At 66.3% G+C, this 114058-nt stretch carries 96 protein-coding genes and 2 pseudogenes (1 of these 98 only partly in view); 46 read left to right on the forward strand and 52 right to left on the reverse strand.

Annotated elements, in window-relative coordinates:
- From ACQR1Y_RS20105 to ACQR1Y_RS20115, 3 genes are all read left to right on the forward strand, one after another.
- On the forward strand, positions 1-555 hold the 3' end of the coding sequence (locus tag ACQR1Y_RS20105) for a leucyl aminopeptidase family protein (RefSeq protein WP_434877896.1). The gene continues 828 nt to the left of window position 1, outside the view; 555 of the gene's 1383 nt are visible here — the last part of the coding sequence; the start codon falls outside the window, past its left edge; it ends in the stop codon at positions 553-555.
- On the forward strand, positions 548-1387 hold the full coding sequence (locus ACQR1Y_RS20110) for an NlpC/P60 family protein (protein WP_434856330.1): 840 nt from the start codon (positions 548-550) through the stop codon (positions 1385-1387). The genes ACQR1Y_RS20105 and ACQR1Y_RS20110 overlap by 8 nt, the downstream gene beginning before the upstream one ends.
- Positions 1388-2149: 762 nt before the next feature.
- The gene (locus ACQR1Y_RS20115) at positions 2150-3091 is read left to right on the forward strand and encodes a hypothetical protein (RefSeq protein WP_434877895.1); all 942 of its coding nucleotides are present in this window, start codon (positions 2150-2152) and stop codon (positions 3089-3091) included.
- Between the two features lie 388 nt (positions 3092-3479).
- On the opposite strand, the gene ACQR1Y_RS20120 is transcribed toward ACQR1Y_RS20115, so the two are convergent.
- From ACQR1Y_RS20120 to ACQR1Y_RS20145, 6 genes are all read right to left on the reverse strand, one after another.
- Positions 3480-5117 carry an ABC transporter ATP-binding protein gene (locus tag ACQR1Y_RS20120; protein WP_434877894.1) on the reverse strand — a complete coding sequence of 546 codons (1638 nt, stop codon included), beginning with the start codon at positions 5115-5117 and terminating at the stop codon, positions 3480-3482.
- A 33-nt stretch (positions 5118-5150) separates the two neighbouring features.
- Positions 5151-6323, reverse strand: coding sequence for an ABC transporter permease (locus ACQR1Y_RS20125; RefSeq protein ID WP_434856335.1), 1173 nt, complete (start codon positions 6321-6323; stop codon positions 5151-5153).
- Between the two features lie 2 nt (positions 6324-6325).
- Positions 6326-7435 (reverse strand): microcin C ABC transporter permease YejB, encoded by a 1110-nt coding sequence (locus tag ACQR1Y_RS20130; RefSeq protein WP_434877893.1) that lies wholly within the window; start codon positions 7433-7435, stop codon positions 6326-6328.
- Between the two features lie 3 nt (positions 7436-7438).
- Positions 7439-9307, reverse strand: a complete 1869-nt coding sequence (locus ACQR1Y_RS20135; RefSeq protein WP_434877963.1) for an extracellular solute-binding protein — start codon at positions 9305-9307, stop codon at positions 7439-7441.
- Positions 9308-9312: 5 nt separating this feature from the next.
- A complete protein-coding gene (locus ACQR1Y_RS20140) occupies positions 9313-11157 on the reverse strand; it encodes an extracellular solute-binding protein (protein ID WP_434877962.1) in 1845 nt (614 codons plus the stop codon).
- A 376-nt stretch (positions 11158-11533) separates the two neighbouring features.
- The gene (locus ACQR1Y_RS20145; RefSeq protein ID WP_434856337.1) at positions 11534-12082 is read right to left on the reverse strand and encodes a c-type cytochrome; all 549 of its coding nucleotides are present in this window, start codon (positions 12080-12082) and stop codon (positions 11534-11536) included.
- Positions 12083-12321: 239 nt separating this feature from the next.
- Between ACQR1Y_RS20145 and ACQR1Y_RS20150 the strand changes: the two genes are divergently transcribed.
- Both ACQR1Y_RS20150 and ACQR1Y_RS20155 read left to right on the forward strand, forming a co-directional pair.
- On the forward strand, positions 12322-13062 hold the full coding sequence (locus ACQR1Y_RS20150) for a 3-deoxy-manno-octulosonate cytidylyltransferase (RefSeq protein WP_434877892.1): 741 nt from the start codon (positions 12322-12324) through the stop codon (positions 13060-13062).
- An 18-nt stretch (positions 13063-13080) separates the two neighbouring features.
- On the forward strand, positions 13081-13944 hold the full coding sequence (locus ACQR1Y_RS20155) for a prephenate dehydratase (RefSeq protein ID WP_434877891.1): 864 nt from the start codon (positions 13081-13083) through the stop codon (positions 13942-13944).
- 121 nt (positions 13945-14065) lie between these two features.
- Here ACQR1Y_RS20155 and ACQR1Y_RS20160 read toward each other — a convergent pair whose 3' ends face one another.
- Positions 14066-15085, reverse strand: a complete 1020-nt coding sequence (locus tag ACQR1Y_RS20160) for an LLM class flavin-dependent oxidoreductase (RefSeq protein WP_434877890.1) — start codon at positions 15083-15085, stop codon at positions 14066-14068.
- 373 nt (positions 15086-15458) lie between these two features.
- Between ACQR1Y_RS20160 and metF the strand changes: the two genes are divergently transcribed.
- Both metF and metH read left to right on the forward strand, forming a co-directional pair.
- On the forward strand, positions 15459-16376 hold the full coding sequence (metF, locus tag ACQR1Y_RS20165; protein ID WP_434877889.1) for a methylenetetrahydrofolate reductase [NAD(P)H]: 918 nt from the start codon (positions 15459-15461) through the stop codon (positions 16374-16376).
- On the forward strand, positions 16376-20239 hold the full coding sequence (gene metH / locus ACQR1Y_RS20170; RefSeq protein WP_434877888.1) for a methionine synthase: 3864 nt from the start codon (positions 16376-16378) through the stop codon (positions 20237-20239). The genes metF and metH overlap by 1 nt, the downstream gene beginning before the upstream one ends.
- A 238-nt stretch (positions 20240-20477) precedes the next feature.
- Here the strand turns inward: metH and ACQR1Y_RS20175 are convergent, their stop codons facing one another.
- Positions 20478-22211: a M48 family metalloprotease gene (locus tag ACQR1Y_RS20175; RefSeq protein WP_434877887.1), complete on the reverse strand. Its 1734-nt coding sequence runs from the start codon at positions 22209-22211 to the stop codon at positions 20478-20480.
- Between the two features lie 20 nt (positions 22212-22231).
- A complete protein-coding gene (locus ACQR1Y_RS20180; protein WP_434877886.1) occupies positions 22232-22882 on the reverse strand; it encodes a LemA family protein in 651 nt (216 codons plus the stop codon).
- A gap of 512 nt (positions 22883-23394) precedes the next feature.
- Here ACQR1Y_RS20180 and ACQR1Y_RS20185 point away from each other — a divergent pair.
- Genes ACQR1Y_RS20185 through ACQR1Y_RS20195 form a run of 3 tightly spaced genes read left to right on the forward strand, consistent with a single transcriptional unit; the run spans position 23395 to position 26260 of the window.
- Complete coding sequence (locus tag ACQR1Y_RS20185) at positions 23395-24528, forward strand: ABC transporter permease (RefSeq protein WP_434877885.1); 1134 nt, start codon at positions 23395-23397, stop codon at positions 24526-24528.
- Positions 24525-25244, forward strand: coding sequence for an ABC transporter ATP-binding protein (locus ACQR1Y_RS20190; protein ID WP_434877884.1), 720 nt, complete (start codon positions 24525-24527; stop codon positions 25242-25244). Before ACQR1Y_RS20185 ends, ACQR1Y_RS20190 begins: the two co-directional genes overlap by 4 nt.
- Positions 25241-26260, forward strand: coding sequence for an HlyD family secretion protein (locus tag ACQR1Y_RS20195; RefSeq protein ID WP_434877883.1), 1020 nt, complete (start codon positions 25241-25243; stop codon positions 26258-26260). Before ACQR1Y_RS20190 ends, ACQR1Y_RS20195 begins: the two co-directional genes overlap by 4 nt.
- 318 nt (positions 26261-26578) lie before the next feature.
- On the opposite strand, the gene ACQR1Y_RS20200 is transcribed toward ACQR1Y_RS20195, so the two are convergent.
- The 5 genes from ACQR1Y_RS20200 to ACQR1Y_RS20220 form a co-directional block, all read right to left on the reverse strand.
- Complete coding sequence (locus ACQR1Y_RS20200) at positions 26579-27211, reverse strand: glutathione S-transferase family protein (RefSeq protein WP_434877882.1); 633 nt, start codon at positions 27209-27211, stop codon at positions 26579-26581.
- A gap of 60 nt (positions 27212-27271) precedes the next feature.
- Positions 27272-27868 (reverse strand): GNAT family N-acetyltransferase, encoded by a 597-nt coding sequence (locus tag ACQR1Y_RS20205; RefSeq protein ID WP_434877881.1) that lies wholly within the window; start codon positions 27866-27868, stop codon positions 27272-27274.
- 4 nt (positions 27869-27872) lie between these two features.
- The gene (gene glpK / locus ACQR1Y_RS20210) at positions 27873-29375 is read right to left on the reverse strand and encodes a glycerol kinase GlpK (RefSeq protein WP_434877880.1); all 1503 of its coding nucleotides are present in this window, start codon (positions 29373-29375) and stop codon (positions 27873-27875) included.
- 125 nt (positions 29376-29500) lie between these two features.
- Entirely contained in the window at positions 29501-30514 is a 1014-nt protein-coding gene (locus ACQR1Y_RS20215; protein WP_434877879.1) for a magnesium and cobalt transport protein CorA, read from the reverse strand.
- Positions 30515-30576: 62 nt separating this feature from the next.
- On the reverse strand, positions 30577-32181 hold the full coding sequence (locus tag ACQR1Y_RS20220) for a hybrid sensor histidine kinase/response regulator (protein ID WP_434877878.1): 1605 nt from the start codon (positions 32179-32181) through the stop codon (positions 30577-30579).
- Between the two features lie 280 nt (positions 32182-32461).
- Here ACQR1Y_RS20220 and ACQR1Y_RS20225 point away from each other — a divergent pair.
- Positions 32462-33163, forward strand: a pseudogene (locus tag ACQR1Y_RS20225) (SDR family oxidoreductase); the annotation flags it as partial.
- A 346-nt stretch (positions 33164-33509) separates the two neighbouring features.
- Here the strand turns inward: ACQR1Y_RS20225 and ACQR1Y_RS20230 are convergent.
- Both ACQR1Y_RS20230 and ACQR1Y_RS20235 read right to left on the reverse strand, forming a co-directional pair.
- Positions 33510-34949: a glutamine synthetase family protein gene (locus tag ACQR1Y_RS20230; RefSeq protein WP_434877877.1), complete on the reverse strand. Its 1440-nt coding sequence runs from the start codon at positions 34947-34949 to the stop codon at positions 33510-33512.
- Between the two features lie 287 nt (positions 34950-35236).
- Positions 35237-36595 carry a Rieske 2Fe-2S domain-containing protein gene (locus ACQR1Y_RS20235; RefSeq protein ID WP_434877876.1) on the reverse strand — a complete coding sequence of 453 codons (1359 nt, stop codon included), beginning with the start codon at positions 36593-36595 and terminating at the stop codon, positions 35237-35239.
- Positions 36596-36808: 213 nt separating this feature from the next.
- Here ACQR1Y_RS20235 and ACQR1Y_RS20240 point away from each other — a divergent pair, with 213 nt between their 5' ends.
- From ACQR1Y_RS20240 to ACQR1Y_RS20250, 3 genes are all read left to right on the forward strand, one after another.
- Positions 36809-37609 carry an IclR family transcriptional regulator domain-containing protein gene (locus tag ACQR1Y_RS20240; RefSeq protein ID WP_434877875.1) on the forward strand — a complete coding sequence of 267 codons (801 nt, stop codon included), beginning with the start codon at positions 36809-36811 and terminating at the stop codon, positions 37607-37609.
- Between the two features lie 880 nt (positions 37610-38489).
- Positions 38490-39191, forward strand: coding sequence for an alpha/beta fold hydrolase (locus ACQR1Y_RS20245; RefSeq protein ID WP_434877874.1), 702 nt, complete (start codon positions 38490-38492; stop codon positions 39189-39191).
- Between the two features lies 1 nt (position 39192).
- The gene (locus ACQR1Y_RS20250) at positions 39193-39534 is read left to right on the forward strand and encodes a hypothetical protein (RefSeq protein WP_434877873.1); all 342 of its coding nucleotides are present in this window, start codon (positions 39193-39195) and stop codon (positions 39532-39534) included.
- A 205-nt stretch (positions 39535-39739) separates the two neighbouring features.
- Here the strand turns inward: ACQR1Y_RS20250 and ACQR1Y_RS20255 are convergent, their stop codons facing one another.
- Positions 39740-40210, reverse strand: coding sequence for an Imm26 family immunity protein (locus ACQR1Y_RS20255; protein WP_434877872.1), 471 nt, complete (start codon positions 40208-40210; stop codon positions 39740-39742).
- Positions 40211-40244: 34 nt separating this feature from the next.
- The gene (locus tag ACQR1Y_RS20260; protein ID WP_434877871.1) at positions 40245-40850 is read right to left on the reverse strand and encodes a TetR/AcrR family transcriptional regulator; all 606 of its coding nucleotides are present in this window, start codon (positions 40848-40850) and stop codon (positions 40245-40247) included.
- A gap of 198 nt (positions 40851-41048) precedes the next feature.
- Here ACQR1Y_RS20260 and ACQR1Y_RS20265 point away from each other — a divergent pair, with 198 nt between their 5' ends.
- From ACQR1Y_RS20265 to ACQR1Y_RS20275, 3 genes are read left to right on the forward strand one after another with little or no spacing between them, the layout of a single operon-like run.
- Positions 41049-41543 carry a (2Fe-2S)-binding protein gene (locus tag ACQR1Y_RS20265; protein ID WP_434856360.1) on the forward strand — a complete coding sequence of 165 codons (495 nt, stop codon included), beginning with the start codon at positions 41049-41051 and terminating at the stop codon, positions 41541-41543.
- Positions 41540-42598 (forward strand): FAD binding domain-containing protein, encoded by a 1059-nt coding sequence (locus ACQR1Y_RS20270; RefSeq protein WP_434877870.1) that lies wholly within the window; start codon positions 41540-41542, stop codon positions 42596-42598. The genes ACQR1Y_RS20265 and ACQR1Y_RS20270 overlap by 4 nt, the downstream gene beginning before the upstream one ends.
- On the forward strand, positions 42588-44852 hold the full coding sequence (locus ACQR1Y_RS20275; RefSeq protein WP_434877869.1) for a xanthine dehydrogenase family protein molybdopterin-binding subunit: 2265 nt from the start codon (positions 42588-42590) through the stop codon (positions 44850-44852). The genes ACQR1Y_RS20270 and ACQR1Y_RS20275 overlap by 11 nt, the downstream gene beginning before the upstream one ends.
- Positions 44853-44922: 70 nt before the next feature.
- Here ACQR1Y_RS20275 and ACQR1Y_RS20280 read toward each other — a convergent pair whose 3' ends face one another.
- The gene (locus tag ACQR1Y_RS20280) at positions 44923-46911 is read right to left on the reverse strand and encodes a methyl-accepting chemotaxis protein (RefSeq protein ID WP_434877868.1); all 1989 of its coding nucleotides are present in this window, start codon (positions 46909-46911) and stop codon (positions 44923-44925) included.
- Positions 46912-47097: 186 nt separating this feature from the next.
- The gene (locus ACQR1Y_RS20285) at positions 47098-48813 is read right to left on the reverse strand and encodes a methyl-accepting chemotaxis protein (RefSeq protein ID WP_434877867.1); all 1716 of its coding nucleotides are present in this window, start codon (positions 48811-48813) and stop codon (positions 47098-47100) included.
- A gap of 484 nt (positions 48814-49297) precedes the next feature.
- Between ACQR1Y_RS20285 and ACQR1Y_RS20290 the strand changes: the two are divergent.
- The 6 genes and pseudogenes from ACQR1Y_RS20290 to ACQR1Y_RS20315 all read left to right on the forward strand — a co-directional run.
- A pseudogene (locus ACQR1Y_RS20290) lies at positions 49298-49600 on the forward strand (hypothetical protein); the annotation flags it as partial.
- A 230-nt stretch (positions 49601-49830) separates the two neighbouring features.
- A complete protein-coding gene (locus ACQR1Y_RS20295) occupies positions 49831-50565 on the forward strand; it encodes an outer membrane protein (protein ID WP_434856366.1) in 735 nt (244 codons plus the stop codon).
- Between the two features lie 254 nt (positions 50566-50819).
- Entirely contained in the window at positions 50820-52958 is a 2139-nt protein-coding gene (locus ACQR1Y_RS20300) for a methyl-accepting chemotaxis protein (RefSeq protein WP_434877866.1), read from the forward strand.
- A 319-nt stretch (positions 52959-53277) separates the two neighbouring features.
- The gene (locus tag ACQR1Y_RS20305; RefSeq protein WP_434877865.1) at positions 53278-54336 is read left to right on the forward strand and encodes an MBL fold metallo-hydrolase; all 1059 of its coding nucleotides are present in this window, start codon (positions 53278-53280) and stop codon (positions 54334-54336) included.
- A 206-nt stretch (positions 54337-54542) separates the two neighbouring features.
- On the forward strand, positions 54543-55772 hold the full coding sequence (hemA, locus tag ACQR1Y_RS20310; protein WP_434856369.1) for a 5-aminolevulinate synthase: 1230 nt from the start codon (positions 54543-54545) through the stop codon (positions 55770-55772).
- A 422-nt stretch (positions 55773-56194) separates the two neighbouring features.
- Entirely contained in the window at positions 56195-59704 is a 3510-nt protein-coding gene (locus tag ACQR1Y_RS20315; protein WP_434877864.1) for a PAS domain-containing hybrid sensor histidine kinase/response regulator, read from the forward strand.
- Positions 59705-59743: 39 nt separating this feature from the next.
- Here the strand turns inward: ACQR1Y_RS20315 and ACQR1Y_RS20320 are convergent, their stop codons facing one another.
- Complete coding sequence (locus ACQR1Y_RS20320; RefSeq protein ID WP_434877863.1) at positions 59744-61795, reverse strand: DUF3857 domain-containing transglutaminase family protein; 2052 nt, start codon at positions 61793-61795, stop codon at positions 59744-59746.
- 210 nt (positions 61796-62005) lie between these two features.
- Positions 62006-62917, reverse strand: a complete 912-nt coding sequence (locus ACQR1Y_RS20325) for a LysR family transcriptional regulator (RefSeq protein ID WP_434877862.1) — start codon at positions 62915-62917, stop codon at positions 62006-62008.
- 102 nt (positions 62918-63019) lie between these two features.
- On the opposite strand from ACQR1Y_RS20325, the gene ACQR1Y_RS20330 reads away from it, so the two are divergent.
- The 4 genes from ACQR1Y_RS20330 (at position 63020) to ACQR1Y_RS20345 (ending at position 65515) form a co-directional block, all read left to right on the forward strand.
- On the forward strand, positions 63020-63976 hold the full coding sequence (locus ACQR1Y_RS20330) for an alpha/beta fold hydrolase (RefSeq protein ID WP_434877861.1): 957 nt from the start codon (positions 63020-63022) through the stop codon (positions 63974-63976).
- Between the two features lie 42 nt (positions 63977-64018).
- Positions 64019-64831, forward strand: coding sequence for an alpha/beta hydrolase (locus tag ACQR1Y_RS20335; protein WP_434877860.1), 813 nt, complete (start codon positions 64019-64021; stop codon positions 64829-64831).
- Positions 64832-64929: 98 nt separating this feature from the next.
- Positions 64930-65214: a type II toxin-antitoxin system RelE/ParE family toxin gene (locus tag ACQR1Y_RS20340; RefSeq protein ID WP_434877859.1), complete on the forward strand. Its 285-nt coding sequence runs from the start codon at positions 64930-64932 to the stop codon at positions 65212-65214.
- A gap of 10 nt (positions 65215-65224) precedes the next feature.
- Positions 65225-65515, forward strand: coding sequence for a HigA family addiction module antitoxin (locus ACQR1Y_RS20345; RefSeq protein WP_434856378.1), 291 nt, complete (start codon positions 65225-65227; stop codon positions 65513-65515).
- 41 nt (positions 65516-65556) lie between these two features.
- Here ACQR1Y_RS20345 and ACQR1Y_RS20350 read toward each other — a convergent pair whose 3' ends face one another.
- From ACQR1Y_RS20350 to ACQR1Y_RS20360, 3 genes are all read right to left on the reverse strand, one after another.
- The gene (locus ACQR1Y_RS20350) at positions 65557-65925 is read right to left on the reverse strand and encodes a hypothetical protein (RefSeq protein ID WP_434877858.1); all 369 of its coding nucleotides are present in this window, start codon (positions 65923-65925) and stop codon (positions 65557-65559) included.
- A 116-nt stretch (positions 65926-66041) separates the two neighbouring features.
- Positions 66042-66776 (reverse strand): hypothetical protein, encoded by a 735-nt coding sequence (locus ACQR1Y_RS20355; protein WP_434877857.1) that lies wholly within the window; start codon positions 66774-66776, stop codon positions 66042-66044.
- A gap of 915 nt (positions 66777-67691) precedes the next feature.
- On the reverse strand, positions 67692-68366 hold the full coding sequence (locus ACQR1Y_RS20360) for a response regulator (protein ID WP_434877856.1): 675 nt from the start codon (positions 68364-68366) through the stop codon (positions 67692-67694).
- Between the two features lie 385 nt (positions 68367-68751).
- Between ACQR1Y_RS20360 and ACQR1Y_RS20365 the strand changes: the two genes are divergently transcribed.
- Positions 68752-70422: an MFS transporter gene (locus tag ACQR1Y_RS20365; RefSeq protein ID WP_434856382.1), complete on the forward strand. Its 1671-nt coding sequence runs from the start codon at positions 68752-68754 to the stop codon at positions 70420-70422.
- A gap of 111 nt (positions 70423-70533) precedes the next feature.
- Here ACQR1Y_RS20365 and ACQR1Y_RS20370 read toward each other — a convergent pair whose 3' ends face one another.
- Positions 70534-71001 carry a secondary thiamine-phosphate synthase enzyme YjbQ gene (locus ACQR1Y_RS20370; RefSeq protein ID WP_434877855.1) on the reverse strand — a complete coding sequence of 156 codons (468 nt, stop codon included), beginning with the start codon at positions 70999-71001 and terminating at the stop codon, positions 70534-70536.
- A 24-nt stretch (positions 71002-71025) separates the two neighbouring features.
- The gene (locus ACQR1Y_RS20375) at positions 71026-71610 is read right to left on the reverse strand and encodes a hypothetical protein (protein ID WP_434877854.1); all 585 of its coding nucleotides are present in this window, start codon (positions 71608-71610) and stop codon (positions 71026-71028) included.
- 476 nt (positions 71611-72086) lie between these two features.
- Here ACQR1Y_RS20375 and ACQR1Y_RS20380 point away from each other — a divergent pair, with 476 nt between their 5' ends.
- The 5 genes from ACQR1Y_RS20380 to ACQR1Y_RS20400 all read left to right on the forward strand — a co-directional run bounded on the left by ACQR1Y_RS20380 (position 72087) and on the right by ACQR1Y_RS20400 (position 74657).
- Positions 72087-72464, forward strand: coding sequence for an AtpZ/AtpI family protein (locus tag ACQR1Y_RS20380; protein WP_434877961.1), 378 nt, complete (start codon positions 72087-72089; stop codon positions 72462-72464).
- Between the two features lie 88 nt (positions 72465-72552).
- Positions 72553-73296 carry a F0F1 ATP synthase subunit A gene (locus tag ACQR1Y_RS20385; protein WP_434877853.1) on the forward strand — a complete coding sequence of 248 codons (744 nt, stop codon included), beginning with the start codon at positions 72553-72555 and terminating at the stop codon, positions 73294-73296.
- A gap of 38 nt (positions 73297-73334) precedes the next feature.
- Positions 73335-73562 (forward strand): F0F1 ATP synthase subunit C, encoded by a 228-nt coding sequence (locus ACQR1Y_RS20390; protein WP_006615622.1) that lies wholly within the window; start codon positions 73335-73337, stop codon positions 73560-73562.
- A 28-nt stretch (positions 73563-73590) separates the two neighbouring features.
- Positions 73591-74166, forward strand: a complete 576-nt coding sequence (locus tag ACQR1Y_RS20395) for a F0F1 ATP synthase subunit B family protein (RefSeq protein ID WP_434877852.1) — start codon at positions 73591-73593, stop codon at positions 74164-74166.
- Positions 74166-74657 (forward strand): F0F1 ATP synthase subunit B family protein, encoded by a 492-nt coding sequence (locus tag ACQR1Y_RS20400; protein WP_434856387.1) that lies wholly within the window; start codon positions 74166-74168, stop codon positions 74655-74657. Before ACQR1Y_RS20395 ends, ACQR1Y_RS20400 begins: the two co-directional genes overlap by 1 nt.
- 104 nt (positions 74658-74761) lie before the next feature.
- Here the strand turns inward: ACQR1Y_RS20400 and ACQR1Y_RS20405 are convergent, their stop codons facing one another.
- From ACQR1Y_RS20405 to thrC, 4 genes are all read right to left on the reverse strand, one after another.
- The gene (locus ACQR1Y_RS20405; protein ID WP_434877960.1) at positions 74762-75373 is read right to left on the reverse strand and encodes a hypothetical protein; all 612 of its coding nucleotides are present in this window, start codon (positions 75371-75373) and stop codon (positions 74762-74764) included.
- Between the two features lie 185 nt (positions 75374-75558).
- Positions 75559-76146 (reverse strand): GNAT family N-acetyltransferase, encoded by a 588-nt coding sequence (locus ACQR1Y_RS20410; protein WP_434877851.1) that lies wholly within the window; start codon positions 76144-76146, stop codon positions 75559-75561.
- A gap of 95 nt (positions 76147-76241) precedes the next feature.
- The gene (locus ACQR1Y_RS20415; protein ID WP_434877959.1) at positions 76242-77531 is read right to left on the reverse strand and encodes a M16 family metallopeptidase; all 1290 of its coding nucleotides are present in this window, start codon (positions 77529-77531) and stop codon (positions 76242-76244) included.
- Positions 77531-78946 carry a threonine synthase gene (thrC, locus tag ACQR1Y_RS20420; protein ID WP_434877850.1) on the reverse strand — a complete coding sequence of 472 codons (1416 nt, stop codon included), beginning with the start codon at positions 78944-78946 and terminating at the stop codon, positions 77531-77533. The genes ACQR1Y_RS20415 and thrC overlap by 1 nt, the downstream gene beginning before the upstream one ends.
- 1336 nt (positions 78947-80282) lie before the next feature.
- Here thrC and ACQR1Y_RS20425 point away from each other — a divergent pair.
- Positions 80283-81116, forward strand: a complete 834-nt coding sequence (locus ACQR1Y_RS20425; RefSeq protein WP_434877849.1) for a PhzF family phenazine biosynthesis protein — start codon at positions 80283-80285, stop codon at positions 81114-81116.
- Between the two features lie 91 nt (positions 81117-81207).
- On the opposite strand, the gene ACQR1Y_RS20430 is transcribed toward ACQR1Y_RS20425, so the two are convergent.
- From ACQR1Y_RS20430 to coxB, 10 genes are all read right to left on the reverse strand, one after another.
- Positions 81208-81669: a carboxymuconolactone decarboxylase family protein gene (locus ACQR1Y_RS20430; RefSeq protein ID WP_434877958.1), complete on the reverse strand. Its 462-nt coding sequence runs from the start codon at positions 81667-81669 to the stop codon at positions 81208-81210.
- On the reverse strand, positions 81566-82033 hold the full coding sequence (locus ACQR1Y_RS20435; RefSeq protein WP_434877848.1) for a MerR family transcriptional regulator: 468 nt from the start codon (positions 82031-82033) through the stop codon (positions 81566-81568). The genes ACQR1Y_RS20430 and ACQR1Y_RS20435 overlap by 104 nt, the downstream gene beginning before the upstream one ends.
- A gap of 178 nt (positions 82034-82211) precedes the next feature.
- Positions 82212-82973, reverse strand: a complete 762-nt coding sequence (locus ACQR1Y_RS20440) for an SURF1 family protein (protein ID WP_434877847.1) — start codon at positions 82971-82973, stop codon at positions 82212-82214.
- A 424-nt stretch (positions 82974-83397) separates the two neighbouring features.
- Positions 83398-83787 carry a DUF983 domain-containing protein gene (locus ACQR1Y_RS20445; RefSeq protein WP_434856394.1) on the reverse strand — a complete coding sequence of 130 codons (390 nt, stop codon included), beginning with the start codon at positions 83785-83787 and terminating at the stop codon, positions 83398-83400.
- A 168-nt stretch (positions 83788-83955) separates the two neighbouring features.
- Complete coding sequence (locus tag ACQR1Y_RS20450; protein ID WP_434877846.1) at positions 83956-84813, reverse strand: cytochrome c oxidase subunit 3; 858 nt, start codon at positions 84811-84813, stop codon at positions 83956-83958.
- 84 nt (positions 84814-84897) lie between these two features.
- Entirely contained in the window at positions 84898-85542 is a 645-nt protein-coding gene (locus tag ACQR1Y_RS20455) for a cytochrome c oxidase assembly protein (RefSeq protein ID WP_434877845.1), read from the reverse strand.
- Between the two features lie 9 nt (positions 85543-85551).
- Complete coding sequence (locus ACQR1Y_RS20460) at positions 85552-85728, reverse strand: CoxF protein (protein WP_434856397.1); 177 nt, start codon at positions 85726-85728, stop codon at positions 85552-85554.
- 21 nt (positions 85729-85749) lie between these two features.
- Entirely contained in the window at positions 85750-86688 is a 939-nt protein-coding gene (locus ACQR1Y_RS20465; RefSeq protein ID WP_434856398.1) for a heme o synthase, read from the reverse strand.
- Between the two features lie 140 nt (positions 86689-86828).
- Positions 86829-88442, reverse strand: coding sequence for a cytochrome c oxidase subunit I (gene ctaD, locus ACQR1Y_RS20470; RefSeq protein ID WP_434856399.1), 1614 nt, complete (start codon positions 88440-88442; stop codon positions 86829-86831).
- Positions 88443-88511: 69 nt separating this feature from the next.
- A complete protein-coding gene (gene coxB / locus ACQR1Y_RS20475; RefSeq protein WP_434856400.1) occupies positions 88512-89348 on the reverse strand; it encodes a cytochrome c oxidase subunit II in 837 nt (278 codons plus the stop codon).
- A gap of 473 nt (positions 89349-89821) precedes the next feature.
- Here coxB and ACQR1Y_RS20480 point away from each other — a divergent pair, with 473 nt between their 5' ends.
- Complete coding sequence (locus tag ACQR1Y_RS20480; protein ID WP_434856401.1) at positions 89822-90430, forward strand: invasion associated locus B family protein; 609 nt, start codon at positions 89822-89824, stop codon at positions 90428-90430.
- Between the two features lie 39 nt (positions 90431-90469).
- Here the strand turns inward: ACQR1Y_RS20480 and ACQR1Y_RS20485 are convergent, their stop codons facing one another.
- Complete coding sequence (locus ACQR1Y_RS20485; protein WP_434877957.1) at positions 90470-90991, reverse strand: GNAT family N-acetyltransferase; 522 nt, start codon at positions 90989-90991, stop codon at positions 90470-90472.
- An 84-nt stretch (positions 90992-91075) separates the two neighbouring features.
- On the opposite strand from ACQR1Y_RS20485, the gene tldD reads away from it, so the two are divergent.
- From tldD to ACQR1Y_RS20505, 4 genes are all read left to right on the forward strand, one after another.
- Positions 91076-92500: a metalloprotease TldD gene (tldD, locus tag ACQR1Y_RS20490; RefSeq protein ID WP_434856402.1), complete on the forward strand. Its 1425-nt coding sequence runs from the start codon at positions 91076-91078 to the stop codon at positions 92498-92500.
- Positions 92497-93291, forward strand: coding sequence for a signal peptidase I (gene lepB / locus ACQR1Y_RS20495; protein ID WP_434877844.1), 795 nt, complete (start codon positions 92497-92499; stop codon positions 93289-93291). The genes tldD and lepB overlap by 4 nt, the downstream gene beginning before the upstream one ends.
- 13 nt (positions 93292-93304) lie before the next feature.
- Positions 93305-93643 carry an MmcQ/YjbR family DNA-binding protein gene (locus ACQR1Y_RS20500; RefSeq protein WP_434877843.1) on the forward strand — a complete coding sequence of 113 codons (339 nt, stop codon included), beginning with the start codon at positions 93305-93307 and terminating at the stop codon, positions 93641-93643.
- Positions 93644-93718: 75 nt separating this feature from the next.
- On the forward strand, positions 93719-94288 hold the full coding sequence (locus ACQR1Y_RS20505) for a nucleotidyltransferase family protein (RefSeq protein WP_434877842.1): 570 nt from the start codon (positions 93719-93721) through the stop codon (positions 94286-94288).
- A 173-nt stretch (positions 94289-94461) separates the two neighbouring features.
- Here ACQR1Y_RS20505 and ACQR1Y_RS20510 read toward each other — a convergent pair whose 3' ends face one another.
- From ACQR1Y_RS20510 to ACQR1Y_RS20530, 5 genes are all read right to left on the reverse strand, one after another.
- Positions 94462-95178, reverse strand: a complete 717-nt coding sequence (locus tag ACQR1Y_RS20510) for a cytochrome c biogenesis CcdA family protein (protein WP_434877841.1) — start codon at positions 95176-95178, stop codon at positions 94462-94464.
- Positions 95179-95184: 6 nt separating this feature from the next.
- Positions 95185-95586, reverse strand: coding sequence for a thioredoxin family protein (locus ACQR1Y_RS20515; protein WP_434877840.1), 402 nt, complete (start codon positions 95584-95586; stop codon positions 95185-95187).
- A gap of 134 nt (positions 95587-95720) precedes the next feature.
- On the reverse strand, positions 95721-96371 hold the full coding sequence (locus tag ACQR1Y_RS20520; RefSeq protein ID WP_434877839.1) for a PAN domain-containing protein: 651 nt from the start codon (positions 96369-96371) through the stop codon (positions 95721-95723).
- 265 nt (positions 96372-96636) lie between these two features.
- Entirely contained in the window at positions 96637-98007 is a 1371-nt protein-coding gene (locus tag ACQR1Y_RS20525) for a glutamate--cysteine ligase (protein WP_434856409.1), read from the reverse strand.
- Between the two features lie 96 nt (positions 98008-98103).
- Positions 98104-98592 (reverse strand): MarR family winged helix-turn-helix transcriptional regulator, encoded by a 489-nt coding sequence (locus tag ACQR1Y_RS20530; protein WP_434877838.1) that lies wholly within the window; start codon positions 98590-98592, stop codon positions 98104-98106.
- A 145-nt stretch (positions 98593-98737) separates the two neighbouring features.
- Here ACQR1Y_RS20530 and gstA point away from each other — a divergent pair, with 145 nt between their 5' ends.
- Positions 98738-99352, forward strand: coding sequence for a glutathione transferase GstA (gstA, locus tag ACQR1Y_RS20535; RefSeq protein WP_434877837.1), 615 nt, complete (start codon positions 98738-98740; stop codon positions 99350-99352).
- 144 nt (positions 99353-99496) lie between these two features.
- Complete coding sequence (locus ACQR1Y_RS20540; protein WP_434877836.1) at positions 99497-99724, forward strand: addiction module protein; 228 nt, start codon at positions 99497-99499, stop codon at positions 99722-99724.
- Positions 99725-99851: 127 nt separating this feature from the next.
- Here ACQR1Y_RS20540 and ACQR1Y_RS20545 read toward each other — a convergent pair whose 3' ends face one another.
- The 4 genes from ACQR1Y_RS20545 to ACQR1Y_RS20560 all read right to left on the reverse strand — a co-directional run bounded on the left by ACQR1Y_RS20545 (position 99852) and on the right by ACQR1Y_RS20560 (position 105856).
- Positions 99852-102065: a 3-hydroxyacyl-CoA dehydrogenase NAD-binding domain-containing protein gene (locus ACQR1Y_RS20545; RefSeq protein WP_434877835.1), complete on the reverse strand. Its 2214-nt coding sequence runs from the start codon at positions 102063-102065 to the stop codon at positions 99852-99854.
- 170 nt (positions 102066-102235) lie between these two features.
- A complete protein-coding gene (locus ACQR1Y_RS20550) occupies positions 102236-103444 on the reverse strand; it encodes an acetyl-CoA C-acetyltransferase (protein WP_434877834.1) in 1209 nt (402 codons plus the stop codon).
- A gap of 83 nt (positions 103445-103527) precedes the next feature.
- Positions 103528-105318, reverse strand: a complete 1791-nt coding sequence (locus tag ACQR1Y_RS20555) for an acyl-CoA dehydrogenase C-terminal domain-containing protein (protein WP_434877833.1) — start codon at positions 105316-105318, stop codon at positions 103528-103530.
- 139 nt (positions 105319-105457) lie between these two features.
- Entirely contained in the window at positions 105458-105856 is a 399-nt protein-coding gene (locus tag ACQR1Y_RS20560) for a nuclear transport factor 2 family protein (RefSeq protein ID WP_434877832.1), read from the reverse strand.
- Between the two features lie 137 nt (positions 105857-105993).
- Between ACQR1Y_RS20560 and ACQR1Y_RS20565 the strand changes: the two genes are divergently transcribed.
- The 5 genes from ACQR1Y_RS20565 (at position 105994) to ACQR1Y_RS20585 (ending at position 113138) form a co-directional block, all read left to right on the forward strand.
- Positions 105994-106578, forward strand: a complete 585-nt coding sequence (locus ACQR1Y_RS20565) for a PadR family transcriptional regulator (RefSeq protein ID WP_434856416.1) — start codon at positions 105994-105996, stop codon at positions 106576-106578.
- Positions 106579-106770: 192 nt separating this feature from the next.
- A complete protein-coding gene (locus ACQR1Y_RS20570; RefSeq protein WP_434877831.1) occupies positions 106771-110301 on the forward strand; it encodes a hypothetical protein in 3531 nt (1176 codons plus the stop codon).
- 174 nt (positions 110302-110475) lie between these two features.
- A complete protein-coding gene (locus ACQR1Y_RS20575) occupies positions 110476-111294 on the forward strand; it encodes a hypothetical protein (RefSeq protein WP_434877830.1) in 819 nt (272 codons plus the stop codon).
- A gap of 141 nt (positions 111295-111435) precedes the next feature.
- Positions 111436-112362 (forward strand): sulfite exporter TauE/SafE family protein, encoded by a 927-nt coding sequence (locus ACQR1Y_RS20580; protein ID WP_434877829.1) that lies wholly within the window; start codon positions 111436-111438, stop codon positions 112360-112362.
- On the forward strand, positions 112359-113138 hold the full coding sequence (locus ACQR1Y_RS20585; RefSeq protein WP_434877828.1) for a TIGR02186 family protein: 780 nt from the start codon (positions 112359-112361) through the stop codon (positions 113136-113138). Before ACQR1Y_RS20580 ends, ACQR1Y_RS20585 begins: the two co-directional genes overlap by 4 nt.
- Here the strand turns inward: ACQR1Y_RS20585 and ACQR1Y_RS20590 are convergent.
- Positions 113135-114052, reverse strand: a complete 918-nt coding sequence (locus ACQR1Y_RS20590; protein WP_434877827.1) for a DMT family transporter — start codon at positions 114050-114052, stop codon at positions 113135-113137. The two genes, ACQR1Y_RS20585 and ACQR1Y_RS20590, sit on opposite strands and share 4 nt — an antisense overlap.
- Positions 114053-114058 lie beyond the last annotated feature (6 nt).

Here is a 114058-nt window from a genome sequence, read left to right on the forward strand (position 1 = left end):
CTGATCCCCGCGGTCGAGAATTCTGTCGCCGGCAACGCGTTCCGGCCGATGGACGTGTTTCCATCGCGCAAGGGGATCACGGTCGAGATCGGCAACACCGACGCCGAGGGACGGCTGATCCTGGCCGATGCGCTGTCGCTCGCCTGCGAGGACAAGCCGGATCTCTTGATCGACATGGGCACGCTGACCGGAGCTGCGCGCGTCGCGCTCGGTCCCGAGCTGCCGCCGTTCTACACCAACGACGAGGCGCTCGCCGCCGACGTCGCGCGCTGTGCTGCGACCGAAAACGATCCGCTGTGGCGGATGCCGCTGTGGGCGCCGTATGACAGCTGGCTCGACTCCAAGGTCGCGACCATCAACAACGCACCGTCCGGCGGCTTCGCCGGCTCGATCACCTGCGCGCTGTTCCTGCAGCGCTTCGTCGAGCCGACGACGACATGGCTGCACCTCGACATCTTCGCCTGGACGCCGTCGGCCAAGCCGGGCCGCCCCGAAGGCGGCGAGTGCCAGGCGGCGCGTGCGCTCTACAAGCTGCTGAGCGAGCGCTATGGCTGATCCGCGCATCACGCCGGCGCGCGGCGACATCGCGGCGAGGCATCTCGAGGGACAGGTCACCGCCGAGCGTTTCGTCGACGGCGAGCCGCGCGTGGTGATCGATCCGATCGCGCCGCTGCGCCTGCAGCCGCAGTCCGGCGCCGAGCTGGCGACCCAGGCGCTGAAGGGCGAGCGCGTCACGATCTATGATCGCAACGGCGAGGGCTGGGCCTGGGGCCAGCTCGAACGCGACTTCTATGTCGGCTGGCTGCCTGAGGCTGCTCTCGCTACACCCACTGCGGCGCCGACGCACAAGATCAGCGCGCTGCGCAGCTTCGCGTTTCCCGGGCCGTCGATCAAGCTGCCGCCGGTCGAGACGCTGCTGATGGGAGCGGCTGTGGCTGTTGTCCGCGACGAGGCGAGCTTCGTGGTCACGGCGGACGGCTGGTTCGTGCCGAAGCGGCACGTCGCTGGACTTGATCATGCCGAGCCGGACTACGTCGCCGTCGCCGAGCGCTTCGTCGGCACGCCCTATCTGTGGGGCGGCAAGAGCAGCCTCGGCATCGACTGCTCCGGGCTGGTGCAGGTGTCCTTGAATGCTGCCGGCGTGGCATGCCCGCGCGACAGCGACATGCAGCTGGCGTCGCTCGGACGGGCGCTTGATGAGGCTGAGCCGCCGCGCCGCGGCGACCTGATCTTCTGGAAGGGCCACGTCGCGATTGTGCGCGACGCCGATACGATCGTGCACGCCAACGCGTTCCACATGGCCACGCAGTTCGAGCCGATCGCGGAAGCCATCGTGCGCATCAAGGCGAGTGGCAGCGATGTGCTCGCGATCAAGCGGCTGGATTGACCCGCCTCATCGCGCTGACGCGTCTCTCGATGAGATTGAGAGGCGCAAGCTCCCTCCTCCGTCATTGCGAGCGTAGCGAAGCAATCCAGAGTCCCGCCCACCACCCTGGATTGCTTCGCTACGCTCGCAATGACGCGGAGAGAGTAGCGCAAGAGTCCGATACACCTATCAAACAGCATGGGAACAAGCATCAGCACTCTCGCGGCGTCATCCGCCCGAGTGATGGACACTCATCCGCCCTCGACAGAAGAGAGGGCGCAGGGAAGGCCGGGTGCCGAGCGCACCCGTGGTTGCGTGCAAGAAAGCACGCGGTAGTCACCACAGGTACGGGCCGAACATCCGGCCTTCCCTGCGCGATGGGCTGCGTCTTATACGTGCTCTCCCCAGGGACCGGCTGTCTTGCCCCTGTCGGCCGCGGGCCTCATCAGCGCTCGCGACCTTGACGCCAGCATCGGGGCGCCAGGACCACACGACTTCGTCGCCCGCCTGATGCCGTTCGTCCGTGCGCACCTGCACACGCAGCATCACAGCGGCCATCGCATCCCGCACCGACGTCCGTGACGACGCGTACGCCCCTCTCGCGGGCAGGACGGGCGCAGTATGCACAAATTCCGAAAATAAGAAACAGGAATATTTTTCGCGGGGGGCTGGACAAGTCTTCGAGGACGACGCCCGTCGGGCAAATCACCCCGTTGGATGCTTGAAAATAGGCATGTTGTGTCCTCATTGGAGCGAGCTATTCTGGGCGCGCGGAGTTCGTGAATGACAAAACAGAGGACACAATCGCTCGACATTGATGCGCAGCGTCGTGTTCTTGCCGAATTGTTCGCTCTCGCTGAACGCCACTGGGAATTTGTCTCGATCCTGGAACAGGCGGGCTGGGACGTCGTGAAGCCGCGGCTCGATTTCGAGGCCTCGTTCGCCGAGAGCGACGAGGAGCAATCCGAATTTAGGCGCTACGTCGTCGAACACGCGAAAATAAGCCTGGGGAATCCCAACATTCGCTTCCGCCTCCCCGAAGGCGAGCCGTGTTCGACCGCATACATGGACGATCTGCGTCGTCGTCACGAGGAGCAGTTCGGGAGTCACCGGGCTCCCGGCCGGCCGTTATGGATGAAGCAACTCGATCCCTGCCTCCGCCGGATGGAACGGCTTCGGTATGAGGATCGGGCTGTTTACGATCGCCGCTTCGCGTGCGTGGAGGCGGAAGAGAAGCAACGGCGCGTTCGCGAAACCGCTCGGCATGCGTCCGGATTGGCAAAGCAGTTCGGCGGGGAACTCGATCAACCTGCACGGTTCTACCAAGCCGTGATGGAGCGTGAGTCGAAGCCGTTGGGCTTCAGCGCCGACGCCGAGAGATCGGCGAGAGACCGCCCCGTGTTGTCGAAAGAGTTGATCGACGGGTGGGACCTCTGCCTTTCACCGGAGCCGCTGGCCTGGTTTCCGGGACGACAGGATGGGAAGGCGGAAACCATTCTCAGCCTCCAGGCCCGACGTCATCGCAGGCCGGCGGCCCATGCCAAGTGGGATCAATCCCTCATTGTCGAGTTCACGAAGTTGATTCGTCACTTCGATCTGCTTTACAGAAACTTTGCCTCACTCGATGAGCTCGAGGTGATTCTCATGGCTCGAATGCACTTCTTGTCTTTGGTGATTGAGGACATCGAGGCGGGCTTGCGGGTTGGCCTGAGCAAGTTTTTCTAATTCACAGCCTCATCGCCAAGGTCGATGCGTGTCGCGCGAACTAATGTGCCATTGGAACGGGGCTGCCTTGCCTGGTCAGCCGTCCACTGGAGAGATCGACTTTGTAGATCGCACCCCGCTCCAGGCGCTCGCCCATTCCGATCTCAGCCGACTCCTCGATGTCAGGGCTTCCGCACAACGCGCAGACTTTCACGTCGCTGCTGAACACCGGAAAGGTTTGCAGACAAGAGCGGCATCTGTGAAAGAATGACAAGGTGAGCTCCGTTGGCTCTCGGCGGCATCACGGAATCAAAACCTGTTTTCGTCCCGGCACAGATAGCTCCAGCCGGCAGACCTCGCAGATCAACTGCTTCGCCATAATCTATGTCGACCCAATTCAGGTCGTGCGCTAGCTCGCCGCCGCCCCGTTCCCCGCCGTCTCGTTCCGGAACGCCGCGGCGAACAGCGCGCGCGTGTAGTCGGTCTGCGGCGCCTTGAACAGCTGCGCGGCCGGGCCCTCCTCGACCACCTTGCCGTGACGCATCACGATCAGGTGGCTCGCCAGCGCCGCGACCACGCGGAGATCGTGCGAGATGAACATGTAGGTCAGCTCGCGCTTGCGCTGCAGCTCGCGCAGCAGCTCGACCATCTGGGCCTGGAACAGCATGTCGAGCGCGGAGGTCGGCTCGTCGAGCACGACGAAGCTCGGCTCCAGCACGACGGCGCGGGCGACCGAGATGCGCTGGCGCTGACCTCCGGAGAACTCGTGCGGGTAGCGGAAGCGGGTCGCGGGATCGAGGCCGACGTCTTTCAGAGCCTTCACGACCTTGGCCTCGCGCCCGTCCTCGGACAAATCCGGCTGATGCACGGTCAGGCCTTCGGCGATGATGTCGCCGACCGACATGCGCGGGCTGAGCGCGCCGAACGGGTCCTGGAAGACGATCTGCATGTCCCGGCGGAACGGGCGGACGTCCTTGAACGACAGCCCCTGGATCTCCTTGCCGAGAAACACGATCGGGCCGTCGGAGGAGATCAGCCGCAACAGCGCCAGGCCCAAGGTCGTCTTGCCCGAGCCGGACTCGCCGACGACGCCGAGCGTCTCGCCCTTGCGCACGGCGACGCTGACGCCGTCGACCGCCTTGATGTGACCGACGGTGGAGCGGAACAGGCCGCGCTTGATCGGAAACCAGACCTTGAGGTCCTTCGCCTGCATCACCACCGGCTGATCGGGCCGCGGCGGCGCCGGGTCGGGCTTCGGCTCGGCGGCGAGCAGCGCCTTGGTGTAGGGATGCTGTGGCGCGGTGAAGACCTGCTCGACCGGTCCCTGCTCGACGATCTTGCCGCCATTCATGACGCAGACGCGATCGGCGATGCGGCGGACGATGCCGAGATCATGGGTGATGAACAGCAGGCTCATGCCGAGCCGCGCGCGGATGTCGGCGAGCAGCGCCAGGATCTGCGCCTGCACGGTGACGTCGAGTGCCGTGGTCGGCTCATCGGCGATAAGCAGGTCCGGCTCGTTGGCGAGCGCCATCGCGATCATCACGCGCTGGCGCTGGCCACCGGAGAGCTGATGCGGATAGCTGCCGAGCCGCGTCTCCGGCTCGGGGATGCCGACCTGCGTCAGCAGCTCCAGCACGCGCTTGCGCGCCGCACTGTTCGAGATCGGCTGATGCAGTTGCAGGATCTCGCTGATCTGCCGCTCGATCGTGTGCAGCGGATTGAGCGACGTCATCGGCTCCTGGAAGATGATCGAGATGTCGCTGCCACGGATCTCGCGCATGTCGCCTTCGGACAGCGGCAGCAGATCGCGGCCCTTGAAGCGGATGCTGCCCGAGGGATGCGAGGCCACCGGGTAGGGCAACAGCTTCAGCACCGAGAGCGCGCTGACCGACTTGCCCGAGCCGGACTCGCCGACCAGCGCGACGCATTCGCCGCGCTTGATGTCGAAGGAGACGTGGTCGACAGCGGTCGACGCGCGGCCGCCCTGGTGGAACGCCACCGAGAGATCGCTGACCGACAAAAGCGGCTGGGTCATCGCATCCATGTCATCGTGTCCATGTCATCGCATCCCTGGCGCTCACCTGAACGTCTTGCGCGGATCGAAGGCGTCGCGCACGGCCTCGCCGATGAAGATCAGGAGCGACAGCATGATCGCGACCGAGAAGAAGCCGGTGAGGCCGAGCCACGGCGCCTGCACGTTGGCCTTGGCCTGCGACAGCATCTCGCCCAGCGACGGCGATCCCGGCGGCAGGCCGAAGCCGAGGAAGTCGAGCGCGGTGAGCGTCATTACCGAGCTGGAGACGATGAACGGCAGGAACGTCATGGTCGCGACCATCGCGTTCGGCAGCAGATGCCGCCACATGATGACGACGTTGGAGACGCCGAGCGCACGGGCGGCCTGGATATATTCGAAATTGCGGCCGCGCAGGAATTCGGCGCGGACGAGGCCGACCAGTGACACCCACGAGAACAGCAGCATGATGCCGAGCAAAGTGAAGAAGCCGGGCACCAGCACCGCGGACAGGATCAAGAGCAGATAGAGATAGGGGATCGCGTTCCAGATCTCGATGAAGCGCTGGAACAAGAGATCGACCCAGCCGCCGAAATAGCCCTGCACGCCGCCGGCGGCGATACCGATGATCGACGAGAAGAACGTCAGCAACAGGCCGAACAGCACGGAGATGCGGAAGCCGTAGATCAGACGCGCGACGACGTCGCGTCCCTGGTCATCGGTGCCGAGCCAATTGTATTCGAGATCCCGGCAGCTCTTCAGCCCCTTCTTCTCGACCACCGCCTTGCACTGCGATTCCTTCAGCATCCAGGTCGGCGGCGACGGCGCCGGCGTCGGCAGGTCGAGATTGTGGGTGGCGTAGGAGTAGCGGATCAGCGGCCAGATCACGGTGCCGCCCTTGTCGGCGATCAGCTTCTGCAAATACGGATCGCGATAGTCGGCGGCGGTCTCGAAGTCGCCACCGAACGCGGTCTCCGGATAGGAGACGAAGGCGGGAAAATACAGGTGGCCGTCGAACTTGATCAGGAACGGCCGGTCGTTGGCGATCAGCTCGGCGAACATCGAGACGATGAACAGAAACAGGAAAATCCACAGCGACCAGTAGCCGCGGCGGTTGGCCTTGAAATTCTGCCAGCGGCGCTGGTTGAGCGGCGACGGCTTGAAGCGGTGCCGCGTCGGCGGCACGGCCTCGCCGAGCGGCGCCTGGGTCGTGGTTTCGATCGGTGCGGTCTTCAGCATCGTCAGACCTCCCGCGCCTCGAAGTCGATCCGCGGATCGATCCACATGTAGGTCAGATCCGAGATCAGGTTGATGGCGAGGCCGAGCAGCGAGAAGATGAAGAGATTGCCGAACACGACCGGATAGTCGCGGTTGAGGATGCTCTCGAACGACAACAGGCCAAGGCCGTCGAGCGAGAAGATGGTCTCGATCAGCAGCGAGCCGGAGAAGAAGGCGTGGATGAAGGTGCCGGGGAAACCGGCGATCACGATCAGCATGGCATTGCGGAAGACGTGGCCGTACAGCACCTGGGTCTCGCTGCAGCCCTTGGCGCGCGCGGTCATGACGTATTGCTTACGGATCTCGTCGAGGAACGAGTTCTTGGTGAGCAGGGTCATGGTCGCGAAGGCGCCGAGCGCCATCGACACCAGCGGCAAGGTCAGGTGCCAGAAATAGTCGATGATCTTCCAGTACCAGGGGAAGTTGGCCCAGCCGTCCGAGGTCAGGCCGCGCAGCGGGAAGATGTTGAGGAACGAGCCGCCGGCGAACAGGATGATCAGCAGGATCGCGAACAGGAAGCCGGGAATGGCATAGCCGATGATGATGACCGCTGACGTCCAGACGTCGAAGCGCGAGCCGTCTGCGACAGCCTTGCGGATGCCCAAGGGGATCGAGATCAGATAGGTCAGCAGGGTCATCCAGATGCCGAGCGACATCGAGACCGGCAGCTTCTCCTTGATCAGCTGCAGCACGGTGGTGTCGCGGAAGTAGCTCTTGCCGAAATCGAAGCGGGCGAAGTTCCAGACCATCAGCGCGAAGCGCTCCGGCGCCGGCTTGTCGAAGCCGAACTGCTTTTCGAGCTGCTTGATGAAGGCGGGATCGAGGCCCTGCGCGCCGCGATATTTGGAGTTGGTATCACCGGAGCCGACCTGGCCCGGCGGCCTTGCGCCGAAATCCGAGCCGCTGCCGCCCGAGATGCGCGAGGTGCCGCCGGTGTCGGCGCCGGTCAGTTGCGCAATGACGCGTTCGACCGGGCCGCCCGGCGCGAACTGCACCACGACGAAGGAGATGAAGAGGATCCCGAGCAGGGTCGGGAGCATCAGAAACATGCGGCGAGCGATATAGGCAGCCATGAACTACTTCGCCTGCTCCAGCTTTGCGGCCTTGGCGGCATCGTACCACCAGATGTCGGGGGCGCCGACGCCGGAGCCGTATTTCGGCGGCTTCGGCGGGTGGCTGAACTGATCCCAATAGGCGATCGGATGGGTCTGCCGATACCATTGCGGGATCCAATAGTGCCCGGCGCGGAACACGCGATCCAGCGCGCGGCAGGCGAAGGTCAGATCGCTCCGGGTTTCCGCGGCGATCACCTTGGCCACCAGCGCATCGACAGCGGGATTGCTGATCCCGGCGAGATTGTAGGAGCCCTTGGTCTTGGCTGTGTCCGAGGTGAAATAGGAGCGCAGACCGTCGCCGGGGGTCGGCGACATCGACAGCCGCTGCACCGTGATGTCGAAATCGAAATCCTCGACCCGGGCGCGGTACTGCACGGCGTCGACGATGCGCAGATCGGCATCGATGCCGAGGGTCTGCAGGTTTTTGATCAAGGTGCCGTGGTGCGGCTTGAACGAGACCTCGTCGATCAGGAACTCGATCGAGAACACTTCGCCGGACGGCAGCATCCGCTTGCCGTCCTTCACCGGCAGGCCGGCCTGCTGCAACAGTTGCGTGGCCTTGCGCAGCAGCGCGCGATCCTGGCCCGACCCATCCGAGGCCGGCGGCACGAACGGCTCGCCGAACACCTCGTCGGGCACCTGGCCGCGGAACGGCTCCAGCAGCTTCAGCTCCTCCGGCGACGGCGGCCCGACCGCGACCATGTCGGAGTTCTGGAACGGCGACACGGTGCGCGCATAGGCGCCGTACATGATGGTCTTGTTGGTCCACTCGAAGTCGAACGCATAGGTCAGTGCCTGGCGGACGCGCGGATCGGAGAACTTGTTGCGGCGGGTGTTGATGAACCAGCCCTGCCCGCCCGACGGCGTCTCGTCCGGCAGCAGCTCGCGCTTGACGCGGCCGTCCTTGATCGCCGGGAAGTCGTAGCGCGTGGCCCAGATCCGCGAGGTGAACTCCTCGCGGAACAGATAGCTCTTCGCGGTGAAGCCCTCGAAGGCGACGTCGCGGTCGCGATAGAACTCGTAGCGCACGGTGTCGAAATTGTAGAAGCCGCGGCTGACCGGCAGGTCGGCCGCCCACCAGTCCTTGACCCGCTCGAACTCGACGTAGCGGTTCACCTCGTATCTGCCGACCTTGTACGGCCCGGAGCCGAGCGGCACCTCGAGCGTGGATTCGTCGAACGAGCGGCTGGCGTAATAGGTCTTCGAGAAGATCGGCAGGGTCATGACATAGAGCGGCACGTCGCGCGCGCGCTTCTCTGCGAAGCTCAAGACCACCGTGGCATCGTCGAGGGCCTCGGCCTTCACGAAGTCGCGCAGCTGCACGACGATCAGCGGATGGCCCTTCTCCTTCAGCGTATTCAGCGTCCAGGCGACGTCCTGCACGGTGATCCTGCTACCATCGTGGAAGCGCGCTTCGGGCCGCAGAGTGAAGCGGTAGGACGATTTGTCGGCCGAGATCGCGACCGACTTGGCCACCAGCCCGTACACCGCATCCGGCTCGTCGCCCGACGGCACCATCAACGACGCGAACGTCATGCTCATGCCCTGAGCGCCCTCGCCCTTGAGGATGTAGGCATTGAACGAGTTGAAGGTATAGTAGGACTGGTTGTAGGCGCGCACCGAGGGGATCAGCGAGAACATCCCGCCCTTCGGCGCGTCGACATTGACGTAGTCGAAGTGACGGAAGTCGGCCGGATATTTCAGGTCGCCGAACGCCGAGGCGCCGTGCGAGTCCGGGCCGAACTCCGCGGCAGCGGCCGGCCTGACGAGCGGAGCCGTGAGCGCACCGAGCCCGAGCCCGAGCACGCCGCGGCGCGACAGATGCGACAGCGTGCTCAAGAGCGCTTCACCTTGGCAGCCTTCTCGGCGTCGTACCACCACAGCGTCGGCCAGCCAGTGCTGGCGAATTTCGGGAACGGCTCGAAATGGCTGAAGCGGTCCCAGCGCGCGCTGCGCGCGAACGGATAGGTGAATTGCGGCACGACGTAGAAATTCCACAACAGCACGCGGTCGAGCGCATGCGTCGCGGCCTCCAGGGTGGCGCGATCCTTGGCGAAGATGATCTTCTCGATCAGCGCATCAATGGCCGGGTTCTTGATGCCGACGGTGTTCTTCGAACCGGGCTCGTCGGCCGCCTTCGAGCCCCAGAAGTCGCGCTGCTCGTTGCCGGGCGACAGCGACTGGCCCCAGAGGTCCGTGATCATGTCGTAGTCGAAGCTGCGCACGCGGTTCTCGTACTGGACGTTGTCGACCTGGCGCACCGTGACGGTGACGCCGAGCCGCTCCAGCGACGGCTTGTAGAACAGCACGATGCGCTCGGAGGACGGATCCTGCACCAGCAGCTCGACCGCCACCTGCTTTCCGGCGGGATCGACCAGCTTGCGGTCCTTGATGTCGTAGCCGGCCTCCTTGAGGAGCTTCGTCGCCTCGCGCAGATTGGCGCGGACGTTCTCGGGATTGCCGCCGACCGGATTCTGATACGGCGCCGTGAACACCTCCGGCGGCACCTTGTCGCGCAACGCTTCCAGCAGCTCCAGCTCCTGGCCCTGCGGCAGGCCGGAGCAGGCGAGGTCGGTGCCCTCGAAGTAGCTGTTGATCCGCTTGTACTGGCCGAAGAACAGCTGCTTGTTCATCTCCTCGAAATCGAACGCGTAGTTGAAGGCGCGGCGCAGCCTTGCATCCTGGAATTGCGGACGGCGCAGGTTGAAGACGAAGCCCTGCATGCGGCCGGAATCGCGGACCGGGAATTCCTCCTTGACCGCACGCTTCTCGGCGATCGCCGGGAAGTCGTAGGCCGTCGCCCACTGCTTCGCCGAGTTCTCGTTGATCCAGTCGGCCTGGTCGGCCTTGAAGGCCTCGAGCGCGACCTGGTTGTCGCGGAAATATTCGTATTGCAGCTCGTCGAAATTGTGCTGGCCGATCCGGACCGGCAGGTTGGCGCCCCAATAATCCTTGACGCGCTCGACCTTGATCGAACGGCCCGGCACGAAGTCCTTGATGCGGTAGGGGCTCGACCCGAGCGGCGGCTCCAGCGTGGTCGCAGTGACGTCGCGCTTGCGGCCCTGCGAATCCGTGCCCTCCCAATAATGCTTGGGCAGCACGACCAATTCGCCGACGATGTGCGGCAGTTCGCGATTGCCCGGGCCGTCGAAAGTGAACTTCACCTCGAGATCGCCGGTCTTCTCGGTCTTCACCACGTGACGATAGTAGGACGAGTAGAACGGGCTGTTCTTCTTCAGCACGTCCAGCGAGAAGATGACGTCCTCGGGCGTCACCGGCTTGCCGTCGTGCCAGCGTGCCTCCTTGCGCAGGCGATAGATCACCCAGGAATAGTCGTCAGGATAGGAGGCGGCCTCGGCGAGCAGACCGTACTCGGTCGAGATCTCGTCCTGCGACCGCGTCATCAGGGTCTCGTAGGGGAGCATCGCGGCCGCGGCGATGTTGCCCTTCACATACATCACGACGATGTTGAAATTGTCGAAGGTGCCGAGCGAGATCATCCGCGCGGTGCCGCCCTTCGGCGCGTCGGGATTGACGTAGTCGAAGCGCTTGAAGTCGGCCGGGTACTTCACCTCGCCGAACAGCGACAGGCCGTGGCGCCAGACCATCTGCTCGCCCGCCTGCGCCTTCGCGGCGTCGAGCGGGGCGAGGCTGGCGGCGGCGCCGAGCGCCGGGGTCATCGCAGCGAAGGCGCTGCTCTGCAGGAGCTGTCGTCGGGTAATCGTCAAATGAGACTTCCTCTGAGTAAGACCGCCTGGAAACAGCTCGGCGGCGTCGCCCGCGGCTGCTCCCGATCCAACGTCTGATCGTAACCCAATCCGGACGGGACAGGTTGCGCCGGCCGAAGCGGGGCGCTCCGGACCGTCCGAACCCGTTCCATTCAGGGGACCAATATACGGCAAGGTTTCGACGGATAACCTTGCTTTTTCCTCATGATACCGGGTTGTGAACGACCGGCATGCGACCAAAGGTCCCAAATGCGGCGAAATTCGCTTCCCCCATAAGCAAAACGGCCGGGCGAGGCCCGGCCGTTTGCAATGCGAGATAAGTCGCGGGTTACTTGGCTGCGGTCGGCAGCGGCGCCGGGTTGTCCGACAGCGAGTTCAGATAGGCCAGCACGTCGGCGCGCTCGGAGTCCTTCTGGATGCCGGCAAAGCCCATCGCGGTGCCCGGGACATAGCCCTTCGGGTTGGCGATGAACTGGTTGAGCGCATCGATCGTCCAGGTGCCGCCCTTGGCCTTGAGCGCCGCGGAGAAATTGAAGCCGCGGCCTTCGCCGACGTGGTCGCCGACGATGCCGTAGAGGTTGGGGCCGACGGCATTCTTGCCGCCCTTGTCGAAGGTGTGGCAGGAGGCGCACTTCTTGGCGGCGACGGCGCCCTTCTCGACCGAGGCGGTCTGCAACAGCTTCTCGATCGGCTCGGCGGCAGCCGGCGCGGCGCCCGGCTTGCCGGCGCTCTCGGCCTCCTTCACAACAATCTCGAAGCCCGGCTTCTCCGGCATCTTCGGCGCGAAGATCGCGCCCGCGGAGAAGCTCGTGACCAGCACGACGAGACAGGCGGCCAGCACGGCGCCGAGGATTTTGTTCAGTTCGAAGGAGTCCATTTTGGAATCAGGCTCCGAGGGCGGATTTCATTGCTTTGAGGCCGCGTGGCCGCGGCCGTGAATCGCCCCAGGATTTCGAGAAGGCATCGAGCAGAATCGAGCCGTCGCGCCTCCCCCTGCGGCAGAAGTGAGATATCGGTTTGCCCGTGCTCTGGCAACCCGTATAAGCGGGCGGTTTTTGCTGTCCCCACCCTCGTCCGGACGCGCTGTTGCGACCGGCTCCGAATGCGCTTTCCCGGATGTCCCGATCCAAGATTCTCGTCCTGATTCCCGCCCGCATGGCCGCGACCCGCCTGCCGGGCAAGCCGCTGCTCGACATTGCAGGCGTGCCGATGATCGTGCAGGTGCTGCGACGGGCGCAGGAGGCGGCGATCGGTCGCGTCGCGGTGGCGACCGACACGGCGGAGATCGCCGCAGCCGTGACCGCGCATGGCGGCGAGGCCGTGATGACCCGCGCCGACCATCCGTCCGGCTCGGATCGCATCTACGAGGCCCTGCAGATGCTCGATCCTGCCGGCGAGGCGGAGGCCATCGTCAACGTGCAAGGTGACCTGCCGACGATTCCGCCGGACGACATTCGCGCGGCGCTCGCGCTGCTCGACGAGCCCGCCGTCGACATCGGCACGCTGGCGGCGGAGATCCGCCACGCCGAGGAGCATACCAATCCGAGCGTGGTGAAGCTGGTCGGCTCGACCATCGGAGCCGCTCGCATGAGGGCGCTGTACTTCACCCGCGCCACCGCCCCCTCCGGAGATGGCCCGCGCTATCACCATATCGGCCTCTACGCCTACCGCCGTTCCGCCCTGGAGCGCTTCGTCGGCCTGCCACCGTCCCCGCTCGAACGCCAGGAGAAGCTCGAACAGCTGCGGGCGCTGGAAGCGGGCATGCGCATCGACGCGGCCATCGTCAACTCCGTACCGCTGGGCGTCGACACGCCGGCCGATCTCGAAACCGCGCGCCGGCTGCTGTCCGGAACCTAGACTGCTACAAGGCCCCACATGAGCAAGATCTTGAAAATCGCATTCCAGGGCGAGCCGGGAGCCAATTCCCATATCGCCATCTCCGAGGCCTATCCGACCGCCGAGGCCATGCCCTGCCCGACCTTCGAGGACGCGCTCAGCGCGATCTCGTCCGGAGAGGCCGATCTCGGCATGATCCCGATCGAGAACTCGGTGGCGGGGCGCGTCGCCGACATCCACCATCTGCTGCCGGGGTCGGGCCTGTACATCATCGGCGAGTGGTTCCTGCCGATCCGCCACCAGCTGATGGCGCTGAAGGGGACCAGGCTCGCCGACATCAAGACCGTCGAGAGCCACGTCCACGCGCTCGGCCAGTGCCGCCGCATCATCCGCCAGCTCGGCGTCCGGCCGATCGTCGCCGGCGACACTGCCGGCAGCGCGCGCGACGTGTCGCAGCGGGGCGACAAGAGCGTTGCCGCGATCGCCTCGCGGCTTGCCGCTGACATCTATGGCCTCGACATCCTCGCCGAGGACATCGAGGACGAGGCGCACAACACCACCCGCTTCGTCGTGCTGGCGCGCGAGCCGCAATGGGCCGAGCAGAACTCCGGCCCGCTGGTCACGAGCTTCGTGTTCCGCGTCCGCAACCTGCCGGCGGCGCTGTACAAGGCGCTCGGCGGCTTCGCGACCAATGGCGTCAACATGACCAAGCTCGAAAGCTACATGGTCGACGGCAATTTCTTCGCCACGCAATTCTACGCCGATGTCGACGGCCATCCCGAGGACAAGGGACTGGCTTTCGCGCTGGAGGAGCTGAAGTTCTTCTCGCGCGAGCTGCGCATCGTCGGCGTCTATCCGGCCCATCCGTTCCGGGCGACGTTCAGCGAGCGGCTGGAAAGCTAGGCCGTCATTCCGGGATGGTCCGAAGGACCCGACCGGAATCTCGAGTGGCAAAACTCAACTCGGGATTCCGGGTTCAAGGCCTGCGGCCTTGCCCCGGAATGACGCCGAGAGGATGCAGGGCTTACGCCGCCGCCTGCCGCTGCAGGCCGAAGGCGTCGGCGAGCAGGGTGTAGGAGCGCTTGCGGGCCTCGTGGTCGAAGATCGCGGTGATCACCATCAGCTCGTCGGCCTGGCTCGCCGCGATCATCGGATCGAGCTTGGCGCGCACCGTCGCCGGCGAGCCGACGAACAGCCGCGAGCGGTTGCGGGCGATCGAGGCGCGGTCGGAGTCCGTATAAGGATAGGCCGCCGCTTCCTCCGGGCTTGGCAACGGCAGGAACTGGCCGCGGTCGCGACGGAGACGGTTGAGGTCCATCGACGACGCCAGCCGCTCGGCCTCCGCATCGGTCTCCGCCGTCACGACCGCGACCGCCAGCACCGCGTGCGGCTGCGAGCGCCAGCGCGACGGCGTGAAATGCGCGCGATAGGTGCGCATCGCGTCGATCGCATCATGGTTGGCGAAGTGATGCGCGAAGCCAAAACCCATGCCCATCTGCGCCGAGAGCTCGCTGGAATAGTCGCTGGAGCCGAGCAGCCAGATCGGCGGCAGCGGCGCATCGTCGGGCATGGCGATGACGTTGTTGTAGGGATGGCCGGCGGGAAACTCGCGCGTCTCCCACAAGGTCAGCTCGTGCAGCCGCTCCAGGAAATCGTCGCCCTCGCGGCGATCGAGCCGGCTCCTCAACGCATAGGCGGTGGTGCCATCGGTGCCGGGCGCGCGGCCGAGGCCGAGATCGATCCGGCCGGGGAACAGCGCCTCCAGCATCTTGAAGCGTTCGGCGACCACCAGCGGCGCGTGGTTGGGCAGCATGACGCCGCCGGAGCCGACGCGGATGTGCTTGGTGACGGCAGCGATCTGCCCGATCATGATGTCGGGCGACGGGCTCGCCACCGAAACCAGGCTGTGATGCTCGGCGAGCCAATAGCGGACATAGCCGAGCTGGTCGACATGGCGCGCCAGATCGATGCTGTTGCGCAACGCCACCGAGGCCGGCGTGGCCGTCGTCGTGACAGAGAGGTCGAGGACTGAAATCGGGATCATGGCTTCAACCTAGTGACTGTGCGGCGGCCCACAATGGCCGAACTGCGTCGGTGACCTGCCAGAAACGCAGGGATGACAGCCTGCCAAGCGGTGGGACGGACAAGCTGTATACAGCTTAAGAATAACTCTGTCCCATCCGCGATCAGCCCATGAATTCGCCGATTCAAGCTATGAAATACTGATCTTTCTTCGTTTTCTTTGCCCACTTTATGATCCACGAACTCCAGAGAATTGAGCAACAATTGAATGATTGTGGGCTAAATCCCATTTCTGGTGGGCTGTCGCTTGCGACTCACTTCCCTTATCTTGGCTCATCCAGCGGGCGATCCGCTCTCAAGTTGAAATTTACGCGCCATCGGGAACCTGCGCCGCCATGACCGACCTCGCCACCGCAATCACTGACGGACATTCCGCGATCATCAGGCCCAAGATCTCGTTCGAGTTCTTCCCGCCGAAGACAGAGGAGATGGACCGGACGCTGTGGAGCTCGATCGAGCGCCTGGCGCCGCTGGAGCCGAGCTTCGTCTCCGTGACCTACGGGGCCGGCGGCTCGACGCGCGAGCGCACCCACGCCACCATCGCGCGCATCCTGAAGGAGACCGCCCTGCTGCCGGCGGCGCATCTCACCTGCGTCGGCGCCTCGCGCGGCGAAATCGACGAGGTGGTCGACCGCTATCATGAGGTCGGTGTCCGCCACATCGTGGCGCTGCGCGGCGACCCGCCCGGCGGCATCGGCACGCCCTATCACACCCATGCCGAGGGCTATCAGACCTCGCCCGAACTGATCGCCGGCATCAAGAAGCGTTATCCGGACATCGAGGTCTCGGTCTCCGCCTATCCAGAGAAGCACCCGGAGAGCCGCGACTTCGACGCCGACATCGACATGCTGAAGGCGAAGGTCGACGCCGGCGCGACCCGCGCCATCACGCAGGTGTTCTTCGACAACGATCTCTACTTCCGCTACCTCGACCGGGTCCGCGCCCGCGGCATCGACATTCCGATCGTGCCCGGCATCATGCCGATGCACAATTTCAAGCAGGCGCGCGGATTCGTCACCCGCGCCGGCACCACCGTGCCGGACTGGCTGGCCGAGAAGTTCGACGGACTCGACGACGATCCCGAGACCCGCAAGCTGGTCGCGGCCACCGTCGCCGCCGGCCAGGTGCACAAGCTCGCCAAGCATGGCGTCGACACCTTCCATTTCTACACCATGAACCGCGCCGACCTCGTGTTCGCGATCAGCCATCTGCTTGGCATCCGGCCGAAGTCCGTCAACAAGGTCGCCGCCTGATGTCCCCCCCTGTTTCCAATGCGCGTACCGCCTTCCTCGCCGCTGCCCGGGAACGCATCCTGATCCTCGACGGCGCCATGGGCACGATGATCCAGGCGCTGCAGTTCGACGAGGCCGCGTTCCGCGGGCCGCGCTTCAAGGATTTCCATCGCGATCTCCGCGGCAACAACGATCTCTTGATCCTGACGCAGCCCGACGCGATCGAGGACATCCACGCGCAGTACCTGCGCGCGGGCGCCGACATCGTCGCCACCAACACCTTCTCGGCGACGTCGATCGCTCAGGCCGACTACGATCTCTCGGACATCATCTACGAGCTGAACCGCGAGGGCGCGCGGCTCGCGCGCAACGCGGCGATTCGCGTCGCCGCCGAGGACGGCAAGCCGCGCTTCGTCGCCGGCGCGATGGGCCCGACCAACCGCACCGCCTCGATCTCGCCTGACGTCTCCAACCCCGGCTATCGCGCGGTCACCTTCGACGACCTGCGCATCGCCTATGGCGAACAGGCGCGCGGGCTGCTCGACGGCGGCGCCGACATTCTGCTGCTTGAGACCATCTTCGACACGCTCAACGCCAAGGCGGCGCTGTATGCCATCGCCGAGCTCTGCGAGGAGCGCGGCATCGACGTGCCGGTGATGATCTCCGGCACGATCACCGACAAGTCCGGCCGCCTGCTGTCGGGGCAGATGCCGGAGGCGTTCTGGAATTCGGTGCGTCACGCCAAGCCGCTGACGATCGGCTTCAACTGCGCGCTCGGAGCGGAAGACCTGCGCGCCCATGTCGCCGATATCGGCCGCGTCGCCGATACGCTGGTCTGCGCCTATCCCAATGCCGGCCTGCCCAACGAGTTCGGCCAGTATGACGAGACGCCGGCCTATATGGCGCGGCTGATCGGCGAGTTCGCGAGCTCCGGCCTCGTCAACATCGTCGGCGGCTGCTGCGGCACCACGCCGGACCACATCGCGGCGATCGCCGCCGCCGTCGCCCCGCACAAGCCGCGCGTCGTCCCTGAGATCGCGCCGCGGCTGCGGCTGTCGGGCCTGGAGCCGTTCGAGCTGACGCCCGCCATCCCCTTCGTCAATGTCGGCGAGCGCACCAATGTCACGGGCTCGGCCAAGTTCCGCAAGCTGATCACCGCCGGCGACTACACCGCCGCGCTGCAGGTCGCGCGCGACCAGGTCGAGAACGGCGCGCAGGTCATCGACGTCAACATGGACGAGGGCCTCCTGGACTCGGAAGCCGCGATGCGGACCTTCCTCAACCTCGTCGCCGCCGAGCCTGACATCGCCCGCGTGCCGGTCATGGTCGACTCCTCGAAATTCCACGTCATCGAGGCCGGCCTGAAATGCGTCCAGGGCAAGCCGGTGGTGAACTCGATCTCGTTGAAGGAAGGCGAGGAGAAGTTCATCCACGAGGCCAGGATCGCGCGCCGCCACGGCGCCGCGGTCGTCGTGATGGCGTTCGACGAGACCGGCCAGGCCGACACCTATCAGCGCAAGACCGAGATCTGCGCCCGCGCCTACAAGATCCTGGTCGAGACGGTCGGCTTCCCGCCCGAGGACATCATCTTCGATCCCAATATCTTTGCGATCGCCACCGGTCTCGAGGAGCACAACAACTACGGCGTCGACTTCATCGAGGCGACGCGCTGGATCCGCCAGAACCTGCCGCACGCCCACATTTCCGGCGGCGTCTCCAACCTGTCGTTCTCGTTCCGCGGCAATGAGCCGGTGCGCGAGGCGATGCACTCGGTGTTCCTGTATCACGCCATCAAGGCGGGCATGGACATGGGTATCGTCAATGCCGGCCAGATGATCGTCTATGACGACATCGATCCCGAGCTGCGCCAGGTGTGCGAGGACGTCGTCCTCAACCGCGATCCCGGCGCGTCCGAGCGGCTGCTGGCGCTGGCGGAGAAGTTCCGCGGCCAGGGCAAGCAGACCAAGGAGGCCGATCTCGCCTGGCGCGAATGGCCGGTCGACAAGCGCCTCTCTCACGCGCTGGTGCACGGCATCACCGAGTTCATCGACGTCGACACCGAGGAGGCGCGCGCCAAGTCGGCACGTCCGCTCGACGTCATCGAAGGCCCGCTGATGGCCGGCATGAACGTGGTCGGCGATCTCTTCGGCGACGGCAAGATGTTCCTGCCGCAGGTCGTCAAGTCCGCGCGCGTGATGAAGCAGGCGGTCGCCTATCTGATGCCGTTCATGGAAGCCGAAAAGGCCGCCAACAAGGGCCGCGCCAACGAACGCTCGAATGCCGGCAAGATCGTGCTCGCCACCGTGAAGGGCGACGTGCACGACATCGGCAAGAACATCGTCGGCATCGTGCTCCAGTGCAACAATTTCGAGGTCATCGACCTCGGCGTGATGGTGCCGGCCGCGAAGATCATCGACACCGCGAAGGCGGAGAATGCCGACATCATCGGCCTCTCCGGCCTGATCACGCCCTCGCTCGACGAGATGGCCTATCTCGCCTCCGAGATGGAGCGCCAGGGCCTGAACGTGCCGCTCCTGATCGGCGGCGCGACGACGAGCCGGGTCCATACGGCGGTGAAGATCGACCCGAACTATCAGGGCGGACCGGTGGTGCATGTCAACGACGCCAGCCGCGCCGTCGGCGTCGCCTCGTCGCTGCTGTCGACGGAGCGCAAGGACGCCTATGCGGCCGAGATCCGCAGCGAGTATCAGAAGATCGCGGCCGCGCATCTGCGCGGCCAGGCCGACAAGAAGCGGCTGTCGCTGAAGGACGCCCGGGCCAACGCGCCCAAGATCGATTTCGCCAAGGCCAAGCCGGTGAAGCCGACCTTCCTCGGCACCAAGACCTTCGTGGACTACGACCTCGCCGAGCTCGTGCCCTATATCGACTGGACGCCGTTCTTCCAGACCTGGGAGCTGGCCGGCCGCTTCCCGGCCATCCTCGACGACGCCAAGGTCGGCGAGGCCGCGCGGGCGCTGTATGACGATGCGCTGAAGATGCTGAAGCAGATCGTCGAGGAGAAGTGGTTCACGGCGCGCGCCGCGATCGGCTTCTGGCCGGCCAACGCTGTCGGCGACGACATCGTGCTGTATGCCGATGACAGCCGCACCAAGACGGTTGCGACGCTGCACACGCTGCGCCAGCAGCTCGAGAAGCGCGAGGGCCGCTTCAACACCGCGCTGTCGGACTTCGTCGCACCCGCGGGCTCCGGCGTGCCGGACTATGTCGGCGGCTTCGTCGTCACGACGGGACTCGGCGAGGATGCGGTCGCCGACCGTTTCAAGAACGCCAATGACGACTACTCCTCGATCCTGGTCAAGGCGCTGGCCGACCGCCTGGCCGAGGCTTTCGCCGAGCGCCTGCATGCCCGCGTGCGCCGCGAGTTCTGGGCCTACGCCCCGGACGAGACGCTCTCTGCCGACGATCTGATCCTGGAGAAGTATGAGGGCATCCGCCCTGCCCCCGGCTATCCGGCGCAGCCCGATCACACCGAGAAGGCCACGTTGTTCGAACTGCTCGATGCCGAGAAGAATGCCGGCGTGCGGCTCACCGAGAGTTTTGCGATGTGGCCCGGCTCGTCGGTCTCGGGCCTCTATTTCGCCTCGCCGGAGAGCTTCTATTTCGGCGTCGGCAAGATCGAGCGCGACCAGGTCGAGGACTACGCCGCACGCAAGGGCATGACGGTGGCCGAGGTCGAGCGCTGGCTGGCGCCGATCCTGAACTACATCCCGGCGCGAGGTGGACAGCCGACCGAGACGCCCCGCCCGGTCGCCTCGCCCGCCCCGGCCAACGACGCGGCCCCTGCCGAGCTGGCCAGCCACCCCGTGGGCTGCACCTGCGCGGTTCATCTGGCCTGGCGCAAGAAGGCGGTCGGCGCAAAGTAGCCTGCGCTGTCGCGCCACCCACAGCTGTCGTTCCGGCCTGTGCGCAATTGCGCACTAGGCCGGAATGACGCCAGTTGCGACGCGCCCTGGCCGGCTCACACGAAGGGCGTTCAGCGAAGATGACCTCGCGGGCACGCGTCCGCATCCTCACAGCGCGCCGCGCCCGAGTTGGTCCAGAACTCCGCCGTCAAATCAGCAGCAGGGCGCAGGAAAGGCCGCGCACTTGCCCAGGCGCAGGTCAGAGCTTGCGCCGTCCGAACTCCCTGGACCTGGGAGCATCGTGCTGTGGCCACGCCACGCTCGCCGGGTCAGCGCCTTCGAAGCGATCGGCCTTCGCCGAGGAGGCCGCGATGAAGCGCGAGATCAGCCGGGCATGGGCGGCCAGCTGGGCGATGATGCGCGGGATGAGACTGGGGTTCGTCACGCAGATGGCGACAAGGACGAACAGCCATGCCCAAAGCGGCGTCGAGTTCGACTTGCGGCTCTCGACTGCCGCAGACGGCTGATCGGATGCACCGGCTGTCCGGGGAGCACCGAACGTATCGGACAAGTTGCCGCCGCGGCTCCCCGGCTGGCTCGCTTCGGACGGAGCCGCCGGGGCGGTCCTGGCCGGGCATTTTCCGTCGGGATAGGACGAGCCGATGCAGAACGGACCGGACTGCGTGATGCGGGCCATCTCGACCAGGCTGGCCGGACTGTACAGATTGACCAGCGTGGAGAGGTTGCCGTCCTTCGGCCAATAGGAATAGACCGCGCCGAAACTGCCGATGACGAGCATGACGAAGACCAGGGGCGCCACGCCGATGACGTTGCGGCGCTCGTCGAGCTTCCGCTCCTCCCAGGCGATCGAGGCATTGTGCCAGGCGCGAAACGTCTCGCGGTCGAACAGATACAGCATCAGGAGGTTGGTCTCGGGCTGCGCCGGCTTCTCCAACGGCCGGCCCGAAGCGTCGAGCGGATAGAGCGACAGGGCCGAGCGTGGACGGCGTCCGAAGCGCGGCGCCGACGGCACACGGCTGTCGCGCCGCCGCCGTGCCGGACTCATCAGCTCGCGGCCGAGCGCGGCGATAGCGTCAAGCCGCTCGGCGATGCTGGGATGGCTGCCGCCGGCGTGATCCGCAGGTCCGTCGAACAGGAGGCCCTCGACCCGCGCGCTGCCGTGGAACATGCCGCGGCCGCCGATCTTGCGGATGGCGCTGAGCAGCGCTTCGGGAAAATGCGTGACCCTGATCGCCTCGCCATCGGCGATATGGTCACGCCCGAGCTTCAGGCTGCGCCGCGCGGCGCGCGCGAGCCGCAGCGAGGTCACGGTCGCGATGCTGCTGGCGAGCAACAGCGGCAGCATCGGCGGCACCAGCACGGCGACCAGGATCTGGCGCCAGTGCTCGAACCGCAGCGGATTGTTCATCTGCAGGATGACAGCGGTCCGCATCAACGCGTGATTCGCGGCGAGCAGCCTGGTGTCGCCATGGCGGATATGCGACGCCTCATGCGCGAGCACCGCCGCCAGTTCGTCGTCGTCGAGCTGATCGAGTAGGCCGCGCGTCACCGCGATCAGGCCGGCCTTCGGCCCCTCGCCCACGGTGACGGCGTTGGGCTCGCTCGCCTCGATGACGCCGAAGCGCGGCAGGCGGACTCCGAGCGCGGTGCACTGCTCCTCGGCAATGGCGACGAAGCGCGGTTCCTCCTGGCGCGAGACCAGCCGCACGCCGAGCGTCTCCATCACGGCCTTCGCATGGCCGCGATACATCCACCAGAACATCAGGCCAGTGGCGAGCGCGATCGGCAGCGCGTAGCGGACGGCATAGCCGGCCGGGTTGGACAGGATGGTGTGCTCATGGTCGGCGACGAGCAGATAGATCGTCAGCGCGAAGGTGCCGATCACCTCGAACGATACGACATAGGCCAGCATCAGCAGGGCCGTGCAGCGCCGGTTGTAGGCGGCGTGCGTGACGTAGCCGTGGACGGCCATGGCGCCCGCTCCTCAGGTGATCACAGGCTGATCTTGACCGGACCGGCGAATTCGGAGCGGCGCTCGCCAAGCGTGAACTTCTCGCGCGCGGCGCTCCCGCACAACCAGGCGATGACGTTGCTGGGGAAGGCGCGGCGGACCGAGTTCAGCTCCTCCACCGCCAGATTGTAGAATTTCCGCGCCGCCGTGATGCGCTCCTCGATCCGGATCAGATCGCTGCGCAGCGTGCTGTAATGCGCGGCGCTGGCCAGCGCCGGATAGGTTTCGCTGACCGAGAACAGGTTCTGCAGGACATTGGCGATCTGCGTGTCGGCCTGGATCACCGATCCGCCGCCGCCGGTGAGCGCCTCCAACGCATCGACGCGGGCCTCCAGCACGTCGCGGATCACGTCGTGCTCCTTGGTCGCGAAGGCGCGGACCACCTCGACGAGGTTGCCGATCAGCGCGTGCCGCTCGATCAGGAGCGCGTCGACGTCGCCGAACGCCGCATCCGCCCGCTCGTCAAGCTGGCCCAGCAGCGCGTGCTGCGCGCGGATCTTGAGCAACAGCCAGAGCACCGCGCCGGCGAGCAGCCAGGCCCACCAATAGTCCAGCGCGACGTTGGCGGCGCGGGTCACGCGCCCGGAGAAATCGATGGCCTGGAGAAAGTTTTCGACTGAAAAGGAAGACATGAAATACCCCCGAGACGCGATTTTTCGGCAAGCTTTACATCCGTCCCCTCTAAGACTTTGCACCGCGGATCGCTCAAGTTGTAATGAGATTCCTGTCCTGTTTCAGATTGTACAAGGGGCCAGGCATCTCGCCTGACGGCAAGACCGCCCTCGGCGCGAAGAGTTGGCGCGGCCTCACCCACCCACAACCGTCGTCCTGCCCTCGTTCGCAATTCCCCCCGCGGCGCCAGGACCCATCACGCATGATGCATCTGTGGCACACGGTGGCTGAGATCGAGCGCATCACTGCTGGCTGTCAATTATGGGTCCCGGCCTCAAGGCCGGGGCGACATTGATTTTGACGCATCCTGGTCGGCTTACCCGCGGGCCTGAGCGCTGCCCTAATCCCGTGTCCCCCGCGCCACGGCTGCCCCGAATGACAAAGCGCCACAGCTGATCGCCCCCGATCCGGCGTGGACATCGCCCCCGTAACCGGCTGAAATGCCCTGGGGGGCGCCGGGTGGTTTTGGTTCATGTCGTTGCAGTTCAGGCTTGCGTCGCGAAACCTGTTCCATGACAGGCTGCGCTTCGTCGCGACCGTCATCGGCATCATCTTCTCGATCGTGCTGGTGACCGTGCAGATGGGCCTCTATGTCGGCTTCCGCCGCATGGTGACGACCATGATCGACCATTCCCCGGCGCAGCTGTGGATCATGCCGGTCGGCACCAAATGCTTCGAGGACCCCTCGCTGCTCGACGAGCGGCAGCGGTTCCGGGCGCTGGCGGTTCCCGGCGTCGCCGAGGCCACACCGCTGGTCATCGGCTATGCGCAATGGCGGCTGCCGCAGGGCACCACGACGCCGGTCTTCGTGGTCGGCTCGGAGCTGCGCGGGCTCGGCCTGCATCCGTGGAATGTGGTCGAGGGCCGGCTCGACGACCTCTCGGTGCCCGGCGCGGTCGCGGTCGACCAGACCTATTTCGAGCGGCTCGGCATCTCCGGCGTGGAGCAGACCGCCGAGCTGCGCGACCGCAAGGTGCAGGTGATGGCGGTGAGCAAGGGCATCCGCTCGTTCACGACCACGCCTTACGTGTTCACCGATGTCGAGCGCGCGCGCAGCTACACGGGGACGACGCCGAGCAAGGCGTCCTATCTGCTGGTGCGGCTGGCGCCCGATGCCGATCTCTGGAAGACCCAGCAGGCACTGCGCGACAGTCTCGGCAATGTCGAGGTGCTGACCGCCGCCGAGTTTCGCAACCGCAGCCGTTCGTTCTGGCTGTTCGGCACCGGCGCGGGCGCGGCACTGTTCGCCGGCGCACTGCTCGGGGTCATCGTCGGCACGGTCATCGTGGCGCAGACGCTCTATTCGAGCACCAAGGACCACATCAACGAATTTGCCACGCTGCGGGCGATCGGCTCGTCCAGCCGCTACATCTACACGGTCATCATCTGGCAGGCGCTGCTCAGCGCCATCGTCGGCTTTGCCGGCGCGGCCGGCATCGGCAAGATCGTCGCGGCCGCGACCGCGGAATCAGCCCTGCCCGTGATCATGACGCCGATGCTGACCGTGGCGCTGTTCCTGCTGACGGTCACGATGTGCGTGGGCTCGGCGGTCGCTGCCATCGTCAAGGTGATGCGCATCGATCCGGCGATGGTGTTCTCGCGATGACCGACGTCGTGCTCGCGGCGACCGATCTCGTCCATCACCTCGGCCAGGGCGCCGGCCGGGTGCAGGCGCTGAAGGGCGTGAGCCTGGCGTTGAAGGGCGGCGAGCTGGTGCTGCTGATGGGCCCGTCCGGCAGCGGCAAGACCACGCTGCTGTCGATCCTGGGCTGCCTGATGACGCCGGACGCCGGCACGGTGCATGTCGGCGGCCAGGCCGTCGCCGGGCTCGATGCGGAGGCGCTGGCAAAGCTCCGGCGCGAGCGCATCGGCTTCATCTTCCAGTCCTATCATCTGTTTCCGACGCTGAACGCCGAGGACAACGTTCGGCTCGCGCTGGACGTGCGCGGTGAGCGCGCGCGGGCGGCGAAACTTGCTTCGCGCGAGGTACTGGCCACCGTCGGCCTCGGCCACAAGCGCAAATCGCTGCCGCGCGAACTCTCGGGCGGCGAGCAGCAGCGCGTCGCGATCGCCCGCGCCATCGTCGGCAAGACGCAGGTGATCCTCGCCGACGAGCCCACCGGCGCGCTCGACACCGCTAACGGGCAGGCGATCATGACGCTGCTCGCCGACATCGCCAAGGATCCGTCGCGCGCCGTGCTGGTGGTGACACACGATCCGCGCATTCTCCCGTTCGCCAGCCGCGTAATTCATATCGAGGATGGCCGCATCATCAGTGAGGAGGCCGTGGCAGACTCGATGAAGAAGGTCTCGAACGCATGAACAAGCCCGGCCGAACCCACCAGGCTATCGCGCTGCTGCTGGCGGCGTCGTCCGCGCTCGCGGTCGCGCCGCGCGGGATCATCCTGGAGGCGCGCGCCGCCAACGCCCAGGAGGAGCGCTGGCTCGCGGTCGCGCCCGGTCGCGTCGAGCCGGCCTCCGGCCTGATCAAGCTCGGCGCGCCCGTGGTCGGCGCGATCCAGGAGGTGCTGGTGAAGCCCGGCGACGCCGTGTTCGCCGGCCAGGCATTGGTGCGACTCACCGACGCCGAGGCGCGCGCGCAGCTCGCCAGCGCCGAAGCGCAGGCCGCGATGCGCAAGCGCGTCCGCAACAAGGAATCCACGCCGTCGGGCGCAGGGCCTCGGCGACGCGCCGAGGATGGCGTCGCGGATGCGCAGGCGGCGGTGTTCGACGCGCGCGTCGCGCTCGACAAGGCCGTGGCCGAGCGGCGTGCGGGCCGCGGCGCGGACAGCGACGTCGATGCAGCGCGCACGCAAGTGACGACTGCTCAGGCCAAGCTGGATCAGCAGACCGACGACCTGCGCAAGGTCACGGCCGACGCGCCGCTGCCGATCAGCGCCGAGGGCCAGCTCAACGTCGCGCGCAGCGAGCTGCAGGCGGCACGCGCCGGCTTGGAGAAGCTCACCCTCCGCGCACCGCTCGACGGCACCGTGCTGCAGGTCAACGCGCGCGCCGGCGAGATTGCCTCGCCGCAATCGACACCGCCGCTGGTGCTGCTCGGCGACATGTCGTCGCTGCGGGTGCGAGCCGAGCTCGACCAGCGCGATCTCGACAAGATCAAGCCGGGCCAGCAGGCCGTGGTCCGCTCCGACGCCTTCCGCGGCCGCGACGTCGCCGGCAAGGTCGCAGCGGTCGCGCCGCTGGTCGAGAGCAGCCGCGCCGCCGCGCTCAGCCAGCGCAACATGACGGACGTCGATGTAGTCGAGGTGCTGGTGGATCTGGCCGAGCCGGGGCCGTTCGCGGTGGGGATGAAGGTGGATGTGTATTTCAAGCCGTGAGGGCTGGTGTGCTTCCACGACCGACGCACTTCACGCGCATCGTGCTGCGACCGGTTAAATTGAGCCCATCTGCCCCCGCTGGCGCGCTGCACCTCGCCCCGCCAGGGCGAAGCGAAGCTTCGCTAGGGCGGGGAGAGGTCGGATTGCATCGAAAGATGCAATCCGGGTGAGGGGGTACAGGTCCATCCACGAACACGCCCGGCGCGTGTGCCCCTTCCTAACACCTCCCGTGTGGCGGCCCCTCACCCCGACCCTCTCCCCGTGAAGGACGGGGAGAGGGAGCGCACCGCCGCCGTGGCGGCGACAGAATCGGTTGAACTAATCCCCGCTCGGCGGCGCGAGCGGCTGGACGATCTCCTGGAACGGAGGGAGGGCTTCGCATCTCGCGGCGTGGGCCGCCAGCACCGGATAACGCTTTGCGTCGAACAGCTGCGGGTGGGCCTCCGAGGTGAAGCGCAGCGCGCAGGTGACGGCGATGTCGGCGTGGCCGATCTCCTCGCCATACCAGTAGTCCGTCGTACCATCGGCGCGCTCCGCCTCCAACATCGCCAGCACGCCGGCAATCTGCGTTTCGCAACGCTCCACCCACAGCGCAAGCCGATCCTTGCGCAGCACACGCTCGTAGATCAGGCTGACGGCCTTGTCGGCGAGCCCGGTGGCGAGCGCGACCGTGTGCAATTGCTGGCGGCGCAGGGCGCCGCTCGGCGCCAGCATGGCGCGCTTGGGCCCGACGGTCTCGTCGAGATGATCGAGGATCGCCGCGGAATCGATCAGCGCCTCGCCATTGTCGAGCACCAGCACCGGGACGCGCAGCAACGGATTATACGGCGCGATCTTGTCGGCGTCGCCGAAGGTCGACCACGGCTTGTGCTCGAACGGCACGTCGTAGAGCCTGAGCGCAATCGCCGTCCGGCGAACGAAGGGCGAGTCGTATTGGCCGATCAGGAACATGCGGCATCCTCCTGCTCCCGGTATTGAAGCGTCATTCGGCCCGATTGTCAGCTGCCAACTTCAGCCCAGCAGCGGCACATGGCCTGCGACATCCCGCGGCAGCGTGCCGTCGAGGCGGGGATCCGGTGCGATCTCGATCTGGCGGCGATAGGGCCGGAAGCCGGCGCGCTGATAGAAGGTCAGCGCGCGCGGGTGATCGAAGCTGCAGGTGTGAACCCAGAGCCGCGTGAGCGGCTGCGCCCAGGCGCGGCGCAACGCATGATTCATCAGCAGCCGTCCGGCGCCGGTGCCGATCAGCTTCGATGTGACGCCGAACAGCGCCAGCTCGCATTCGTTGGTCTTGCGGAAGTCGAGCTCCAGCAGGCCTTCGTCGCCGCCGTCATGCGCGAGCGTATAGATCTCGACTCCGGCTGCGCGAATGACCGCCGCCAGTTCGGCATCGCTCATCCGCAGCCGCAGCGACCAGAGCCACTCCCGCCCGACGCGCGCATAGAGATCGCGGTACCAGTCGAGATCCGGCTGCGCGACGCGCCGGATGCTCCAGTCGCCGACGGGATCGGGCGGGATCACCGGCGGGGCCTGCATGTCGAGCGAGGTCACCACGGCGGCGATCCTGCCGGCCGGGATGTCGAAGATGCCGTCGAGACCTGCAGCCACGCCCCTACTCGCCCTCGTCGCTGGCCAGCACGCCCTTCACCGCGCGGGCCCAGCCGGCGAGCTTGCGCTGGCGGGTGGCCGCGCTCATCGCCGGCCTGAAGCGGTGCTCCAGCCGCCAATTGTCGGCGAATTTTTCCGGCTCGGGATAGACGCCGGCGTTGAGGCCGGCGAGATAGGCCGCGCCCAGTGCCGTCGTCTCCTGGATCATCGGGCGATCGACCGGCGCGTCAAGCAGATCGGCGAGGCGCTGCATGGTCCAGTCGGACGCCGTCATGCCGCCGTCGACGCGCAGCACGATGGTCGCAGCGGACGCATCCGGCCAGTCGGCGCGCATCGCCGCCCAGAGATCGTAGGTCTGGTAGCAGACGCTTTCCAGGGTCGCATGCGCGAGCTCGGCCGGACCGGTGTTGCGGGTGAGGCCGAACAGCGCGCCGCGGACGCGCGGATTCCAATAGGGAGCGCCCAAGCCGACGAAAGCCGGAACGAGATAGACCGACTGCATCGAGTCCGACCTGTCGGCGAGCGGGCCGGTCTCGGCGGCGTGCTTGATGATCCCGAGACCATCGCGCAGCCACTGCACAGCCGAGCCCGCGACGAAGATCGAGCCTTCGAGCGCGTAGGTCCTGACGCCGTTGAGCTGATAGGCGATCGTCGTCAGCAGCTTGTTGTTCGACTTCACCGGCGTCGCGCCGGTGTTGAGCAGCGCGAAGCAGCCGGTGCCGTAGGTCGACTTCATCATGCCCGGTGTGAAGCAGGCCTGGCCGATGGTCGCGGCCTGCTGGTCGCCGGCGATGCCGGCCACCTTGATCGGGCCGCCGAACAGGTCCGGCGTGGTGGTGCCGAAATCGGCGGAGGAATCCTTCACCTCGGGCAGCATCGAGCGCGGCACGCGCAAGAGCTTCAGCAGCGTGTCGTCCCACTGCCCGGTGTGGATGTTGAACAGCAGCGTGCGCGAGGCATTGGTGGCGTCGGTTGCATGCACCCGGCCCCCGGTGAGCCGCCACAGCAGGTAGCAGTCGACGGTGCCGAACATCAGCTCGCCACGCTCGGCGCGCTCGCGCGCGCCCGGAACGTGGTCGAGGATCCAGGCGACCTTGGTGCCGGAGAAATAGGGATCGATGATCAGGCCCGTCTTTGCGCTGACGTCGGGCTCATGGCCTTCGGCCTTGAGGCGCGCGCAGATGTCGGCGGTGCGGCGGTCCTGCCAGACGATGGCGCGGTGGACGGCCTGGCCGGTGGCGCGGTCCCACACCACGGTGGTCTCGCGCTGGTTGGTGATGCCGATCGCGGCGATGTCCTTCGCCGCCAGTCCCGCCTTCTCCAGCGCGTCGCGGCAGGTCATCACGGTCGAGGTCCAGATGTCCTCCGGCTCGTGCTCGACCCAGCCTGAGGCCGGGAAATGCTGCGGAAACTCCTGCTGCGCCACCGCGGCGATGGAAATATCGGAGCGGAAGACGATCGCGCGCGAGGACGTGGTGCCCTGATCGATGGCCAGCACGAAGGACATGGGTGTTTCTTCCCGGCAGAATGGTTGACGAATTGGGCCGACAAGCAAGCGGATCAGGCGCGCGAGGTCAAGGTGTCCACGTCCCGCTTCTCACGGAATGACGCCCGAAACGCGACCCGCGAGAGCTACAGCCAGCCCCGCCTGCGGAATTGCCAATACAGCACGCTGCAGACCACGGCGATGAAGCCGAGCACGGCGTAATAGCCGTATTGCCATTTCAGCTCGGGCATGTGCTCGAAATTCATGCCGTAGATGCCGGCGACAGCCGTCGGCACCGCGAGGATCGCGGCCCAGGCCGCGAGCCGGCGGGCGATGTCGGTCTGCTGCGCCTGGCCGGCCATCATGCTGGCCTCGAACACGAAGGCGAGGATCTCGCGCAGCGAATCCGCGTCCTCCTCGGCGCGCTTGGCATGGTCGAGCACGTCGCGGAACAAGGGCGCCATCTCGGCGTCGATGGCGACATTGTCGACGTGCTCCAGCCGCTTGCAGACGTCGACCACGGGGCCGACGGCGCGGCGCAGCCGCAGCAGGTCGCGGCGCAGCCGATAGAGCCGGTCGACCTCGTGGCGCGCCAGCGGCCGCTGCAGCACGACCTCCTCCAGCGTCTCGACCTCGGCCATGATGCTCTCGGTCACCGGGCGGTAGTTGTCGACGATGAAATCAAGGATCGCATAGAGGATGTAGTCCTCGCCCTTGGCGAGAGATCCAGGACAGCTCTCGCAGCGCTCGCGGACCGCGCCATAGGAGGTCGAGGCGCCGTGGCGCACCGAGACGACGAAGCCGGGGCCGACGAAGATGTGGGTCTCGCCGAAGACGATGTGATCCTTCACGAGTTGCGCGGTGCGGGCGACGATGAACAGCGCGTCGCCATAGCGCTCGACCTTCGGCTGCTGGTGCGCCTTCGAGGCATCCTCGATCGCGAGCTCATGCAGCCCGAACTGATCGGCCACCCGCTGCAGCAGCGCAGCGTCCGGCTCGTGCAGCCCGATCCACACCACATGGCCCGGCCGCCTGCTCCAGGCGCCGGCATCCTCGATCGGGATGTCGGCGACGCGGCGGCCATCGGCATAGACGCCGGCCGCGACCACGCCGGGCTCGCGCGGCCCTTGGCCCGATGGCTGAATCGCGACGTGGCGCATCCCCGGTTCTCCGCTCTCGAGACCTACTTTCGACGCGAGGACTCGCTGGGTCAAGCGGCGCATCAGGTGACGCCGGTCGGGCCGTCGAGCAGCTGCCTGACGCGGCGGACGAGGTCGGTGCGGCGATACGGCTTGTTGATGATCTCGAACTCGCCGATATTGGCGTCGGCTCTCTCCACCGCGGCGTCGGAATAGCCGGTCGTGAGCAACACCTTCAGCTTCGGCTGCCGCTTGCGCGCCTCGCGCGCCAGCACCGTGCCATTCATGCCGCCGGGCATCACGAGGTCGGTGAACAGCAGGTCGAAGCGGACCTCCGAATCCAACAGCTCCAGCGCGGCTTGCGCATTGGCGGCGAGCTCGGTGCGATAGCCGAAATCCTCCAGGATCGAGCGCGCCAGCTCGGCCACGTCGGCGCGATCCTCGACGATCAGGATGCGCTCGCTGCCGGCGCGGTCCATCGCCATCTGCGGACGGATCGAGGGCGCGGCGATCTCCTGCTCGGTCGCCGGAAATAAGAGCTGCACCGTCGTGCCATAGCCGACCTCGCTGTAGATATAGGTGCTGCCGCCGGACTGCCGGGTGAAGCCATAGACCATGGCAAGGCCGAGCCCCGTGCCCTTGCCCTCCTCCTTGGTCGTGAAGAACGGCTCGGCGACGCGGGCGAGGATGTGCGGCGGAATGCCGACGCCGTCGTCGGACACTTTCAGCGCGACGTAGCGGCCGCCCTTGGGCACGCCGAACTGCACGACGTCTTCTTCCGAAATCTCCTTGTTCTCGGTGCGGATCGTCAGCGTGCCGCCATCGGGCATCGCATCGCGCGCGTTGACGAACAGGTTGAGCAGCGCGACCTCGGCCTGGGTCTGGTCGATGCGGCTGTTCCACAGGCCCGGCTGCGCCTTGACGACGATGCGCACGCTCTCGCCGAGCGTATGCCGCGCCATCTGCACCAGGCTCTCGATCATGTTGTTGAGGTTGATCGGCCGGCTGTCGAGCCGCTGCTTGCGCGCGAACGACAACAGCTGCTGCGTCAGGGTCGCGGCGCGATTGGCGGCGGTGCGGATGTTCTCGACCGCGCGGCGATGCCGCGGACCGAGTTCGCCGACCGCGCCCTGCAGGGTCTCGGTGTAGCCGATGATGACCTGCAGGATATTGTTGAAGTCGTGCGCGATGCCGCCGGTGAGCTGGCCGATCGCCTCCATCTTCTGCGACTGCACCAGCGCGCTCTCGGCATCGCGCCGGCGCGAGACGTCGAGTTGCGAGCCGAAGAAATACACTAGTTCGCCGTCGCGGTTGTAGACCGGGCTGATGAACAGCGCGTTCCAGAACGCCGCGCCGTTCTTGCGATAGTTGAGAATCTCGACCGCGATGTCGCGGCGGGCCGCGATCGCGCTGCGGATCGCGGCGATCGTTTCCTGGTCGGTATCCGGCCCCTGCAGGAAGCGGCAATTGGTGCCGACGATCTCGCCGGACTCGTAACCCGTCATCTCCAGGAAGGCGCGGTTGGCGAACAGGATCGGATTGTCGGGCTGGCGCGGATCGGTGACGATCATCGGCATCCGCGTCGTTTCCACGGCCGCGAAGAAGATGTCGTGGCGCTCCGACGACAGATCGGATGCGTCGCCGCTGTCGACGACCGCGCGGACGCGCTGCGGCTTCTCTTCTGACATTGTCTTCCCAGCTCCGACTGCCTTGTGTCTCTGCGCCCGACGACGCACAGGCGGCCGCGATGCACCCTTGATATGCCGCTGAGTGGGAACGGGTTCCCGCTTCACTTGCCTATGCTGAGTCCGCCGATGGGGCGCTCACGCGAAAGCGACAACCCGCCGCGGGAACCATTTAGGGGCGCCTTGGAGCACCGTTCGCGTTGGCTCGCGATGCGCTCGACGGTTCCGCTCCCGCGCGCTACATCACCGCTCCGATCATCGGAGATGGGCAGGAGAAACGCGCATGGCAGAACACAAGGTGGCGCTCGTGACGGCGGGCGGCAGCGGCATGGGCGCAGCGGCCGCGCGCCGTCTTGCCGCCGACGGCTTTCACATTGCGATCCTGTCGTCCTCGGGCAAGGGCGAGGCGCTTGCCGCTGAACTCGGCGGCCTCGGCATCACCGGCTCCAACAAGTCCAACGACGATCTCAAGCGCCTCGTGGATGGCGCGATGAACCGATGGGGCCGCATCGACGTGCTCGTCAACAGCGCCGGCCACGGCCCGCGCGCGCCGATCCTGGAGCTGACCGACGAGCAGTGGCACACGGGGATGGATACCTACCTGCTCAACGTCATCCGCCCCGCGCGCTTCGTCACGCCGATCATGCAGGCGCAGAAGAATGGTGCGATCATCAACATCTCGACCGCCTGGACGTTCGAGCCCTCGGCGATGTTTCCGACCTCGGCGGTGTTCCGCGCAGGGCTCGCGTCGTTCACCAAGATCTTCACCGACAGCTATGCGGCCGACAACGTCAGAATGAACAACGTCCTGCCCGGCTGGATCGACAGCCTGCCGGCCACGGAAGAGCGCCGCAAGACCGTGCCGATGGGCCGCTACGGCAAGTCCGAGGAGATCGCCGCGACCATTGCCTTCTTGGCCTCAGAGGGCGCGGCCTACATCACCGGCCAGAACATCCGGGTGGACGGCGGGTTGACGCGCAGCGTGCGAGGGCGCGGCGCCCCCACGGACACAGCTCCGATCACAGCGTTGGACCCTCTCCATCTACACGCCTCTCGGCGTGTTGATGATTGGTGTGCAGGACCCGCTTGGGGTACCAGAACCTCATGGTGAGGAGCGCCGCGCCGACCTGGGCGATTCGAGGCAAGATCGTCGCCCGCGGCGCGTCTCGAACCATGAGGCCGCAGTAGGGCCTCGCCCTTCGAGACGCCCGCCTCAAGGCGGGCTCCTCAGGGTGAGGGTTATCATGGTCGCGCGTGGCGAGAGTTGATATCTAAGAAGCTTCGCCTTGGCCCCGCCACATCACTCCTGCTTCCCGCACAAGCATCGCTCGTCAAAACATCTCGAAATATTCGCGCTGCTCCCAGTCGGACACTTCGGCGTTGAAGCGCTCGATCTCCGCGTTCTTGATGAAGGTGTAGTAGTCGATGAAGGTGGCGCCGAAGACGTTGCGAAAGAAGGCGTCGTCCTTCAGCGCGTCGACGGCCTCGCGCAGCGATTTCGGCAGCAGGCTCGCTTTGGTCTCGTAGGGCACGTCGGCTGACGGGCCGGGATCGAGCTTGCGGTCGACGCCGTCGAGGCCGGCTGTGATCTGCGAGGCCATGTAGAGATAGGGATTGGCGGCGGGCTCGCCGATACGGTTCTCCAACCGCGTGGCGGGATCACCGGCACCACCGAGCACGCGGATCATGACGCCGCGATTGTCGCGGCCCCAGATCGCGCGGTCGGGCGCCAGCGAATAGGACCGGTAGCGTCGGTAGCCGTTGATCGTCGGCGTCGAGAACACCGCCGCAGCACGTGCATGCGCGAGCAGGCCGGCCATGTAGTGGCGGCCGAGCGCGGATAGCCCCTCGGTCTCCTCCGTCATGAACGCGTTGCTGCCGTCGCGCGCCACCAGCGACTGGTGCAGGTGCCAGCCCGACGACATCACGTTGGGAATGCGCGGCCGACACATGAAGGTGGCGTGATAGCCATGGCGCTGCGCGATCTGCTTCACGGCACTGCGGAACAGCACCATGGTGTCGGCAGGTTCGAGACCGATGCCGGGCTGCAGCACGAACTCGCACTGGCTCGGGCCATACTCCAACTCGATCGAACGCAAGGGCAGGCCGAGCGCGGTGAGATTGGACCTGATGATCTCGAGCGCGGGCTCCATCTGATCGAAGCGCTGCTCGGTGAGATATTGGTAGCCCTGCGTCAGCAGGCTGACCGACGGCGGCACGCCAGGTTGTCCGGGCGAGCCGGCATCTCCGGGCGCGAGACGCGGATCCTCGACCTTGAAGATGTGGCATTCGACCTCGAGGCCGGCCTTGAACTGAAGCCCGCGCGCATCGAGCGCCGTCAGCGCGGAGCGCAGCAGGTTGCGGGTGGCGAACGGCACCGGCGCGCCGTTGGCGAAGTACAGGTCGCACAGTACCCAGCCGGTGCCCGGCGCCCAGGGCAGCACGCGGAACGTGGTGGGATCGGCGACCATCAGCGCATCGCTGCCGCCCTGCATCTCGGTCATGCCGAAGCCGCCGCCGGCGGTGAACACCGGAAACACTGTGCGATGCGAGGTGTCCTTGGCGAGCAGAGTCGTGGTGATCGCGCAGCCGGACTCGAGCGAGGACAGCGCGGCATCGACGGCCAGCGTCTTGCCACGGAGGATGCCGTGCTGGTCGGGAAAGGAGAGACGGATCGTGGTGAGCCCCTGCTCCTCGGCGATCCGGCGCATGCGCGTTGCGGCCTCGGCCTGCTCGGCGGTCCACAACTGATGCTTGGCGACGAAACTCAACGATGGCTCCTGGGTGGAGTGGCAACTTGCATGATCAATTTTCTGCCCGCAAGCGGGCACTGTCCTTACCTCTCCCCGCTTGCGGGGTCGCGACGAGCTTCGCTCGCGCTGAGAGGTCGGCTTGCATCGTTAGATGCAATCCGGGTGAGGGGGCTCTTCGCACGGTCGGTGGGTGTGGCTGCCCCTCACCCCAACCCTCTCCCCGTGAAGAACGGGGAGAGGGAGCGCACCACTTGCGGGGCGAGAGCACGGGCACATCAACGAAAATGATGTCACGACCGGGCTGGTTACTCCGCCGCGCTCAGATGCGGGGCGAGGCGGATGATATCCGCCGGCACTGGCGCGGCCCAGGGGGCGTTGCGGCGGCGGCGGACGTCGACTTCCATCCAGTAGGTTTCCCAGCCGCGGGTCGGGCCGATGCCGTCCATCGTCGCAGGCCCCTGCACGCTGCGCGCCTCGGCCGCGTCGAGAAACAGCATCGGCCTCTCGCCGCCGGCGGCCGCTTCGATCTGCTCGCGCAGCAGCCGGCGATACTGGATGATCGCCTTGTCCGATTGTCCCAAATGCTCGCGGGTGCGGTCCTGGATGCGGCCCATCGACTCCACCGCCCATTGGTCGTGCACGTTGATGTCGTTGCCCATGCCGGTATAGGTCTCGGTCGCCTGCTCCCGCGGATCGAAGCCGTAATCGTTGCTCTTGTTCTTGCGCGAGCGATAGTCCGGCAATTCATAAAGCTCGAGGCGTTGCGCCCGCATCTTGGCCTTGTCGACCGGCGCGCCATAGCTGGTGAAGATCGCGTACCAGTAGCAGGTCTCGTCATCGACCGGCACGTGCCACTGCGTGATCGTCATCTCCGTGCTCATCGGAATCACGAAGGCATGCGGGAACAGCTGGTTGGTGACGCGGACGTGGGTCCGCTCGGCGTCGATCTCGCGCAGTGCGATGATGCGCAGGCCATACTCGGTGCGCTCGACATTGATGATCGGGCGGTCATATTCGCGCAGCACCTTGGTCATCGGCAGCTCGCTGTCGGCGGAGGCGCCGCGGAACTGCTTGCCATAGGCGGTCGAGGTGTCCTCGTCCTCGAAGAAGCGGTGCAGGAACGAGGCGTGCGCGGGATCGATGCCGACCTCCAACGCCTGCAGCCAGTTGCACTCGATCAGGCCCTTGAAGGCGAAAGTGTAAGTATCCGGCGCGGTGAAACAGTCGAGATCCGGAAACGCCGGCGCCTCGCCCTCCCCGAGCCAGGCCCAGAGGATGCCGCCCTTCTCGACGACGGGATAAGAACGCTGCTTGACGTTCTTGCACAGCGGCGAGCCGGCCGGCTCAGCCGGGGTCTCCAGGCAGTTGCCCTCGACATCGAACAGCCAGCCATGGAAGGCGCAGCGCAGGCCGCCATTCTCGCGCCGGCCGAAGGCGAGATCGGCGCCGCGGTGCGGGCAATCGCGGTCAAGGAGTCCGTAGCGGCCTTGCTCATCCTTGAAGAGCACGAAGTCCTGCCCGAGCAGCTTCACCGCGCGCACCGGCCGCTCGCCCGCGAGTTCGTCCACCAGCGCCGCCGGCTGCCAGTACATCCTCATCAGTTTACCGGCAGGCCTGCCCGGTCCGATGCGCGTGATGAGGTCGTTCTGCTCCTGGCTCATCATGATGGCCGTTCCTCCTGTTGCGTCTCAAGTCGGGCGTTGACGTCACGCGATCATCCAATAATGTTCGCTAGACGAACACATGTTCGCCAAGATTAGATTCGCTTTAAGTGGGGAGAAGCGCAAGTGAAAAAGCTACAACCGAAGCCGAGAGGCAAACGGGCAGCAGCTTCACCGCGTGCCAAAACAACAACAACAGCGGATCGTGTCAGGCCGATGCCTAAACTGAAGCGGACTGATGAGGAGAAGAAACAGGCGCGTGGAGACGGGCCTGAGTTCGTCGAAGCGCTCGATCGGGGACTGCGGGTGATCCAAGCCTTCAGTCGCGAGGGCCGGCCGATGACATTGAGCAAGGCCGCCGAACTGACGGGGCTCGCGAGAGCGACGGTGCGGCGCATCCTGCTCACGCTCAAGGCCTCCGGTTTCGTCCATGGTGACGACCGGCTGTTCTCACTGACGCCGCGGGTGCTGCTGTTAGCATCCAGCTACCTCGCGTCGAACCAGATCAACACCGTGGTACAGCCATCGATGGATGTCGCGGCCACGGCGGCGCATGAGGTCTGCTCTCTGGCGGTCCTCGATGGCGAGCAGGTGGTGTTCATCGCTCGCGCGACGCCGACACGGATGTTCTCCGCCGGAATCGAAATCGGCCATCGGCTACCTGCCTATTGCACCTCGGTCGGACGCGCGCTGCTCAGCCGGATGCAGGACGACCAGTTGCGGCAGGCCATCGAGCGGATGACGCTCGCGCCGATGACGCCGCAGACCATCACCGACCAGGAGGCGCTGATCGAATCGATCGTCGCCGTCCGCAGCGACGGCTATTCGCTGGTCGACGGCGAAGCCGAGCACGGCTTCCGCTCGATCTCCGTCCCGATCCGCCGCTACGACGGCGCCATCGTCGCCGCGGCGAATATCGGCGGACACGTCGACCGGATCACGGTCGACGAGATGAAAGAACGCTTTCTGCCGCTGCTGAAGCAGCTGGCCGCGACGGTCCAGCCGCTGCTGGTCTGATCCTTCGTCCATTGTCCTCAAGCCGCCAGCAAGATCAGGGCGCCGTCTGCATGGGCGGCGCCCTGGCGCCGTGCGCGCGACCGGCGTTTCGTGACTTCGCACGCGGGCTCACGTGCGGCCTGCGCATGATCCGAGACGCTCGCGCATGCGCTCCCGCGCCGTCGGACAACCAATCCTCCGCATCATCGCCGCCTGCGTCATCGCAGCGAGAACCGGCTTGGCGCGCCGATTGCAGTCGCTGGCGCGGCGACGTGAGGTTACGCGGCTTTCGAACTAATCGTTGTAGTCGCAGCCCTGCATGTTCGAGCGTCTGCTGCCAATTACGTGATATTATCGTGGCCATCGGCGCGCCTGCCATGATTGCCAATGCCTCCAGGTATCATCACGCTACTGACAGCGGTGATCCGGTGCGGAACGGAAGTAATAAGATCGGGCACAAAAAGGCGCACCTTGGCCAAGGCCATCCATTTGCCGCGAACGGTCCTGCAAGGGCTTGTCGCTCCGCCGCCGGCGCGCGGTCAGTGGGCGAGAGGGACGAGGGCATGGACGCAGGAGCTCGTGCATTTGCGACTGGCTCACCCCTCCTCCGACGGCGCCGCGCACGGTTCTCCGGCACCACGTTCCGCCGCCGGCCGCGCGGGACTGCGAGGGTTACGCTCAGCCCCCGGCCCCACTCGGGCTTCCGGCAGATCCAATGATCCCAAGCGGCGCGCTTGCAGCCGATACGATCGTTCGGCCGACCTCGCCGAGATCGTCGCTCCGGCGACGCCGCTCGAAGCGGAGGACTTCGTTGGACATCGGCGGCGTGTCGCGCAAAGATGGCACATCGGGCGAATGACACCCGAGCAGGACGATGAATGCCGCTCCAGGGGGAAAAGCCATGGCTGAAACGCTGCCGCTCGTGCTGGTGCCGGGGCTGATCTCGTCGCCCAGGATCTACGCGCCGATCATCCCGGCGCTGTGGCGCGCCGGGCCGGTCATGGTTGCCAACCACATCCGCGATGACAGCATGGCCGCGATCGCGCGCCGCATCCTCGCCGAGGCGCCGCCGCGCTTCGCGCTCGCGGGCCATTCGATGGGGGGCTATATCGCCTTCGAGATCATGCGCCAGGCGCCGGAGCGCGTCGGCCGGCTGGCATTGATCAACACCCAGGCCCGGCCCGATACGCCCGAGGCCAGCGCCCGCCGCCGCACCATGATCACGCGCGCAAAAGAGGGCGAGTATCACGCTGTCGTCAACGAACTGTTCGCGGGCTTCGTGCATCCGTCGCGCCAGGACGATCCGCGGCTGCGCCAGATGGTCCACGACATGGCCGACGAGGTCGGCATCGAGGGTTTCGTCCGGCAGCTCACTGCGATCATGGCCCGCCCGGATTCGCGGCCGACGCTGACTGCGATCCGCTGCCCGACCCTGGTGCTGACCGGCGACACCGACAACACCATTCCGAACAGCCTGTCGAAGGAGATGGCCGACGGCATCGACGGCAGCTGGCTGGTCGTGCTGGAGAATTGCGGCCACCTGCCGCAGCCCGAGCAGCCGGAGGAGACGGCGCAGGCGTTGATGGAGTGGCTGAGGGGGTGAGATGGCGATCACAGCCTATTGCTGGCGTTGCGCCATCGAAGTGCCCATGCTCGACGAAGAGGAATGGGCCGAAATCGAGCCCCTCCTCCGGAAACGGATCGACGACATCAAAGACTATCGTCGATCAAATGAATGTACGCTCGGGCAAGCCGCAGCTGCGGTCGACAGCAAAGCGGGCGCGCTGCAGCGCTACCGCGAATTGACCGGCTTTGGGGAAACGAACGCCCTTGCGATCTGGCACCATCGCCGAAGCGATTTCGGCCCGCCATGCAAATCGTGTGGCAAGCCGCTGCGAACCCCGCGCGCAAAATTCTGCGCCGCCTGCGGGACGCCCGTTTGGTAGCACCGTCGATTGCCACCTTCGTCATTCCGGGGCATTCGCGGCACGCGAATGAGCCCGGAATCCATACTCACAGGCGATCGTTATGGAGCGAGAACGGCGTGTGGAGGCACCGCCCATCTCACGGACGGTCGTGGTTATGGATTCCGGGCTCGCGCTTCGCGCGCCCCGGAATGACGATGGAGGGAGAAAACACGGCGAGCTGCGCTCATCGAGACGGATGACCGCCCAACAGCCTAGTCAATATCAGTTCCACGGCTCCGGCCCCCCAGAGGCCGTCAGAGGGCAAGGCGCAGTCAGGATCGATCGGCCGTTCGAACTCTCTCTTCCTTGGATCCGTATCCGAATAGCGCACGAGATAAGCGCGCGAGGTCAATGGTTCCTGCCGAACGAAATCAGGGAATGGCCAAATCGAACGCTGCCATTGGGGGTGGGCGCCCAGAACCGGCCAAGAGCCGTCGTGCAGACCGAGATCTCCGAAGCGCCCGCATAAGACGGCATGCCCGGGATGGAGATCCCTGAAGGATGCATCGTTGGTCGAACCCAGCCACGGCCCAAAGAAGTAGCCAAGCAGAATTTTTCGAGCCCGCAGCGGCGTACGAGCAACGATGCCGCGTGCGAATCCACCGTCTCTGAGAGGGACCAAGAACACAGTGCCTTCACTGTAAGCCTGCTTCATCCTTGCCCTTACTCTACAAAGAGATCACCCTACGTCACTCAATTGATGGAGCTGCGGTGGGTCTCCCCACCCGCAAACCATCCACGAATACATCCAGCAGCCGCAGCACGCTTTGCTGCCAGCCGGTCTGGTCGTGCATGTAGCACATGCCGATTAGCGCGCGGAGGACGTCGTCGGCGGTGATGTCGGCGCGGATCTCGCCGGCATCGACGGCGCGGGTGAGCAGCGCGCCGATCGAGCGGGTGAGATGGGCGTGCGAGAAGGCGGCCAGCTCGGAGTTCGCGGTCATGACGATCGCGAGCGCGGCCATCATGCCCTTCTTGGTGGCGACGAACTGCACCGTCGAGCGCAGCCAGCGGCGGAGCGCCTCGACCGGCGACGGCTCGCTCTTCAGCTCCTCGGCCAGTTCCGCAAGCTGCTCGACCTCGCGGCGATACACCGCCTCGAACAGATCCTCGCGGGTGGGGAAATGACGATACAGCGTGCCGATGCCGACGCCGGCCTGGCGCGCCACCGCTTCGAGGCTCGCCTCGGCGCCGCCGACGCTGAACACCGCCTTGGCGGCCTCCAGCACGCGCTCCCGATTACGCTGCGCATCCGCGCGCGGCTTGCGGTGGCGCTCTTGTGGTTTCGTCTCCATCTCACCAGCTCTTGATGACGGACCGTTCATGTGCCCTTGCTAAACGGAGGAGTCCTCCGTATAACTAGACCTGCCACCCGGGACAGCCAACTTTTCCTCAGCTCGTCGTCCCGCGGTCGCTGGATCTGGACGGACATACGCCCGTAAGGCGGTGCCCGCTGCGATCCGATTAGGCCATCGCTTCGATCGGAACAACGCATGAATATGACTGTCAGACTCACCGTCAACGGTGAGCCGCGCACCCTTGCGCTTGACGATCCCCGCATCACCCTGCTCGACCTCCTGCGCGAGCGCCTCCACCTCACCGGCACGAAGAAGGGCTGCGACCGCGGCCAATGCGGCGCCTGCACCGTCCTCGTCGACGGGCGCCGCATCAATTCCTGCCTGACGCTTGCGCTCAGCCTCGACGGCGCCGCCATCACCACCATCGAAGGGCTCGCCACGGGCGACCAGCTGCATCCCGTGCAGGAGGCCTTCATTGCTCACGACGCGCTGCAATGCGGCTTTTGCACGCCGGGCCAGATCATGAGCGCGGTCGGCCTCATCCATGAAGGCCATGCCGGCGATGATCCCGAGCGCGTGCGCGAGGGCATGAGCGGCAATCTCTGCCGCTGCGGTGCATATGTCGGGATCGTCGAGGCGGTGCTCGACGCCCAGGCGACGCTCACGAACACGAAGGAGCGTGTGGCATGAACCGGTTCGACTATGTGAAGCCGGCGACGGTCGCCGAGGCGATCGCGGCGGCCGGCGCGCCCGGCGCGGCGTATCTCGCTTCGGGCACCAATCTGCTCGACCTGATGAAGGGCAATGTCGTCCGGCCGGCGCGGCTGGTGGACATCACCCAGATCAAGGAGCTCACGCGGATCGAGCGGCTTGCCAATGGCGACGTCAGGATCGGCGCGCTCGTGCGCAACGCCGACCTCGCCTACGACGCATCCTTCGCGCGCGATTTCCCCGCCGTGGCGGAAGCGCTGCTCTCAGGCGCGTCGGCGCAGCTGCGCAACGCTGCGACCGTCGGCGGCAATTTGCTGCAGCGGACGCGCTGCGCGTATTTCTACGACACCGCCTCGGCCTGCAACAAGCGCACGCCGGGATCGGGCTGCGATGCCCGTGACGGCGAGAACAGCCAGCACGCCGTGCTCGGCTGGAGCGATGCCTGCATCGCCACCAACCCGTCGGACTTCTGCGTGCCGCTCGCGGCGTTCGATGCGATCGTCGAGATCGAAGGCGCAGCTGGCCGTCGCGAGGTCGCGCTGGAGGCATTGCATCTGTTGCCCGGCACCACGCCGGACCGTGAGACCGTGCTCGCTCCCGGCGAGATGATCGTCGCGGTGCGGCTACCCGCTGCCGCGCGCGGCTTCGCCAGCCACGCGCGCTATCTGAAAGTGCGCGAGCGTAACTCCTACGCCTTCGCCGTCGTCTCGGCTGCGGCCGGCCTCGTCATCGAGAACGGCCGCATCAAGCAGGCGCGTCTCGCGCTCGGCGGCGTTGCCGCCAAGCCATGGCGCGCGCACGAGGCCGAGGCGCTGCTCGCCGGCCAGCCTGCCGAGCACGGCTCGTTCGAACGCGCCGCCGATGCGGCGCTGCGCGAGGCAAAGCCGTCCGGCGACAATGCCTACAAGATCCCGCTCGCACGGCAGCTGATCGTGCGCGCCCTGCAGGCCGCAGCACAAGGCACGCCGTCGCGCATGCCGGCGCTGCCGGCCTCTCCCTTCTCCGCCGTTCCAGGAGCGCTTCATGACGCCTGAGCTCAATCTGTCCCGCGATCCCGCCCATCTCCGCCACGGCTCCAATGTCGGCCAGCCGCTGTCGCGCATCGATGGTCTCGCCAAGGTCACCGGACGCGCGACCTACGCGGCCGACAACAACCCGCCCGGCCTGCTCTATGCGGTGCTTGCAGTCAGCAGCATCGCGCGTGGCCGCGTCGCCTCGCTCGACGTCGACGCCGCCAAGGCGCATCCCGGCGTCGTCGAGGTCATGACGCAGGCCAACCGGCCGCCGCTCTATTCCGACCCTGACGGCAAGCCGAATCCGTTCTCGTTCCGCTTCGAGGCGCTGCAGAACGACCGCGTGCGCTACGCCAACCAGCCGATCGCCGTCGTCATCGCGGAGTCGCTGGAAGCTGCGACCGAAGGCGCCGCTTTGCTCGCGCCGCGCTACGAGGCCGAGCCGGCGCGGATCGGTCTCGACGCTGAAGCGGCCTATGTGCCGCCGGCCGTCGGCATGGGCATGCCGGCCGAGCAGCGCCATGGCGACGTCGAGGCCGCACTCGCCGGCAGCGAGAAGCAGATCACGGCGATCTACGAGACCCCACCGCACTATCACAATGCGATGGAGCCGCATGCTGTTGTCGCGGAGTGGCAGGGCGATAAGCTCGTCATCGACACGCCGACGCAGGGCCTCGTCATGATGCGCGCGCGTCTCGCCGAGCTGTTTGGCGTCGCGCCGGACAACATCCTGATCCGCAGCCCCTTCCTCGGCGGCGGTTTTGGCGGCAAGGGCCTGATGGCCGGGCCGCAGGTGCTCGGCATCCTCGCCGCCAAGATGGTCGGCCGGCCGGTGAAGCTCGTGGCGCGCCGCGAGCAGCTCTATGGTCCGTTCGGCCATCGCTCGCCGACGAAGCAGACCTTGCGCCTCGGCGCCAGCGCTGCCGGACAGCTCTCAGGCATCCATCATCACGCGCGGATCGCGACATCGAGCTTCGAGGACTTCTATGAAGCGGCAGCTCACGTGACCCATACGCTCTACGCCGCGCCGGCAATCGCGACCACCTATGACGCGGTACGCATGGACACCGGCACGCCGCTGTTCGTGCGCGCCCCGGGCATCGCGCCGGGATCGATCGCGCTGGAGAGCGCGGTCGACGAGATGGCCGAGGCCTGCGGCCTCGATCCGCTCGCCTTTCGCGTCAAGAACTACGCCGAGGTCGAACCCTCGACCGGCAAGCCGTTCTCCTCCAAGGCGCTGCGCGAGTGCTACACGCAAGGCGCCGAACGCTTCGGCTGGTGGGAGCGGCCGCTGAAGCCGCGGATGATGCGCGACAAGGACGGCTTCCTGGTCGGCTGGGGCATGGGCACGGCGACGTTCCACGCGCTGATGTTCGCAGGACAGGCGCGCGCCGTGATCCGGCGCGACGGCTCCGGCGTGGTGGAGAGCGGCGCCCATGACATGGGCCAGGGCGCATGGACCGCGTTCGCGCAGGTCGCGGCGGATTCGCTTGCGCTCGAGCTCGACCAGGTGACGTTCAAGGCCGGCACCTCGGACCTGCCGGATGCCGGCATCGCCGGCGGCTCGGCGCATACGGCGACCGTCGGCACCGCGATCCACAATGCGGGCGCCGCCGTCATCGCCAAGCTCGCCGAACTCGCGACGTCCGACCAGCGCTCGCCGCTGTTCGGCGCCGGCAATGCCGGCGTCATCGCCCGCAACGGCCGACTCATCCGGCGCGACGACGAGGGCCGCGGCGAGAGCTATGCCGACATCCTCGCCCGCGCCGGCCTCGACGAGGTCGACGGATCCGGCGGAGGCATGCCGGATCCGGCCGCCAACGAGCAGTACGCGATGCATTCGCATGGCGCCGTGTTCGCCGAGGTGAAGGTCGATCCGGATCTCGGCCAGGTCCGCGTGACCCGCATGGTCGGCGCCTTCGCGGCCGGGCGGATCATCAATCCGAAGCTGGTGAAGAGCCAGCTCGCCGGCGGCATGATCTGGGGCATCTCGCTGGCGCTGCATGAGGAGGCGGTCACCGACCGTCGCTCGGGGCGGATCATGAACGCCAATCTCGGCGAGTACCATGTGCCGGTGAATGCCGACGTGCCGGCGATCGAGGCGTTCACGGTCGAGGAGCACGATCCGTTCGTGAACCCGCTCGGCATCAAGGGCGTCGGCGAGATCGGCATCACCGGCTCCGCCGGCGCGGTCGCCAACGCCGTGGCACACGCCACCGGCATTCGTGTCCGGCGCTTTCCGGTGCGGATCAGCGACCTCGTGCGACGGGATTAAGCGACAACACGCCCGACAAAAAGAAAAGCCTCCGCCTGGTCAGGCGGAGGCTTTTTCGTTGAGCAGCGGCTCAGGCCGCCTCGCGCATGAAGGACGACCTGAACCAGGTCGCGAAGGCCTCCCGCCCAGCGCCAAGATCGAACTCGACCCGCAACGCGTCGCGGTCGCGGGCGCGAACCAGATAGGGCACATCGTGGCCGAAGCCTGAGAACTGCAGAACCCCGCGATCGCCGATGCCCGGCTCCGGCTCGAAGCGGAACCAGGCGCCGCCCTCGGAGATGTCCACCAGTTCGGCCTTCACCGGCCCCTTGGTGTTGTCGATCACCTTGATCGGCAGGCTCGACCTGAATCGCGGGGCGTGCCGGCGGTCCGCCTCGGCGGTCGTCGTCCTGACCACCTTCACCAGGGTCTCGCGCAGCGAGGTCAGGCTGGAGGCGACCTCGCCGATCGCGCCCCTCACCTCCGCGGCGCGGTCGTTCACCATGCCTGCGTCCTTGCCGACATTGCCGATCTTGGACGACACGTCGCGCGCGGCGCTCGCCGAGGAGTGAACCGAACGGCTGATCTCCTGCGTCGCGGCGTGCTGCTCCTCCATCGCGGCGGCGATCGAGGCCGCCACCTCGTCGATCTCGGAAATCTGGCTGCCGATGCCTTCGACGACGTCGATGGTCGCCCGCGTCGTGGCCTGGACCTCGCCGATCAGACGCGAGATCTCCTCCGTGGACTTGGCGGTCTGATCCGACAGCGACTTGACCTCCGAGGCCACCACGGCGAAGCCGCGGCCGGCGTCGCCCGCGCGCGCCGCCTCGATGGTGGCGTTGAGCGCCAGCAGATTGGTCTGGCCGGCGATGCCGCCGATCAGGTTCGACACCTCGGCGATCTTGTCGACCGCCTGGGTCAGCGACATCATCGTCGTCTTCGCCTTCTCGCGCCCGCCCACGGCAGACCGGGTCAGGGTGCTGGCGCGGGCAACCTGGCTCGAGATCTCGCGGATCGCCGAGCTCAACTGCTCGGCCGCCGACGAGACGGTCTGGGCGTTCGCGAGCGACTGCTCCGAGGCGGCCGCGACGGACTGGGCATCGGCGGAGAGTTCGTGCGCGAGGTCGGACAGACCGCTTGCGACCGCCTCGACCTGGCGCGAAGCGCTGGCCGCAGCGTCGACCGAAGTGCCGGTCTCGCGCTCGATGACATCGGCCATGTTCAGCATGGCCCGCTTCTTGGTCTGCTCGGCCTCGGTCCGGTCGCGATCCTGCTTGTCGCGTAGTTCATTGTTCTCGAGCGCGTTGGTCTTGAACACGTCGAGCGCGCGCGCCATCGCGCCGATCTCGTCGCCGCGCCCGGCATAAGGAATCTCGGTGGCCAGCTCACCCTCGGCAATCCGCCGCATCAAGCCGGTCATGCGCGACAGCGGCCGCACCACGCCGATGACGAGACCCGATATGCCCGCGACGACCAGCGCCAGCACGATGCCGGCGACGGTCCAGACCACGATGGAGATGCGGCTGTCCTGATCGGCTGCCGTGCCCTCCATGTCCGAGTTCAGCTTGTTCGCCTTCTCCACCAGCGCATCGATGACAGCGCGGTGGGCGGCATAGGCGGCACTGAGCCGGGCGTAGGCGGCGTCGGCTTTCGCCGTGTCGCCGGTGCGAAGCGCTGGGATCAGCTCGCCTTCGGCAGCCCGCCAGAACTTGCCCACCTCGGCATCGGACCGTTCGACCAGCAGCGACTTCAGTTCAGACTCGAGCGGGGAGGTGGTCCAGAACGCCTTGCGGTCCTCATAGTCCTTTTTAAGCTGCGCCAGCTTGCCCACATGGGCATCCAGATTCTTGGGCTCACGCAAAGCCAACGTCGCTTCGAGATAGGCCTCGATGACGTATTCCGGCGGCGGCAGGATGTCCGCGACCAGATCATTGCCAAGCTTGATCTTGCTGTAGAGCGGCCCGCCGACCTTCAGCTCGCGCAGCGCATAGGCGCTGGTGAGCACCACGGCCCCAAAACCCAAAGCGAGCACGAGACCGAACGCGGCAATCACCGCGGCGATGGACAGACGCATCTTCATGTCGGACGCACATTCCTGATGAGAGATTAGCGATCGCGGCAAGGCTGGGCAGCCTCACCTCGTCGTCATTGACGAGATCGCCATTCGGCCGAACACCGGCACTGAATTCAAATGCCGAGAGGTTCGACAACCATTCTTCAAGGAATGTAAATTTCGTCCTCCGTAGGATTACTGACTCGATCGGCGTCAGCGTGCGCCGGCCGACCGCGGGGCGGCCCCACCAGAGGTGGTGTTCCGGACCGTATTGGTCAGCACGGTTTGCAGCGACGCCATCGTGGACCCGACCTGCGCGATCGCGGTCCGGACCTGCGCGGCGCGGTCGTTCACGGCCTCGGCGCCGCGTCCCACGTTCGCGATCTTGGCCGAGACATCCTTGGCGGCCGCGGCGGACGCGGCGACGGATCGGCTGATCTCGCTGGTGGCGGCCCGCTGCTGCTCCATGGCGGCGGCCACCGAGGCGGCGACCGTGTCGATCTCGGAAATCTGCCCGCCGATGCCCTCGACCGCTTCGACGGTCGCGTTGGTCGCGCTCTGCACCTCCGAGATCAGGCGCGAGATTTCCTCCGTCGACTTGGCGGTCTGATCCGACAGCGACTTGACTTCGGCGGCAACGACCGCGAACCCGCGTCCGGCCTCGCCGGCGCGAGCCGCCTCGATGGTGGCATTGAGGGCCAGCAGGTTGGTCTGCTGCGCAATGCCGCGGATCAGGTTCGACACCTCGGCGATCTTGCCGACCGCTTCCGAGAGCGAGTGGATGGTGCTGGTGGCCCTTTCGCGCCCTGTCACCGCGGTCTTGGTGATGGCGGTCGCGCGCGCCACCTGGCCGGCGATGCCGGTGATCGCCGCGCTGAGCTGGTCGGCCGCAGAGGTCACGACATGCGCGCTCGACAGCGACAGCTCCGACGCGGACGCCACCGCCCGCGCATCGGCAGAGAGGTCGTGAGCCAGGCTGGCCAGCCCGCCCGCCGCCGCCTCGACATCCCGCGACGCCCCGGCTGCGGCACCCACCGAACTGGTGGTCTCGCGCTCGATCACCTCGGCCATGGCCAGCACCGCGCGCTGCTTCTCCTGATCGGCGGCGCCACGATCGATGTTCTGCTGCTGCAGCCGATCCTTCTCCACGGCGTTGGTCTTGAACACGGTCAGCGCCCGGGCCATGGCGCCGATCTCATCGCCGCGTTCGGCGAACGGGATGTCCACCGCCAGCTCGCCGCCAGACAGTTGCCGCATCAGCCGTGTCATGCGCGCCAGCGGCCGGACGACGCCATGAACGAGACCATACAGGCCGGCGACGACGACCGCGAACACCAGTGCGGCCAGCGCCGCGCCGAACCAGGTGATCGAGCTGTCACTGCGCGCAGCAACGGCCTCCATGTCACCGATCATCTTGTTGGCATGCTCGACGATGCCGTCGACCACGGCGCGATGGCCGGCATAGGCGTCGGTCAGCCGCTGATAGGCGAGCTTCGCCTTGGCCGCGTCGCCGCCGCGCAGCGCCGGCACCAGATCACCATCGAGCGCCTGCCAGAACCGTCGCACCTCGGCATCGGAGCGCTCGACCAGTTCCGCCTTCAACTGCGGCTGCAGCGCCGAGCCGACCCAGAACGTCCGCCGGTCATCATAGTCCTTCTTGAGCCTGGCCAGTCGCGCGACACGGGCCTCCAGGCTGGCGGGATCGAGCACCGCCAGCGTCGCTTCCAGATAGGATTCGATGATGTATTCGGGCGGCGGCAGGATGTCGGCGATGAGATCATTGCCGAGCTTGATGCTGTGATAGATCGGCCCTCCGACCTTGAGCTCGCGCACGGCATAGATGGCGGTCGCGACCACCGCGCCGAGCCCCACGATGACGACCAGGCCAAAGGCCAGGATCAGGGCGGAGATCGACAGCCGCATCTTCATGCAAAGCATCCTTTTTCAGCAATGCGGTCATCGCCGCCACGAGGCCGGCCCGAGCCACGACGCGCGCCGGCCCACCCGCGCGAACGTCACGCCGAGCGACGCATGGTTAATTAAAGCACGATAATTTATGGTAAATTTTCGGTTCCATACGAACTCGCAATACTACGGGACCCACAGCTTCGGGCCGAGCTCGTCTTGAACCACAACTCCCGCTGTCGTCCCGGCGAAAGCCGGGACCCCTGCCCCAGGGAGCGGTTTGGAGCAGGGTGGTCATTGGCTTTATCGCGCCTCGCGACACTTGCGGCGTATGGATCCAGGATCGGCGCCATGCCGCGCTGACGCGCGTCCTGGCTTGTCCGGGACGACGGTGCGGGTGGAGCGCGGGATTCCTAACTCCGACCTGCCGCGCCGTCTCTGACCTGGCGCAAGGCGCCGCGCGACGAGCCGGCCAGAATGGCGGAATCGTCTGATCCCCGAGGAGCCCATGTCGAAACCCGTTCCGGACAAGGCCGAAGTCGCGCTCGAATATCCCGACAAGTTCTACGTCGGCACGTTCGAGCATTCCTCCCGCTTCGAGGCCCGCCTCGAACCAAGTGGCCTGGCGCTGACCCTGGAGCGGCCCGGCCCGGAGGACGTCCGCAAGTCGATCCACATCCATTTGAACTGGGGGCTGCTTGCCGCGGTGCTCGGCGACATCGCGGCGAATATCGATTCGCTGCCGACGGACGACCTCCTGCATCGCGACCAGTTGCGCGACTCCGTTGCCACGCTCCACGCAGCTCTCAACGCGCGTCAACCAGTTGTGCCAAGGCGACACAGCGATCGCCCCGGTTTACCCGACATTCACGCTTCGTTATCACTTTGCTAACTACGTCGAGACCTTTGCCCGCTCACAGGCTGGGTTCGAAAGCACTGTGCTGCGCGAGTGACAGCATTTGACTCGAAAGCGATCTATCTCCGATCCATCGACGGCGCGCCATTGCGCGAGCCTTGTTAGTCAGGTGTTGGAGACCCGCCATGAAGAAGATCCTGTTCGCAACCGCAGCCCTCGCCGCGCTCGCCGCTTCGGCCACCTCCGCCCTCGCCGCCGATCTCGGCGCCCGCAACTATCCGTATGCGACCAAGGCCCCGGCCTATGCCGCGCCGATCTACAACTGGACCGGCTTCTATCTCGGCGCCCATCTCGGCGGCGCGTTCTCCAGCGACAACAACTATTCCGGCCTTGCCACCGGCAACAATTCGAACGGCCGCTTCCTGGGCGGCTTGCAAGTCGGTGCCGACTGGCAGTTCGCGCCGACCTGGGTGATCGGCGCCGAAGGCCAGTACAGCTGGCTGAGCGGCAGCGTCGGCGCGGCGTTCCCCGGCGGCTACACCTACACCAACAGCCAGCGCGGTCTCGGTTCGATCACCGGCCGCTTCGGCTACACCTGGGGTCCCGGCCTGGTCTATGTGAAGGGCGGCTACGCCTATTCCGACAACAACGAGAAGGTGACGCTGGCCGGCAATCCGATCGGCTTCGCCACCTCGGGCGATCATCGCAACGGCTGGACCGTCGGCGGCGGCCTCGAATACATGTTCGCGCCGAACTGGTCGGCCAAGGCCGAGTATCAGTATTACAATTTCGGCAGCGCCACCTTCGCGGCGCCCGCCGCGCTGGTTCCGACCGGCAGCTTCACCACCGACGACCACACCTTCAAGGCCGGTGTGAACTACCGCTTCAACTGGGGCATGCCGGTGGCGGCCCGCTACTGATCTGCAAGGCGTCAACGACAACAAACGACGGGAAGGCCGGCAGCGATGCCGGCCTTTTTGTTTGCCCGTTGTGTTCGAACAGTTCACCGCGCGGAACTCATAAACATGGCCAAACCCTTAAATCCCGCGCCGTGAAAAGTGGTTCTGCGCAAAAAATCAGCATCGACGAGCTAATTCCTCGGATTTGTTAACCGCCGACGGCGATACTCCTCGCAAGCTTCAGCTCTAAGTAGCGTGCGTTCGGGGGAACAAAGATGGCGATTCGGTTCAGCGTAGGCAGGGTGTTCGGATTCCTGCGGCCCAGATGGGGCGTCCGCGGCAGTCTGTTCGCGGCCTTTGCGGTCATCGCCGGCATGGCGATCGCGATCAGCGTCGCGGCGGGACTGATGCTGCGCCAGATCGGCGGCACCATGGTCGAGCTGTCCGGCCGCGACATTCCGCGCCTCACGTCCAGCCTGCAACTGCTGGCGCAGAGCGCGAGCCTCGCAAGCCTCGGTCCGGCCCTGCTGGGATCGCAGAGCGAGGACGCACTCAACGATCGCCTGAAGAAGATGCAGGAGATCCAGAAGGCCGCCCAACAGCGCCTCGGCGAGATCAGCGCGCTTGGCGCCGAGAAGAGCGTGATCGCCCCGCTCGCGGAGACCATCAAGAACATCAACGAAGCCAATCAGAGCCTGGTGTCGGCGGCCCGCGAACGGCTGGCCGTCGCGGCCACGCACAACAAGCAGTACGATTCGCTGCGCAAGGCGCAGGACGAGTTCACCAAGGCGGCCAACGAGCCGATGCTGGATGCGCAGACCCAGCTCAACGCCGTGCTCGGCGCCGCCGAGGTCTCCGCCGACGACGCCACCGCGGCGGCGCGCTTCGTCGAGCAGCTCGGCAACGTCATCGCATCCGGCAACCTGATCGTGGCGCAGATGGCGGCCGCGTTGTCCGCCAATGACAGCGACACGCTGGACACCGTCGAGCGGCAGTTCAAGGACTCGCTGGCGCAGTTGAAATCCAACCTCGAGCTGCTGCCGAGCGGCCGCAGCACCAAGGCGATCCACGACGCCGCGATGAAGCTCGCCGCGCTCGGCGAAGGCAAGGAGCGCGTGTTCAAGACCCGCGAGAAGGAGCTCGACGCCAACGACTACGGCCAGACGGTGCTGGAGGAGACGCGGAAGCTCAATGTCGGCCTCGACATCAGCGTGCAGCAGCTCGTCGAAGGCGTCCGCAAGTCCACGGAAGGATCGACCAGCGCGGCGGGCCAGAAGATCGAGCTCGCGACGCTCGGCATGATCGGCGCGGGCGCGGCCACCCTGCTCGGCTCAGTGCTGTTCGTCTGGCTCTATGTCGGCGGCAACATCCTGCGCCGCATCAAGCGGCTGCAGCAGGCGATGCAGACCTTGTCGAGCGGCGACCTCGACAGCGAGATTGCCGCGTCCAAGCAGCGCGACGAAATCGGCGCCATGGTCGACACCTTGCAGGTGTTCCGTGACAACATGATCCAGGCCCGCACGCTGGCTGCTGCTCAGGAGCGCGAGAGTGCCGCGAAGGCCGAACGCGCCACGCGCATGGAAGCGCGGATCGCCGAGTTCGAGGCCACCGTGCGCAGCGCGCTTGGCAATCTGCAGAATTCCGCGACCGCGATGCAGAGCACCGCGCAGAGCATGTCGCAGACCGCGGATCAGTCCAACTCGCTGGTCAGCGCGGTCGCTGCCGCCGCAGAGGAGACCTCGGTCAACGTGCAGACCGTGTCGGCCGGCACCGAGCAATTGTCGTCCTCGATCGCCGAGATCGGCCGCCAGGTCGTGACCTCGGCGCAGATTGCCAAGAAGGCGGTCGAGGAAGCCGGCGCCACCGACTCGACGATGCAGGGTCTCGCGGAGAATGCGAGCCGCGTGAGCGTCGTCGTTGATCTCATCCAGGCGATCGCCTCGCAGACCAATCTGCTGGCGCTCAACGCCACCATCGAGGCCGCGCGCGCCGGCGAAGCGGGGCGCGGCTTCGCGGTCGTCGCCCAGGAGGTGAAGAGCCTGGCCAGCCAGACCGCCAAGGCCACCGACGAGATCCGCACACAGATCGCGGGGATGCAGCAGGTGGCCACGTCGGCCGTGGCCGCGATCCGCAACATCGGCGGCACCATCGCGGAGATCGACAACGTCACCACCGCGATCGCCGCCGCCGTGGAGCAGCAGGGCACCGCCACGCATGAGATCGCCCGCAACATCCAGCAGGCGGCCTCGGGCACCAGCGAGGTGTCGCACAACATCACCGGCGTCTCCAGCGCCTCGGCGCAGGCCGGCACGTCCGCGAACGAGGTGCTCAGCGCCTCCGACGCGCTGCGCCGCGAGGCGGAGACCTTGCGCGCCGAGGTCGATGCGTTCCTGACCAACATCAGGGCGGCGTAGTTGCAGCCCGGGCCTCGCCCTTCGAGACGCCCGCCTTCCGGCGGGCCCTCAGGGTGAGGAGGTGCAGGTCGCTTGTGGCCGGCCGACCGAGGGAACGAAGTGCGGACTCTCCCCCCTCTCCATGAACACGCCAGTTGGCGTGTTCACGGTCGATGTGCAGGGCCGCCCTCGGTGCCAACGCCTCATGGTGAGGAGGCGCGCAGCGCCGTCTCGAACCATGAGGCCCCACCTGCCGCACCCCGGAATGCCACGCAGCCATGTGTCTCCGGCGTGTTTTTTCGGCTGGCGCTCGCCCGCGGCGGCCGTTAATCGATGAGACATGACCAAGACCGACACCGCCACTTCCTCCGCCGAAGCCCTGCGCTACCCCTGGGAGCAGCATCCCGGTGAGGACCAGGTCGTCGAGGTCGCGCCCGGCGTGCTGTGGCTGCGGCTGAAGCTGCCGTTCCGGCTCAACCATGTGAACATCTATCTGCTCGCCGACGGCGATGGCTGGGTCGCGGTGGATTCCGGCTTCGGCAATGAGGAGTCGATCGCCGCCTGGACGCAACTGCTCGACGGCCCTCTCAAGCATGTGAAGATCAGCCGGCTGATCGTCACCCATTCGCATCCCGACCATGTCGGTCTCGCCGGCTGGATCGTCGAGCGCTTCAACTGCCCGCTGCTGATGTCGCAGGTCGAATACCTGCAATCGGTCTATCATCAGAGCCGCCACGCCGAGGAGCGGCGCACCGCGCAGCATCTCTTTTTCCGCCGCCACGGCATGGACGAGACCCTGACCGACAAGCTGCTCGGCCGCGGCCAGGATTATCTCAAGCGTGTCTCGGTGCTGCCGGCCTCCTACAAGCGCATCTCGCATGGTGACGAGATCCAGATCGGCAGCCGCCGCTTCAAGGTGATCACCGGCGGCGGCCACGCGCTCGACCAGGTGATGCTGTATTGCGCCGCCGACAAGCTGTTCCTGTCCGCCGACCAGGTGCTGAGCAAGATCTCGCCGAATGTCAGCGTCTGGGCGGTCGAGCCGGACCAGAACTCGCTCGGCGAATATCTGGCGTCGCTGGCGAGCCTGACCACCACGCTGCCCTATGATCTCCTGGTGCTGCCCGGCCATGGCGTGCCGTTCTACGGCCTCAAGACCCGCATCAAGCAGCTCGCCGATCATCACGAGGAGCGCTGCCGGATGATCGCGGACGCCTGCCGCGACGAGACCAGGACCTCCGCGCAGCTGGTGCCGGTCGTGTTCCACAAGCACGTGCTCGACCCGCACCAGATGGGCTTTGCCGCCGGCGAGCTGATCGCGCACGTCAACTACATGCTGGTCGAAGGCCGCCTGACCGCCCGCGAGGTCGACGGCGTGCTGCACTATCGCACCACCTGAGGCTGCCGCGCGCTCGCCGCAATGCGAGCGTGGTGCTGTCCAGATCGGGCGATCCCTGTGTGAACCTTGGACAAAACGCCCAACTCCTGCCGTGGGATTCCGGCTCGACAGCCGCTCTGGAAAAGCTCTAAGAAGGCCTTAAGCCCCCGCTGCTTAGAGGGTCCGTTCCAGGCGCTGCGCTGCAGCGCAGCACGTCAGGTCTCGCGATGGACTACAGCCAGTACTTCAGTGCCGCCCTCGGTCGTCTGCATGATGAGCGCCGCTACCGGGTCTTCGCCGATCTCGAACGCATCGCCGGCCGGTTCCCGCATGCGACCTGGCACTCGCCGAGCGGTCCGCGCAATGTCGTGATCTGGTGCTCCAACGACTATCTCGGCATGGGCCAGCACCCGAAGGTGGTCGGCGCGATGGTCGAGACCGCGACCCGCGTCGGCACCGGCGCCGGCGGCACCCGCAACATCGCCGGCACGCATCATCCGCTGGTGCAGCTGGAAGCCGAGCTCGCCGACCTCCACGGCAAGGAAGCGGCGCTGCTGTTCACCTCCGGCTACGTCTCCAACCAGACCGGAATCGCCACGCTCGCCAAGCTGATCCCGGACTGCCTGATCCTGTCGGACGCGCTGAATCACAACTCGATGATCGAGGGCGTGCGCCAGTCCGGCTGCGAGCGCCAGATCTGGCGCCACAACGATCTCGCCCATCTCGAGCAGCTGCTGATCGCCGCCGGTCCTAACAGGCCGAAGCTGATCGCCTGCGAGAGCCTGTATTCGATGGACGGCGACGTCGCGCCGCTGGCCGCGATCTGCGATCTCGCCGAGCGCTACAATGCGATGACCTATGTCGACGAGGTGCACGCGGTCGGCATGTACGGCCCGCGCGGCGGCGGCATCGCCGAGCGCGACGGCGTCATGCACCGCATCGACATCCTCGAAGGCACCTTGGCGAAAGCGTTCGGCTGCCTCGGCGGCTACATCGCCGCCAAGGGCGAGATCATCGACGCGGTGCGCTCCTATGCGCCGGGCTTCATCTTCACGACCGCGCTGCCGCCGCCGATCTGCTCGGCCGCGACGGCCGCGATCAAGCATCTGAAGTCGTCGAGCTGGGAGCGCGAGCGCCACCAGGACCGGGCCGCGCGCGTCAAGGCGATCCTCAACGCCGCCGGCCTGCCGGTCATGGACAACGACACCCACATCGTGCCGCTGTTCGTCGGTGATCCCGAGAAATGCAAGCAGGCCTCCGACCTGCTGCTCGAGGAGCACGGCATCTACATCCAGCCGATCAACTATCCGACGGTCGCCAAGGGCACCGAGCGCCTGCGCATCACGCCCTCGCCCTATCACGACGACGGCCTGATCGACCGCTTGGCGGAGGCCTTGCTGCAGGTGTGGGAACGGCTGGGATTGGCGCTGCACAAGAAGCCGCTAGCGGCGGAGTAGGTTCGACGTTTTGTGGTGAGCCCGCGCACGTCAACGCGACGGCGCTGCGCTCCCCTCCCCCTTGCGGGGAGGGGTCGGGGGTGGGGGTCCACGAGTCCCGCTGGTCGTGAGGGCCCGGGCTCACAAGCCTGCAACTATCGAAGTCAACTTCAAATGAGACGACGCGCGCCCCATTGAATTCAGCGCCCGGAGACCCCCACCCCCGACCCCTCCCCGCAAGGGGGAGGGGAGCAGACCGCCCCCGCCGCAACGCCGTCGGCTCACACGGGCAAGACAAGCCGCAGCAGCAATGCGCCGCCGCCCTTAACGACGCCGCTTCATTCCCCGCGCCCCTGCCACATCGCTATCGCCCCACCTCCCCCAACGCGCTAAGCTCACGCCTCAATCCCTAGGACGGAGCGATCGAGGAGTTCGCGCGAGACATGCTGCACGACTGGGGCGTGATCCTGGCCGCGTTCGGCTATATCGGGTTCCTGTTCCTGGTCGCGAGCCGCGGCAACCGGGCCGGGGGGCGACGGCCGTCGCGGCTGGCCGGGCTGATCTACCCGCTGTCGCTCGCGATCTACTGCACCTCCTGGACGTTCTTCGGCTCGGTCGGCTTCGCCTCACGCACCAGCGTCGATTTCCTCGCGATCTATCTCGGCCCGATCCTGATGGTCGGCGCCTGCACGCCGCTGCTGCGCCGGGTGATCCATCTCGCCAAGACCCAGAACATCACCTCGGTGGCCGACCTCGTCGGCGCGCGCTACGGCAAGAGCCAGGCGGTGGCCGCGACCGTCGCGCTGATCGCAATCATCGGCTCCGTGCCCTACATCGCGCTGCAGCTCAAGGCCGTCGCCTCCTCGCTGCAGACCATCCTGATCGACGACCGCGCCTTCGCGCACATCCCGATCGTCGGCGACATGGCGCTGATGGTGACGCTCGCGATGGCTGTGTTCGCGGTGCTGTTCGGCACGCGGCAGACCGACGCCACCGAGCATCAGCACGGCCTGATGCTGGCGGTCGCGACCGAATCGATCATCAAGCTGGTCGCCTTCATCGCCGCCGGCGCCTTCGTCACCTTCGTGATGTTCTCGCCGGTCGAGCTGATCGAGCGCGCGATGAAGTCGCCGGAGGCCGAGCGCGCGCTGGAATACGTCCCGGGCATCGGCAACTTCCTGACGATGACCCTGCTGTCGTTCTGCGCCGCGATGCTGCTGCCGCGCCAGTTCCACGTCAGCGTGGTCGAGAACGCCAGCGACGCCGAAGTCTCGCGCGCGCGCTGGCTGTTCCCGCTCTATCTCGTCGCGATCAACCTGTTCGTGATCCCGATCGCGCTCGCCGGCCTCGTCACCTTCCCGTTCGGCGCCGTCGACAGCGACATGTATGTGCTGGCGCTGCCGATCGAGGCCGGCTCGCAATGGCTGTCGATCCTGGTGTTCGTCGGCGGCCTGTCGGCGGCGACCGCGATGGTGATCGTCGAATGCGTCGCGCTGTCGATCATGGTCTGCAACGACATCGTCGTGCCGCTGGTACTGCAGCGCCAGGAGGCGCAGCGCGAGATCGGCCGCGACTTCGCCGGGTTCCTGCTCGGCACCCGCCGCATCGCGATCTTCGCCATCATGGTGATGGCCTATTTCTACTACCGCGCGCTCGGCACCGCGCAGCTCGCCGCGATCGGCCTGTTGTCGTTCGCCGCGATCGCGCAGCTCGCGCCGAGCTTCTTCGGCGGCCTGCTGTGGCGGCGCGCCACCGCGCGCGGCGCGATGGGCGGCATGCTGGTCGGCTTCGCGGTCTGGCTCTACACGCTGTTCATCCCGAGCTTCCTCGACACCTCCACCGCGGGCATCCTGTTCCTGCAGCACGGCCCGTTCGGCCTGGAAGCGCTCAGGCCGCAGGCGCTGCTCGGCACCGATTTGCCGCCGCTGCTGCATGGCGTGCTGTGGAGCCTGTCGCTCAATTTGCTGACCTACATCGTGCTGTCGCTGGCGCGGCAGCCGTCGTCGATCGAGCTGTTGCAGGCCGATCTGTTCGTGCCCGCGGAGCTGACGCCGAGCGCGCCGAGCTTCCGGCGCTGGCGCTCCACCGTCACCGTGCAGGACATCCAGAGCACGGTCGGCCAGTATCTCGGCCCCGACCGCGCCCGCGCCTCGTTCGAGGCCTTCGCCCTCCAGCGCAACATGTCGCTGGACCCGGCGGCGCCCGCCGATTTCGAACTCTTGCGCCACGCCGAGCACCTGATCGCCTCGTCGATCGGCGCGGCGTCCTCGCGCCTCGTGATGTCGCTCTTGCTGCGCAAGCGGACCGTCTCCGCCAAGGCAGCGCTGAAGCTGCTCGACGATTCCCACGCCGCGCTGCATTTCAACCGCGAGATCCTGCAGACCGCGCTCAACCATGTGCGCCAGGGCATCGCGGTGTTCGACGCCGATCTGCAGCTGATCTGCTCCAACGGCCAGTTCGTCGACCTGCTCGGCCTGCCGCCGCATCTGGTGCAGATCGGCAGTCCCCTGCGCGAGATCCTCGAATTCATGGGCACGATCGGCGCGCCGACCTATGAGGACAGCGAGGCGCTCTTGGCGCGGCGGCTCGCCGCCTACACCACCGAAGGCGAGCCCTATCTCGAACGCCTCGCCGACCGCCATATGGTGATCGAGGTCCGCACCAACAAAATGCCGGACGGCGGCCTCGTCATCACCTTCACCGACGTCACGCCGTCGTTCGAGGCCGCCGAAGCGCTGGAGCGCGCCAACGCCACCCTGGAAAAGCGCGTGCGCGACCGCACCGAGGAGCTGACGCGGCTGAACTCCGAGCTCGCGGTCGCCAAGAGCGCTGCGGAAGATGCCAACATTTCCAAGACCCGCTTCCTCGCCGCCGCCAGCCACGACATCCTGCAGCCGCTAAACGCGGCGCGGCTCTACGTCACGAGCCTGGTCGAGCGCCAGACCCCGGGCGAGGACTCGCGCCTGGTCGAGAACATCGACGACTCGCTCGAAGCGATCGAGGAGATCCTCGGCGCGCTGCTCGACATCTCCCGGCTCGATGCCGGCGCGATGACCCCGTCGGTGTCGAGCTTCAAGATGGCCGATCTGATGCGCTCGCTGGAGATCGAGTTCGCGCCGGCCGCGCGCGCCAAGGGCCTCGATCTGATCTTCGTGCCGTGCTCACTCCCGGTCGAATCCGACCGCCTGCTGCTGCGCCGTCTGCTGCAGAACTTCATCTCCAACGCCATCAAATACACCCCCAATGGCCGCGTGCTGGTCGGCTGCCGCCGCCACGGCACCTCGCTGCAGATCGGCGTCTACGACACCGGCGTCGGCATTCCCCCGGTGAAACGCGGCGAGATCTTCAAGGAATTCCATCGCCTCGAGCAGGGCGCGCGCATCGCCCGCGGCCTCGGCCTCGGCCTTTCCATCGTCGAGCGCATCGCCCGCGTGCTCAATCACGGCATCGCGCTGGACTCGCGGCCCGGCCGCGGCTCGGTGTTCTCCGTCACCGTGCCGATCGCAAAAGCCATCAACCACACCGCCGCCGTCACCAGCGCCACGCCGCTCGCCAAGACATCGATCGGCGGCGCGCTGATCGTGTGCATCGAGAACGACCCGGCGATCCTCGACGGCATGCGCACCCTGCTCACCGCCTGGGACGCCGAGGTGATCGCCGTCCCCGACCCGGAATCCGCGGAAGAAGCGATCGCCGCCCGCAACGGCGCCGTCACCGGCCTCCTGGTCGACTACCACCTCGACCGCGGCAACGGCATCGCCGCGATCCGCGACATCCGCCGCCGCTTCAACGAGGCGCTGCCCGCGATCCTGATCACCGCCGACCGCAGCCCCCACGTCCGCGCCGCCGCCCGCGACGAAAACATCGCCGTGCTCAACAAGCCGCTGAAGCCAGCGTCGCTGCGCGCGCTGCTCGGGCAGTGGCGCATCCAGCAGATGGTGGCGGCGGAGTAGCGGCCACCATTCGGATGCATGATGTCTGGCCTCGCCGGTTCAGTGGCCCGACGTCAGCAGTGCCCGGATGACGGCGACGACGAGCCACAGGACCACAAAGAAGAATGGGGCCGAGAACTTCAGGTTCAAGCCCGATTGAAAACCGGGCGGACGGATCTTGTCGTGCTTGGCCGATGCCTGAATGAAGAGGATGTTCTGCTGCGCGCACCTGACGAGCAGGTCGTAGTCGTCGACCTTGGACCCCGGCAGCGTCCAGGACTCGACGGTCAATTCCGTGAAGCTTTCGACGTGGCGGCCTTCGATGTTGTAACGGCTCGCGAGCCTGAGGCCGGGCAGATCATGCGTCTCCGCCGACCTGGCGTCGGGCCAGTGGCGGGGCATTTCGACCTGAAGCAGCGACGAGAGGCGCCTGGGGCGGCCAAGATAGATGTCGTGTTCGCGCGCGGCGCGTCCGGCGCCTGACAGGTCCGTGCTGATATAGTTCTCGACGAACTGCAGATGAATCTGGTCCGGCTTGTCCGACACGCGCCAACAATCGCTGATCTCATATCGTGCATCCAGCACGATCCTGTTCTCAACTCGATCATCATGGATCTCGATCGGCAGCGCTTCGGTGGCCGTCGGCCAATTGGCCTGCAATTGGCTGAGCAGGCTGCGTGCGAGGCCGGCCTCCCCCTCATTCTCAACCAGGTTTCTGACCTGGTCGGCGCCGCGGGCGGAGAATTCGAGGTTCCGATGCAGCGTGGCCGGAGACCGGCGTGTGGGACCGATGCGCCAGTCGTCATGGCAATGAATGACGTGCTGAACGGCGTGTTCGGGCAGCTTCTCGAGACGGACGTCATCGGCCGCCAGCGGCAGGGCCCATCCGAGGTGCGGCAGCTCGATGTGATCGAGACTGCCACCCTGCCGCGACAGCGTGGGATCCAGCCAGTAGCTGCGGCCCGCGATCCGGACGCGGACGATGCAATGATCGAACACGGCCGGGCTCGGCAACACCTGGTCCAGCACGACGCCGTGCGTCGTGGAGACCAGCGCGGCGCAGGCATCGAGGCCGAGGCGGCGGGCGCCGGCGACGTAAAGCCGTGCCTTGTCCTTACAGTCGCCGAAGCGGCCGCTCCAGATCGCCTCCAAGTCACGTGGCGTCAGGCCGCCCTCCCCCAGCGACAGGAAGAAGTAGCGCAATTCGCCCTGCACGAAGCGGAGCCATTCCACCGCCCGCTGCGCCGGATCAGCAAAGGCTTGGCTGATCCGATCGATCTCGAAGGCGAGCCCGGACGGAATCTCGCCGGGGTCATAGGCGCTCGCCATCAGACCCGCGACGTCACCCCAGCTGTCGAACTCGCTGAGCTGAAAGGCAGGCACCTCGAAGGCCCAGGGCGGCGTCGACGGCGCACTCGGGCTCTTCCTCTTCTGCCCGACGAGACGCCGGCGGATGTCCTCGAAATCGCCATGCGTGCGGGTCTCGGGACGCGGCGGGTCGTTGAAATCCCGGCTCGCGATGTTGCGATCGCGCGGCTTCAGCAGCCGGTGACGATGATCGAAGGTCGGATTGAAGGCGTCGAGCGCCGCCCAGGTCTGGTACTTGCCACTGAAGATCGGCTTGTCGCCATGGAGCGAGCAGCAGAACTCCAGGATGTCGTTGGCGCGCACGTCGGGGACCAGCAGGGACGCCGTGAGCCGTCCGTTCAGCATCAGCCGCTCGATGTCCCGCTCGCGCCGAAACACCTGAAACGCCTCCGCACGCATGTGCTCGATGATCTGATCGCCGCGCAGGATGCGGACGTAATGAGCCTCGAGCGTCTGATAGCCAGGGTCGAACTCGATGACGATGTGAGAGGCCCATTCGGCGCCCTCTTTGGTGAGGATCCGCTGCGCCGACCGGAACGTCCAGCACGGCTCCGGCCCGGTGAGATTGACCTGAACATCGGTCAGCAGCCGGCAGACGCCGTTCGCGATGCAGGCCTCCTGCTCGGGCGACGGCTCCGTCGCGTAAGCCGCGAGATCGACCCAGTCCGGCACCGGCGTGTGGCGCACCCCGTCGGCCTTGCCAGCCGCTCCCCCAGCGAGCGCCTTCTCCTCAGTCTCATTCACGATGACACGCCCCACGCGCAACCCCAGTCTGGGTTACCGTCGTTCGCAAAAGCGTTCAAGCGAAGGCACGAAGATCCCGGCGATGGCGAGGTCGGTTCAGCCGCCACCGTCCGCCCTGCCGAGAAGCGCGCGCGGTGGACGTCCCATCCTTAGCTGAGCCGGCGCGAGAATGCGGCGCGGATCGGCCGGCCTGGCGCCATGCGGCGGGCGCTACGCATCTCGCCGCGCGCTCATCCGCTCCACCAGATAGTCCACGAACACGCGCACGCGTGCGGGCGTGTTGGCGCCGCCGACGAACACCGCGTGGAAGACCTCCCGGTCGCCGGGATTGTATGCCTCGAGCAGCCGCACCAGCCGCCCCTCGGCAATCGCGTTGCCCAGGCTGAAATCGCCGACGCGGGCGATGCCGACGCCGTCGCACGCGAGCTCGGTCAGCGTATCGCCGCTGTTGGCTTCGATGGCGCCGCGCAGCTTCAGCGCGTAGTCGACGCCGTCACGGCGGAACGGCCACACCGGCTCGGCGCGGCGGAAGCTGAAATTCAGGCAGTTGTGGTTGTGCAGATCCTCGGGCGTCTGCGGCACGCCCCAGCGCGCGAGATAGTCCGGCGAAGCCACGATGCTGCGGCCGTTGTCGCTGAGCCGGCGCGCCGTGAGCGCGCTGTCAGCAAGCGGACCACCGCGGATCGCCACGTCGGCCTGCCCCGCCGCGATGTCGACGAGGCCGTCGCCGAGATGGATGTCGACCAGGATGTTCGGATAGCGCCGCACGAACTCGCCGAGCAGCGGCACGATGCAGAGGCGGCCGTGCGAGATCGCGGCGCTGACCCGGATGCGCCCGCGCGGCGCGCCCTGGTCGGCGATCGCCTGCTCGGCCTCATCGAGGTCGGCGAGGATGCGTCGCGCAGCGGCGAGATAGGCCTGCCCCTCGGCCGTCAGCGTCAGCGCGCGCGTCGACCGCAACAGCAGCCGCGCGCCGAGCCTGATCTCGATGCGGTCGAGCGTGCGGCTGACCGCCGATGGCGTCAGGCTGAGGGCACGCCCCGCAGCCGAGAAGCTGCCGCTGTCGGCGACGGCGCAGAACACCTCGAGATCGCGGGCACGATCGGCGCTGGCCAGCATCATCTTTGCGTCCAGATCAAAAATCCTTGGCGTGACACCCCTCTAATACCGCGAACCGCTCCAGTCTAGCTTTGCCTGCATCGACAGACCCCAAAGGAGACCACCATGACCCTGCCCCGCCTGCTGCAACGAACCGCCCTCGCCGCCACCGCGCTCACCGCGCTGGCCAGCGCCGCCCTTGCCGACGCCACCGAGGCGCCCGGCCAATTTCCGGCGAGCTTCCGCACCCAGGAGATCCCGACCAACGGCACCACGATCCACGTCCGCGTCGGCGGCACCGGGCCGGCCGTGGTGCTGCTGCACGGCTATGGCGACACCGGCGACATGTGGGTGCCGCTCGCCGCCAAGCTCTCCGCCAACCACACCGTGATCGTGCCCGATCTGCGCGGGCTCGGCCTGTCCGCCCGCGCCGACAAGGGCTTCGAGAAGGCCAACCAGGCCGAGGACATCGCCGGCGTGATGGACGCGCTGGGCGCCCGCACCGCCGAGGTCGTGGCGCACGACATCGGCAACATGGTCGCCTACGCGCTGGCCGCGCGGCACTCCGACCGGGTGACAAAACTGGTGCTGATGGATGCGCCGGTGCCGGGCATCGGCCCGTGGGAAGAGATCCTGAAGAACCCGCTGCTGTGGCACTTCCGCTTCGGCGGCCCGGACATGGAGCGCCTGGTCGAGGGCCGCGAGCGAATCTATCTCGACCGCTTCTGGAACGAGTTCTCGGCAAATCCGAAGAACTTCCCGGAGGCCGCGCGGGTCCACTACGCGCAGCTCTACGCCGGCCCGGGCCGGATGCATGCCGGCTTCGGCCAGTTCGCCGCGTTCGACCAGGACGCGATCGACAACCGCGCCTGGCTCGCGGCGCATGGCAAGCTGACGATGCCGGTGCTGGCGATCGGCGGCGGCGCGTCGTTCGGCGCCACGATGGCCGCGGTGACACAGGCCGGCGCCGATAACGTGCAGGGGCAGGTCATCGACGGCTCCGGCCACTGGCTGATGGAAGAACAGCCCGCTGCGACGGTCGCCGCGATCGACGCCTTCCTCAACGCGCCGTCGTCGCGCTGATCTCACAGCACCTTTCCAATCCCATGCAAGAGGACGCCGAGCATGACGACGCATTCCCTCGACGAGGCGATTGGAGAGGCCAACGCCTCGCACAAGCCCACGGTCATCTTCATTCATGGCCTGTGGCTGAAGCCCAGTTCGTGGGACCGCTGGGCCGAGCTGTTCAACGCGGCAGGCTATGCCGCGCTGGCGCCCGGCTGGCCCGCGGAGATGGGCGGCGCCGCCGCCCCCGAGACCATTGGCGAAGTGGCGGCCCACTTCGCCGCGATCGCAGACAGGCTCGACAAGCGGCCGGCACTGATTGGCCATTCCTTCGGCGGCCTGATCGCGCAAATTCTCGCCGGCCGTGGACTATCAGCCGCGACAGTCGCGATCGATCCGGCGCCGTTCCGCGGGGTGCTGCCGCTGCCTGTCTCCGCGCTCCGCTCCGCCTGGCCGGTCCTGCACAACCCGGCCAACGCCAGCCGCAACGTCAGCCTTACGCCCGGCCAATTCCGCTACGCCTTCGCCAACGCGGTGCCCGAGACCGAGAGCGACGACCTGTACGACGCCTATCAGGCGCCGGCCCCCGACCGCCCGATCGTCCAGGCCGCGGCCGCCAACCTCAATCCCTGGACCGAGGCCCGCGTCGACAGCGAAGCCGCGAACCGCGGCCCGCTGCTGATCATCTCCGGCGAACAGGACCACACCGTGCCGCCTTCCGTCGCCCGCGCGGCCTATGAGCTGCAGAAGCGCAACCCGCACGCCGTCACCGAGTTCGCCCAGCTTCCGCAACGCGGCCACTCGCTGACCATCGACAACGGCTGGCGCGAGGTGGCGGAGACGACGTTGAGGTTCGTGAGGCGCTTTGTGTAGCGGGTGTCGGCGGCGTGGTCGGAGGACACTCGGGCAACGGAGCCCAACTTAGGATATTTATGCTTTACGTAACTCGTAATTTCTGTTAACCTATCTCCATGATTGTCGGCTACCGGGATAAAAGGACCGAGCGCTTTGCCAATGGCGAAGCCGTTAGGGAATTTTCTGGTTTTGCCAAGCAGGCTGAGATACGGCTCGACCGGCTTGAAGCTGCGACGAATTTGAAGGATCTCGGCTCGCTACCGGGAAATCGGCTGGAGGCGCTCAAAGGCAATCGCCAAGGCCAGTACAGCATCCGCATCAACGATCAATGGCGGATATGTTTCGAATGGCCGCCCGGCTCGCCCGGCCCTGTCAATGTCGAAATCGTCGATTATCACTAGGAGGCACACCATGGCACGCGCCCCCATCCATCCGGGAGTTCATCTCGCCGAAGAGCTCGACGAACTCGGCATGTCAGCTGCGGAGTTATCGCGTCAGCTCGACGTGCCCGTCAATCGGATCACCGCGATCATCAACGGCCAGCGAGGGATCACGGCGGATACGGCGCTGCGACTCGGCCACTGGTTCGGCAGCAGCCCCGAATTCTGGCTCAACCTGCAGAAGATCTACGAACTTCGGCTTGCGCAGCGGGAGGTGGGCGAAGTTGTGAAGAAATTGCCGACACGCGCAAGGGCCGGTTAGCCGCCGTGAATCCGGGTCGATCGGCAGCAGGCTTCACATCGCTATCTCGCCAGCGACCGCAACTTCTCCAGCCTCTCACGAACCTCGATCCCGTCTAGGTTCAAGATGGGTCCAGCAGAGCCGGTGAGGACTGTGATGTTTGGCTCGCCATCTCGCAGAAAGAAGATGTAATCAGCTCCCGCCAGCAGAGGGAGCGTGCAATTGCCATATCCAAATGGTGCGCTCCTCACCCTTCCGTCCTCCGGCGGCCTTCCCTTGATGACCTCGATCGTTTGGACCGACGCTTCGATGATCTGCTTGTAGCCTCCCTTCATATCGTCTGGCGCAGGACTCTCTTGGACCGACGTGAGGTGCACGACAAGGACCGCGGAGGCGCGCGAAAACCATTCCTCCTCGGTCGCGAGCGACATGGAGGAGCAGGCAATCCCTGGCCATATTTGCACCATCCAAAGGGCGGCACATCCAATCACCAGCCCTGAGCATTGTCTCCGCGACGTCAACCTGAACATGAGATGCCCGCGATTGCCTAAAAGCGATCCAAGACCGGCATTCCAACGCCTCCGCCACCCCGGTGCGGAGGCTCGAAGAAGCCGGGCGGCGCGGACGGGACGGAGTCGATGCAAGTCTTCGAGCAGCCGTGGATCAGGAGTGGAACGACATCCGTGCCCACGCGCTGCGTCGTCCAGAACAGTTGCGGGGCACTCTCGCCGAACGGCCGATCACAAACGCTGCAAGTCGAAGGAAGCAGAGATTCGATTGGACGAGACAGGGGCGGGAATGGCAGCCTCGTCCGTCGATTGCCATAAAGCGCGCGCGTGCTCATCCGGCTGTCGACAAGCTGGCTGCATCGCGTCACTTCGTAAGGCAGCCAATGCAGCGAATAGGATGTGTAGACGTCCAGATTTCGCAGCGATGTCATCTGGGCGATCTCGGGCGGAAGCCGCCGCAGATGGCTGCCATACAGGCGGACGTCGGTCACCTCAGTGAGCGACGCGATTTGGGGCGGCAGCGTGATGACACGCATCCAGTCTTCCCAGGGCATGTCCGCGGAGGGCTCGAAAATGGGCGCACAGGTTCGCGCGATCCGATCGATCAGATCCGTGACCCGCTCCCAACCCGCCGCACGCCGATCCTGCGCTTCCACATGCATGTTCGGGACAAGCGGCGTTCCCTTTTTCTTCCTCACCACCAAGCAAGCACAATGCTCGCGCCGCGTTATTCGTGCAAGCGCCGCCTCGGTAACGGCACCGATCGACAACAAGCGGGGATCTTTCTGTGTCACCGGACTTGCCCTTCCCCAGCCAATGCCGCGGCCGAACCTCGCGCCTCGTTAGCACAGGATTGAGTTGGCACGATGTGCCGACCGTCAATTGCATTCATCCAGACTGTCGAGGGCGAGACCGGCTCCGATCTGCCCATCATCCGGCCCGAACAACCAAGATTATCATTTCTTTTTCCCAGAAATCATGCTATCCCTTGAGTCGTCCCGTGCCCGCCATGAGGGGCGCTTCGCGATCGTCACGAACGTGGGGTGCGGGATGCGGTGGGCGCGTCGGGTTGCAGCGGGCTTAGGGCTCGCGGACGAACGATCCGGCGCGCACGGTCAAGCCGTGTGGTCCTGGCATCCCGGTGCTGATGCCAAGTCCGTAGCGACGATGTTGCGGACGACGGGGGCAAGAACGCCGGTCCCCGGGGAGAGCTCGGAGCAGCCGTCAAAACCATCGCGCAGGGAGGGCCGGGTGTGTTCGGCCAGACCTGTGGTGACTGCCGCCTGCTTCTTTTGTTGCAGGCGGGCCACGGGCGCGGCCAGCGCTCGGCCTTCCCTGCGCCCTCTATCTTGAGGAGGGCGAGTAAAGCTCAAAGCTCGGACGCTGATGGCGCCGCGAGACTGAGGAGGTGTGTCGCGATGGATCTAACAAAGACCCTGGCTTCCTGCTCAACTCGATCCTTGGCTCCCGCGCCGAAAATGCCGCTCCTCACCCTGAGGAGCGCGCCCGAGGCGCGCGTCTCGAAGGGCGAGGCCTCGGTCGGGCCTCATGGTTCGAGACGCGCCGCGCCAGAGGCAGTCTCGTCATACGTCAAGATGCGTGCGGCGCTCCTCACCATGAGGATTTTAGCGCGAAGTGCGGCGCTGCAGATGGTCATGCCCAGCGTGCTTATTGAGACGATCAGCCCCTCACTTCCCGGTCGGGACATCCTGCCGCCAGGCACTTCCCGCGATCTTCGCGGCCGCAATCACCGCCTGCGTGCGGCTCTCGACGCCGAGCTTCTGCAGGATGGCCGAGACATGCGCCTTGATGGTCGCCTCGGAGACGCCGAGCTCATAGGCGATCTGCTTGTTGAGCAGCCCCTGCGACAGCATCATCAGCACGCGCACCTGCTGCGGCGTCAGGGTGACCAGACGGTCGCGCAGCTTCGTCATCTCCGGATCGGCGCCGGCCGCGAGGTCGGTGTCCGGCGGCAGCCAGACGTCGCCGTCCATCACCTTCATGATGGCGTCGCGCAGGACGTCGACGCCGAAGCGCTTCGGAATGAAGCCGGAGGCGCCGAAATCGAGCGAGCGCCGGATCGTCGCGCCGTCGTCGCTGGCCGACACGATCACCACCGGAATCGCCGGATATTGCGCGCGCAGGTAGATCAGGCCGGAAAAGCCGGAGATGCCGGGCATCGTCAGGTCGAGCAGGACGAGGTCGACCTCGGAATCCTTCTCCAGCAGCGCGGTCAGGTCCTCGAACGAGCCGGCCTCGTCGATCACGGCCTCGCTGAGCACGCTCGCGACGGCTTGCCGCAGCGCGTTGCGGAACAGCGGATGATCATCGGCAATGACGAGATGGGTGGTGGCAGCCGCCATGAATCCTGACTTAACCAATCCTGACTTGAACAATCCTGACCTGATTTCTCGCTGGCGACGCCATGCTGCATCTGCACGCTCGCCGACCTCTTGCGGAAATACTCGCCCGGCCACCGGTTGCATGCAAGCATGCAATTCCACTTGCGGAGAAGGCAGTTAATCCACGCCTTGTGCAACGCAACATCACTAGCATGGCGACCGCACAACGAACTTGATCCGCCGCAATGTCCCCATCTTTCCGATCGCGCGCCGCAGGCAGGGCCGAAAGTCGTATTGGGGCGGGTTTCACTGCAATGTTACTGAAGGCGTAAGGCCTCCGCGACGTCAGCCGTCCAAGTCCGGCATGCGGAGACGAAGCCATCATCACAACGATCTTGGGGAGCGAATGCCAATGTCAACAATGGTCGCCACACCAGCGAGAACGGGAGGCATGACGAAGGACGAACGCTTCGTCATTCTGGCTTCCTCGCTCGGTACTGTCTTCGAGTGGTACGACTTCTACCTGTACGGGTCCCTGGCCTCGATCATCGGCGCGCAGTTCTTCTCCGCCTATCCGCCGGCCACCCGCGACATCTTCGCCCTGCTGGCCTTCGCCGCCGGCTTCCTGGTCCGCCCGTTCGGCGCCATCGTGTTCGGCCGCATCGGCGACATCGTCGGCCGCAAATACACCTTCCTCGTCACCATCCTGATCATGGGCTTGTCGACCTTCGTCGTCGGCATCCTGCCGAACGCCGAGACCATCGGCTTCGCGGCGCCGGTGATCCTGATCGGTCTGCGCCTGCTGCAGGGCCTCGCGCTCGGCGGTGAATATGGCGGCGCCGCGACCTACGTCGCCGAGCACGCTCCGATGGGCAAGCGCGGCTACTACACATCGTTCATTCAGACCACCGCGACGATGGGCCTGTTCCTGTCGCTGCTGGTCATCCTGGCCACCCGCACAATCATCGGCGAGGCGGACTTCGCCAAATGGGGCTGGCGCGTGCCGTTCCTGGTGTCCGTGCTGCTGCTCGGCATCTCCGTCTGGATCCGTCTGCGCCTGAACGAGTCGCCGGTGTTCCAGAAGATGAAGGAAGAGGGCAAGAGCTCGAAGGCGCCGCTGACGGAGTCCTTCGCCAACTGGAGCAATGCCAAGATCGTGCTGCTGGCCCTGATCGGCGGCACCATGGGCCAGGGCGTGGTCTGGTACACCGGGCAGTTCTACGCGCTGTTCTTCCTGCAATCGATCCTGAAGGTCGACGGCTACACCGCCAACCTGCTGATCGCCTGGTCGCTGCTGCTCGGCACCGGCTTCTTCGTCTTCTTCGGCGTGCTGTCGGACAAGATCGGCCGCAAGCCGATCATCATGGGCGGCTGCCTGATCGCGGCGCTCACCTTCTTCCCGATCTTCAAGATGATCACCACCAACGCCAACCCGGCGCTGGAGAAGGCGATCGAGGCGACGAAGGTGGAAGTGGTGGCCGATCCCGCTGGTTGCGGCGACCTGTTCAACCCGGTCGGCACCCGCGTCTTCACTGCGCCTTGCGACACCGCCCGCGCCTTCCTCGCCCAGTCCTCGGTCAAGTACTCGACCGTTCCTGGCCCGGCCGGCTCCGGCGTGAAGGTCACCTTCAACGGCAAGGAAGTGCCCTACACCGACGCCAAGACGGGTAACCCGGCGCTCACCGCGGCGATCGGCGAGGCCGGCTATCCGAAGGCGGGCAACCCGGCGATCGTGAAGATGGCGCATCCGTTCGACATCTTCCGTCCGCAGGTCGCAGCGATCATCGGCCTGCTGCTGATCCTGGTGATCTTCGTCACCATGGTCTACGGCCCGATCGCGGCGATGCTGGTCGAACTGTTCCCGACCAAGATCCGCTACACCTCAATGTCGCTGCCCTATCACATCGGCAACGGCTGGTTCGGCGGCCTGCTGCCGGCCACCGCCTTCGCGATCGTGGCCTCGACGGGCGATATCTATGCCGGCCTGTGGTACCCGATCACGTTCGCGGTGATCACGGCGGTGGTCGGCTTCCTGTTCCTGCCGGAGACCAAGGACGTCGACATCCAGGCGAAGTAATCAGTCAGGCGAGCGGCATCCCCGCTCGCCTCGCTTTCTCAGTCGAATGAACGGCCGCGGATCGCTCCGCGGCCGTTCCGCATTTCAGCCGAGGGGTTTTCTCTTTTGAGGTCAGACCGCGCCGATGAACTGCAGCACCACCTCGCGGGCGTGCGGCCGCGCGCGATGCTCGATCAGATAGATCGCCTGCCAGGTGCCGAGCAGCGTCCGGCCGTTCCGCACCGGCACCTGCAGCGACACCGAGCTCAGCATCGTCTTGACGTGGGCGGGCATGTCGTCGGGGCCTTCGGTGTCATGCACCCAGCCGGCATCCTCCGGCGCGAGCCGCGACAGCGCGGTGGTGAGATCGCGCAGCACGGTCGGATCGGCGTTCTCCTGGATTGTCAGCGACGCCGACGTGTGGCGGATGAAGACCGTGACTGCGCCTTCGGCCGCAACGATCTCGCGCAGGAAGGCCTGGACGTCGCGCGTGAGGTCGGTGAAGCCGCGGCCGGCGGTCTGCACTATCAAGCTCGATGTCACGACGCTGTTGATGGCGACGCGCGACGGCGTCGCCCGCGTGATCGATCCTGCAGCCATACGTTTCGCCTCACCTGTCCAAGCTCAGATCCTGCCCGAGACGTCCTTCTGCACCCGGTTGGCCATGTCGAGCAGCCGGCGCCAGGCCTGCTCCAGAAAACCCATCATGCGGTCCATGTCCTGGTCGCTCGGCAACGGGATCTCGAGCTTGCGCGTTCCATCGGCAGACTTGGAATCCGATTTGGGATCCGACGCTTTGGGCTCGGCCTTCTTCAACTGATCCGACTTGGGCAGCGCCTGGTCCTTCGGCAGCGGCTCGTCGATCTTGCCGGAGATGCTCTGGTCGCGCGAGGCGAGTTGAGCCTTCAGCTTCTCATTCTCCGCCTGCAGCCGACCGATCTCGGCATCCAGCGCCGCGCGTTCGTCGGGGACGGCGTAGCAAGCCCAGCCGGAGCCGGAATTGTTGTTGCAGGTCGAGACCGCGCCGGTCCGGGTGTCGAGCCGGACCACGCCGTCGGGCGTCGTCGACATCGTGTAGCGGCCCTTGTCGCCGTCTGGCGCGGCGTCATCGGCCGATGCGGGCCCGCCCAGGCCACCGAACGCCAAAAGGACCAAGAAGAGGACCAAGGGAACCAGGAGAGGCTGCCGATAGGGTTGCATGAGATTCATGACTGGCCGAGCCTCCAAGGCGCCACGACGCGCGATTCAGGACGGCGGCCATGCACGCCTGCATTGTGTCGACGCCATGACATTCCGCTCCGTGCGATGAGCTGCCACAGGCCGAACCGCCGTTCCCGACGTAGGCGTGACGCATGCGGATTTCAACGCGGCGGCGGGTGGTGCAGGCGGCGCAGGCCCGGAACCAACGTCATGCGCGCGCGTCGCGCCGGCGCGGTGGTGACCGCGCCGATCGGAGCAGCATTGCAACTGCACAGAACACTGTTGATGCGGCGCGGTGACACGTCGGCCCGATCTGACGAAAAAGCCGAGAAAACGAGCAAATTCAGGCATCTAACAGTTCAACACGCAATCTTGACTTGGGGGGATGCGGTCAGTATGGTCCGCGCGGCTTTAAAGGGCGATGGGGCGCTATTTCCTGAAACTCGCAGCAACGGCTCGGGTCTCCACACATGGCGGACAAGCACATGGCGGATGGCACGAGCGAGCGCAGCGGACACGGAGATCGCGACAAGTCGCCCGATGAGGTTGCGCTTTCCGCAAGGCTCGGAAGTCTCGACCAACGGTTGTCCGAATTTCGCGACGGCCGAAAGGTAGGGGCTGATCAACCTGGAAACAGCGGCGGTGACACTGCAGCCCGGGCTTCGGCCATGGCGCGTGGCCTGCGACTGTCCTCCGAGTTGATCGCCGGTGTCCTCGTCGGCGCGGTGCTTGGCTGGGGCTTCGACCGCTTGCTGTCGACATCGCCCTTCGGATTTATCGTGTTTTTCCTGCTCGGCTTCGCCGCCGGCGTGTTGAACGTGGTCAGATCTGCAGGCGTCGCCCCCGACAGGCCCCGCCAATGAGATCCGTGCGGAAGACCTCAGGGCGGAAGACCAACGAGTGAATTGCAAAGCGCCGGCGTGGCCGGTGAACAACTGAGACGCCACGCGGATGATCGATCCGATCCATCAATTCCAGCTCAACAAGATCTTCACGATCGGCCACATCGGCAATCAGGAGATCGCCTTCACCAATTCGTCCGCGTACATGCTGCTCGCGGTCGTGCTCATCGCCGTCATGATGATGGCCGCCGGACGCGCGCTCGTCCCGGGCCGGTTCCAGTCGATGGTCGAGCTGTCCTACGAGTTCGTGGCCAACACCATCAGAACCAGCGCCGGCTCGCACGGCATGACGTTCTTCCCGCTGGTGTTCTCGCTGTTCATGTTCATCTTCGTCTCGAACATCGTCGGCATCATCCCCTACACCTTCACCGTCGCCAGCCACATCATCGTCACCTTCTCGCTGGCGCTCCTGGTGTTCCTGACGGTCATCATCTACGGCTTCTACAAGAACGGCCTTAAGTTCTTTAAGCTGTTCGTGCCCTCCGGCATCCCCGCGGTGATTCTGCCGCTGGTGGTCGTGATCGAAATCATCTCCTTCTTCTCCCGCCCGATCTCGCACAGCGTCCGTCTGTTCGCCAACATGCTGGCCGGCCACGTCACCTTGAAGGTGTTCGCGAGCTTCGTGACCATGCTCGGCGCGCTCGGCTTCGTCGGCAAGGTCGGCGCGCTGCTGCCGCTCGGCCTCACGGTCGCCCTGACCGGCCTCGAGCTGATGGTCGCGTTCCTCCAGGCCTACGTCTTCACGATCCTCACCTGCATCTATCTCAACGATGCTATCCATCCGGGCCACTGATCCGGCCCTCTCTACCTAACCTCTCAAAGGAGTTCGTCATGGATCCGGTCGCAGCGAAGTACATTGGCGCGGGCATTGCCTGCATCGGCATGGGTGGCGCGGGTGCCGGCATCGGCATCATCTTCGGCAACTACCTGTCGGCTGCTCTGCGCAATCCGTCGGCCGCCCAGGGCCAGTTCGGCAACCTGATTTTCGGCTTCGCGGTGACCGAAGCGCTCGGCATCTTCTCGCTGCTGATCGCCCTGCTCCTGCTGTACGCCGTCTAAGACGGCCTGAGCCGGACAGGAGAAGCCCGTGGCTGAAAGTCATGGTGAGGCCAAGGGCGGCGCGGCCAAGGGCGGCGCAAGCGCCCATACCGAGGCCGATGGCGGACATGGGTTTCCTCCGTTCTCGAAGGAAACCTTTCCCTCCCAGATCGTCTCTCTGGTGATCGCCTTCGTGGCGCTGTACGTGATCGTCTCGCGTGTGGCGCTTCCGAAGGTCGGGGCTGTCATCGACGCCCGCCAGAAAGCGATCGACGGCGACCTGGCCGAAGCGCAGCGGCTGAAGGATGAATCCGAAGCCGCAATGAAGGCGTATGAGACCGAGCTGGCGACGGCTCGTGCCCGCGCCCAGGCGATCGGTGCCGAGACCCGCGACAAGCTCGCGGCCTCCTCGGATGCCGAGCGCAAGGCGCTGGAAGACAGCCTCGCGGCCAAGCTCGCGGCGGCCGAGACGTCCATCGCCACGACCCGTGCGACCGCAATGAGCAATGTCCGTGGTATCGCCTCGGATGCCGCCAGTGCGATCGTGCAGCAGCTCACCGGCAGGGCCCCCGCGGCCAAGACGGTGGAAGCTGCGGTCGATGCATCGTTGAAGGGAACAGCCTGATGCATTTGCTCGCTGATCCGGAAACCTGGGTTGCGATCGCTTTCGTGATCCTGATGGGCCTGTTCGCCTATCTCGGCGTCCACCGCATGGTCCTGAAGGCGCTCGATCACCGTGCCGAGCGCATCAAGAACGAGCTGGACGAGGCCAAGCGGCTCAAGGACGAGGCGGCCAAGGTGCTCGCCGACTACAAGACCCGCCGCGCCAGCGCCGAGCGTGAGGCCGAGGAGATCGTCACGAGCGCCAAGGCGGAAGCCGAGCGCATCGCGGCGGACGCCAAGGCCAAGATGGAAGACTTCGTCGCCCGTCGCACCAAGGCCGCCGAGAGCAAGATCGCCCTCGCAGAGGCTCAGGCTCTGGCCGATGTCCGGGCCGCCGCGGCCGACGCCGCCGTCCAGGCCGCCGCGACCGTGCTGTCGCAATCGGTCAAGGGCGCTCTCGGCGAGGACCTCGTCGCCAAGGGCATCGCCGAAGTCAGCCGCAAGCTGAACTGAGCGGCGCCCCGAACATCCAACATCTTTCAAAAGGCCGGTGCCCCGCACCGGCCTTTTGCTTTCCAAGCCTCTCTCCGCCGTCGCCCCCGCACCCGCGGAGGTCATCACTTCCGCTTCTTGCCGCGCTCCGGCGCCAGCGCCTGCGGATCGAAGCCGATGTAGAAGACGTAATTGTCGGCGTTGGAGCCGGGCGGCGGCACCGGGTAGACCATGTCCTCGGCCACGATCGTGAACGGCACGCTGCCGTCGGCGGTCATCTGCACCGTGGTCCGGTAGGCCTTGGTGGCGATCACCTTCTCGCCGATGCCGCCCTGCACCACCGCGATGCGCATGGGGATATCGACCGTCGCGGGCGCGCCGGCCGGGCCGGCTACGACCCGCCCCTGGATGCCGATCTTGCCGATGATCTCGGCGCCGTTGAGGTTGCACTCGCGCGCGGTCTTGGTGATCGACGCCTGAAATCTGACGTCATTGCCGACCGCCTGCTTGCCGGGCGCGGCCACCGAGTAGGTCGAAGCTCCCGCGCGGATGTTCACAGGAGGGCAGGTCAGCCCATCCGTGGGATCGTCCGGCGGCCCGCCGCTGGCCGGCAGATTGGACTGGCCCTTGTCATCCGAACCGCCGCCGAACAGGCTCTTGAACCGGTCGGTCAGCGATTGCGCCGCGGCCGGCGGCGCGGCGCCCGTCGCGCCCAGGGCCAGCAGCACGGCGGCCAATGTCCCAACCCGAATCACACATGTCTGTCGCATTCTCGAAGTCCCCGGCATCTCGGTCGTCCGGCCCCCCACGCGCACTGGCGATCCTGGCGGAACATGGGGCAGCCGCACTGGCCGTCTATACCCATTTCAGAGCGCCGGACCAGCCCCGATCCGCGACCTCCCGACGCCCGCCCGATCACAATTCAGCCCCTGAAATCCTCCTGCAGCAGGCCATAGAGGTAGTGGTCCTGCCAGACCCCGTTGATGCAGAGATAGCGCCGCGCCAGCCCTTCCCGGGTGAAACCGCACTTCTCGAGCACACGGATGGAGGGCGTATTGGTCGGAATGCAGGCGGCCTCGACCCGGTGCAGATTGAGCTCGCCGAACAAGGTCGGCAGCAGCAGCTTGAGCGCCGTGGTCATGTAGCCGCGATGGGCATGCGGCTGCCCCATCCAATAGCCGATGGTGCCGGCCTGGACGATGCCGCGGCGGACATTGGCCAGCGTGATGCCGCCCAGCATGGCGCCATCCTGCTCGCGGAAGACGATGAACGGATAGGAGCGGTCGGCCGAGATGTCCTCGGCATAACGGCGAAGCCGGCGGCGGAAGCCGGAGCGCGTCAGGTCGTCGGACGGCCAGATCGGCTCCCACGGCGTCAGATATTCGCGGCTGATCTCGCGCAGCCGCGCCCATTGCGCGTAATCGGCCATCTGCGGCGAACGCACCAGCAGGCCGTTGCCGCGCGGAGCGAGCGCAGCCGGTCCACTGGACGGTAGACGGAACAGGGCCATCGGTGATGCTCCCCCTGCGTTTCAGCTCCCGAATCCACCGTCGCAGCGCCCGGCGGGGACGACCCGCCCGATGCTTTGCGTGTGAGGACCCATGCTCAATGCAGTTGGGCCTTCGACTTCGGCCCGGTGAGACCTTCGGCGAAACTCACCGCCGTGTCCAGACCCCTGCCGGTCCCGAGCGCAACCACGGCCGGCTTGCTGCGTGCGAGGAGCGCACGCGCGGCATCGCGGGTGCTTTCAACGCTCACGGCCTCGATCTTGGCGACCATCTCCTGCAGGGTCTGCGGCCGGCCATAGGCGAGGATGTGACGCGCGAGCTGTTCGGCGCGGGCGCTGCAGCTTTCCAGCGCCATCAGAAGCCCGGCCTTCATCTGCGCCTTGGCGCGGGCGACCTCGGCCTCGCTCAGCGTCTCCACCGCATTGCCGATGATGTCGACCACGACCTCCATCATTTCCGGCGCGTCGGCCGGATCGGTGCCGGTGTAGAGGCCGAAGAAGCCGGTGTCGCTGTAGGGCGCGTGGAACGTGTAGACCGAGTAGCAGAGCCCGCGGTTCTCGCGCACCTCCTGGAACAGCCGGGACGACATGCCGCCGCCGAGGATGTTGGTGAACACCTGCAGCGAGAACAGCGACGGATCGGCCTGCGGCACGCCCTCCAGCGCCAGCGTCAGATGCGCCTGCTCGAGGTCGCGGTGCACGACGCGCGAACCGCCCTTGCCGAACGAAGCCGGCTGCGGCTTCGGCGCGGGACCGCCATTGAAGCTGGCGAAACGCCTGGTCACGTCCTCGACCACGCGCTGATGATCGACGGCGCCGGCGGCGGCGACGACCATGTCGGGGCCGCGATAATGCGTCGACAGATAGCCATGCAGCTTGTCGCGATCGAAGGCCTCGAGCGTCTTGGCGGTGCCGAGCAGCGAGCGGCCCATCGGCTGGTCGGGGAAGCAGAGCTCGTTGAGATGCTCGAACACGACGTCGTCGGGCGTATCCTGTGCCGCGCCGATCTCCTGCACGATCACGTTCTTCTCGCGCTCCAGTTCCTCCGGCACGAAGGACGGATTGGCGAGAATGTCGGAGAGCACATCGAGCGCCAGCGGCACGTCGGCCTTCAGCACGCGGGCGTAGTAGGCGGTGGTCTCGGTCGAGGTGCCGGCATTGAGGTCGCCGCCGACCGCCTCGATCGCCTCGACGATCTCGCGCGCGCTGCGGGTCGTGGTGCCCTTGAACGCCATGTGTTCGAGGAGATGCGAGATCCCGTGCTCATCCGGCTTCTCGTCGCGGCCGCCGACCCCGGCCCAGACGCCGAGCGCCGCCGTCTCCAGATGCGGCATCGTGTCGGTGACGACCGTCAGCCCCGTCGGCAGCTTGGTGACTTCCACGCCCATCATGCGATTCCCTGCTTGGCGGCCCGGCTGACCGAGCGGATGAATTTCTCCACCTCGGCCTGATCGTTCCGCATGATCCTTGAATCCTCGCGCTTGCTCATCAGCCCCTCCAGCCAGACCGGCAGATGCGGACGCTGTCCGCAGGCGGCCTCCACCGCGTCGGGGAACTTGGCGGGATGCGCCGTTGCAAGAACGATGTTCGGGACGGACAGATCCGTACCGTCGCGATCGGCCACGGCGAGCGCGACCGCGGTGTGCGGATCGACGAGATCGCCGGCCTCGCGGAAGGCAGCGCGAATCGCCGCCGCCGTCTCGGTCTCGTCGGCACGACCGGCATCGAAATCGGCGCGGATCGCCGCCAGCATCGCATCGGGAAGCACGAAGCGGCCGGACTGCTTCAGACCCTCCATCAGCCGCCGCACGGTGCCAGCGTCGCGGCCGCCGGCCTCGAACAACAGCCGCTCGAAGTTCGACGACACCTGGATGTCCATCGACGGCGTGGTCGTCTCATGCACCTCGCGCACCTCGTAGATCCCGGTGGCCAGCGTGCGGGCGAGGATATCGTTGACGTTGGTGGCCACGCGGAGCGTGCGCACCGGCAGCCCCATGCGCTTGGCGACGTAGCCAGCGAAGATGTCGCCGAAATTGCCGGTGGGCACGGTGAAGTCGACGGCGCGATGCGGCGCGCCGACGGCGACCGCTGACGTGAAGTAATAGACGACCTGGGCGACGACACGGGCCCAGTTGATCGAGTTGACGCCGGACAGCGAAACGGAGTCGCGGAAGCCGTGATTGTTGAACAGGCCCTTCACGATCGCCTGGCAGTCGTCGAAATGGCCTTCGATCGCCAGCGCATGCACGTTCGACGCGCCTGACGTCGTCATCATGCGGCGCTGCACCTCGGAGATGCGGCCGTTCGGGAACAGCACGATGAGATCGGCATTATCCCGGCCGGCGAAGGCCTCGACCGCGGCGCCGCCTGTGTCGCCGGAGGTCGCGACCACGATCGTGGTGCGCTCGCCGCGCTTGGCCAGCACGTGGTCCATCAGCCGCGAGATCAGCTGCATCGCGACGTCCTTGAACGCCAGGGTCGGGCCGTGGAACAGCTCGAGCACGAACTGGTGCGGGGCGATCTGGTCGAGCGGCACCACCGCAGGATGGCGGAACGTGGCGTAGGCTTCGTTGGCCATGCGGCCGAGCTCGGCGTCAGAAATCTCGCCGGCGACGAACGGCTTGATGACCTCGACCGCGACCTCCCAATAGGGCCGGCCGAAGAATCCCGCGATGGTCTCCGCCGACAGCTGCGGCCAGGTCTCGGGCACGTACAGGCCGCCGTCGCGGGCGAGCCCGGTCAGCATCACGTCGCAGAAGGTGAGCGCGGGGGCCTCCCCGCGGGTCGAAACATAGCGCGTCAAACCGCTCTCCTGACCTGTGTCACCAGGCCATAACCTGTTGATTGAACTCGATATCGGAACCGCCTGGCGGCAACATGGTCCGGCACCATAATGGTTTTGGGGAGGCTGCGAAACCGGTTGTTGGGCCGGGAATGGTCACGACGGCGGGTTACAGCGGGGTTACGGGGCGCATGGCTTGGGTGGGACAACGTCAGGCGACCGTCCTCCGCCCCTGCCCTCCCGTCATGCACTTCGATGCCCGATCTCGCCTCCCCACCGCTGTCATCGCCCTGCTTGACCGGGCGACCCATTGGGCCGCGCCGCCGATGATCGACCGCGCCGCCGCGGGGACAGGATCACCGCCAGCGCGCGGGATGCCGAGGGTGCCGGTGGCGTCAAGCCGGGCACTTCGAACGAACAAGCGAATGATAGGACATCGTCACGATCTCTCCCCTTCGTCATTCCGGGGCGCGCGAAGCGCGAGCCCGGAATCCATAACCACGACCGGGAGTATGGATTCCGGGCTCGTGCCGCTGCGCGGCCCGCCCCGGAATGACGACCGAGCGTGTGGCTGCGGTCTCGCAACGCGATTGCGCCCGAGCTGTGCGGAAACTCCTCCCTCCATGAAGCAGAGGGCGCAGGGAAGACCGGATGCCGGCTGGCACCCGCGGCCCCCGTGCGAACAAGAATGCACGGGGCAGGAACCACAGGTTCAGCCAGAGCGACCCGGCCTTCCCTGCGCGATGGGTTACGTCTTATACGCGCTCTCCTCGGTGCACCGGGCTTTCTGGCCACCGTGAGCGACAGCGCCTAAGCGCTCCCGCAGGACACCAGCGTCGGGGTGTCAGGACCACGCGACTTCGCCGTCCGTTCAGGCCGCACTCGTCAGTTGCTGCCCGCCCGTCCATCGCATCCCACCTCACGTCCGTGACGACGCGTACGCCCCTCGCAACGAGGCGGGACGCAGCGATACAACCACGATTTCGGAAAATATGAAAGTGAAATTCTCAAGCGAGCCGGGCTGAATACGTTGACCGCTCTGGATTCGCTGAGAAAAACAGATTTCACGCGCAGCCGAACTTATCAGTTCGTGTGACCGTCGGCGGCGGTCCTGACTGCCCGTCGGGCGACTCAGGTCCGACGAGATCAGGCCGGCACGCTTTGTGGGCCGGCCCAGTCTGCCGGCTTTCGGTGTCGTCCATAACCACCATCCGCACGGTCAAGTCACGCTGTGATGGGAGCACGCGTTTTCGACGAGGTGAAGCGGAGCCGCGCGGCGACCGGTCCGCGGCCCCTCTTCACTTGCGGGCTCCGGCCGCCTAGCATTCCGAGACAACGATCGAGCGCGAGTCCCGTCATGATCATCCAGCGTATCGCAGCCTTCACCGACGGCTCACGCGGCGGCAATCCGGCCGGCGTCGTCATCGGCGACTCCTTGCCCGAAGCTGCCGTGATGCAGGCGATGGCGGCGGAGATCGGCTATTCCGAGACGGCGTTCGCGGCGCCTGATGGAGACACATGGCGGGTGCGCTATTTCGCACCCGAGGCCGAGGTGGATTTCTGCGGCCATGCGACCATTGCGCTGGGCGCGGCGCTGGCCCGGCAGCAGGGCTCCGGCCGTTTTGCGTTGCAGCTCAACCATGCCGAGATCACCGTTGAAGGCGTGCATTCGGCAACGGAATGGAGCGCGGCGTTCAGCTCGCCGCCGACGCGCACGCGCGCGCTCTCCGCGCTGGCGGTCGAGGAGATCCTGGCGCTGTTCGGCCTGACGCATGACGATCTCGATCCGCGGATTCCGCCGGTCCTGGCCCACGCCGGCATGGATCACCCGGTGATCGCGCTGCGCCAGCGCGGCCGCCTCGCTGCGATGAGTTATGATTTCAGCCGCGGTCAGGCGCTGGCGCAACGCGAGCGCTTCTGCACCTTTGCCCTCATCCATGTCGAGACGCCGCAACTCATCCACGCCCGCAATCCGTTCCCGTTCGGCGGCGTCTATGAGGATCCCGCGACGGGCGCTGCCGCCGCGGCACTCGCCGGCCATCTGCGCGAGCTGGCCTGGCCGGCGCAGGGGCCGATCATGATCCGCCAAGGCGAGGACATGGGCGTGCCGTGCGGGCTGCAGGTCGACCTGGACGGACCGGCAGGTGCGCCGGTGAAGGTGGCCGGCAGCGTACGGGCGATCGAGGCGTAGCGGTCGCCCGCTTGGGCTGCAGCGATGCTGGGTCGGCATTGGTCCCGCATCTCGCTTCGCTCATGCGGGCTACGAGCTCCGCGGTCGTCGCTCAGATCGATGCGGCCTCACTCGCCTTCGCATCGGCCTCCGCGAACACCGCCTTGGCCGCGAACAGCCCGTTGAGCGCGGCGGGAAAGCCGGCATAGACCGCCATCTGCATGATCACCTCGGTGATCTCGTCGCGGCTGAGGCCGACATTGAGGCCGGCGTGAATATGCACCTTCAATTGCGGGCTGGCATTGCCGAGCGCGGTCAGGGCCGCGATGGTCGCGATCTCGCGGCTGCGCAGATCGAGACCGGGGCGCGAATAGATGTCGCCGAACGGAAACTCGATCACGTAGGTGGCGAAGTCAGGCGCGATGTCGGCGAGCGCGGCGATCACGTTGTGCCCGGCCTCGCCGTCGATCCTATCGAGCGCGCGCCGGCCGCGCGCCAGCCGGTCCTGATCGGTGTCGGCGCTGGAGGACGTCGTGCTCGCGGTTGCGGATCGGTTCGGGATGGATTGCGTCATGCTCATCAGTCCTCTCGCTGCTGCCGGCATAGCCGGCGATCTTGCCGTCGAGAACGAGAAGGCAATCCTGCAACGTGGCGACCTGCGCCCGAACCGCCTCGCGATGCCGCTCCAGCAGCCGGCGTCGCTCCGGCTCGGTGGCGGCGCCGCCCGCGCGCAACTCCGCATAACGGAGCATGTCCCGGATCGGCATTCCCGTGGCCTTGAGACGGCCGAGGAATTCGATCCAGGTCAGGATCGATGCGTCGTAGTCCCGCTGGCGGGCATGATCGCGATCGGCCCTGGGCAGCAGTCCGATCCGCTCGTAGTAGCGGATCGTGTGGGCGGTCAGCCCCGACTGCCTGGCCAGTTCGCCGATCTTCATGCGCGCTCGATCTCCATTCACGACGCCCGACAGGCTACGGGTTCGAGCGCACTCTAAGTCAAGCGGCGTTTTGCCGGCGCGATCGTAGCGTAGCCCGCATGAGCGTAGCGACATGCGGGGACCAGCAAGGCGGTCGAGGTGATCCCGCATGTCGCTTCGCTCATGCGGGCTACGGGGGTCATCGATCGGCCCTGCGCCGTCCCCTGGCCCAGATCGCGAAGGCGGCGATCAGCGCGGCGGCAAGCGAGAACCAGGTGATGGCATATTGCATGTGCTCGTCGCGCAGGTGCGGCGACAGCGGGCCGGGCTTGGGAATGCCGTTGTCCGGCACGGGCGATTCAAGATCGATGTAGAACGGCGCGACCTCGCCCCAGCCGAGCGCGCGGGCCATGGCGAGGTGGTCGCGGGTGAACCACAGGCGCTTGTCGCGATTTTCGGCGGCGGTCAGCAGGCCGGCGGCTTCGGGGAAGCGCAGGTAGCCGGTCAGCGTCACCGGCGCGCCGGTGACGAGCTTGCCGACCTGGCGGTCCTGGATGCTGCGTTCCTGCATGGTGTTGGCGACGAAGCCGGCGTCGATCACGATGGTTTCGCCGGACGCGAGGCGGGCCGGCAGGAAGGCCCACGTGCCGGGGCCGGAGACGTCCTCGCGCACGGCGGAGCCGGCGCTGTAGACCATGGCGTCGGGGAGCTTGGCGTAAGTCGCGATGAAGTTGACGCGCCGGAATTCGTCGCGCTCGGGCGTCAGCGTGGGCCACTCGCTTGGCGGCGGCAGCGGTGCGGGCGAGGCGACGACGCGTTCGGTGAGGGCTGCGATCAGCGCGTGCTTGGCGGCACGGCGCTGAAGCTGCCAGACGCCAAGGCCAATGAACAGCGCGACCATCAGGACGGTGAACGCGGCGAAGGCGCGGGAGGAAGTCTTGCGGCTCGTCGCACTCGTCATTGCGGAGCCGTCCGCGAGTTTGTCGAGGCTCTCCCGGCACGGACGGTGCGCTCCCCTCCCCCTTGCGGGGAGGGGTTGGGGGTGGGGGTGGCCCAGCAACGACTGCCGTTGGGGTTACCCCCCTCCCCAGCCCTCCCCCACAAGGGGGGAGGGAGCGGAGCGGGCCCGCGGCGACGGCCGCAGTCCCATTCACGGGGGGCGAACGAGTCAAACAGGAAGACGCTTAGGCGCGTGAGAAGGCCGTCTGCTCTCACCCGGCAGACAGTGCGCTCCCTCCCCCCTTGTGGGGGAGGGCTGGGGAGGGGGGTGGCCCCAGCGGCAGTCTTTGCTGAGCGCCCCCCACCCCCGACCCCTCCCCGAAAGGGGGAGAGGGGTGCACCGTCGGCGCGGCGCGGATGGTCGGCTCGAACGCGCAAGTGCTGCCTCATTGCGGGGTCTTATCCACCAGGCGGCCGGGGGCGGCCTTGTGGTGGAATTGCAGGGCGATCAGCAGCGATTTCATTGCGCGCAGCGGCAGCAGGGTCGTCACCAGGATCAGCGGGCCCCACAGCGCGGCATGCACCCAGAACGGCGGCTGGTACTTCACCTCGACGATCAGGGCGGCACCGACCACGATGGCGCCGGCCAGCATCATGATGAAGATCGCCGGACCGTCGCCGGTGTCGATGAAGGCGTTGTCGAGGTCGCAGACCTCGCAACGCTTGCGCAGGTTGAGGAAGCCGTCGAACAGCTTGCCCTGGCCGCAGCGCGGGCAGCGGCAGGCGAGGCCGCGCAGGATGGTCTGGGCCAAGGTGACGGGAGGATGAGCGGTCATGGTGTCTTGCCCCAGGGGTGGCGGACGCGGCGCGCCTCTCGGTGATACAGCCGGCGGCCGCGAACGCGGATCACTTTTGGATCAAGCGGCGGGAGCCGCCCAACGAAAAGGGCGGCCCGACGGCCGCCCTTCCATATCACGTTCGGCGTAACCGATGCGCCGTTCGCGTCAGTGCGCGCCGTGCGCCATCGACTCGGCGCCGTGGCCCCAGACGTAGATGCAGAGGAACAGGAACAGCCACACCACGTCGACGAAGTGCCAGTACCAGGCGGCGAACTCGAAGCCGAGATGCTGCTTGGGCGTGAAGTGACCGGCATAGGCGCGGATCAGGCAGACGATCAGGAAGATCGTGCCGACCAGGACGTGGAAGCCATGGAAGCCGGTCGCCATGAAGAAGGTCGCGCCGTAGATGTGGCCGGCGAACGAGAACGTCGCGTGGCTGTACTCGTATGCTTGCACGCAGGTGAAGGTCACGCCCAGCAGCACCGTGAGGATCAGGCCGTATTTCAGGCCCTTGCGGTCGCCTTCCAACAGCGCGTGGTGGGCCCAGGTCACGGTGGTGCCCGAGGTCAGCAGGATCAGCGTGTTGAGCAGCGGCAGGTGCCAGGGGTCAAAGGTCTCGATGCCCTTCGGCGGCCAGACGCCGCCGATCAGCGCGTCGCGGGTAGCCTGCACCTCGAAATTCGGGAACAGCGCGACGTTGAAATAAGCCCAGAACCAGGCGACGAAGAACATCACCTCGGAGGCGATGAACAGGATCATGCCGTAGCGGTGATGCAGCTGAACGACGCGGGTGTGGTCGCCCTTGTACTGGGCTTCCTTGATGACGTCGCCCCACCAGCTCGCCATGGTGTAGAGCACGCCGATGGTGCCGATACCGAACACGATCGGCGCGGCGCCGAACATCTTGTGCATCCAGGCGATCGCGCCGAACGCCATGATGAAGGCCGACACCGAGCCGACGAACGGCCACGGGCTCGGATCAACCAGATGGTAGTCGTGATGCTTGGCGTGCGCCTCAGCCATGGCAAGTCTCTCCCCAGATCGATGCCGGTCGCCCCGGCACGCAGTCGTTCAAAATTGGTCCCCGGATATCGGACAGCCGCGTGGTCATAGGTTGCCCCGCGGCTTGTCCGGCTCGCCCGCGGCGACCGGCTTCGGCGCGGCATCGCGGACGGGATAGAAAGTGTAGGACAGCGTGATCGTCTTCAGCGAATCGTTCTCGTGGTCGGCCGTGATCGCCGGATCGACGTAGAACACGACCGGCATCTCGCGGGTCTCGCCCGGCGCCATGGTCTGCTCAGTGAAGCAGAAGCAGTTGATCTTCTGGAAATAGGCGCCCGAGGTCAGCGGCGTCACGTTGTAGGCGGCCTGCGCCATGGTGGTGCGCGCCGCCTGGTTGGTGACGGTGTAGTACACCGTCACCACCTCGCCGATCGCGACCTCGATCTCGGTCTTCTCCGGCTCGAATTTCCAGGGCAGCCCGCCGGCGACATTGGCGTCGAAGCGCACGCTGATGCGGCGCGCCAGCGGCGCGGAAGATGGCGCCGAGGTCGCGACCTGGGTGGTGCCGTTGAAGCCGGTGGCGCGGCAGAACCAGTTGTAGAACGGCACGGCCGCATAGGAGGCGCCGACCATCAGCACCACGACCGCGCCGCAGATGCCGCCGACCAGCGCGTCGCGGCCGATGCCGCGCGGCGCCGATGCCGGTGCGGCCGGCGCGTTGGTCGATTGGCCCTGGTCGGTCGTGTCCATCGCGAACCTCTACATCGGCCGTTTCAGCACGATCGGGCCCTTCACCATGGTGACGGCGAAGAACAGCACCACGAGCACGCCGAGCGCGAGCGCAATGGCGATCGAGCGGCGGCGGCGGCTGCGCAGCTGCGCCTCGGTGAGGACGATGCCCTCGGGCTCATTCGGATCTGCCATCGCGGTCGCCATGCTTTCCTGCCCCGCGCTCCCTCACCAGATCAGCGGTGCGATCATGCGCGCGATCGCCTCGAGGCCGAGCGTCGCGAACAGCGCGAACAGATACAGGATCGAGAAGGCGAACAGCTTGCGGTTGGCGCGCAGCGAGGTGAGGCGCTCACGCTTGCGGAACACCTCGATGGCGAGCCACAGCATGCCGGCGCCGAGCGCCAGCGACACGACGCCGTAGACGGCATCGAAATAGCCGAGCGGCCAGGGCGCGGCGGCGACCGCCACCAGCACGATGGTGTAGAGCAGGATCTGCAGCCGGGTGGCGTCGGGACCTGCGACCACCGGGAGCATCGGCACGCCGGCGCGGGCATAGTCGTCGGTGCGGAACAGCGCCAGGGCCCAGAAATGCGGCGGGGTCCAGAAGAAGATGATCAGGAACAGCCAGAGCGGCTCCGGCGCGATTCCGCCGGTGGCCGCAGCCCAGGCCACGACCGGCGGCAGCGCGCCGGCGGCGCCGCCGATGACGATGTTCTGCGCGGTCCAGCGCTTCAGCCACAGCGTGTAGATCACGACGTAGAAGAAGATCGTGAAGGCGAGCAGCGCGCCGGCGAACCAGTTGACGAGGATGCCGAGCGTCAGCACCGAGAAGAACGACAGGGTGATGCCGAAGGCCAGCGCCTCCTGGCGGGTGACGCGCCCGCGCGGGATCGGGCGGTTGGCGGTGCGCGACATCAGCGAGTCGATGTCGCCTTCCAGCGCCATGTTCAACGCGCCGGAGGCGCCCGCGCCGACGGCGATGCACAGCAGCGAGGTGATCGCAAGCACGGGATGGAAATGGCCGGGAGCGATCAGGAGGCCGATCAGCGCCGTGAAGATCACGAGCGACATCACCCGCGGCTTGAGGAGCGCGAGATAGTCGCCGACATCGGCCTCGGAAATCCGCGGGCCGACGGCGATGGCGTTCTGATCGATGACCGACACGATGAATCCAGACTTCAATTCAAAGGCGCTGAACGAGAGGCTTCAGCACGTCGCTTCAGAGATCCGGTCGAGGCCAGCAACGGCGCAGCGGCCGGAGAGATCGACGCGGCGCCGGAGGGCGCCGCGTCGGAGAACGGGGATCACTGCACCTTCGGCAGGACCTCGAACTGGTGGAATGGCGGCGGCGACGACAGGGTCCATTCCAGGGTGGTCGCGCCCGGTCCCCACGGATTGGCCGCCGCCTGCTGCTTGCGCATGAAGGCTTCGACCACGCCGTAGATGAAGATCAGGACGCCGAAGGCCGAGATGTAGGAGCCGATCGACGACACCAGGTTCCAGCCGGCATAGGCATCGGGATAGTCGACGTAGCGGCGCGGCATGCCCGACAGGCCGAGGAAGTGCTGCGGGAAGAACACCAGGTTCACGCCGACGAAGGTGACCCAGAAGTGCGCCTTCGCAATGCCCTCGTTGTACATGTAGCCGAACATCTTCGGGAACCAGTAGTACCAGCCGGCGAAGATGGCGAACACGGCGCCGAGCGACAGCACGTAGTGGAAGTGCGCGACGACGTAGTAGGTGTCCTGCAGCACGCGGTCGACGCCGGCATTCGCCAGCACGACGCCAGTGACGCCGCCGACCGTGAACAGGAAGATGAAGCCCACGGCCCACAGCATCGGCGCGCGGAACTCGATCGAGCCGCCCCACATCGTGGCGATCCAGGAGAAGATCTTCACGCCGGTGGGCACCGCGATCACCATGGTGGCGGCGACGAAATAAGCCTGCGTCGCCGAGGACATGCCGACCGTGTACATGTGGTGCGCCCAGACCACGAAGCCGATGCCGCCGATCGCGACCATGGCGTAGGCCATGCCGAGATAGCCGAACACGGGCTTGCGCGAGAAGGTCGAGACGATCTGGCTGATCATGCCGAAGCCGGGCAGGATCAGGATGTACACCTCGGGGTGGCCGAAGAACCAGAACAGATGCTGGAACAGCAGCGGGTCACCGCCGCCATCGGGAGCGAAGAAGGTGGTGCCGAAATTGCGGTCGGTCAGCATCATCGTGATGGCGCCGGCGAGCACCGGCAGCGACAGCAACAGCAGGAACACCGTCACCAGCACCGACCAGACGAACAGCGGCATCTTGTGCAGGGTCATGCCCGGCGCGCGCATGTTGAAGATGGTGGTGATGAAGTTGATCGAGCCCAGGATCGACGACGCACCGGCAAGATGCAGCGACAGGATCGCGAAGTCGACCGCGGGACCGGGATGTCCCGACGTCGACAACGGCACATACATCGTCCAGCCCGCACCGACGCCGTTAGCGCCCGGCTCGCCCTCGACGAAGGTCGACATCAAGAGCAGCGCGAACGAGGCCGGTAGCAGCCAGAACGAGATGTTGTTCATGCGCGGGAACGCCATGTCCGGCGCGCCGATCATCAGCGGCACCATCCAGTTGCCGAAGCCGCCGATCATCGCCGGCATGACCATGAAGAAGATCATGATCAGGCCGTGCGAGGTCACGAACACGTTGTAGGTGTGGCTCTCGTGGAAGAGCTGCACGCCCGGATACATCAGCTCGATGCGGATCGCGACCGACATCGCGCCGCCGATCAGGCCGGCGAACACGGCGAAGATCAGGTACATCGTGCCGATGTCTTTGTGGTTGGTCGAATACAGCCAGCGCCGCCATCCGGTCGGATGGTCGTGCGCGTGATCGTCATGGCCGGTGTGCGTCGCTACGTTCGTCGCCATTGTCCAATCCTCAGTGTCCCCGTGGGCCGCGCGCGGCGGCCCTCAATGTCTTGCGTTCGTCCCCGCGACTTACTGCGACACGCCCGCGGCGGACGCGTAGGTCGCGGCCGGCGCGCTGGCGTACTTCTTCTTGGCGTCCTCGATCCAGGCCGCGAACTCCTGGTCGCTCACGACGCGCACGGCGATCGGCATGAAGGCGTGATCCTTGCCGCAGAGCTCGGAGCACTGGCCGTAATACATGCCGACCTTGGTCGCCTTGAACCAGGTCTCGTTGAGGCGGCCGGGAATGGCGTCGATCTTGATGCCGAAGGATGGCACCGCGAAGGAGTGGATGACGTCGGCGCCGGTGGTCTGGACGCGAATCACCTTGTTGACCGGCACGACCATCTCATTGTCGACCGCCAGCAGACGCGGCTTCTTGTCCTGCGCCATCAGCGAGTCGAACTCGAACTTGCCGTTGTCGGGATAGGCGTAGCTCCAGTACCACTGCTTGCCGGTCGCCTTGATGGTCAGGTCGGCCTTCGGCACGTCGAGCTCGAGGAAGAGCAGGCGGAACGACGGCACCGCGATGGTGACAAGGATCAGCACCGGGATCAGCGTCCACGCCACTTCGAGCAGCGTGTTGTGCGTGGTGCGCGACGGCACCGGATTGGCGCGCGCATTGAACTTCACGACGACCGCAACCAGCAACGCCAGCACGAACAGCGTGATGATGGTGATGATCGTCAGCAGCAGCCCGTGAAACCAGGTGATGTTCTCCATCACCGGCGTGGCCGCTTCCTGCAGTTTGTATTCCCACGGGGCCGGCTGCCCCGTCTCGGCAAACGCCTGCCCACCCGACACGAGCGTCATGCCCGCTACGGCCAACCCCAGCAAGGCGCTCAATTGGCCTTTCGACATCTTCATGTCGTCGCGCTCCCTTCAGAACTTTCCCCCTCGGCGCACCGCGGTTTTACGCAGCGCGCCGTCGATCCGCTCTCCTGACGATTGGCCTTCGGGCGGATGCTTGAGAAAAGCACCTCGGCCAGTTCACTGGAATGACGAAATCTTTCTTCTCAAACCATAATTCTTGACCTATCGCAATGCAGTCTTAAGCCGGATATCGCGTGCGACGCGCGACATCGACATAGGTCAGTTTTTCCGAGAAATTGCCGCACGCCGTGGTTTCCCGGACAACGGGCGCTTGACAGCCGTGCAGCGCGATGTAGGCAACGGAACAAAGGCCGTTTGCGAGGCTGATTCGGCGAGGCGCAGCGGCAGTGTCCGGGTGCGGCCATATTTCGTATCGTTTCGCGCCGTAGGCTGACGACACTGTCCTCATGACGCCATCATTGCCGTATCATGGCGTCGGATGCGCAGATCACCCACAGGAAATTGTCATGGCACCGACCCGGATCAGGGTTTCAACGGACAGGACAGCTGACATGCCGATCCCAGCTGCGAATGACTCGCGCCGTTCGTGCCGATTCAGCTCCACGCGCGCGCGCCTTGCGGCAATAACCTCAGTAATCGCCATGCTCGCTGCGACTGCAATCGGCATGCCTCAGTCCGCACACGCGCAGGGCGCCGTGCGCTCGGTGCATGGCGACTGGCAGATCCGCTGCGATACGCCGCCGGGCGCGCAGAACGAGCAGTGCGCGCTGATTCAGAGCGTCGTCGCCGAGGACCGCTCCAATGCCGGCCTCACCGTGATCATGCTGAAGACGGCGGACCAGAAAAGCCGGCTGATGCGCGTCGTCGCGCCGCTCGGCGTGCTGCTGCCGTCCGGCCTCGGCCTGAAGCTCGACAACCAGGATGTCGGCCGCGCCGGCTTCGTGCGCTGCCTGCCGAACGGCTGTGTCGCCGAGGTGGTGCTCGAGGACAAGCTGCTCGGCCAGCTCAAGACCGCGAAGACCGCGACCTTCATCATCTTCGAGACGCCGGAGGAAGGCATCGGCTTCCCGCTGAGCCTGAACGGCCTCGCCGACGGCTTCGACAAGCTGCCGTGACGGGGCGGCACGTCCGCCCGCTTTGACACATTGGCGTGATCACGAACGTGATCGCGCGCCCTCCCCCGTGGTGTCCAGCGCCAGGGCCATCACCAGCAGCGTCTTGTCGAAGCCGTCGTCGCCGGCTTCGCGCGGCTGCACCGCCTTCAGCAGGAAGCCGGCCTTCTGGTACAGCCGGATGGCATTGGTGTTGCTGCGGTAAACCGTGAGCTCGACGCGCGAGAAGCCCGCCGCCCGCGCGGCCTCCAGCGTGGCCGCCATCAGCCGCCGCCCCAAGCCCTGATGCCGGAACTGCGGCAATAGGCCCATGCCGAGCACCCCGACCCGGGCATCGATTGGCCCTGATTTGGGCGTCACATCGCACCAGCCGACGACCTCGCCGGCCGAGAGCGCGACGAATTGCGGGTATCCCTCGTGAATGTTGTTCAGAATGAAGGCGCGCGTGGACTCCAGCGGCGGCGCCTGCACGAACGACAGATAGCGCCGCTCGCGCGCGACGAAATCGAGCGTGCGATGGAAGCTCTCGATATGGGTGGCAGTGATGGGAACGATCTCAACCATGTCAGTTCGGTAATCATCCAGCCCCTCGCGCCCCGACGTCAAAACAACTATCTTGGAATGAACGCTCCGACAACGGATTGCCCCATGACAGCTCCCACCACCTCTCTGCTCGAGCGCGCCAATCTGGATCGTGATGCGGTCCGGAACGAGGTCGCGCGCGGCCTTTCCGGCGCCGATGACGGCGAATTGTTCTTCGAATACAGCCAGACCGAGGCGCTGATGTTCGACAATGGCCGGCTCAAGCAGGCGACCTATGACACCAGCCAGGGATTCGGCCTGCGCGCGGTCAAGGACGATGCGGTCGGCTACGCCCATTCCTCCGACGTCTCGCTGCCGGCGCTGATGCGAGCGGCCGATGCCGTCAGCGCCGTGCGCGGCGGCTATTCCGGCACGTTCGCGAGCGCGCCGCCGCACACCAATGTTCGGCTCTATGCCGATGACAATCCGCTCGACGCCCCCGGGTTCGAAAGCAAGGTCAAGCTGCTCGGCGAGATCGACGCCTATCTGCGCGACAAGGATCCGCGCGTGCGCCAGGTGACGGTCAGCCTGGGCGCGACCTGGCAGGTGGTCGAGATCCTGCGACCCGACGGCGAGAGCTATCGCGACATCCGCCCGCTGGTGCGCGTCAACGTCTCCGTCGTCGCCGGCCAGGGCGATCGCCAGGAGAGCGGCAGCAAGGGCTATGGCGGCCGCGAGCCTTACGCGCGGTTCATCGAGACCAAGGCGTGGCGCGAGGCCGCCGATGGCGCGCTGCGCGAGGCTCTGGTCAACCTCGAATCTGTCCCCGCCCCCGCCGGCGAGATGGACGTCGTGCTTGGCGCCGGCTGGCCCGGCGTGATGCTGCATGAAGCCGTCGGCCACGGCCTCGAGGGCGACTTCAACCGCAAGAAGACCTCGGCCTTCGCCGGGCTGCTGGGCAAGCCGGTCGCCGCCAAGGGCGTCACCGTGGTCGACGACGGCACCATGGCCTCGCGCCGCGGCTCGCTGTCGATCGACGACGAGGGCACGCCCACCAGCCGCACCGTGCTGATCGAGGACGGCATCCTGGTCGGCTACATGCAGGACCGCCAGAACGCGCGCCTGATGAACATGGCGCCGACCGGCAACGGCCGCCGCCAGGGCTACGCGCATGTGCCGATGCCGCGCATGACCAACACCTACATGCTGGCCGGCGAGCGCGATCCGGCCGAGATCATCGCCTCCGTCAAGAACGGCATCTACGCGGTCAATTTTGGCGGCGGCCAGGTCGACATCACCTCGGGCAAATACGTCTTCCAGTGCACCGAGGCCTACAAGATCGAGAACGGCAAGGTCGGCGCGCCGGTCAAGGGCGCGATGCTGATCGGCAACGGCCCGACCGACCTCAACCGCATCAGCATGATCGGCAACGACCTCGCGCTGGACACCGGCATCGGCACCTGCGGCAAACAGGGCCAGGGCGTGCCGGTCGGCGTCGGCCAGCCGACCTTGCGCATGGATCGCATCACGGTCGGAGGCACCGGACGATGAGCCTCGACAAGATGTCTACGGGCAAGACCGTCACCAAGGCGCCGCGCAAGGATACGACGACATGGGGCGGGCAGCTCGCCCAGCTCGCCGCCGTCGTCATGATCGTGTTCGTCGCCAAGGGTGCAATCGCCGAGCCGTTCTACGTGCCGTCGGGCTCGATGGAGCCGACGCTCCTGATCGGCGACGCCCTGCTGGCGTCGAAGTTTCCCTACGGCTACGGCACCTCGTCGCTGCCGATGCAGATCACCCTGCCGGAGACCGGACGGCTGTTCGGCGAAACGCCGAAGCGCGGCGATGTCGTCGTGTTCCGCTGGCCGGGCGACAATTCGCAGGCCTGGGTGAAGCGCGTCGTCGGCCTGCCCGGCGACCGCATCCAGATGCGCCAGGGCCAGCTCTACATCAACGGTGAGGCTGCGGCGCTCAAGCCGGACGGCATCGGCGATGCCGAGGACGACAGCGGCCGCAACGAGCCGGCCTATCGCTACGTCGAGACCCTGCCGAACGGCGTGTCGCATCTGATCTTCAAGATGCGCGACAACGGCCGGCTCGACAACACGCCGGAGGTCACCGTGCCGCCCGGCAAGCTGTTCGTGCTCGGCGACAACCGGGACAACTCCGCCGACAGCCGCGTCTCCTTGCGCGACGGCGGCGTCGGCCTCCTGCCGATCGACAACCTCGTCGGCCGCGCCGATGCGGTGGTCGGCTCCTGGGACCTCGGCTTCAAGAATCAGCCGGTCTGGGCCTGGCTGTCGGGCTTCCGGCTCGATCGCTTCTTCACGGCCGTCCGCTGAGCGGACGACGCCCGTGACCTTCGACGATGTCAGGGCGCTCGCGCTGGCATGGCCGGAGGTCGAGGACGGCATCTCCTATGGCACGCCGGCGCTGAAGGTGCGCAAGAAGCTGCTGGCGCGGCTGAAGGAGGATGGCGACAGCCTCGTCCTCCCCGGCGTGCCCTCCGACGAGCGCGCGATGCTGGTCGAGAGCCGGCCAAGACTGTTCTATTTCACCGATCATTACCGCGACTATCCGATCGTGCTGCTGCGGCTGTCCAAGGCGACGATCGCTGACGTCGAGCCGCTGTTGCAGCGGCAGTGGCGGACGCTGGCGTCGAAGAAGGCGCTTGCGGCGTTCGACAGCGGCTGAGTGTCTGGCGTTATTCCCAGAGCCGGAAGCGTTAGACGCACGTGATCGGGCCAGCGTTCCCTGCTATCGACAGCCATGACCGAGGATGACTTCGTCACATCAGCGCTGCGCAATCCCCTCAACGCGGCGATCATGGATGTGCTGCGTGCGACTGCGTTGCCGGATGCGTGGCTCGTCTCGGGGTGCCTCGTGCAGACGGTCTGGAACGTGCGGACGGGACGCACCGTCGATCACGGCATTCTCGACTACGACGTCTTCTATTTCGATCCCGACACATCATGGGAGGCGGAGGACGCGGTGATCCGCCGGATGGCCGCCTGTCTCAACGTCATCGATGCCAAGGTCGAAGTCCGCAACCAGGCGCGCGTCCATCTCTGGTACCCGGCCAAGCATGGCCGGCCCTACCCGCCGCTTGCCCGTTCAACCGACGGCATCGACCGCTTTCTCACGGCCAACACGCAGGTCGGGATTCGTCCTGTCGACCGCGGATATGAGGTCTATGCGCCGAGGGGCTTCGACGATATCGATCGGATGATCGTCCGGCCAAACTACACGGCCAACTTCTCGGCGGTGAACTACGCGGCGAAAGCAGAACGTTGGAAGGCGCTGTGGCCGGAGATCACAGTCATCGCCGCCGAGGAATAATCCGGCGGGATCGCAACAGCTCTATCCACGCGTCATTCCGGGGCGCGCGCAGCGCGAGCCCGGAATCCATTTCTCGTCAGGGCTCGCGGCCAGATGGATTCCGGGCTCGTGCCGCTGCGCGGCCCGCCCCGGAATGACAGCGAGTGTGTGGCGCTGTCGGCGTATCCCACTTGCTAGATCGACGTCGTCAGCGCCGTCAGCCACGCCGGCGAGTTCTCGACCAGCCAGGTCTCGAGTTGCTTGTCGGCGCCGCTGAGGATCGCAACAGCCACGACGACGAACGCCGCACCCATCAGCATCTTGCCGAGTTGGCCTGCCGACAGCAGCCGCGCCCGCAGGCGTATCATAGTGGTGCGCGACACCAGTCCGAGCACGACCAGCGGCAGGCCGGCACCGAGCCCGAACGCCAGCATCGTCAATGTCACGCGGACGAGATCCTGTCCTTGCGACGCCAGCAGCGAAGCGGCCCCTAGCGTCGGCCCGACGCAGGGCGACCAGACCGCACCCAGCAGCAGCCCGATCACGAACTGGCCGCCTGCGCCCGAGGCCGCGAAGCCTTGGGAATGCTGGTCGGCCCAGCGCTGCACCGGTCCGCCGGCGACCGCGAGTTGCGCCTGCCAGGACGGCACCAGCAGGACAATTCCGATCCCAAACATGAGGACCGCCGCGACGACACGGAACACGCCGGCATCGAGGCCGACGCTGCTGCCCGCCACCGCAATGAACAGGCCGATGCCGGTAAACGACAGCGCGAGGCCCGCCGCGAGCGCCAGCGCGCCGCGCGGATGCGCCGAGGCCGCCGCGCCGAGCACGATCGGCACCAGCGGCAGCACGCAGGGCGACAGGATCGAGAGCAGGCCCGCCACGAAGGCCAGCGCCAGCGCGATCATGGCGCGTTACAGACTCTTGTCGAGCAGCGCCGCGATCGAGGCTTCCTTGGTGTCGCCGACCGAGCGACCGGCCTCGCTCGCGCCCTTGAAGACGATCAAGGTCGACTGCATCTGAGCGCCAAAGCCTTTCACGACCGGCTTCTGGTCGTCGAAATCGACGCGGAAGATCTTCAGATCCTTGAACTTCGGCTCGGCCGCCAGCCTGTCGATGATCGGCTTCTGCGCCTTGCAGGTGGGACACCAGCCGGCATGGATCTCGATCAGGATCGGCTGGCCGGCCGTCTGTGCTGCCTTGAAAGCCGCATCAGAATAGGGGGTGGTGTCGACCGCGAAGGCCGCCCCCATGCCTGCAGCGGCGACGACGGCAGCGACCGCTGCGGTGGCAAAGATTCTGCGCGAAAACATCATGGCTCATCCCGATCCCAGCGTTGCGACAGGCAGCCGGCAGCAAGAGAGCTCCGGCGCCGCCCTTCACTACGGATGGGACCGATGCGACGTTACGCCTCGATGGACGAATTTTCGGCGGCTAATGGGGCGATGCGTCAGCGCACCACGCCGGAGGTAAACCCGGCCCGCCGCCGCGGCGGCTTGATCTCCTTCTTCAGGAAGCAGTGCGCTTCCTTGCCGGCATAGCCGGGGCGGGCGAAGGTCCAGGCGCGGCATTTGTTGTCGCCGGTGCAGGCCGCCTTGCAGATCTCCTCGGCGTCGGCGGCCTTTTCATCCTTCTTGTCGGCCGCCTTCTCCCCACCCTTGTCGGCGGCCTTCTCGGCCTTGTCGCCGCCCTTCAGATCGGTGGTCTTGATGTCGAAGCTGCGATAGTCGCCGCCGGGCCGATCGATCGAGGTTTCCACCGCATCGTTGCGGACCTCGACGACGCCGGCGCCGCGCACACCGGAGACGCAGCAATTATCAGGCACCCGGGCCGGGACGCTGTTCTTCAGCCAGCACACCGCGCCCGCTTCCATCACGGTCGGATAGTTGAAGCTCCAGGCGCGGCAACGCCGGTCGTGCTCGCACAGCAGCGCGCAATCGGCCGGATCGCCCGAGGCGATCGGCGCGCTCATGTAGTCGCCACCGGGGCGGTCGGAATAGGTCTGGGCTTCGGCGGACGTCAGGCAAGCGACGGCGAGCAGGCAAACGAATGCCCGCAGCCATGCGCCGATCAGGCGCCCCGCGCGCCACCGCTGAACCATTGGACCCATTGTTAACGTTCGAGTTTTTCTGACGTATTCTTGGACCGTCATTTGATGGCCACGAACCTGTATGGCCGATGAACGGGAGCGACGGGTCAGAACAGCCGGAGGCAAAGCGGAGGCAAAGAACGGCCTGACGGCCTTCACGATACACAACGAAACAAAAAACAATGCAGATGCCACGTTCTTCGCGTGGCGGAACCGGTTTGGCGCACGCAGCCGCGGAGGCCGCGTGCGCCAAGATGCTCAGCGCAACCGCGTCTGGTCAGAACGCATATTCGTCATAGGCCGGCTCGACCGAACCGTGCCAGGGACCGTTGAACTTCTCCAGCATCTCCTCGGCGGGCGAGCGGCCGCAATCGATGATCTGGTCGAGCGGCTCGAGGTAGCGGCTTTCGTCGCGGCCGAGATGATCGACGCGGTTGCGCCGGCGCAGGCCGAGATGCGCCAGGGTCAGGCACTCCTTGGCGACCTCGAACACATAGCGGTTGCGGATGCGCGCCTTGAAGCCGAGCCGGGGAACGTCGTCGCGCAGGTTCTGGCGCTCGAACGCGGTCCAGTTCTTGACCAGCTCCCAGGCCGCATCGAGGCTCTCATCGTCGTAGAGCAGGCCGACCCAGAACGCCGGCAGCGCCGGCAGACGGCCCCACGGCACGCCGTCGGCGCCGCGCATCTCCAGATAGCGCTTCAGCCGCACCTCGGGAAACGCCGTGGAGAGATGATTGGCCCAGTCCGACAAGGTCGGGCGCTCGCCCGGCATCGCCGGGTTCTTGCCCTCGAAGAAATCGCGGAACGAGGTGCCGGAGACGTCGATATAGTCTTCCTCGCGCTTGACGAAATACATGGGCACGTCGAGCGCGTAGTCGACCCAACGCTCGAAACCCATGCCGTCCTCGAACGCCCAGGGAATCATGCCCGAACGCTGATTGTCGGTGTCACGCCAGATCTCGGAGCGGAATGACAGGAAGCCGTTCGGCTTGCCTTCGGTAAACGGCGAATTGGCGAACAGCGCGGTCGCGATCGGTTGCAGCGCCACCGACACGCGCAGCTTCTTGATCATGTCGGCTTCGGAGGAGAAGTCGAGATTGGTCTGCACCGTGCAGGTGCGGAACATCATGTCGAGGCCGTAGCTGCCGACCTTCGGCATGTAGCCGCGCATGATCTTGTAGCGGCCTTTCGGCATCACCGGGATTTCGTCACGCGACCAGGACGGCGTCATGCCGAGGCCGAGGAAGCCGATGCCGAGCGGGGTCGCGATCTCGCGCACCTGCGCCAGATGCGCCATCAGCTCGCTCTGGGTCTGGTGCACGGTCTCGACCGGCGCGCCTGACAGTTCGAACTGGCCGCCCGGCTCCAGCGAAATCGCGCCGCCGCCAGTGACGTCGTAGAGCCCGATGATGTTGCCGCGCTCCATGATCGGCTCCCAGCCGAGCAGGAGCTTCATGCCTTCGAGCAGCGCGCCGATGCCGCGCGCGCCCTCGTAAGGCACGGGGCGATGCCCCTCCAGCGTGAACGGCGTCTTCTCGTGCTCGGTTCCGATGCGGAAGGCGGACGGCGGTTTCACCCCCGCCTCCAGCCACGCCACGAGTTCGTCGCGCGACTGCAGCGGGGTCATATCGATCTGGTCACGCGCCATGGGAGTCTCGGTGGAAGCGCGCGTCGAGGATCGCGCGGGGTGACAGGAACGGCCGCGGCCCCGAGGGGACCGCGGATGTGGATGGCATCGGATGGCTCATCGGGGCGACGCGCCTTCTGCGGCAGAGAGTTGCGCGGCCTGACCGCAGGAACAGCCGAGCCGGTCGAGCAAGGTGCACAGCTTGGCGGCGTCGGCATCCGACAGCTTGGAGCCGACGTGCTTCTCGATCGCGGCCGAATAGGCCGACCACATCCGCTTCTGCAGCTCGCGGCCGGCCTCGGTGATCTCCACGAATTGGCCGCGCTTGTCCATCTTGCATTCGCGCCTGACAACCAGACCTTCGTCGACCAGCCGGTCGATCAGGCGAGAAGTGGAATATTGCGGGATCAGCATCTGCCGCTCGAGCTCGACCGGACGCAGCTCGCCGGACGGAGACCGCGACAGCTCCAGAAGCGCATCATACCAGGCAAGCGGCGGGAAACCCGCCTTCTTCAGCTCCTGCTCGACGCAGTCGAGCACCCGGCTCTGCACCCGCATCAGGCGGATCCAGGCGGCGGTCGCCTCGGTCGATGGTTTGCGTTTCATGGGCCGGCTCGTATCCTCTCGACCGCCGTTCTAGCGCATTTGATGCAGCTGCATCAATCTTGACGATTCGATGCAGATGCATCAAAGCCGGGCCCTGAAGCCCCGGTTCCACGACCAAAGGTCGTCTCGCGGAGGAAAGTACGCCATGAAGCTTTATTATTCACCCGGCGCCTGCTCGCTGTCGCCCCATATTGCCCTGCTCGAAGCCGGCCTGCCCTATGACCTGGTCAAGGTCGACCTGCGCGCCAAGACCCTGGAAAATGGCGACGATTATCTCAAGGTCAATCCGAAGGGCCAAGTACCGGCCCTGGGGCTGCCGAGCGGCGAAATCGTGACCGAGGGGCCGGTCATCGTCCAGATGATCGCCGATCAGGCCAAGGACAAGGGCCTGGCCCCGGCGCGCGACAGCGGCGAGCGCTACAAGCTCCTGGAATGGCTGAACTTCATCACCTCGGAGCTGCACAAGAATTTCGGCCCGATGTTCTCGCCGGTGCTCGCCGACGACGCCAAGGCGTTCTTCAAGGACCGCGTGATGGGCAAGTTCAAGTATATCGACAGCCAGCTCGCCGGCCGCGACTATCTGATGGGCAGCCAGTTCACGGTGGCGGACGGCTACCTGTTCACGATCCTGACCTGGGCGGAGCGGATGAAGTTCGATCTGTCGGCAATGCCGAACCTGGTGGCCTACAAGAACCGCGTCGCGGCCCGGCCGAAGGTGCAGGAGGCGCTGACGAAGGAAGGGTTGATGAAGGCGGGGTGAGCGATCGCCTTTGAGGAAACGACGGTGCCGCTCCAAAGCCGGTGAGCTCCCCTCCCCCTTGCGGGGAGGGGTTGGGGGTGGGGGTCCACACGGGGACTCTAACCGTGTCCATGGACCTTCGGTCCCTACGTTGAGGCTGACCTAATGTCTCTTTCGTTCGACGTTTCTCAGCTGACCGTGAAACAACGTCTCGATCTCATCGAGCTGTTGTGGGACAGCCTGACGGCTGAAGACGTGCAACTGACTTCGGCTCAAGCAGCCGAATTGGCAAACCGCATGACCAGCTTCAATGCGGATGCACGAAACGCCGTGCCGTGGGAGGATATAGAGCGCGAGTTTACGAGCAAAGCTCGTGCTGAGACTTCGAGGTGAAGGCGGTTTTAGTCAACTGAGACCTTTTCCTGAGACCCCCACCCCCGCCCCCTCCCCGCAAGGGGGAGGGGAGCGCACCGTCGATCTGGCGCGGATGGGAGTTCTCGTTACAGGCAGCTGATCGCCGTCAAGCCGCCGCCTTCTTCGGCGGGAAGCGGCCGTAGAACGTCTCGCCCTTGGCGGCCATCTCTTCCAGCAGCTTCGGCGGGGCGAAGCGGGAGCCGTATTTCGCCGTGTATTTGTGGCACAGCTCGACGAACTTTTTCGTGCCCATGAAGTCGATGTAGGACAGCGTGCCGCCGGTGAACGGGGCGAAGCCGAAGCCGAGGATGGAGCCGACATCGGCCTCGCGCACGTCGGTGATGACGTGGTCCTCGACGGTGCGTGCGGCTTCCACCGCCTGCACCACCAGGAAACGTTGCTTCAGCTCCTCGACATCGAGCGTATCCGGATCGAGATGCTTGGGCTGCAGCTTCGCCAGATCCGGCCACAGGCTCTTCTGACCCTTGCCCTTCTCGGGATAGTCGTAAAAACCCTTGCCGTTCTTGCGGCCGAAGCGGCCCTGCTTCTCGACCAGCTCGACCATCAGCTTCTTGTGGTCCTGGTTGATCGCGTTGGCGCCGAGATCGTGCTCGGTCGCCTTCATGATCTTCAGGCCGAGGTCGAGCGCGACCTCGTCCGACAGCGACAGCGGACCGACCGGCATGCCGGCCATCTTGGCGGCGTTCTCGATCATCGCGGGCGGCACGCCTTCGAGGAACATCTCGTTGCCCTCGGCGATGTAGCGCATCACGCAGCGATTGGCGAAGAAGCCGCGGGAATCGTTGACCACGATCGGCGTCTTGCCGATGGTGCGGACGTAGTCGAGCGCAGTCGCCAGCGCGACGTCGCCGGTCGCCTTGCCCATGATGATCTCGACCAGCATCATCTTCTCGACCGGCGAGAAGAAATGGATGCCAATGAAGCGGCCCTGGTCCTTGAACTCCTCGGCCAGCGAGGTGATCGGCAGCGTCGAGGTGTTCGAGGCGAAGATCGCGCCGTCCTTCAGATGCGCTTGCGCCTTGGCATAGGTCTCGGCCTTGACCTTGCGGTCCTCGAACACGGCCTCGATGACGAGGTCGCACTCCTTCAAGGCGGCGTAGTCGGCGGTCGCGGTGATGCGGCTCATGATCGCCTCGGCCTCGCCGGGCTTGGCGCGCCCCTTCTTGACGAGACCGTCGATCACGCTCTGCGCGTGAGCCTTGCCCTTGTCGGCGCTCTCCTGGTCGCGATCGATCAGTACGACTTCGAGTCCGCCACGCGCGGACACGTAGCCCACACTGGCGCCCATGAAGCCGGCGCCGATCACGGCGATCTTCTTCAGCTTAGTGGCCGGCACGTCGGCCGGGCGGCGCGCGCCCTTGTTCAGTTCCTGCATCGACAGGAACAGGCTGCGGATCATCGCCGCGGCTTCCTTCGAGCGCAGGATGTAGCTGAAATAACGCGACTCGACGCGCAGCGCGGCATCGATCGGCAACTGCAGGCCTTCATAGACGCAGCTCATGATGGCGCGCGCGGCCGGATAGTTGTCGTAGGTCTCGCGGCGGTAGATGGCGTTGCCGGCCGGGAACATCATCATGCCGTTCTTGGAGAACACCGGGCCGCCGGGCAGCTTGAAGCCCTTCTCGTCCCACGGCTGAACCGCCTTGCCGCCGCCCTTGATCCAGTCCTTGGCGGCCTTGATCAGATCAGCCGCCGGCACGATCGCGTCGACCAGCTTCAGCGCCTTGGCCTTGTCGAGGGTGAGCGCCTCGCCCTTCAACAACAGGTTCATCGCGTCCTGCGGCTGCACGATGCGCGGCACGCGCTGGGTGCCGCCGGCGCCGGGGAACAGGCCGACCTTGATCTCGGGCAGGCCGAGGCGGGTCTTCGGATTCTCGGCGGCGACGCGGTGGTGGCAGGCGAGCGTCAGCTCGAAGCCGCCGCCGAGCGCGAGGCCGTTGATCGCGGCGACCCACGGCTTGCCGGAGGTTTCCATCGCCCGGTAGATCTGCGAGAAGCGCCGGCTGTTGTCGAACAGCATCTGGTTGGCGGCTTCCTCGCCCTTGCTCTTCAGCACCTCGAGATAGGTGCGGTTCATGCCCTCGAGCATCGACAGATCGGCGCCGGCGCAGAACGCTTCCTTGGCCGAAGTAATGACGACACCCTTGATCGCAGCGTCAGCGGTGGTGTCCTTGACGAGCGTCTCGAGCTCGATCGCCGAGGTCTCGTCGAGCACGTTCATCGAACGGCCCGGAATGTCCCAGGTGATCAGCGCAATGCCGTCGGCATCGGTTTCGAGTTTGAAGTTCTTGAAGGCCATGTGGTGCTCCCAGATACGAAGGGGGTGTGCTGATCCAGCATCAGCCCCGGGGGAATTCTGCCCCCCTCCCCCTTGCGGGGAGGGGTTGGGGGTGGGGGTCCTCACGGGGACTGGAGCGCGTGGCACCCCCCTCCCCGACCCTCCCCCGCAAGGGGGGAGGGAGCCCACCGTCACACCCGCTCGATGATGGTCGCGGTGCCCATGCCGCCGCCGATGCACAGCGTGACCAGCGCGGTCGCCTTGCCGGTGCGCTCCAGCTCGTCGAGCACCGTGCCCAGGATCATCGCGCCGGTGGCGCCGAGCGGATGACCGAGCGCGATGGCGCCGCCATTGACATTGATCTTGTCCTTGTCGATCTCGAACGCCTGCATGTAGCGCAGCACGACGGACGCGAACGCCTCGTTGAGCTCGAACAGGTCGATGTCGGACTTCTTCATGCCGGAACGCTCGAACAGCTTCTCGGTCACGTCGACCGGACCGGTCAGCATCATCGCCGGCTCCGAGCCAATGTTCGCGAAGGCACGGATCTTCGCGCGCGGCTTCATGCCGTACTTCTCGCCGGCCTCCTTGCTGCCGAGCAGCACCGCGCCGGCGCCGTCGACAATGCCGGACGAGTTGCCGGCGTGATGCACGTAGTTGACCCGCTCGATCTCCGGATGCGACTGCACCGCGACCGCATCGAAGCCGCCCATCTGCGCCATCGCCGCGAACGACGGCTGCAGCTGCGCCAGCGACTGCATCGTTGTCGAGGGACGCATGTGCTCGTCCTTGGCGAGGATGGTCAGGCCGTTGATGTCCTTGACCGGCACGACCGACTTGCTGAAGCGGCCTTCCTCCCAGGACTTCGCCGCGCGCTGCTGGCTCTGCACCGCATAGGCATCGACGTCGTCGCGCGAGAATCCGTATTTGGTCGCGATCAAATCGGCCGAGATGCCCTGCGGCATGAAGTAGGACGGCACCGCCATCGAGGGGTCCATCGGCCAGGCGCCGCCGGAGGCGCCGATGCCGACGCGGCTCATCGATTCCGCGCCGCCGCCGATGACGAGCTCATGCTGGCCGCTCATGATCTGAGCGGCGGCGAAGTTCACGGCGTCGAGGCCGGAGGCGCAGAAGCGGCTGATCTGCACGCCCGGCACGGCCTCGCCGAGGCCGGCGTTCAGCGCGGCGAAGCGCGCGATGTCAGAGCCGGCTTCGCCGACGGGATCGACCACGCCGAGCACGACGTCATCCACGGCGTCCTCGGGAATGTTGTTGCGGTCCTTGAGCGCCTTCAGCGGGACGGTGGCGAGCGCGAGCGCGGTCACCTCATGCAGGGCGCCGTCGGACTTGCCGCGGCCGCGGGGAGTACGCACGTGGTCGTAGATAAAGGCCTCAGGCATCACGCCCTCCTCATCTGGTCCAGTTTGTCGTTGTCAGCATAAGGCGAAGGCCGGCACGCACCGCGCACCGGCCTTCTCCGAAATCAGAAGGCTTCCGCCGGCAATTCCATCACGGTCGCGCAGCCGGCCTGCAGGCGGGCGAGATGCGCCGCCGTCTCGGGCAGCACGCGCTCCATGAAGAAGCGACCCGTCACCAGCTTGGTGGTGAGATAGGTCGAGCTGTCGCCGGCGGCGATCTTGTCCTGCGCCACCTTGGCCATCTTCGCCCACATGTAGCCGAAGGTGACCAGCGCGAAGAGATGCATGTAGTCGGTCGCCGCCGCACCGGCATTGTCCGGCTTGGTCATGGCGTTCTGCATCAGCCAGGTCGTGGCCTGCTGCAGATGGCCGAGCGCCATCGACAGCGGCGTGATGAACGGCTTCATCGCGTCGTTGCCGCCGTGCTCCTTGGCGAACGAACCGACCTCACCGAAGAACGCCATCACGGCGCGACCGCCGTCGCGCGGCAGCTTGCGCCCGACGAGGTCCAGCGCCTGGATGCCGTTGGCGCCCTCATAGATCATCGCAATACGCGCATCGCGCACGAACTGCTCCATGCCCCATTCGGCGATGTAGCCGTGACCGCCATACATCTGCTGCGCCTGGACCGCGTTGGCGAAGCCCATGTCGGTCATGTAGCCCTTCATGACAGGGGTCATCAGGCCCATATGATCATCGGCCGCTTGGCGGTCCTTCGGATCCTGCGAGCGATGCGCGACGTCGCTCTTCAGCGAGGTCCACACCACCATCGCGCGGGCGGCCTCATTGAAGGCGCGGATCGACAGCAAGGTGCGGCGCACGTCCGGATGCACGATGATCGGATCGGCGGCCTTGTCCGGCGCCTTCGGGCCGGTCAGCGAGCGGCCCTGGATGCGCTCGCGCGCATAGGCGACCGCGTTCTGATAGGCGACCTCGGACTGCGCGAGACCCTGAACGGCGACGCCGAGCCGGGCCTCGTTCATCATCACGAACATGCCTTGCATGCCCTTGTTCTCTTCGCCGATCAGCCATCCCGTGGCGTTGTCGTAGTTCATCACACAAGTCGAGTTGCCGTGGATGCCCATCTTGTGCTCGATCGAGCCGCACATCACGCCGTTGCGGGCGCCAACCGTTCCGTCCGGATTGACCAGGAACTTCGGCACGACGAACAGCGACACGCCCTTGATGCCGGCCGGCGCGCCCTCGATGCGGGCGAGCACGAGATGGATGATGTTGTCAGCGAGATCGTGCTCGCCGGCGGAGATGAAGATCTTGGTGCCGGAGATCTTGAAGCTGCCGTCGTCCTGGCGCACCGCCTTGGTGCGCAGAAGGCCGAGATCGGTGCCACAATGCGGCTCGGTCAGGTTCATGGTGCCGGTCCATTCGCCGGCGACCATCTTCGGCACGTAGGTCTTCTTCTGCTCCTCGCTGCCATGCACGATGAGCGCGGCGGTCGCGCCCATGGTGAGGCCGCCATACATCGAGAACGCCATGTTGGCGGAGCACTGGAATTCATTGACGGTCTGGCTCAGCGTCACCGGCAGGCCCTGCCCGCCATATTCCGTCGGCGCCGACAGGCCGAGCCAGCCGCCCTCCTTGATCTGCTTGTAGGCGTCCTTGAAGCCCTTCGGCGTGGTCACGCTGCCGTCGTCATGCCGCTTGCAGCCTTCGAGGTCGCCTGTGCGATTCAGCGGGTGCAGCACTTCCTCTGCGAGCTTGGCGGCCTCGCCGAGGATCGCCTCGCGGACATCGGCCGAGGCATCGGAGAAGCCCGGCAGATTGTCATAGCGATCGATCTGGAACACGTCGTTGAGCAGGAAGGTCACATCTTCCACGGGGGCTTTGTAGATCGGCATCGGCGTCTCCGGCAGGAAGGCTGAAGTTTCAGACTGAGTTTGCGGACGCGGCGGATAATGCAGGCCGCGGACTGTAGCGATTTCGAGGGACTTGCGGCAGCCGTTGATTTGCGGCTGTCGGTCGCGTCACGAGTGTGTGTCAGGAGGGTTTGGTCATCGCCGCCAATTGCTCACCCATGAGGCGGTGCAGCAAATTGATCGCCTTGAGCGGGCGCACCATCACCTTGAAGTGAGTAATCAGGCCGGACTCGTCGAAGGTGATGATATCGACACCGTTGAGCTTGATTCCTTCGATCTCGTTCTCGAATTCGAGCACGGCGCCCGTGGCGTTACGCCACTCCCCGACATACTTGAATCCGGGACCACCCAACACTTTCTCAGCACTCGCGAGATATTTGAATGTGATGTCGCGGCCGCGTTGCGGCGTGTGCACGACAGGACTTTCGAACACGGCGTCCGGATGCAGCAGCTCCCGCAACGCGCCGAGATCGTGAGACCTCATATAGCCGTACCATCCGTCGAGGCCGGTCTTTGTCATTGGGCGTCTCCTCGGGGCGGAACAGGCCAGCACCACAACCACCCCATATGCACGTTGACGCATATGCGCCGATGTGCATAATGTCAAGCGTGGAACGGGGCGGACAACGATCAGAAAAACGGGAGCAGTTTCCGGCCATGGCCCTCGGCGACGCCATCCTCGCCTGCCTCACTGAACATCCGATGACGGGCTACGAGCTCGCCAAGACGTTCGATTCCTCGATCGGCTTTTTCTGGAAGACAGACCATCAGCAGATCTACCGGGAGCTCTCCCGGCTGCGCGACCGCGGCTACATCCAGGGCCGCGAGGTGGTGCAGACGGGCAAGCCGAACAAGCTGGTCTATACGCTCACGCCCGAGGGCCGCGCGGCGTTCCGCGCCTGGGCGGCGCGGCCAAGCACGCCGGCCTCGACCAAGGACGATCTGCTCGTCCGGCTGTATGCGCTGGGAGCCGCCGACATTGCACCGATCCGGGCCGACCTGATGGCGAGGCTCGAGCATCACCGCGACCGCGCCGAGCGCTATGATCGCATTCTCAAGAAGCACTATGCGGACGGCAGCGTCGCGCCGGCCGACATGGGCAAGCTGCTCAACCTGCGGCTCGGCCTGCGCCACGAGCGCATGGTGGCGGAATGGTGCGAGGAAGCGATCACCGCGCTGTCGGCTCTCTCCACCACCGGCGGCGTGCGGCCGCTCGACTCCTCCCGTGAAAGCGCCGGATAATCCGCGTCTTGCGAGCGCCGTCGCAAAAGTTCTGACCGCGCTCGCGGTAAACTTAACTCGTTATTTACCGTAAAAGTCAAAAGTCGGGACCTGAAGCAGACGATCTGCGCGGACCCGTTCATGTTCACGTCCGGGACGCGTGGGGAGGCTGGAGGCGCTGGGTGGAGCGCTGGAAGCGGAACCGGACGAGACATGAATTCGCGCGTACCGTGGAGTAATGAAGGCATCGACCCGTCCGTCCGCGAGAGGGCCGAGGCCGCGGCGCAACGCGCCGGCATGACGCTGGCCGACTGGATCAACTCCACGCTCGGCGCCTCTGCTCCGCCGGATTTCCGCGGCAGCCACGCACCGCGCAGCGCGCCGCCGGTCAGCCGCGACGCCCGTGAGGTTGCCGACATTCATCAGCGGCTGGATTCGATCGCTCGCCAGATCGAGCAGATGTCGCGTCCGGGCCCCCGCAAGGACGCACCGCGCGACGAACAGGGCGTGGCGCGCCAGCTCAATGACGCCATCTCCCGGCTCGACGCACGCTTGTCGCAGATCTCGACGCCGCTGCGCGCAGCTCACACCGAGGACCGCTTTCGCGGGCCCGATGGCGTCGAGCGCGCCGCGGCACAGCTTTATCGTCCCGCACAACCGCTGAGTGCCGGTTCGTTCGATGTGGCCGTGGCCGAGATCAGCGCCCGCCAGAGCGAACTCGACAATGCGCGCCCGCTGCCGCCGCATCAGGCGCCGCCCACGGCGCCCGCGATGGCACCGGCCTCCGCCCCCTTGATGACGCCGGCCAGCGCGCCGCAAGCAGCGTCGGCCAGCACCGCGCCCAGCAGCGACTTTTCCCTGCTCGAACGGCATCTGCTGAAGATCACGAGCCAGATCGAGGCGCTGCATCGTCCCGAGGATGGGATCGAACAGTCGATCGCCGGCTTCCGCACCGAGCTCTCCGAGATCCGTCTCGCGATCACCGAGGCGATGCCGCGGCGTGCGATCGAGTCGATCGAGAATGAAATCCGTTCGCTGTCGCGTCGCATCGACGAGAACCGCCAGAGCGGCGTCGACGGCCAGGCGCTGGCCGGCATCGAACGCGCGCTGACCGACATCCGCGAGGTCGTCGGCTCGCTCAAGCCCGCCGAGCAGCTCGCCGTCTATGACGAAGCCATCCGCAATCTCGGCGCCAAGCTCGACCTGATCCTGCGCAGCAATGACGACCCCGGCACGGTACAGCAGCTCGAAAGCGCCATCGCCGCGCTGCGCGCGATCGTCGCCAATGTCGCCTCGAACGATGCGCTGGAGCGGCTGTCCGACGATCTGCGCCAATTGTCGTCGAAGGTCGATCAGGTCACCCAGGCACGCGACAACCAGGACTCGTTCCAGAATTCGTTTGCCGCGCTCGAACAGCGCATCGCGGCGCTGACCTCGACTCTTGAAAATCGCGAGCCGCCGGCCGCGGCGCCCGATCACAGCGCCCAGATCGAGGATGCGCTGCGCGGCCTGTCCGACCGCATCGACCGCCTGCAGGTCGGCAATGACGGCTCGTCGGCGATCGCGCATCTCGAACAGCGCATCAGCTACCTGCTGGAGCGCCTCGAGGCCGCCAACGACCCGCGCGGCGGCAACATGTCCCGCGTCGAGGACGGGCTGCAGGACATCCTGCGCTATCTCGAACGCCAGCAGGCGACCTTCGCGGCCCTGGCCGAAAGCCGCTCGCAGCGCGAGACGTCGCAGGACGGCGGCCTGATCGACATGGTCAAGCGCGAGCTGTCGGATATCCGCTTCAGCCAGACCGAGACCGATCGCAACACGCAGGACTCGCTGGAAGCCGTTCACAACACGCTCGGCCATGTCGTCGACCGCCTCGCGATGATCGAAGGCGATCTTCGCAACGTGCGCACGACCGCGATCCCGCCCGCCCCGCCGCTGGTCCCCGCAATCGAGCCGCAGATGCCCGCGCCACGGGCGCCCGCGCCGCAGGCCTTCGCCGAGCCGCCCAAGCCCGAACCGGCCTACCGGCCGGAGCTGCCGAATCCGGCAGCCGCCCAGCCAGCCGCTCACATCGTCAATGCGGCGCACGGCCAGCAGACCTACGCGGCTGCGCCGCGCGACTTCCATGCGGCAGCGGCACCATCGCCGGCTCCGATGCCGCCGCCGATTCCGCCCAAGGCCATCGCCGATATCCTCGAACCGCATGCCGCGCAGGCCGCTCAGGCGGCGGCCCGCCCTGCCGCGATCGTTCCCGAACTGCCGCCGGATCATCCGCTCGAACCAGGCACGCGCCCGCCCGGCCGGACCGCCTCGCCCGCTGAACGCATCGCCGCGTCCGAGGATGCGCTGAGCGAGTTGCCGGCTGGCAAGCGCGAACCCGTCTCGACGTCGAGCTTCATCGCCGCCGCGCGCCGCGCCGCCCAGGCGGCGGCTGCCGCGCAGCCGGTCGACGCCAAAAAGGCGAAAAAGGACAAGCCGAAGGAAAAGGAAAAGGCCAAGGAGCCGCCGAAAGAGGTCGTCAAGGAACCGGCCAAGGCCAAGGTCAAGGAGAAGACCAAGGAGAAGCCGACGGTCGCACTCACGGCCGAAGGCGACGAGGAGGTCTCGACGATCGGCTCGAAGATCCGCTCGCTGCTGGTCGGCGCCAGCGTGGTCGTGATCGTGCTCGGCACCTTCAAATTCGCGATGTCGCTGCTCGACTCCGGCAGTACGCCGCCGCCCGTCTCCCCGATGGAGACCCAGGGCGAGGCGCCGCGTGCGCAGATGCCATCGGCCTCGCCGAGCCTGTCGCCGCGTCCGACGACGCCCGACCAGAGCGGGCCGTCGCTGACCTCTCCGACGCCGATCGATCGCCAGTCCTATAACCGGGCGATGCCGAGCGAGGCGGAGACGATCGCGATGCTCGCGATCCCGCAGGACATCGAGAAGCCGGCAACCGTTCCGGCCGCTGCAACGTCCGACATCACCGGCACTGTTCCGACCGCGGCCAACGGCCAGAAGCTCGGTCTGGTGCAGGTGCCGGCATCCGAGAAGCTGCCTGATGCCATCGGCGGCCTCGCGCTGCGCGGCGCGGCCCTCAAGGGCGATCCGACCGCGGCCTACGAGGTCGGCGTCCGCTTCGCCGAGGGCAAGGGCGTCGGTGCGAACTACGAGGAGGCCGCGAAATGGTATGACCGCGCCGCGCAGGCCGGACTCATTCCAGCCGTGTTCCGCCTCGGCACCTTCTACGAGAAGGGCCTCGGTGTGAAGAAGGACCCGGATATCGCGCGCCGCTACTACGTCGTGGCCGCCGAGCGCGGCAACGCCAAGGCGATGCACAATCTGGCGGTGCTCGACGCCGACGGCGGCGGCAGGGGCGCCAACTACAAGAGCGCGTCGCTCTGGTTCCGCAAGGCCGCCGAGCGCGGCGTCGCCGACAGCCAGTTCAACCTCGGCATCCTCTATGCGCGCGGCATCGGCGTCGAGCAGAACCTGGCCGAGTCCTACAAATGGTTCAGCCTCGCGGCCTCGCAGGGCGACGCCGACGCCGGCCGCAAGCGCGACGACGTCGCCAAGCGGCTGGATGCGCAGTCGCTCGCCGCAGCCAAGCTGGCGATCCAGACCTTCACGGTCGAGCCGCAGCCGGACGACGCGGTCAACGTTCCGGCGCCGGCCGGCGGCTGGGACGGCAACCAGGCGATCGCCAAGGCTGCCGCGGCCAAGGCCGCACTCGCGAAGCGCGCCGCCGCCACTCCAGCGCGTTGATCCGCGAGAACTCACGCCTCGTCGGCTCCCGGGCCGGCGGGCCGCAACGGTTGCTCTTCCCCCGCCGCACGCCACCCTTACGGCGACCCTTCGCCGGCCATAGTCTCGCGCCGCGCCACGGTGTAGGTCAGGCACGAGGCGCAGCGGCCCGCGCTGAGGTGGGAGTGGAGTGACGTGACAACCGACGACGGCCAGCCGAACCACAATGCCTTCCGGCAATCTCCGACCGGCCCGCGCGTGGCTCCGCGCCCCCAGCCGGATCGTCCCGCAGTTCAACCGCCGCGGCAAGCGCATGTGACCGATGGCTCTCCGCCGAGGTTCCCGTGGCGCCGCCTCGCATCGGCCATCTTCATCGTGGCGATCCTGCTGAGCGCCGGCATTCGCGCCTATCGCGACATGTCGCGTCCCGACGCCTGGTCGTTCTGGAAGGATCAATACGTCTCCTCGAGCCTCTCCTCGGCGCTGGTTGCGAACACCGCGATCAACGGCGACCGTGCCGTCCTCGCGGTCCGCGGCGAAATCGGGCCAGCGGCGGCGATCTGGCTGCGCGAGCGCCTCGACGAGGCCCATCTGAAGCCCGGCGATGTCGTGCTGTTGTCCTCGCCCGGGGGCAATCTCGACCAGGGCGTGCTGATGGGCGAGATCATCCGCGCGCGCGGCCTGTCGACCGCGGTGGGCGCCGTCGACAAGAGCGGCCGCATCCGCCCCGCCTCCTGCGCGAGCGCCTGCGTCTTCACCTTCGCCGGCGGCCAGACGCGATATGGCCTCGACGGCTCGGCGCTCGGCGTGCACCGGTTTACCTCGGCGGCCCGCGGCGACGATGCGGTCGCCGACACCCAGCGGGTCACCGGGGCGATCCTCGGCTATGTCACGCGGATGGGCATCTCGCCGCAGGTCATCGAGGCGATGTCGCAGACCCGCGACATCCGGTGGCTCGAGCCCAACGAGGCCGAGGCCATGAAGCTGGTCACGACGCCGATCAAGGCGCTCTAGGGCCGATCGTTCGGGCTCCGAGCCCCCCGACTTTGCGCGGCAATGCCTGATCCCTTCAGCTGCTTTTTCGGCTATGCAAGACCACGGCACCTGCTTCGCACGCGCGGGATGCTCCGGTCGAACGCTCGCAGGGCTGCGCGGATGCAGATCTACCTTCCCATCGCCGACATCCCGGTCAACATCTTCCTGCTGCTGGCGATGGGCGCGGCCGTCGGCTTCGTCTCCGGCATGTTCGGCATCGGCGGCGGCTTCCTGATGACGCCGCTGTTGATCTTCGTCGGCATCACCCCGGCCGTGGCGGTGGCCTCGGTCTCCAGCCATATCGCCGCCTCGTCCTTCTCCGGGGCGCTGTCCTATTGGCGCAGGCGCGCGATCGATCCGTCGCTGGCTGCGGTGCTGATGATCGGCGGCGCGCTCGGCACGGCGCTCGGGGTGTCCACGTTCACGCTGCTGCGCGCGCTCGGCCAGCTCGATCTGATGATCGCCCTGTCCTATGTCGCGCTGCTGACGACCGTCGGCGGCATGATGTTCTGGGAAGGCCTGCGCGCGATGATGCGGGCGCGGCAGGGCGGAATGCCGACAGTGCGCCGTCCTGGCAGCCATGTCTGGATCCACGGCCTGCCGCTGAAGATGCGCTTCAAGCGCTCCAAGATCTACGTCTCCGTGATCCCGGTGATCGGCATCGGCCTCATCATCGGCTTTCTCGGCGCCGTGATGGGCATCGGCGGCGGCTTCATCCTGGTGCCCCTTCTCATCTACCTGCTGCGCGTGCCGACCTCGACCGTGATCGGCACCTCGATGGTGCTGACGCTCGCCACCATGATGATCGCAACCATGCTGCATGCGATGAGCAATCATCTCGTCGATGCCGTGCTGGCGCTGATCCTGATGATCGGCGGGGTCACCGGCGCGCAGTTCGGCGCCCGCGCCGGGCAGATGATCCGCGGCGAGCAGTTGCGGCTTCTGCTGGGCTTGTTGATCCTGGCCGTCGGCATCCGCTTCGCGATCGAGCTGGTGATCCGGCCCGAGGACCTGTTCACGATTCGCGAGACCGGAGGCAGCTCATGACGCAGCTCCGCCGCGCCGGGCTCGCACTGACGATCCTGCTTGCGAGCGCGGCATCGGGTCACGCCGAGCGGCTGATCGTCTCGGTCTCCAACCACCGCGTCACGGTGACGCCGAACTATGCCGGCGAGGAGCTGGTGCTGTTCGGCTCGGTCGAGAGGGACGCGCAGACACCGCCGGATCGGACGGCTTACGATCTCGTGGTCACCGTGCGCGGGCCGCGGGCCGACATGGTGACCCGGCGCAAGGAGCGCAAATTCGGCATCTGGATCAACACCGATTCGCGGCAGTTCCTGAAGGTCCCCGGCTATCTCGCCCTGTTCGCCAACCGGCCATTCGATGCGATGGCCGCGGCGGAAGTGCAGCGGCGCCAGCAGCTCGGCCTCAACAACGTGCTGCTGACCCAGCGGGTGGGACCAGATTATGCCGACGTCGTGCCGAACGACGTGTTCCGCAGCGCCTTCGTGCGGCTGCAGTCGCAGCATGGGCTGTATCGCGAGGACACCTCCGCGGTGACGTTCCTGACGCCGACCCTGTTCCGCACCGGCATCCCGCTGCCCGCAGCCGTCCCGATCGGCACCTATGAGGTCGAGATCAAGCTGCTGGCGCAGGGCACGATGATCACCAAGACCGAGACCGCGTTCGAGATCGTCAAGGTCGGCTTCGAGCAGTTCGTCGCCAGCTCCGCGCGCCAGAACGGTTTTGCCTACGGCCTCGTCACGACAGCCATGGCGCTGATGACCGGATGGATGGCGTCGATCGTGTTCCGGCGGGATTAGGCCGCGGCGGCGCGCGCCGGTGAGCGCGTGACCAGATAGATGCCGATCGCCACGGGAACGACGCCGAGCAGGTCCTGCAGCGCCACGTGCTCGCCCAGCACCAGGAAGGCGAAGATCATCGCCAGCGGCGGCATCACGAAGTGGTAGGCGCTGGCCGCCGTCGCGCCGCACACCTTCAACAGGTGGAACCATAGCACATAGGCGAGGATCGAGCCACCGAGCACGAGGAAGGCGAAGGCGCCGAGCAGCTGCGCATTTGGCGTGACGTCGTGAACGCTGGAGATGCCGAGCGCGACCGGCCAGAGCACGAGTCCAGCCGAGAGATTCTGAATGCCGTTGCCGACCCACAGGCTGCCCTTCGGCGCGAGCTGCTTGAACAGGATGGTGCCGGTGACGATCGAGGCCAGGGCGGCCAGTGTGTAGAGGATGCCCTCGAGATGATCGGTGCCGACCGACATGCGGTGCCAGACGATCATCGCAACACCCAGCGTGCCGAGCGCCAGCCCCGCGATCTTGCGCAGGGTCAGCGGCTCGCCGAGCAGCAGTGCGGCGAACACAGCGGTGAACACCGGATTGGCCGAGACGATCAGCCCGCCGAGGCCGGCCGATACTGTCTGGAGGCCCATGTAGCCGAGGCCGAGATAGAGCGCGTTGTTGGCGATGCCGAGGACCGCGAACACCGCCGCATCGCGCCAGCCCATGCGCAGCTCGCCGCGGATGAGCGAGACCGCCAGGATCATCACACCCGCCAGCGAAAACCGCGCGGCGAGCAGCAGCAGCGGCGGGCAATAGGTGACGCCGATCTTGCCGGCGACGAAGGCGAAGCTCCACAGCAGGCAGAACAGGCCGATCTCGAGCGGCAGCAGGTTCGACTTCATCGGGGTCACGGCAGCCGGAGAGGATACGGACGACATCGGCGG

The sequence above is a fragment of the Bradyrhizobium sp. HKCCYLRH3099 genome (assembly GCF_051167855.1).
Lineage (GTDB): Bacteria > Pseudomonadota > Alphaproteobacteria > Rhizobiales > Xanthobacteraceae > Bradyrhizobium.

What these genes read in the sequence shown, in the direction of transcription:
- ACQR1Y_RS20110 (WP_434856330.1), top strand. Translation starts at nt 548, where the DNA reads ATGGCTGATCCGCGCATCACGCCGGCGCGCGGCGACATCGCGGCGAGG.
- ACQR1Y_RS20115 (WP_434877895.1), top strand. Translation starts at nt 2,150, where the DNA reads ATGACAAAACAGAGGACACAATCGCTCGACATTGATGCGCAGCGTCGT.
- ACQR1Y_RS20120 (WP_434877894.1), bottom strand. Translation starts at nt 5,117, where the DNA reads ATGGATGCGATGACCCAGCCGCTTTTGTCGGTCAGCGATCTCTCGGTG.
- ACQR1Y_RS20125 (WP_434856335.1), bottom strand. Translation starts at nt 6,323, where the DNA reads ATGCTGAAGACCGCACCGATCGAAACCACGACCCAGGCGCCGCTCGGC.
- ACQR1Y_RS20130 (WP_434877893.1), bottom strand. Translation starts at nt 7,435, where the DNA reads ATGGCTGCCTATATCGCTCGCCGCATGTTTCTGATGCTCCCGACCCTG.
- ACQR1Y_RS20140 (WP_434877962.1), bottom strand. Translation starts at nt 11,157, where the DNA reads ATGACCCCGGCGCTCGGCGCCGCCGCCAGCCTCGCCCCGCTCGACGCC.
- ACQR1Y_RS20145 (WP_434856337.1), bottom strand. Translation starts at nt 12,082, where the DNA reads ATGGACTCCTTCGAACTGAACAAAATCCTCGGCGCCGTGCTGGCCGCC.
- ACQR1Y_RS20150 (WP_434877892.1), top strand. Translation starts at nt 12,322, where the DNA reads ATGTCCCGATCCAAGATTCTCGTCCTGATTCCCGCCCGCATGGCCGCG.
- ACQR1Y_RS20155 (WP_434877891.1), top strand. Translation starts at nt 13,081, where the DNA reads ATGAGCAAGATCTTGAAAATCGCATTCCAGGGCGAGCCGGGAGCCAAT.
- ACQR1Y_RS20160 (WP_434877890.1), bottom strand. Translation starts at nt 15,085, where the DNA reads ATGATCCCGATTTCAGTCCTCGACCTCTCTGTCACGACGACGGCCACG.
- metF (WP_434877889.1), top strand. Translation starts at nt 15,459, where the DNA reads ATGACCGACCTCGCCACCGCAATCACTGACGGACATTCCGCGATCATC.
- metH (WP_434877888.1), top strand. Translation starts at nt 16,376, where the DNA reads ATGTCCCCCCCTGTTTCCAATGCGCGTACCGCCTTCCTCGCCGCTGCC.
- ACQR1Y_RS20175 (WP_434877887.1), bottom strand. Translation starts at nt 22,211, where the DNA reads ATGGCCGTCCACGGCTACGTCACGCACGCCGCCTACAACCGGCGCTGC.
- ACQR1Y_RS20180 (WP_434877886.1), bottom strand. Translation starts at nt 22,882, where the DNA reads ATGTCTTCCTTTTCAGTCGAAAACTTTCTCCAGGCCATCGATTTCTCC.
- ACQR1Y_RS20185 (WP_434877885.1), top strand. Translation starts at nt 23,395, where the DNA reads ATGTCGTTGCAGTTCAGGCTTGCGTCGCGAAACCTGTTCCATGACAGG.
- ACQR1Y_RS20190 (WP_434877884.1), top strand. Translation starts at nt 24,525, where the DNA reads ATGACCGACGTCGTGCTCGCGGCGACCGATCTCGTCCATCACCTCGGC.
- ACQR1Y_RS20195 (WP_434877883.1), top strand. Translation starts at nt 25,241, where the DNA reads ATGAACAAGCCCGGCCGAACCCACCAGGCTATCGCGCTGCTGCTGGCG.
- ACQR1Y_RS20200 (WP_434877882.1), bottom strand. Translation starts at nt 27,211, where the DNA reads ATGTTCCTGATCGGCCAATACGACTCGCCCTTCGTTCGCCGGACGGCG.
- glpK (WP_434877880.1), bottom strand. Translation starts at nt 29,375, where the DNA reads ATGTCCTTCGTGCTGGCCATCGATCAGGGCACCACGTCCTCGCGCGCG.
- ACQR1Y_RS20215 (WP_434877879.1), bottom strand. Translation starts at nt 30,514, where the DNA reads ATGCGCCACGTCGCGATTCAGCCATCGGGCCAAGGGCCGCGCGAGCCC.
- ACQR1Y_RS20220 (WP_434877878.1), bottom strand. Translation starts at nt 32,181, where the DNA reads ATGTCAGAAGAGAAGCCGCAGCGCGTCCGCGCGGTCGTCGACAGCGGC.
- ACQR1Y_RS20235 (WP_434877876.1), bottom strand. Translation starts at nt 36,595, where the DNA reads ATGATGAGCCAGGAGCAGAACGACCTCATCACGCGCATCGGACCGGGC.
- ACQR1Y_RS20240 (WP_434877875.1), top strand. Translation starts at nt 36,809, where the DNA reads ATGCCTAAACTGAAGCGGACTGATGAGGAGAAGAAACAGGCGCGTGGA.
- ACQR1Y_RS20245 (WP_434877874.1), top strand. Translation starts at nt 38,490, where the DNA reads ATGGCTGAAACGCTGCCGCTCGTGCTGGTGCCGGGGCTGATCTCGTCG.
- ACQR1Y_RS20250 (WP_434877873.1), top strand. Translation starts at nt 39,193, where the DNA reads ATGGCGATCACAGCCTATTGCTGGCGTTGCGCCATCGAAGTGCCCATG.
- ACQR1Y_RS20255 (WP_434877872.1), bottom strand. Translation starts at nt 40,210, where the DNA reads ATGAAGCAGGCTTACAGTGAAGGCACTGTGTTCTTGGTCCCTCTCAGA.
- ACQR1Y_RS20260 (WP_434877871.1), bottom strand. Translation starts at nt 40,850, where the DNA reads ATGGAGACGAAACCACAAGAGCGCCACCGCAAGCCGCGCGCGGATGCG.
- ACQR1Y_RS20265 (WP_434856360.1), top strand. Translation starts at nt 41,049, where the DNA reads ATGAATATGACTGTCAGACTCACCGTCAACGGTGAGCCGCGCACCCTT.
- ACQR1Y_RS20270 (WP_434877870.1), top strand. Translation starts at nt 41,540, where the DNA reads ATGAACCGGTTCGACTATGTGAAGCCGGCGACGGTCGCCGAGGCGATC.
- ACQR1Y_RS20275 (WP_434877869.1), top strand. Translation starts at nt 42,588, where the DNA reads ATGACGCCTGAGCTCAATCTGTCCCGCGATCCCGCCCATCTCCGCCAC.
- ACQR1Y_RS20280 (WP_434877868.1), bottom strand. Translation starts at nt 46,911, where the DNA reads ATGAAGATGCGTCTGTCCATCGCCGCGGTGATTGCCGCGTTCGGTCTC.
- ACQR1Y_RS20285 (WP_434877867.1), bottom strand. Translation starts at nt 48,813, where the DNA reads ATGAAGATGCGGCTGTCGATCTCCGCCCTGATCCTGGCCTTTGGCCTG.
- ACQR1Y_RS20295 (WP_434856366.1), top strand. Translation starts at nt 49,831, where the DNA reads ATGAAGAAGATCCTGTTCGCAACCGCAGCCCTCGCCGCGCTCGCCGCT.
- ACQR1Y_RS20300 (WP_434877866.1), top strand. Translation starts at nt 50,820, where the DNA reads ATGGCGATTCGGTTCAGCGTAGGCAGGGTGTTCGGATTCCTGCGGCCC.
- ACQR1Y_RS20305 (WP_434877865.1), top strand. Translation starts at nt 53,278, where the DNA reads ATGACCAAGACCGACACCGCCACTTCCTCCGCCGAAGCCCTGCGCTAC.
- hemA (WP_434856369.1), top strand. Translation starts at nt 54,543, where the DNA reads ATGGACTACAGCCAGTACTTCAGTGCCGCCCTCGGTCGTCTGCATGAT.
- ACQR1Y_RS20315 (WP_434877864.1), top strand. Translation starts at nt 56,195, where the DNA reads ATGCTGCACGACTGGGGCGTGATCCTGGCCGCGTTCGGCTATATCGGG.
- ACQR1Y_RS20325 (WP_434877862.1), bottom strand. Translation starts at nt 62,917, where the DNA reads ATGATGCTGGCCAGCGCCGATCGTGCCCGCGATCTCGAGGTGTTCTGC.
- ACQR1Y_RS20330 (WP_434877861.1), top strand. Translation starts at nt 63,020, where the DNA reads ATGACCCTGCCCCGCCTGCTGCAACGAACCGCCCTCGCCGCCACCGCG.
- ACQR1Y_RS20335 (WP_434877860.1), top strand. Translation starts at nt 64,019, where the DNA reads ATGACGACGCATTCCCTCGACGAGGCGATTGGAGAGGCCAACGCCTCG.
- ACQR1Y_RS20340 (WP_434877859.1), top strand. Translation starts at nt 64,930, where the DNA reads ATGATTGTCGGCTACCGGGATAAAAGGACCGAGCGCTTTGCCAATGGC.
- ACQR1Y_RS20345 (WP_434856378.1), top strand. Translation starts at nt 65,225, where the DNA reads ATGGCACGCGCCCCCATCCATCCGGGAGTTCATCTCGCCGAAGAGCTC.
- ACQR1Y_RS20350 (WP_434877858.1), bottom strand. Translation starts at nt 65,925, where the DNA reads ATGTCGCTCGCGACCGAGGAGGAATGGTTTTCGCGCGCCTCCGCGGTC.
- ACQR1Y_RS20360 (WP_434877856.1), bottom strand. Translation starts at nt 68,366, where the DNA reads ATGGCGGCTGCCACCACCCATCTCGTCATTGCCGATGATCATCCGCTG.
- ACQR1Y_RS20365 (WP_434856382.1), top strand. Translation starts at nt 68,752, where the DNA reads ATGCCAATGTCAACAATGGTCGCCACACCAGCGAGAACGGGAGGCATG.
- ACQR1Y_RS20370 (WP_434877855.1), bottom strand. Translation starts at nt 71,001, where the DNA reads ATGGCTGCAGGATCGATCACGCGGGCGACGCCGTCGCGCGTCGCCATC.
- ACQR1Y_RS20375 (WP_434877854.1), bottom strand. Translation starts at nt 71,610, where the DNA reads ATGAATCTCATGCAACCCTATCGGCAGCCTCTCCTGGTTCCCTTGGTC.
- ACQR1Y_RS20380 (WP_434877961.1), top strand. Translation starts at nt 72,087, where the DNA reads ATGGCGGATGGCACGAGCGAGCGCAGCGGACACGGAGATCGCGACAAG.
- ACQR1Y_RS20385 (WP_434877853.1), top strand. Translation starts at nt 72,553, where the DNA reads ATGATCGATCCGATCCATCAATTCCAGCTCAACAAGATCTTCACGATC.
- ACQR1Y_RS20390 (WP_006615622.1), top strand. Translation starts at nt 73,335, where the DNA reads ATGGATCCGGTCGCAGCGAAGTACATTGGCGCGGGCATTGCCTGCATC.
- ACQR1Y_RS20400 (WP_434856387.1), top strand. Translation starts at nt 74,166, where the DNA reads ATGCATTTGCTCGCTGATCCGGAAACCTGGGTTGCGATCGCTTTCGTG.
- ACQR1Y_RS20410 (WP_434877851.1), bottom strand. Translation starts at nt 76,146, where the DNA reads ATGGCCCTGTTCCGTCTACCGTCCAGTGGACCGGCTGCGCTCGCTCCG.
- ACQR1Y_RS20415 (WP_434877959.1), bottom strand. Translation starts at nt 77,531, where the DNA reads ATGGGCGTGGAAGTCACCAAGCTGCCGACGGGGCTGACGGTCGTCACC.
- ACQR1Y_RS20425 (WP_434877849.1), top strand. Translation starts at nt 80,283, where the DNA reads ATGATCATCCAGCGTATCGCAGCCTTCACCGACGGCTCACGCGGCGGC.
- ACQR1Y_RS20430 (WP_434877958.1), bottom strand. Translation starts at nt 81,669, where the DNA reads ATGACGCAATCCATCCCGAACCGATCCGCAACCGCGAGCACGACGTCC.
- ACQR1Y_RS20435 (WP_434877848.1), bottom strand. Translation starts at nt 82,033, where the DNA reads ATGAAGATCGGCGAACTGGCCAGGCAGTCGGGGCTGACCGCCCACACG.
- ACQR1Y_RS20440 (WP_434877847.1), bottom strand. Translation starts at nt 82,973, where the DNA reads ATGACGAGTGCGACGAGCCGCAAGACTTCCTCCCGCGCCTTCGCCGCG.
- ACQR1Y_RS20445 (WP_434856394.1), bottom strand. Translation starts at nt 83,787, where the DNA reads ATGACCGCTCATCCTCCCGTCACCTTGGCCCAGACCATCCTGCGCGGC.
- ACQR1Y_RS20450 (WP_434877846.1), bottom strand. Translation starts at nt 84,813, where the DNA reads ATGGCTGAGGCGCACGCCAAGCATCACGACTACCATCTGGTTGATCCG.
- ACQR1Y_RS20455 (WP_434877845.1), bottom strand. Translation starts at nt 85,542, where the DNA reads ATGGACACGACCGACCAGGGCCAATCGACCAACGCGCCGGCCGCACCG.
- ACQR1Y_RS20460 (WP_434856397.1), bottom strand. Translation starts at nt 85,728, where the DNA reads ATGGCGACCGCGATGGCAGATCCGAATGAGCCCGAGGGCATCGTCCTC.
- ctaD (WP_434856399.1), bottom strand. Translation starts at nt 88,442, where the DNA reads ATGGCGACGAACGTAGCGACGCACACCGGCCATGACGATCACGCGCAC.
- coxB (WP_434856400.1), bottom strand. Translation starts at nt 89,348, where the DNA reads ATGAAGATGTCGAAAGGCCAATTGAGCGCCTTGCTGGGGTTGGCCGTA.
- ACQR1Y_RS20480 (WP_434856401.1), top strand. Translation starts at nt 89,822, where the DNA reads ATGGCACCGACCCGGATCAGGGTTTCAACGGACAGGACAGCTGACATG.
- ACQR1Y_RS20485 (WP_434877957.1), bottom strand. Translation starts at nt 90,991, where the DNA reads ATGGTTGAGATCGTTCCCATCACTGCCACCCATATCGAGAGCTTCCAT.
- tldD (WP_434856402.1), top strand. Translation starts at nt 91,076, where the DNA reads ATGACAGCTCCCACCACCTCTCTGCTCGAGCGCGCCAATCTGGATCGT.
- lepB (WP_434877844.1), top strand. Translation starts at nt 92,497, where the DNA reads ATGAGCCTCGACAAGATGTCTACGGGCAAGACCGTCACCAAGGCGCCG.
- ACQR1Y_RS20505 (WP_434877842.1), top strand. Translation starts at nt 93,719, where the DNA reads ATGACCGAGGATGACTTCGTCACATCAGCGCTGCGCAATCCCCTCAAC.
- ACQR1Y_RS20510 (WP_434877841.1), bottom strand. Translation starts at nt 95,178, where the DNA reads ATGATCGCGCTGGCGCTGGCCTTCGTGGCGGGCCTGCTCTCGATCCTG.
- ACQR1Y_RS20515 (WP_434877840.1), bottom strand. Translation starts at nt 95,586, where the DNA reads ATGATGTTTTCGCGCAGAATCTTTGCCACCGCAGCGGTCGCTGCCGTC.
- ACQR1Y_RS20520 (WP_434877839.1), bottom strand. Translation starts at nt 96,371, where the DNA reads ATGGTTCAGCGGTGGCGCGCGGGGCGCCTGATCGGCGCATGGCTGCGG.
- ACQR1Y_RS20525 (WP_434856409.1), bottom strand. Translation starts at nt 98,007, where the DNA reads ATGGCGCGTGACCAGATCGATATGACCCCGCTGCAGTCGCGCGACGAA.
- ACQR1Y_RS20530 (WP_434877838.1), bottom strand. Translation starts at nt 98,592, where the DNA reads ATGAAACGCAAACCATCGACCGAGGCGACCGCCGCCTGGATCCGCCTG.
- gstA (WP_434877837.1), top strand. Translation starts at nt 98,738, where the DNA reads ATGAAGCTTTATTATTCACCCGGCGCCTGCTCGCTGTCGCCCCATATT.
- ACQR1Y_RS20540 (WP_434877836.1), top strand. Translation starts at nt 99,497, where the DNA reads ATGTCTCTTTCGTTCGACGTTTCTCAGCTGACCGTGAAACAACGTCTC.
- ACQR1Y_RS20545 (WP_434877835.1), bottom strand. Translation starts at nt 102,065, where the DNA reads ATGGCCTTCAAGAACTTCAAACTCGAAACCGATGCCGACGGCATTGCG.
- ACQR1Y_RS20550 (WP_434877834.1), bottom strand. Translation starts at nt 103,444, where the DNA reads ATGCCTGAGGCCTTTATCTACGACCACGTGCGTACTCCCCGCGGCCGC.
- ACQR1Y_RS20555 (WP_434877833.1), bottom strand. Translation starts at nt 105,318, where the DNA reads ATGCCGATCTACAAAGCCCCCGTGGAAGATGTGACCTTCCTGCTCAAC.
- ACQR1Y_RS20560 (WP_434877832.1), bottom strand. Translation starts at nt 105,856, where the DNA reads ATGACAAAGACCGGCCTCGACGGATGGTACGGCTATATGAGGTCTCAC.
- ACQR1Y_RS20565 (WP_434856416.1), top strand. Translation starts at nt 105,994, where the DNA reads ATGGCCCTCGGCGACGCCATCCTCGCCTGCCTCACTGAACATCCGATG.
- ACQR1Y_RS20570 (WP_434877831.1), top strand. Translation starts at nt 106,771, where the DNA reads ATGAATTCGCGCGTACCGTGGAGTAATGAAGGCATCGACCCGTCCGTC.
- ACQR1Y_RS20580 (WP_434877829.1), top strand. Translation starts at nt 111,436, where the DNA reads ATGCAGATCTACCTTCCCATCGCCGACATCCCGGTCAACATCTTCCTG.
- ACQR1Y_RS20585 (WP_434877828.1), top strand. Translation starts at nt 112,359, where the DNA reads ATGACGCAGCTCCGCCGCGCCGGGCTCGCACTGACGATCCTGCTTGCG.
- ACQR1Y_RS20590 (WP_434877827.1), bottom strand. Translation starts at nt 114,052, where the DNA reads ATGTCGTCCGTATCCTCTCCGGCTGCCGTGACCCCGATGAAGTCGAAC.